Annotated in this window: 113 protein-coding genes and 10 pseudogenes (2 of these 123 running past the window's edge); 76 read left to right on the top strand and 47 right to left on the bottom strand. The window is 63.3% G+C overall.

All coding sequences use genetic code 11. The features are described from left to right. A protein-coding gene (locus ACLIMP_RS24955; RefSeq protein WP_036529376.1) for a replication initiation protein crosses the window boundary here: on the top strand, positions 1–1,029 show its 3' portion. 87 nt of this gene lie to the left of the window's left edge; the window shows 1,029 of its 1,116 coding nt (coding positions 88–1,116); the start codon falls outside the window, past its left edge; the stop codon is at positions 1,027–1,029. Positions 1,030–1,067: 38 nt separating this feature from the next. Here the strand turns inward: ACLIMP_RS24955 and ACLIMP_RS24960 are convergent, their stop codons facing one another. The 3 genes from ACLIMP_RS24960 to ACLIMP_RS24970 all read right to left on the bottom strand — a co-directional run bounded on the left by ACLIMP_RS24960 (position 1,068) and on the right by ACLIMP_RS24970 (position 3,573). After that, the gene (locus tag ACLIMP_RS24960; RefSeq protein WP_443479001.1) at positions 1,068–1,463 is read right to left on the bottom strand and encodes a hypothetical protein; all 396 of its coding nucleotides are present in this window, start codon (positions 1,461–1,463) and stop codon (positions 1,068–1,070) included. After that, a complete protein-coding gene (locus ACLIMP_RS24965) occupies positions 1,456–2,190 on the bottom strand; it encodes an AAA family ATPase (protein WP_232037482.1) in 735 nt (244 codons plus the stop codon). The genes ACLIMP_RS24960 and ACLIMP_RS24965 overlap by 8 nt, the downstream gene beginning before the upstream one ends. A 384-nt stretch (positions 2,191–2,574) precedes the next feature. After that, positions 2,575–3,573 (bottom strand): hypothetical protein, encoded by a 999-nt coding sequence (locus ACLIMP_RS24970; protein ID WP_443479002.1) that lies wholly within the window; start codon positions 3,571–3,573, stop codon positions 2,575–2,577. 322 nt (positions 3,574–3,895) lie between these two features. On the opposite strand from ACLIMP_RS24970, the gene ACLIMP_RS24975 reads away from it, so the two are divergent. Further along, on the top strand, positions 3,896–4,819 hold the full coding sequence (locus ACLIMP_RS24975; protein ID WP_036529372.1) for a recombinase family protein: 924 nt from the start codon (positions 3,896–3,898) through the stop codon (positions 4,817–4,819). A gap of 202 nt (positions 4,820–5,021) precedes the next feature. Here the strand turns inward: ACLIMP_RS24975 and ACLIMP_RS24980 are convergent, their stop codons facing one another. After that, entirely contained in the window at positions 5,022–5,606 is a 585-nt protein-coding gene (locus ACLIMP_RS24980; protein WP_155986449.1) for a hypothetical protein, read from the bottom strand. Beyond that, positions 5,603–5,815 carry a hypothetical protein gene (locus ACLIMP_RS24985; RefSeq protein WP_036529368.1) on the bottom strand — a complete coding sequence of 71 codons (213 nt, stop codon included), beginning with the start codon at positions 5,813–5,815 and terminating at the stop codon, positions 5,603–5,605. Before ACLIMP_RS24985 ends, ACLIMP_RS24980 begins: the two co-directional genes overlap by 4 nt. Positions 5,816–6,193: 378 nt before the next feature. Here ACLIMP_RS24985 and ACLIMP_RS24990 point away from each other — a divergent pair, with 378 nt between their 5' ends. Next, positions 6,194–6,628 (top strand): hypothetical protein, encoded by a 435-nt coding sequence (locus tag ACLIMP_RS24990; protein WP_303761942.1) that lies wholly within the window; start codon positions 6,194–6,196, stop codon positions 6,626–6,628. Positions 6,629–6,775: 147 nt separating this feature from the next. Here the strand turns inward: ACLIMP_RS24990 and ACLIMP_RS24995 are convergent, their stop codons facing one another. Continuing rightward, positions 6,776–6,952, bottom strand: coding sequence for a DUF3606 domain-containing protein (locus ACLIMP_RS24995; protein WP_081799188.1), 177 nt, complete (start codon positions 6,950–6,952; stop codon positions 6,776–6,778). 168 nt (positions 6,953–7,120) lie between these two features. Between ACLIMP_RS24995 and ligD the strand changes: the two genes are divergently transcribed. The 4 genes and pseudogenes from ligD (at position 7,121) to ACLIMP_RS25015 (ending at position 11,493) form a co-directional block, all read left to right on the top strand. Next, a complete protein-coding gene (ligD, locus tag ACLIMP_RS25000) occupies positions 7,121–8,977 on the top strand; it encodes a DNA ligase D (protein WP_303761938.1) in 1,857 nt (618 codons plus the stop codon). Next, a pseudogene (xth, locus tag ACLIMP_RS25005) lies at positions 8,974–9,783 on the top strand (exodeoxyribonuclease III). The gene ligD and the pseudogene xth overlap by 4 nt, the downstream one beginning before the upstream one ends. Continuing rightward, positions 9,780–10,274 carry a cupin gene (locus ACLIMP_RS25010; protein ID WP_443479003.1) on the top strand — a complete coding sequence of 165 codons (495 nt, stop codon included), beginning with the start codon at positions 9,780–9,782 and terminating at the stop codon, positions 10,272–10,274. The pseudogene xth and the gene ACLIMP_RS25010 overlap by 4 nt, the downstream one beginning before the upstream one ends. A 103-nt stretch (positions 10,275–10,377) precedes the next feature. Beyond that, positions 10,378–11,493 carry a DNA topoisomerase IB gene (locus tag ACLIMP_RS25015; protein WP_036529363.1) on the top strand — a complete coding sequence of 372 codons (1,116 nt, stop codon included), beginning with the start codon at positions 10,378–10,380 and terminating at the stop codon, positions 11,491–11,493. A gap of 88 nt (positions 11,494–11,581) precedes the next feature. Here ACLIMP_RS25015 and ACLIMP_RS25020 read toward each other — a convergent pair whose 3' ends face one another. Further along, the gene (locus ACLIMP_RS25020) at positions 11,582–12,433 is read right to left on the bottom strand and encodes a glucose 1-dehydrogenase (RefSeq protein ID WP_036529410.1); all 852 of its coding nucleotides are present in this window, start codon (positions 12,431–12,433) and stop codon (positions 11,582–11,584) included. 268 nt (positions 12,434–12,701) lie between these two features. Between ACLIMP_RS25020 and ACLIMP_RS25025 the strand changes: the two genes are divergently transcribed. Beyond that, positions 12,702–13,511 (top strand): alpha/beta hydrolase, encoded by an 810-nt coding sequence (locus tag ACLIMP_RS25025; protein ID WP_036529362.1) that lies wholly within the window; start codon positions 12,702–12,704, stop codon positions 13,509–13,511. 111 nt (positions 13,512–13,622) lie between these two features. Here ACLIMP_RS25025 and fixJ read toward each other — a convergent pair whose 3' ends face one another. Further along, entirely contained in the window at positions 13,623–14,234 is a 612-nt protein-coding gene (gene fixJ / locus ACLIMP_RS25030) for a response regulator FixJ (RefSeq protein ID WP_036529361.1), read from the bottom strand. Further along, positions 14,224–15,726, bottom strand: a complete 1,503-nt coding sequence (locus tag ACLIMP_RS25035; protein ID WP_036529360.1) for a sensor histidine kinase — start codon at positions 15,724–15,726, stop codon at positions 14,224–14,226. Before ACLIMP_RS25035 ends, fixJ begins: the two co-directional genes overlap by 11 nt. 125 nt (positions 15,727–15,851) lie before the next feature. On the opposite strand from ACLIMP_RS25035, the gene ACLIMP_RS25040 reads away from it, so the two are divergent. From ACLIMP_RS25040 to ACLIMP_RS25060, 5 genes are read left to right on the top strand one after another with little or no spacing between them, the layout of a single operon-like run. Then, positions 15,852–16,541 carry an alternative oxidase gene (locus ACLIMP_RS25040; RefSeq protein WP_008831954.1) on the top strand — a complete coding sequence of 230 codons (690 nt, stop codon included), beginning with the start codon at positions 15,852–15,854 and terminating at the stop codon, positions 16,539–16,541. Then, positions 16,538–16,930, top strand: a complete 393-nt coding sequence (locus ACLIMP_RS25045; RefSeq protein ID WP_443479004.1) for a response regulator — start codon at positions 16,538–16,540, stop codon at positions 16,928–16,930. Before ACLIMP_RS25040 ends, ACLIMP_RS25045 begins: the two co-directional genes overlap by 4 nt. 1 nt (position 16,931) lies before the next feature. Continuing rightward, complete coding sequence (locus ACLIMP_RS25050) at positions 16,932–17,315, top strand: group III truncated hemoglobin (RefSeq protein WP_036529357.1); 384 nt, start codon at positions 16,932–16,934, stop codon at positions 17,313–17,315. Next, positions 17,312–17,605, top strand: a complete 294-nt coding sequence (locus tag ACLIMP_RS25055; protein ID WP_036529354.1) for a TehB family protein — start codon at positions 17,312–17,314, stop codon at positions 17,603–17,605. The genes ACLIMP_RS25050 and ACLIMP_RS25055 overlap by 4 nt, the downstream gene beginning before the upstream one ends. Positions 17,606–17,664: 59 nt before the next feature. Beyond that, positions 17,665–18,114, top strand: coding sequence for a globin domain-containing protein (locus ACLIMP_RS25060; RefSeq protein ID WP_036529351.1), 450 nt, complete (start codon positions 17,665–17,667; stop codon positions 18,112–18,114). 174 nt (positions 18,115–18,288) lie between these two features. Here ACLIMP_RS25060 and ACLIMP_RS25065 read toward each other — a convergent pair whose 3' ends face one another. Continuing rightward, on the bottom strand, positions 18,289–18,723 hold the full coding sequence (locus ACLIMP_RS25065; RefSeq protein WP_048938890.1) for a hypothetical protein: 435 nt from the start codon (positions 18,721–18,723) through the stop codon (positions 18,289–18,291). A 168-nt stretch (positions 18,724–18,891) separates the two neighbouring features. On the opposite strand from ACLIMP_RS25065, the gene ACLIMP_RS25070 reads away from it, so the two are divergent. The 8 genes from ACLIMP_RS25070 to ACLIMP_RS25105 all read left to right on the top strand — a co-directional run bounded on the left by ACLIMP_RS25070 (position 18,892) and on the right by ACLIMP_RS25105 (position 28,296). Beyond that, positions 18,892–19,779 carry a universal stress protein gene (locus ACLIMP_RS25070; RefSeq protein WP_048938889.1) on the top strand — a complete coding sequence of 296 codons (888 nt, stop codon included), beginning with the start codon at positions 18,892–18,894 and terminating at the stop codon, positions 19,777–19,779. Positions 19,780–19,987: 208 nt separating this feature from the next. Then, a complete protein-coding gene (locus ACLIMP_RS25075; protein ID WP_048938888.1) occupies positions 19,988–22,912 on the top strand; it encodes a monovalent cation/H+ antiporter subunit A in 2,925 nt (974 codons plus the stop codon). Next, positions 22,912–23,253 carry a Na+/H+ antiporter subunit C gene (locus tag ACLIMP_RS25080; RefSeq protein ID WP_036529348.1) on the top strand — a complete coding sequence of 114 codons (342 nt, stop codon included), beginning with the start codon at positions 22,912–22,914 and terminating at the stop codon, positions 23,251–23,253. The genes ACLIMP_RS25075 and ACLIMP_RS25080 overlap by 1 nt, the downstream gene beginning before the upstream one ends. Beyond that, on the top strand, positions 23,250–24,872 hold the full coding sequence (locus tag ACLIMP_RS25085) for a monovalent cation/H+ antiporter subunit D (RefSeq protein ID WP_036529345.1): 1,623 nt from the start codon (positions 23,250–23,252) through the stop codon (positions 24,870–24,872). Before ACLIMP_RS25080 ends, ACLIMP_RS25085 begins: the two co-directional genes overlap by 4 nt. Continuing rightward, positions 24,869–25,354: a Na+/H+ antiporter subunit E gene (locus tag ACLIMP_RS25090; RefSeq protein ID WP_036529342.1), complete on the top strand. Its 486-nt coding sequence runs from the start codon at positions 24,869–24,871 to the stop codon at positions 25,352–25,354. Before ACLIMP_RS25085 ends, ACLIMP_RS25090 begins: the two co-directional genes overlap by 4 nt. Next, the gene (locus tag ACLIMP_RS25095) at positions 25,351–25,632 is read left to right on the top strand and encodes a K+/H+ antiporter subunit F (protein ID WP_036529339.1); all 282 of its coding nucleotides are present in this window, start codon (positions 25,351–25,353) and stop codon (positions 25,630–25,632) included. The genes ACLIMP_RS25090 and ACLIMP_RS25095 overlap by 4 nt, the downstream gene beginning before the upstream one ends. After that, positions 25,629–26,033 (top strand): monovalent cation/H(+) antiporter subunit G, encoded by a 405-nt coding sequence (gene mnhG / locus ACLIMP_RS25100; RefSeq protein WP_048938887.1) that lies wholly within the window; start codon positions 25,629–25,631, stop codon positions 26,031–26,033. The genes ACLIMP_RS25095 and mnhG overlap by 4 nt, the downstream gene beginning before the upstream one ends. Further along, positions 25,930–28,296: a putative bifunctional diguanylate cyclase/phosphodiesterase gene (locus ACLIMP_RS25105; RefSeq protein ID WP_443479005.1), complete on the top strand. Its 2,367-nt coding sequence runs from the start codon at positions 25,930–25,932 to the stop codon at positions 28,294–28,296. Before mnhG ends, ACLIMP_RS25105 begins: the two co-directional genes overlap by 104 nt. A gap of 54 nt (positions 28,297–28,350) precedes the next feature. On the opposite strand, the gene ACLIMP_RS25110 is transcribed toward ACLIMP_RS25105, so the two are convergent. From ACLIMP_RS25110 to ACLIMP_RS25120, 3 genes are all read right to left on the bottom strand, one after another. After that, a complete protein-coding gene (locus tag ACLIMP_RS25110) occupies positions 28,351–28,731 on the bottom strand; it encodes a nuclear transport factor 2 family protein (RefSeq protein ID WP_036529334.1) in 381 nt (126 codons plus the stop codon). A gap of 38 nt (positions 28,732–28,769) precedes the next feature. Continuing rightward, entirely contained in the window at positions 28,770–29,303 is a 534-nt protein-coding gene (locus ACLIMP_RS25115) for a DUF937 domain-containing protein (protein ID WP_036529331.1), read from the bottom strand. A 170-nt stretch (positions 29,304–29,473) separates the two neighbouring features. Next, the gene (locus ACLIMP_RS25120) at positions 29,474–30,064 is read right to left on the bottom strand and encodes a hypothetical protein (protein WP_036529329.1); all 591 of its coding nucleotides are present in this window, start codon (positions 30,062–30,064) and stop codon (positions 29,474–29,476) included. A gap of 86 nt (positions 30,065–30,150) precedes the next feature. Between ACLIMP_RS25120 and ACLIMP_RS25125 the strand changes: the two genes are divergently transcribed. From ACLIMP_RS25125 to ACLIMP_RS25165, 9 genes and pseudogenes are all read left to right on the top strand, one after another. Beyond that, a complete protein-coding gene (locus tag ACLIMP_RS25125) occupies positions 30,151–31,299 on the top strand; it encodes a winged helix-turn-helix domain-containing protein (RefSeq protein ID WP_036529326.1) in 1,149 nt (382 codons plus the stop codon). Between the two features lie 104 nt (positions 31,300–31,403). Next, positions 31,404–31,835, top strand: coding sequence for a PaaI family thioesterase (locus ACLIMP_RS25130; protein ID WP_036529323.1), 432 nt, complete (start codon positions 31,404–31,406; stop codon positions 31,833–31,835). A gap of 215 nt (positions 31,836–32,050) precedes the next feature. Then, a pseudogene (gene crcB, locus ACLIMP_RS25135) lies at positions 32,051–32,427 on the top strand (fluoride efflux transporter CrcB). A 185-nt stretch (positions 32,428–32,612) separates the two neighbouring features. Then, the gene (locus ACLIMP_RS25140; RefSeq protein WP_036530448.1) at positions 32,613–33,506 is read left to right on the top strand and encodes a DnaJ C-terminal domain-containing protein; all 894 of its coding nucleotides are present in this window, start codon (positions 32,613–32,615) and stop codon (positions 33,504–33,506) included. Next, on the top strand, positions 33,503–33,841 hold the full coding sequence (locus ACLIMP_RS25145; RefSeq protein WP_048938886.1) for a chaperone modulator CbpM: 339 nt from the start codon (positions 33,503–33,505) through the stop codon (positions 33,839–33,841). Before ACLIMP_RS25140 ends, ACLIMP_RS25145 begins: the two co-directional genes overlap by 4 nt. A gap of 145 nt (positions 33,842–33,986) precedes the next feature. Next, positions 33,987–34,307: pseudogene (locus ACLIMP_RS25150) on the top strand (ATP-binding protein); the annotation flags it as partial. Positions 34,308–34,507: 200 nt separating this feature from the next. Next, positions 34,508–34,933, top strand: a pseudogene (locus ACLIMP_RS25155) (IS110 family RNA-guided transposase); the annotation flags it as partial. 466 nt (positions 34,934–35,399) lie between these two features. Then, positions 35,400–36,539, top strand: coding sequence for a glutathione-independent formaldehyde dehydrogenase (locus ACLIMP_RS25160; protein ID WP_036530441.1), 1,140 nt, complete (start codon positions 35,400–35,402; stop codon positions 36,537–36,539). 31 nt (positions 36,540–36,570) lie between these two features. Continuing rightward, positions 36,571–37,116, top strand: a complete 546-nt coding sequence (locus tag ACLIMP_RS25165) for a type 1 glutamine amidotransferase domain-containing protein (protein WP_036530437.1) — start codon at positions 36,571–36,573, stop codon at positions 37,114–37,116. Between the two features lie 256 nt (positions 37,117–37,372). Here ACLIMP_RS25165 and ACLIMP_RS25170 read toward each other — a convergent pair whose 3' ends face one another. Continuing rightward, entirely contained in the window at positions 37,373–40,018 is a 2,646-nt protein-coding gene (locus tag ACLIMP_RS25170) for an excinuclease ABC subunit UvrA (RefSeq protein ID WP_414711478.1), read from the bottom strand. Between the two features lie 344 nt (positions 40,019–40,362). After that, positions 40,363–41,223 (bottom strand): annotated as a pseudogene (locus ACLIMP_RS25175) (S-(hydroxymethyl)glutathione dehydrogenase/class III alcohol dehydrogenase); the annotation flags it as partial. Between ACLIMP_RS25175 and ACLIMP_RS25180 the strand changes: the two are divergent. Next, positions 41,213–41,348 (top strand): annotated as a pseudogene (locus ACLIMP_RS25180) (IS110 family transposase); the annotation flags it as partial. The pseudogenes ACLIMP_RS25175 and ACLIMP_RS25180 overlap by 11 nt on opposite strands. A 214-nt stretch (positions 41,349–41,562) precedes the next feature. Here ACLIMP_RS25180 and ACLIMP_RS25185 read toward each other — a convergent pair. Next, positions 41,563–41,697, bottom strand: a pseudogene (locus ACLIMP_RS25185) (IS3 family transposase); the annotation flags it as partial. Positions 41,698–41,711: 14 nt separating this feature from the next. Beyond that, positions 41,712–42,065 carry a sensor histidine kinase gene (locus ACLIMP_RS25190; protein ID WP_036530432.1) on the bottom strand — a complete coding sequence of 118 codons (354 nt, stop codon included), beginning with the start codon at positions 42,063–42,065 and terminating at the stop codon, positions 41,712–41,714. A gap of 293 nt (positions 42,066–42,358) precedes the next feature. Between ACLIMP_RS25190 and ACLIMP_RS25195 the strand changes: the two genes are divergently transcribed. Beyond that, positions 42,359–43,819: a xanthine dehydrogenase family protein molybdopterin-binding subunit gene (locus ACLIMP_RS25195; protein WP_236727497.1), complete on the top strand. Its 1,461-nt coding sequence runs from the start codon at positions 42,359–42,361 to the stop codon at positions 43,817–43,819. Positions 43,820–43,896: 77 nt separating this feature from the next. On the opposite strand, the gene ACLIMP_RS25200 is transcribed toward ACLIMP_RS25195, so the two are convergent. The 3 genes from ACLIMP_RS25200 to ACLIMP_RS25210 form a co-directional block, all read right to left on the bottom strand. Continuing rightward, positions 43,897–44,286 carry a hypothetical protein gene (locus tag ACLIMP_RS25200; RefSeq protein ID WP_234415784.1) on the bottom strand — a complete coding sequence of 130 codons (390 nt, stop codon included), beginning with the start codon at positions 44,284–44,286 and terminating at the stop codon, positions 43,897–43,899. 145 nt (positions 44,287–44,431) lie between these two features. Then, positions 44,432–45,187, bottom strand: coding sequence for an RES family NAD+ phosphorylase (locus tag ACLIMP_RS25205; protein WP_199909731.1), 756 nt, complete (start codon positions 45,185–45,187; stop codon positions 44,432–44,434). Further along, positions 45,180–45,860, bottom strand: coding sequence for a hypothetical protein (locus tag ACLIMP_RS25210; RefSeq protein WP_036530429.1), 681 nt, complete (start codon positions 45,858–45,860; stop codon positions 45,180–45,182). The genes ACLIMP_RS25205 and ACLIMP_RS25210 overlap by 8 nt, the downstream gene beginning before the upstream one ends. A 228-nt stretch (positions 45,861–46,088) precedes the next feature. On the opposite strand from ACLIMP_RS25210, the gene ctrA reads away from it, so the two are divergent. Continuing rightward, complete coding sequence (gene ctrA, locus ACLIMP_RS25215; RefSeq protein WP_036530427.1) at positions 46,089–46,790, top strand: response regulator transcription factor CtrA; 702 nt, start codon at positions 46,089–46,091, stop codon at positions 46,788–46,790. 137 nt (positions 46,791–46,927) lie between these two features. Here the strand turns inward: ctrA and ACLIMP_RS25220 are convergent, their stop codons facing one another. The 6 genes from ACLIMP_RS25220 to ACLIMP_RS25245 all read right to left on the bottom strand — a co-directional run bounded on the left by ACLIMP_RS25220 (position 46,928) and on the right by ACLIMP_RS25245 (position 53,723). After that, positions 46,928–47,929 carry a rod shape-determining protein gene (locus tag ACLIMP_RS25220; protein WP_036530424.1) on the bottom strand — a complete coding sequence of 334 codons (1,002 nt, stop codon included), beginning with the start codon at positions 47,927–47,929 and terminating at the stop codon, positions 46,928–46,930. A 232-nt stretch (positions 47,930–48,161) separates the two neighbouring features. After that, a complete protein-coding gene (gene gdhA, locus ACLIMP_RS25225) occupies positions 48,162–49,511 on the bottom strand; it encodes an NADP-specific glutamate dehydrogenase (protein ID WP_048937661.1) in 1,350 nt (449 codons plus the stop codon). Between the two features lie 152 nt (positions 49,512–49,663). Next, a complete protein-coding gene (locus ACLIMP_RS25230; protein WP_443479006.1) occupies positions 49,664–50,143 on the bottom strand; it encodes a hypothetical protein in 480 nt (159 codons plus the stop codon). A gap of 423 nt (positions 50,144–50,566) precedes the next feature. Next, positions 50,567–50,983: a nucleoside diphosphate kinase regulator gene (rnk, locus tag ACLIMP_RS25235; protein ID WP_036530414.1), complete on the bottom strand. Its 417-nt coding sequence runs from the start codon at positions 50,981–50,983 to the stop codon at positions 50,567–50,569. Positions 50,984–51,431: 448 nt separating this feature from the next. After that, positions 51,432–51,632: a hypothetical protein gene (locus tag ACLIMP_RS25240; protein WP_048938199.1), complete on the bottom strand. Its 201-nt coding sequence runs from the start codon at positions 51,630–51,632 to the stop codon at positions 51,432–51,434. Positions 51,633–51,977: 345 nt separating this feature from the next. Then, entirely contained in the window at positions 51,978–53,723 is a 1,746-nt protein-coding gene (locus tag ACLIMP_RS25245) for a class I SAM-dependent methyltransferase (RefSeq protein ID WP_443479007.1), read from the bottom strand. A gap of 524 nt (positions 53,724–54,247) precedes the next feature. Between ACLIMP_RS25245 and ACLIMP_RS25250 the strand changes: the two genes are divergently transcribed. Both ACLIMP_RS25250 and ACLIMP_RS25255 read left to right on the top strand, forming a co-directional pair. After that, on the top strand, positions 54,248–54,463 hold the full coding sequence (locus tag ACLIMP_RS25250) for a cold-shock protein (protein WP_011950600.1): 216 nt from the start codon (positions 54,248–54,250) through the stop codon (positions 54,461–54,463). Between the two features lie 59 nt (positions 54,464–54,522). Next, entirely contained in the window at positions 54,523–54,744 is a 222-nt protein-coding gene (locus ACLIMP_RS25255; RefSeq protein WP_080993621.1) for a hypothetical protein, read from the top strand. A gap of 132 nt (positions 54,745–54,876) precedes the next feature. Here ACLIMP_RS25255 and ACLIMP_RS25260 read toward each other — a convergent pair whose 3' ends face one another. The 3 genes from ACLIMP_RS25260 to ACLIMP_RS25270 form a co-directional block, all read right to left on the bottom strand. After that, positions 54,877–55,077 (bottom strand): hypothetical protein, encoded by a 201-nt coding sequence (locus ACLIMP_RS25260; protein WP_048938203.1) that lies wholly within the window; start codon positions 55,075–55,077, stop codon positions 54,877–54,879. Between the two features lie 579 nt (positions 55,078–55,656). Further along, positions 55,657–56,460, bottom strand: a complete 804-nt coding sequence (locus ACLIMP_RS25265) for a DUF8535 domain-containing protein (protein ID WP_303761882.1) — start codon at positions 56,458–56,460, stop codon at positions 55,657–55,659. Between the two features lie 100 nt (positions 56,461–56,560). Then, a complete protein-coding gene (locus ACLIMP_RS25270) occupies positions 56,561–57,121 on the bottom strand; it encodes a PRC-barrel domain containing protein (protein ID WP_048938204.1) in 561 nt (186 codons plus the stop codon). Positions 57,122–57,278: 157 nt separating this feature from the next. On the opposite strand from ACLIMP_RS25270, the gene ACLIMP_RS25275 reads away from it, so the two are divergent. After that, positions 57,279–57,842 (top strand): SRPBCC family protein, encoded by a 564-nt coding sequence (locus ACLIMP_RS25275; RefSeq protein WP_036530389.1) that lies wholly within the window; start codon positions 57,279–57,281, stop codon positions 57,840–57,842. Positions 57,843–57,847: 5 nt separating this feature from the next. After that, a complete protein-coding gene (locus ACLIMP_RS25280) occupies positions 57,848–59,047 on the top strand; it encodes a zinc-dependent alcohol dehydrogenase (protein ID WP_443478924.1) in 1,200 nt (399 codons plus the stop codon). Positions 59,048–59,065: 18 nt separating this feature from the next. On the opposite strand, the gene ACLIMP_RS25285 is transcribed toward ACLIMP_RS25280, so the two are convergent. Beyond that, on the bottom strand, positions 59,066–59,422 hold the full coding sequence (locus ACLIMP_RS25285; protein WP_008832005.1) for a response regulator: 357 nt from the start codon (positions 59,420–59,422) through the stop codon (positions 59,066–59,068). 154 nt (positions 59,423–59,576) lie between these two features. Beyond that, positions 59,577–59,999 (bottom strand): DUF3597 family protein, encoded by a 423-nt coding sequence (locus tag ACLIMP_RS25290; protein WP_443478925.1) that lies wholly within the window; start codon positions 59,997–59,999, stop codon positions 59,577–59,579. 138 nt (positions 60,000–60,137) lie between these two features. Between ACLIMP_RS25290 and ACLIMP_RS25295 the strand changes: the two genes are divergently transcribed. Further along, on the top strand, positions 60,138–60,692 hold the full coding sequence (locus ACLIMP_RS25295) for a DUF4142 domain-containing protein (protein ID WP_303761875.1): 555 nt from the start codon (positions 60,138–60,140) through the stop codon (positions 60,690–60,692). 92 nt (positions 60,693–60,784) lie between these two features. Here the strand turns inward: ACLIMP_RS25295 and ACLIMP_RS25300 are convergent, their stop codons facing one another. Then, positions 60,785–61,201: a low affinity iron permease family protein gene (locus ACLIMP_RS25300; RefSeq protein ID WP_303761874.1), complete on the bottom strand. Its 417-nt coding sequence runs from the start codon at positions 61,199–61,201 to the stop codon at positions 60,785–60,787. A gap of 206 nt (positions 61,202–61,407) precedes the next feature. Here ACLIMP_RS25300 and ACLIMP_RS25305 point away from each other — a divergent pair, with 206 nt between their 5' ends. From ACLIMP_RS25305 to ACLIMP_RS25330, 6 genes are all read left to right on the top strand, one after another. Beyond that, entirely contained in the window at positions 61,408–61,593 is a 186-nt protein-coding gene (locus ACLIMP_RS25305; protein WP_037520926.1) for a YdcH family protein, read from the top strand. Between the two features lie 615 nt (positions 61,594–62,208). Further along, on the top strand, positions 62,209–64,101 hold the full coding sequence (gene htpG / locus ACLIMP_RS25310; protein WP_303761870.1) for a molecular chaperone HtpG: 1,893 nt from the start codon (positions 62,209–62,211) through the stop codon (positions 64,099–64,101). A 248-nt stretch (positions 64,102–64,349) separates the two neighbouring features. Continuing rightward, the gene (locus ACLIMP_RS25315; protein WP_303761868.1) at positions 64,350–64,547 is read left to right on the top strand and encodes a hypothetical protein; all 198 of its coding nucleotides are present in this window, start codon (positions 64,350–64,352) and stop codon (positions 64,545–64,547) included. Positions 64,548–64,658: 111 nt separating this feature from the next. Next, a complete protein-coding gene (locus ACLIMP_RS25320; RefSeq protein WP_443479009.1) occupies positions 64,659–64,922 on the top strand; it encodes a DUF167 domain-containing protein in 264 nt (87 codons plus the stop codon). Between the two features lie 184 nt (positions 64,923–65,106). After that, positions 65,107–66,012: a tyrosine-type recombinase/integrase gene (locus tag ACLIMP_RS25325; protein ID WP_221937281.1), complete on the top strand. Its 906-nt coding sequence runs from the start codon at positions 65,107–65,109 to the stop codon at positions 66,010–66,012. A 4-nt stretch (positions 66,013–66,016) separates the two neighbouring features. Then, positions 66,017–67,210, top strand: coding sequence for an IS91 family transposase (locus tag ACLIMP_RS25330; RefSeq protein ID WP_185999475.1), 1,194 nt, complete (start codon positions 66,017–66,019; stop codon positions 67,208–67,210). A gap of 444 nt (positions 67,211–67,654) precedes the next feature. Here the strand turns inward: ACLIMP_RS25330 and ACLIMP_RS25335 are convergent, their stop codons facing one another. The 4 genes from ACLIMP_RS25335 to ACLIMP_RS25350 form a co-directional block, all read right to left on the bottom strand. Further along, complete coding sequence (locus ACLIMP_RS25335; RefSeq protein WP_443478926.1) at positions 67,655–68,587, bottom strand: copper resistance protein B; 933 nt, start codon at positions 68,585–68,587, stop codon at positions 67,655–67,657. An 80-nt stretch (positions 68,588–68,667) separates the two neighbouring features. After that, complete coding sequence (locus ACLIMP_RS25340; protein WP_303761859.1) at positions 68,668–70,452, bottom strand: copper resistance system multicopper oxidase; 1,785 nt, start codon at positions 70,450–70,452, stop codon at positions 68,668–68,670. 86 nt (positions 70,453–70,538) lie between these two features. Next, positions 70,539–70,805 (bottom strand): hypothetical protein, encoded by a 267-nt coding sequence (locus ACLIMP_RS25345; protein WP_021236450.1) that lies wholly within the window; start codon positions 70,803–70,805, stop codon positions 70,539–70,541. A gap of 30 nt (positions 70,806–70,835) precedes the next feature. Beyond that, positions 70,836–71,174, bottom strand: a complete 339-nt coding sequence (locus ACLIMP_RS25350; RefSeq protein WP_167302014.1) for a hypothetical protein — start codon at positions 71,172–71,174, stop codon at positions 70,836–70,838. A 170-nt stretch (positions 71,175–71,344) separates the two neighbouring features. Here ACLIMP_RS25350 and ACLIMP_RS25355 point away from each other — a divergent pair, with 170 nt between their 5' ends. The 5 genes and pseudogenes from ACLIMP_RS25355 to ACLIMP_RS25375 all read left to right on the top strand — a co-directional run bounded on the left by ACLIMP_RS25355 (position 71,345) and on the right by ACLIMP_RS25375 (position 75,832). Next, positions 71,345–73,708: a heavy metal translocating P-type ATPase gene (locus ACLIMP_RS25355; protein ID WP_443478927.1), complete on the top strand. Its 2,364-nt coding sequence runs from the start codon at positions 71,345–71,347 to the stop codon at positions 73,706–73,708. After that, the gene (gene cueR / locus ACLIMP_RS25360) at positions 73,705–74,121 is read left to right on the top strand and encodes a Cu(I)-responsive transcriptional regulator (protein WP_037520666.1); all 417 of its coding nucleotides are present in this window, start codon (positions 73,705–73,707) and stop codon (positions 74,119–74,121) included. Before ACLIMP_RS25355 ends, cueR begins: the two co-directional genes overlap by 4 nt. 301 nt (positions 74,122–74,422) lie before the next feature. Continuing rightward, positions 74,423–75,007 (top strand): annotated as a pseudogene (locus ACLIMP_RS25365) (recombinase family protein). Positions 75,008–75,011: 4 nt separating this feature from the next. After that, a pseudogene (locus ACLIMP_RS25370) lies at positions 75,012–75,266 on the top strand (DUF4158 domain-containing protein); the annotation flags it as partial. Positions 75,267–75,295: 29 nt separating this feature from the next. Then, positions 75,296–75,832: pseudogene (locus ACLIMP_RS25375) on the top strand (sensor histidine kinase). 15 nt (positions 75,833–75,847) lie between these two features. Here ACLIMP_RS25375 and ACLIMP_RS25380 read toward each other — a convergent pair. Beyond that, entirely contained in the window at positions 75,848–76,351 is a 504-nt protein-coding gene (locus ACLIMP_RS25380; protein WP_303761847.1) for a DUF983 domain-containing protein, read from the bottom strand. A 138-nt stretch (positions 76,352–76,489) separates the two neighbouring features. Next, entirely contained in the window at positions 76,490–76,774 is a 285-nt protein-coding gene (locus ACLIMP_RS25385) for a hypothetical protein (protein ID WP_303761846.1), read from the bottom strand. Between the two features lie 219 nt (positions 76,775–76,993). On the opposite strand from ACLIMP_RS25385, the gene ACLIMP_RS25390 reads away from it, so the two are divergent. Beyond that, positions 76,994–77,263, top strand: a complete 270-nt coding sequence (locus ACLIMP_RS25390) for a hypothetical protein (RefSeq protein ID WP_066701706.1) — start codon at positions 76,994–76,996, stop codon at positions 77,261–77,263. A gap of 48 nt (positions 77,264–77,311) precedes the next feature. Here ACLIMP_RS25390 and ACLIMP_RS25395 read toward each other — a convergent pair whose 3' ends face one another. After that, a complete protein-coding gene (locus ACLIMP_RS25395; protein WP_303761843.1) occupies positions 77,312–78,607 on the bottom strand; it encodes a DUF8535 domain-containing protein in 1,296 nt (431 codons plus the stop codon). Between the two features lie 108 nt (positions 78,608–78,715). Here ACLIMP_RS25395 and ACLIMP_RS25400 point away from each other — a divergent pair, with 108 nt between their 5' ends. Then, on the top strand, positions 78,716–79,711 hold the full coding sequence (locus ACLIMP_RS25400; RefSeq protein ID WP_303761841.1) for a lytic transglycosylase domain-containing protein: 996 nt from the start codon (positions 78,716–78,718) through the stop codon (positions 79,709–79,711). Between the two features lie 54 nt (positions 79,712–79,765). Here the strand turns inward: ACLIMP_RS25400 and ACLIMP_RS25405 are convergent, their stop codons facing one another. Both ACLIMP_RS25405 and ACLIMP_RS25410 read right to left on the bottom strand, forming a co-directional pair. Continuing rightward, positions 79,766–80,314, bottom strand: a complete 549-nt coding sequence (locus ACLIMP_RS25405; protein ID WP_303761839.1) for a hypothetical protein — start codon at positions 80,312–80,314, stop codon at positions 79,766–79,768. A gap of 95 nt (positions 80,315–80,409) precedes the next feature. Beyond that, positions 80,410–80,922: a hypothetical protein gene (locus ACLIMP_RS25410; RefSeq protein ID WP_036528824.1), complete on the bottom strand. Its 513-nt coding sequence runs from the start codon at positions 80,920–80,922 to the stop codon at positions 80,410–80,412. A 360-nt stretch (positions 80,923–81,282) separates the two neighbouring features. Here ACLIMP_RS25410 and ACLIMP_RS25415 point away from each other — a divergent pair, with 360 nt between their 5' ends. The 20 genes from ACLIMP_RS25415 (at position 81,283) to ACLIMP_RS25510 (ending at position 100,921) form a co-directional block, all read left to right on the top strand. Continuing rightward, a complete protein-coding gene (locus ACLIMP_RS25415) occupies positions 81,283–81,603 on the top strand; it encodes a TrbC/VirB2 family protein (protein ID WP_008832026.1) in 321 nt (106 codons plus the stop codon). Positions 81,604–81,658: 55 nt separating this feature from the next. Further along, positions 81,659–81,949 carry a type IV conjugative transfer system protein TraL gene (traL, locus tag ACLIMP_RS25420; RefSeq protein ID WP_008832027.1) on the top strand — a complete coding sequence of 97 codons (291 nt, stop codon included), beginning with the start codon at positions 81,659–81,661 and terminating at the stop codon, positions 81,947–81,949. Position 81,950: 1 nt separating this feature from the next. Next, entirely contained in the window at positions 81,951–82,517 is a 567-nt protein-coding gene (locus ACLIMP_RS25425; protein ID WP_036528784.1) for a type IV conjugative transfer system protein TraE, read from the top strand. Continuing rightward, entirely contained in the window at positions 82,514–83,317 is an 804-nt protein-coding gene (locus ACLIMP_RS25430) for a type-F conjugative transfer system secretin TraK (RefSeq protein ID WP_443478928.1), read from the top strand. Before ACLIMP_RS25425 ends, ACLIMP_RS25430 begins: the two co-directional genes overlap by 4 nt. Before the next feature lie 4 nt (positions 83,318–83,321). Further along, the gene (locus ACLIMP_RS25435) at positions 83,322–84,653 is read left to right on the top strand and encodes a TraB/VirB10 family protein (RefSeq protein WP_443478929.1); all 1,332 of its coding nucleotides are present in this window, start codon (positions 83,322–83,324) and stop codon (positions 84,651–84,653) included. After that, positions 84,640–85,521: a DsbC family protein gene (locus ACLIMP_RS25440; RefSeq protein WP_036528780.1), complete on the top strand. Its 882-nt coding sequence runs from the start codon at positions 84,640–84,642 to the stop codon at positions 85,519–85,521. Before ACLIMP_RS25435 ends, ACLIMP_RS25440 begins: the two co-directional genes overlap by 14 nt. Further along, entirely contained in the window at positions 85,497–86,510 is a 1,014-nt protein-coding gene (locus tag ACLIMP_RS25445; RefSeq protein WP_236727441.1) for a TraV family lipoprotein, read from the top strand. The genes ACLIMP_RS25440 and ACLIMP_RS25445 overlap by 25 nt, the downstream gene beginning before the upstream one ends. A 1-nt stretch (position 86,511) precedes the next feature. Next, on the top strand, positions 86,512–89,106 hold the full coding sequence (gene traC / locus ACLIMP_RS25450) for a type IV secretion system protein TraC (RefSeq protein WP_443478930.1): 2,595 nt from the start codon (positions 86,512–86,514) through the stop codon (positions 89,104–89,106). Positions 89,107–89,111: 5 nt separating this feature from the next. Beyond that, a complete protein-coding gene (locus ACLIMP_RS25455; protein WP_036528777.1) occupies positions 89,112–89,486 on the top strand; it encodes a hypothetical protein in 375 nt (124 codons plus the stop codon). Continuing rightward, on the top strand, positions 89,479–90,126 hold the full coding sequence (locus tag ACLIMP_RS25460) for a TrbI F-type domain-containing protein (RefSeq protein ID WP_036528775.1): 648 nt from the start codon (positions 89,479–89,481) through the stop codon (positions 90,124–90,126). The genes ACLIMP_RS25455 and ACLIMP_RS25460 overlap by 8 nt, the downstream gene beginning before the upstream one ends. Further along, positions 90,107–90,670: a S26 family signal peptidase gene (locus ACLIMP_RS25465; protein WP_443478931.1), complete on the top strand. Its 564-nt coding sequence runs from the start codon at positions 90,107–90,109 to the stop codon at positions 90,668–90,670. Before ACLIMP_RS25460 ends, ACLIMP_RS25465 begins: the two co-directional genes overlap by 20 nt. Further along, positions 90,667–91,320 carry a type-F conjugative transfer system protein TraW gene (gene traW, locus ACLIMP_RS25470; RefSeq protein WP_379481053.1) on the top strand — a complete coding sequence of 218 codons (654 nt, stop codon included), beginning with the start codon at positions 90,667–90,669 and terminating at the stop codon, positions 91,318–91,320. Before ACLIMP_RS25465 ends, traW begins: the two co-directional genes overlap by 4 nt. Continuing rightward, on the top strand, positions 91,320–91,592 hold the full coding sequence (locus ACLIMP_RS25475) for a hypothetical protein (protein ID WP_008829959.1): 273 nt from the start codon (positions 91,320–91,322) through the stop codon (positions 91,590–91,592). The genes traW and ACLIMP_RS25475 overlap by 1 nt, the downstream gene beginning before the upstream one ends. Beyond that, complete coding sequence (gene traU, locus ACLIMP_RS25480; protein WP_379481052.1) at positions 91,589–92,611, top strand: conjugal transfer pilus assembly protein TraU; 1,023 nt, start codon at positions 91,589–91,591, stop codon at positions 92,609–92,611. Before ACLIMP_RS25475 ends, traU begins: the two co-directional genes overlap by 4 nt. A 10-nt stretch (positions 92,612–92,621) precedes the next feature. Continuing rightward, a complete protein-coding gene (gene trbC, locus ACLIMP_RS25485) occupies positions 92,622–93,365 on the top strand; it encodes a type-F conjugative transfer system pilin assembly protein TrbC (protein WP_379481051.1) in 744 nt (247 codons plus the stop codon). Then, entirely contained in the window at positions 93,365–95,227 is a 1,863-nt protein-coding gene (locus ACLIMP_RS25490) for a conjugal transfer protein TraN (protein ID WP_379481050.1), read from the top strand. The genes trbC and ACLIMP_RS25490 overlap by 1 nt, the downstream gene beginning before the upstream one ends. Before the next feature lie 37 nt (positions 95,228–95,264). Further along, positions 95,265–95,600: a hypothetical protein gene (locus ACLIMP_RS25495; protein WP_066701780.1), complete on the top strand. Its 336-nt coding sequence runs from the start codon at positions 95,265–95,267 to the stop codon at positions 95,598–95,600. A 215-nt stretch (positions 95,601–95,815) separates the two neighbouring features. Further along, the gene (locus tag ACLIMP_RS25500; RefSeq protein ID WP_379481049.1) at positions 95,816–96,631 is read left to right on the top strand and encodes a conjugal transfer protein TraF; all 816 of its coding nucleotides are present in this window, start codon (positions 95,816–95,818) and stop codon (positions 96,629–96,631) included. Positions 96,632–96,693: 62 nt separating this feature from the next. Beyond that, positions 96,694–98,094, top strand: coding sequence for a conjugal transfer protein TraH (locus ACLIMP_RS25505; RefSeq protein ID WP_379481157.1), 1,401 nt, complete (start codon positions 96,694–96,696; stop codon positions 98,092–98,094). Between the two features lie 16 nt (positions 98,095–98,110). Further along, positions 98,111–100,921, top strand: coding sequence for a conjugal transfer protein TraG N-terminal domain-containing protein (locus ACLIMP_RS25510; RefSeq protein WP_443478932.1), 2,811 nt, complete (start codon positions 98,111–98,113; stop codon positions 100,919–100,921). 2 nt (positions 100,922–100,923) lie between these two features. Here ACLIMP_RS25510 and ACLIMP_RS25515 read toward each other — a convergent pair whose 3' ends face one another. After that, positions 100,924–101,121, bottom strand: a complete 198-nt coding sequence (locus ACLIMP_RS25515; RefSeq protein WP_313443403.1) for a hypothetical protein — start codon at positions 101,119–101,121, stop codon at positions 100,924–100,926. A gap of 50 nt (positions 101,122–101,171) precedes the next feature. On the opposite strand from ACLIMP_RS25515, the gene ACLIMP_RS25520 reads away from it, so the two are divergent. The 3 genes from ACLIMP_RS25520 (at position 101,172) to ACLIMP_RS25530 (ending at position 103,056) form a co-directional block, all read left to right on the top strand. Then, positions 101,172–101,522, top strand: coding sequence for a hypothetical protein (locus ACLIMP_RS25520; protein WP_443478933.1), 351 nt, complete (start codon positions 101,172–101,174; stop codon positions 101,520–101,522). 260 nt (positions 101,523–101,782) lie between these two features. Continuing rightward, positions 101,783–102,421: a Bax inhibitor-1/YccA family protein gene (locus ACLIMP_RS25525; RefSeq protein ID WP_037519212.1), complete on the top strand. Its 639-nt coding sequence runs from the start codon at positions 101,783–101,785 to the stop codon at positions 102,419–102,421. An 11-nt stretch (positions 102,422–102,432) separates the two neighbouring features. After that, positions 102,433–103,056: an HdeD family acid-resistance protein gene (locus ACLIMP_RS25530; protein WP_443478934.1), complete on the top strand. Its 624-nt coding sequence runs from the start codon at positions 102,433–102,435 to the stop codon at positions 103,054–103,056. Between the two features lie 78 nt (positions 103,057–103,134). Here the strand turns inward: ACLIMP_RS25530 and acpP are convergent, their stop codons facing one another. From acpP to ACLIMP_RS25555, 5 genes are all read right to left on the bottom strand, one after another. Next, on the bottom strand, positions 103,135–103,371 hold the full coding sequence (acpP, locus tag ACLIMP_RS25535; RefSeq protein WP_443478935.1) for an acyl carrier protein: 237 nt from the start codon (positions 103,369–103,371) through the stop codon (positions 103,135–103,137). Positions 103,372–103,589: 218 nt separating this feature from the next. Then, positions 103,590–104,930: a cyclic di-GMP phosphodiesterase gene (locus ACLIMP_RS25540; RefSeq protein ID WP_443478936.1), complete on the bottom strand. Its 1,341-nt coding sequence runs from the start codon at positions 104,928–104,930 to the stop codon at positions 103,590–103,592. Positions 104,931–104,994: 64 nt separating this feature from the next. Beyond that, a complete protein-coding gene (locus tag ACLIMP_RS25545; protein WP_443478937.1) occupies positions 104,995–107,283 on the bottom strand; it encodes a hybrid sensor histidine kinase/response regulator in 2,289 nt (762 codons plus the stop codon). Positions 107,284–107,430: 147 nt separating this feature from the next. Beyond that, positions 107,431–107,850: an acyl-CoA thioesterase gene (locus ACLIMP_RS25550; protein ID WP_008829944.1), complete on the bottom strand. Its 420-nt coding sequence runs from the start codon at positions 107,848–107,850 to the stop codon at positions 107,431–107,433. Positions 107,851–107,908: 58 nt separating this feature from the next. Continuing rightward, positions 107,909–109,516, bottom strand: a complete 1,608-nt coding sequence (locus tag ACLIMP_RS25555; RefSeq protein ID WP_148219006.1) for a phosphoenolpyruvate carboxykinase — start codon at positions 109,514–109,516, stop codon at positions 107,909–107,911. Between the two features lie 95 nt (positions 109,517–109,611). On the opposite strand from ACLIMP_RS25555, the gene ACLIMP_RS25560 reads away from it, so the two are divergent. Both ACLIMP_RS25560 and ACLIMP_RS25565 read left to right on the top strand, forming a co-directional pair. Further along, complete coding sequence (locus ACLIMP_RS25560) at positions 109,612–109,935, top strand: helix-turn-helix domain-containing protein (protein WP_008829942.1); 324 nt, start codon at positions 109,612–109,614, stop codon at positions 109,933–109,935. A 14-nt stretch (positions 109,936–109,949) separates the two neighbouring features. Beyond that, positions 109,950–110,115 carry the 5' portion of an alkylphosphonate utilization protein gene (locus ACLIMP_RS25565; protein WP_011950649.1) on the top strand. Its footprint extends 143 nt past the window's final position, so only the first 166 of its 309 coding nucleotides appear in the window; its start codon is at positions 109,950–109,952; its stop codon lies beyond the right edge, outside the window.

Below are 110,115 nucleotides of genomic sequence, written 5' to 3' on the forward strand. Positions count from 1 at the left end.
CGCCGCCGCGATCTCGATTTTGTAAGCAAACCGGGCGAACTCGTCGAATCCGAGTTTGAAACCGGCTCCTTGAGCGCCGCCGGGCGCAAGGCCTTCGCCCTCATGCTGCGCAAGGCTGGGCCGGACGCTGGCGAGGACAGAAACTTCACGATTACCAAGAAAGAACTGCGCGGGTCGCACAAGGGCAATGAGCGCATCCAGCCCGTGATGGACGAGCTTTTGCGCGTGATCGTGCGCATCCGCACGACGACCAAGAAGGGCAAGCCCGCGATCATGTCGCAGTCCCTGCTCTCAAGCTGCGTCGAGGAAATCTCCGAGGACGGCATGAGCGTCGTGGAGTACGAGTTTTCGGAAGCCTTCAAGCGCGTGATGCAGCGCTCGGACTATTATGCGCGGGTCAACCTGGGCGTCATGCTGGCGCTGCAGTCGCGCTATTCGCTGACGCTCTATGACCTGGGCTGCCTGATCATCAACCGGCAGAACCGTGTCGTGAAGATGGAGGTCGAGGAACTGCGCCGGCGTCTGGGCGTGCCGGAGGGTAGCTTCAAGAATTTCGCGGAATTCCGCCGCGATGTCCTGGCAAAATCGAAGCTGGAGATCGACCAGCTCGCGGATTTCACCGTGGAATGGGACGAGATCCGCGGGTCGGGGCGTGGACGGCCTGTCGAGGCTGTGAAGCTCACCTTCAGTCCCAAGGATCCCGTCGATCAGGAGGAAACCGCCAAGGAGCTTGATCGGCCGAAAGTGGGTCGGCGTGCCAGGCGGGACGGAACGGTCGAAACCGTCGCACCGCCGCGCGTCCCCCTGCCCTCGGCGCGCCCCTTCCCTTCGGGATCGCTGAACTTCTGCCCTGACCAACGCATTATCACGATTTTCCGCGATTTTGGCGGAGGCTGGGACAAGGATATGATTGCCGATGCCTACCGGCAGAAAATGGGCGCGAAGCTGGAGACCCTGACGGGCGCCGCTCTCTACAAATCGTGGGAAGGCTTCTGCAAAAGCTGGGTCGCGATGCGCGGGACGCCCTGAAGTCTCCTCCCCCCGTTCCTCACATAAAGAGCCGGGCCCTACTCCCCGCTACCCCCCTGCCCTTCCGCGAGATCGATCAACGCCATGATGCCGTCGGGCAGGCTGAGGTTGCGATCGTCGCACCAGCGAACGAGCCGGTCGCGCTCAGGCGGCGACAGGCGCATGCTTATATGCAGTGAGCGCGCGGGACCCCGCTGCGGCTTGCGCTTCGGGATGATGCCCACCTCGCTCGCGACTTGCGGGAAATAGCCTGACGGAAGCGTCGCTGGCGCCGGTTCGCGGATGGGCGCCGGTGCGGCGGCCGGAGCGGGCTTCGGCGTCGCAGCAATCAGGTTCTTGAGACGGTCGGCCGGGTCTTCGCTATGCTCGATGCGCCGCCGGGTGGAGCCGATGATGTCCCCCATCGCGCCGGCAGCAGACTTGGGCTCAGGCATTGACGGCCTCCTTGTTCTGAATTTCGCTGAGTATGTCGGCCAGGATGCCTTGCGCGATGCGCCGCGCCTTCTCGGTCTTGGCCAGGCCGGCGGCCTCCACCTCGGCCAGCGTCATGCGATAGTTGGACATGGCGCGGAATGCGTCGAGCGTATGCATCTGCTCGTTGAACGTCGGCAGAGCATTGCTGATCTGGCTGTCGATCTCCCATTCGGCCTTGGAGCGGGCGACCTGCCCTGTCTGCGTGATCAGGACCCTGTAGGGCACGCCGCCACACATCTTGCCCAGCATGTCGCTGGTTTCCACGGTGCGCTCGAGATCGAGGCGCGATGAGCGCGTCGGAATGACGACGAAATCGGAGTCCATCGCCGCGTAGGCTGTCTTGAAGTTGGAAGTGCCCTCGGAATCGACAATGACGAGCTGCGCGGCATCGCGCGCGCGCGCGATAGCGGGTCCAATGTCCGCGTCCCGGAGCTGCGAGGCGTCTTCCACCGTGATGCGCCCCTCCCCTCCCCTGTCGGCATTCATCCGATCCCGATACCAGTTGAGCAAGCTGTTCTGACGGTCGGCGTCGAGCATGAAGACCGAACCGCCGAGCGCCTCGAATTCGGAAGCGAGCGCGAGCGCGAGCGTGGTCTTACCGGCGCCGCCTTTGCTTTGCGCGATCGTGATGACGGGCATGCGAACTCCTGTAATGCGATAGCGCTGCACACTGCGCGGCACAAACATGGCCCGCCCCGCACCGCGCCGCACACAATGACAGCGCCACTGATAGCGTCACCGCCCGCGCCACGCAAGGCGCGTATACGCGCGACAGCGCGTGCAAGTGCGCGGCAGTATGCGGCAGCGCTAGGCGTAGTGCCAGCGCGATGAACCGCGAGTGCGCAGGCGCATTACAGTGCGGACACGCCAGCGAGCGTGCAAGCGCTTCCGCTGGCGATATGTGCCGCGCTGGGGTAAGCGTCATCGCTGCATAAAGTACAGCGGAATGTGGTGCGGACGCGCGTTACAGCGCGCGACACATCGTGCGGCACAAGCTTAAGTGCTGAAATTACAAGGAATTCTATTGTGTGCAGGGCGACGAGGAGCCGAGGTGATCCGCGCTGAAATGCCCTATCGGGAATTGAGAAGCTGATCGATGGCTGCCATTTCCGCGTCGAACTGGTCGAAGACAGCCGCCAGATTTCGAGACGGCGAGGGAAGAGACCCCTCCACGCGGGGGCGCCCAAGAGGCGCTCTGGCAAAGCCAAACTCGACAGCGAGGTCCACGCTCATGAAAATGCGCCATGTCCGCCTTGTCGTGATTTCGGTTAGAAGTCCGGTACCGGCGGCGCGCTCCAGCAACTTGCTTGCGCCCGTCACGGTCAAATCAAGAAGTCGCGCCACAGCCTGTGGCGACAGGACCGGTTGGTGAAGCGTAAGCGCGAGGAGGGAGGGCAGGGCGCCGGGACGATAAGACTCCGCGATTGCCGTTCGGGCTTTGCGATGGAGGCGCTCCAGATGGTCAAGGCGTTCAAGGCCACGCTCGGCGCGCGCGGCAAGAGCCCGTAGGAGCGCGAGCCAGTCGGCTTCGTTCAGTGTCTTCTTCAAGCGGAAGGCTTTGGCGCCGCCGACGAGGCAGGGGAGGGGGCTGGCCGTCAGATCCTGGTCCCGTAAGGCGAACGGCAGACCGAGCCAGGGGTCGGGCCCGCCTCGTACTCGTGCATAGCGCCGGATCTGTTCGAGCGCGCGGACGAGGGGAGGGTGGTCCGCGGACTCGACCGGCATTTCGACAGCCTTGGGGAGCGCATCGCGCCAGACAAAGGGGTCTGATGACCCCAGTATGTCCTGCCAGGGCGCGAACGCCTCATATTCGCCGCGGTTCGTGGCGCGCAGCGGGCGGCCGGGGATCGTGACCCGGCAGCCCCAGGAAAATAGGTCGATTTCATCGACCTCGTGACCTTCCAACTGAAGAGCACGCGCATAGCCAGCCCAAGCTGCGCGGGCCTGCCACGCCGAGTGCACAAAACTCCCGGAAATTCGATTGTTTAGCGTCGCTATCACTGCGGTCGCATGTGAAACTTCAGTGACGACCTTCGGCGTATAGCTTGGTCCGAAGCCAGCGATATCCATGGGGCCAAAGTAACAAATACTGAGCTTAAAAGCAATCTTGGTTCACTTTGCTCACACATTTATGGCGGCCCTTTGCCGACGCGAGGGGCGACCCCTCGTTACAGGCGCCGGTAGGCCCCGCTGTCGCTTGCTGAGACGCAGATTTCATCCGCGTAAATCGGCCGGCGGGGCTGTCCAAGCGCCCGAAAGTCGCCCGCATGCCCATGGGACGCGGGAAAGGGCCGCGGGTCGAATCCCGGGGGACGGGGCTGGCCAAAACCGGTGCTGACGTTTATCAAACGGGGGCAACCCCTCGATTGCCCCCGTTTGATGGAATGTGACAGTGGCTTTGATCGGCTATGCCCGCGTATCGACCGAAGATCAGGACACGGCCGGCCAACGCCTTGCGCTGGAGCAGCAGGGTTGCGCCCTCATCTTCGAAGACAAGGCCAGCGGGGGAAGCCGGGACCGCCCAAACCTCAGCAGGGCATTGGCAAGGGTAGGGGAGGGCGACACCCTCATTGTCGTGCGGATCGATCGATTGGCGCGCTCGCTCGTCCATCTGCTGGAGATCGTCGAGCAGCTGCGGGCGAAGGGCGCCTATTTTCGCTCGATCAACGACCCGATCGACACTTCGAGCGCCCAAGGCATGCTGATGACCCAGATGCTAGGCGCCTTTGCCGAATTCGAACGCGCCCTTATCCGAGAACGCACGCGGGCAGGGCTTGCCGCGGCGATGGCGAGGGGCGCCAAGCCCGGCAATCCCAAGATGCGCGCGCGCGATCCGGCGGCAATCGCTGATATTGGCTACGCGCACAAAGAGCGCTATCTGCACGCCTTAATCGATGATCGCCACCGTTGGCTGCCGACCGTAGAGCGCCTGCGACCACATCTTCCCTGGTCGATAGTCTTGCGCCAGATCCGCGCGATAAAGCCCCCCGTGCGCTCATTTAGTGAGCGTACGCTGGTGAAGGCCTGCAGGGCCCTGGTCAAAGTCGGTTATGCCGACGATGTAATCCTCCAGTCCGCGCCGCGGCTGCCACCGGATACCCGCGTCGCGCGCCTGGTGGCGGACAGGTTGAAGACCTATCCGGAATCGTCTCTGCGCGACCTTGCGGGCTGGCTCAGCAAAGACTTGCGCGAACCTACGCCACGCGGCGGCATACACTGGTCGGCCGAGGGCGTGCGGCGTGTTCTGGAACGGGCGAGGGGGCTTGGGCTTCTCGTAGATCGCGAGGCGTCTTCGGACCCGTGTCTGATCACCTAATGGAGCGCGATAATGTGCCGCGTCTTGTGGGGCGCGGCACAAGGCGCGGCACTTAGAAGCTGAAGTGGTGCGCCGTGCGCTCTGCGGCGACCGGATTGTTCAGTCGGAGTGGAGTTTCAAGCCCGTTAGGCCAAAAAGGAAGCTCGGGCCTGGCTGTTGCCTGACAGCTTTGGGCGGACCCTATCAAGCAGCCGAGCGGCCTTCAGGCCGCTGCTGGCTTGTGCCGACGAGCAGCTAGGCCAGCAGTCCAACCGGCCCACACTGTGAGCCCACCGACGATCGTCGCGACAGCCAGCACCGGCAGCGAAGTCCAAGCCCGACAAATACCGTCTGTCAAACGCTGCTCTCCCCCAGGGTCTCGACCAGGACGGCCTGGGCGACCATCGCCATGCCGACGATGAAGAACGGCCGGCCGTAACGTGGTGCCGTCGCGTAGAGGCACGCCGCGGCAACAAGCCCCAAGCTCTGCAGCACGCACAGTCCACGCGAAGTGAGCGGGGTCGAACGACGTGAAAGGCGGGGCCAGATGCCCGAGCAGCCGTTCGATAATGGGCTCGACGAGGGGCAGGGCTGTCGCGAGCATATAGCGGGCGTGCAGCTGCACTTTGCGCCTTTCTTTCAGCGCGAAATAGAAGAGGACCATCAGAAGGATGGGTGTCGCGGCATCCAATATACCCAGGCGTCCGCCGTTGATCTGGTAGAAAGGGTCTGACGGCGTGTTGCGCGCCATGCTCAAAAGGACAGCGACGCTCCCCGCGAGAAAAAGCGGAAACAGAAACAAACTCACGATCCCGAAAATCCGGTCGCGCCGCGTCGCTGATGATGAATGGTCCAGCTCTGGAGCGCCAGCAGCAACATCCAGGCGGTGGCCGTTACTCCATGAAGATGAAGTTCTGTCCGCGCGGTCCGCAAAACAGCGAAGTAGGTCGGCCAGAATGCCACGACTGTGGCGAGCACCATTGCCAGGACGAGATAATGGGCGCGGCGAAGCGGCATCCGATGATCCTGACAGACAGTAATTTCGCGGCGCCCCTTCCGAAGGGACCGCGTGGGTCCTTAGCAATTGCGCAATCCGCCGAGCGGCATTTCGTTGGCTGGAACCGGCAACGACTTCCTCGACGACCGAGCGCCCGGATTGGCTGCGAGCGCTGCCGATCACAGGTCAGGCATTGACGACGAAGTTCTGTAAGAAAGTGTGTCCCCCAATCGAAACCGTGACGGGCCCATTGATAAACTCGATCTGAGGCCTAGCTTTGGGATGCGTACCGGGCCCCTCTGGCGAGAATGTCTCGTGATGTCGGACGTATCGAACTCAGGGGCCGTCTCAATCATACTCCCTGAGCTCGATCCATTGTTTGGAAAGAGGAGTATGTTGTGATCTTGTCTTTGCTTGCCTTGGCAACCGCTTCCGCTGCCCCCTTCGCTGATCAGGTTCATCGGACCAGCGTGGATCATCAAGGAAGATCCCTGGATGTGACCTATCGGGCCGATGCCAAGGTATCTACCCGCCAGATCGGCATGTCCGCGGGAACACGACCCACCACGGAACGCTGCCTCTGGGCCGCCCGGGTGGCCGTCGTTCGCGATGTGGCAGGTACCAAGGGCGCATCTTTGAGTCATCGCCTGGATGCCGATCAAATGATCCGGGGCAGCCATTTTGGCAAATGCTCGGAGAATAGGGCGCAGGTTGCGTCATTAATTGCGCGTCGCAGTGATGAGGTGAAAGCTCATCTTGCGGAAGTTGCGCGAGAGGATGCACCTCAGTTGGCGAACGTTATCAGCTCAGCCAAGCATTTCGCAGCCAACTAGACGCGGATTATAATAGCTAGCAGGGAGCCCGGCGCGTGGGTCGCGTCGGGGCCCATCTGATGAATATCTGAGTTGTACGCCGTCCGCTGAGCAGCACGACAGCGAAGGCGGCACCGCAGTTTGCATTGCGAAGCGAGCGGGTCGACCTTAGCCCTTCAGGTGCTGCTCGACAGCGTCCGCGCCGTTTCCGACAGCCTTCACGGCCGCTTCCAGCGTTTCCTTGCTGACACCAAACTTGCCGGTCCAATAATCGACCTCATAATCCTCTCCGAGCGCGATACGCGCCCGGTCCTGGGGCCCGCGAGCGTCCTTGTCGTCTGCCATTGCTCATCTCCTTCGTCGGTGGCCTAGGTCCGCAACGCCGGGGGGACGACGCGGTTGCCGCGATCGGTGAGACGCGGGGCGTCGCTCGGCGAGCCGAGTCCGCGGCGCGCTGGAACGAGTCCGCCGCTCACGCACTTTGGTCTCCATGAAGAACAACGGCCCTCCATCATGGCGCGCGTGAGCTCAGCGCCAGGGAAAGCGGCTTCAACCGGCCGCGCGCCGCCTTTCCGCCCTGTGCAACTCGCAACGCTGGTCGACACCGTTCCCACCGGCAACCGCTGGCTGCACGAAATGAAGTATGACGGCTACCGTGTGCTGCTGAGCGTCGGCGGGGGCGAGGCCGTTGCCTATACCCGCTCGGGACTCGACTGGTCGGAGAAGTTTAGCGGACTGGTTGTCGACTCCCTGAAGCTGAAGGTCTCCTCCGCGCTCATCGACGGCGAGGCGGTCGTGCTCGATGCCGACGGCCGCTCGAGTTTCCAGGCTTTGCAAAACGCGCTCAAAGGGGCGCCGGCTTCGATCGATTATTTCGCGTTCGACCTGCTGGAGCTCGACGGCGAGGATCTAACCCAGCTGCCGCTCACCGAGCGCAAGGCGAAGCTCGCGAAGATCCTGCCCAAGGGCAAGTCGCGGTTGCGCTATTCGGATCACATTGCCGGCAATGGCGAGAAGTTGCTCAACCAGTTCTGCGCGGCGGGCCTCGAAGGGGTCATCTCGAAGCGGGCCGACGGCCGCTATGTCGGCTCGCGATCGGGCGGCTGGCTGAAGACCAAATGCATCAAGCGGCAGGAGTTCGTCGTGGTCGGCTGGACCCCTTCAGACAAGTCGCGGTTATTCCGATCGCTGATCCTGGGTGTCCACGAGGACGGCGTCCTGCGCTATGCCGGCAAGGTCGGCACCGGCTTCGATACTCAGGAGATTATCGACCTGATGGCGGTGATGGCGCCGCTCGAGCAGGAAGCGCCGGCCGTCAAGGCGCCGCGCGCAGAGGTGCGCGGCGCGCACTGGCTGCGGCCCAAGCTGGTCGCAGAAATCGCGTTTACCGAAATGACAAACGAAGGGACCCTCCGGCATCCGTCCTTTCTGGGCCTACGCGAAGACAAGAAGCCCGAGGCTGTGGTCGTCGAGACCGAGGCGCCGGTTGGGGCGGTGGCGGCCGAGACGTCGTCGATCAAGATCACCAACCGCGACCGTGTCATTTTTCCCGAGGGGAAGCTTACCAAGGGTCAACTGGCCGACTATTATTCGCAGGCCGCCCCGATCATGCTGCCCTGGATCGGGTCTCGGCCGATCAGCCTCGTGCGCTGCCCGCAAGGCCGGGCCAAGAAATGCTTCTTCCAGAAGCATGACGCGGGCAGTTTTGGCGACGCTGTCCGGCATGTCGCCATTCGCGAGAAGGACGGGCATGACGAGCCCTATCTCTATGTCGATACCGCGGACGGCCTGCTCACCTGCGTACAGATGGGCACGATCGAGTTCCATGGCTGGGGCGCCAGGATCGAGGATGTCGAGAAGGCCGACAGGCTGGTCTTCGATCTTGATCCCGACGAGGGTCTGGATTTCGAGAATGTGCGCAGCGCCGCCTTCCACTTTCGCGAGATCCTGCAGTCGATCGGGCTTGAGACCTTCCCGATGGTGACCGGCGGCAAGGGCGTCCATGTGATCGCGCCACTGGTCCCGCAAGCGGAGTGGCCGGAGGTGAAAGATTTTGCGCATCGGCTGGCCCAGGCGGTTGCCCAGAGCGACCCTGAGCATTTCACGGCCGCCCTGCCGAAAGCGCAGCGCAAGGGCCGCATCTTCGTCGACTATCTTCGCAACCAGCGCGGTGCGACGGCGGTCATGCCCTATGGGGTCCGCGCGCGCGAAGGCGCGCCGGTCGCCGTACCCGTCACATGGAAGGAAATGGAGACGATCGACAAGCCCTCGCACTGGACCATTCGGGATGGCACCGAACTGGTGAAGCGGGCCGGCTCCAAGGCGCTCAGCGGTTGGGGCCGCGCCGACCAGACCCTGCCTGACCTGTGAAGATCGCCACCTATAATGTGAACGGCGTCAATGGCCGGCTGCCGGTGCTGCTGCGCTGGCTTGAGGAAGCGTAGCCCGATGTGGTCGTGCTCCAGGAATTGAAGGCGCCGCAGGAGAAGTTTCCGGAAAGTGCGATCCGCGATCTTGGCTTTGATGTCATCTGGCACGGCCAGAAGTCGTGGAACGGCGTTGCGCTGCTCAGCCGCGTCGGCGAAATCCACGAGACGCGGCGGGGGCTTCCGGGCGACCCCGACCCGAGCCAGAGCCGCTATATCGAGGCGGCGGTCAACGGCATCCTGATCGGCGGGCTTTACCTGCCCAACGGCAATCCGCGGCCCGGCCCCAAATTCGACTACAAGCTGCGCTGGTTCGACCGGCTGGTCGAGCACGCGGCCGGGTTGCTGGAGAGCGGACTGCCGGTGATGCTGGCGGGCGACTTCAATGTCATGCCGACCGATCTCGACGTCTACAAGCCGGAGCGCTGGCTCGACGACGCGCTGTTCGCACCCGAAGTAAGGGCGGCCTATTTCCGGCTGTTGGATCAGGGCTGGACCGACGCGCTGCGCACGCTGCACCCGGGCGAGGTCATCTACACCTTCTGGGACTATTTCCGGAACGCCTATGGCCGCAATGCGGGCCTGCGCATCGATCACCTGCTGCTCAGCCCCGCGCTTTCCGACCGGCTGCTCGATGCCCAGGTCGACCGCCATGTCCGGGGCTGGGAAAAGACCAGCGACCATGCACCAGTCTGGATCGAACTGGCCGACAAGCCAAAGCGCAAGCGAGCCCCGAAAGCAAAAATATGATGGAGATCGAAAGCTTCCTGCTCGGCGAGAATGACTGGGTGCCGAACAATGCGCGGTTGCAGGTCGTCATCTATCGCGCCGCGCTGGACGGCGAGGGCGAAGACCTGGCCGAGCGATTCGAGGCGTTGTTCGAGAACCATGGATGGCCGCCGGACTGGCGCGACGGCGTGTTCGATTATCACCATTATCATTCGACCGCACACGAGGTTTTGGGTGTTTTCGCAGGGAAGGCGACCCTCGAGCTTGGCGGGCCAGACGGGCACAAGGTGTCCGTCGCAGCCGGCGATGCGCTCATGCTGCCGACCGGTACCGGCCACCGCGCAATTCATGCGAGCCTGGATTTCCAGGTTGTCGGCGCCTATCCGCGGGGACAGGGCTGGGACATCTGCCGCGAAGCGCCCGACGACGCGGCACGCGCGCGGATGGAGGCGCTTCCCGATCCGAAGCATGACCCCTTTACCGGCGAGACGGGGGCAAGGACTGGCGCCTGATCATGACAGGCGCATAGAAGGATCGAGCCTTGCTCTTGAACAGTGCGAACTAGAGTCCGGCCTGGGTGGGGAACGCGAACCCGTGCTGGACGCTTCAGCGGTTATGAAAACACAAGAGGATGGGCCGGCTGACACCGGCGAGGCAGGAACGATCGTCGATGCGCAGGAAGCCGCGGAAAATGCGGGTCTCGTCTACGTAACCGACGACAGCCCGGGAATCGTCCGCCAGTCCTACCGTGGCAAGTTTCGATATCGCGATGCCCGGGGCAACGTCGTGACGGACGAAAAAACTCTGAAGCGAATTGCTTCGCTCGCCATCCCCCCGGCCTATACCGATGTCTGGATCTGCCCCAAGGCAAACGGGCACATCCAGGCGACCGGCCGTGACGCAAAGGGCCGCAAGCAGTATCGTTACCATCCGCGTTTCCGCGAGGTACGCGACAGCACCAAGTACGAGCACATGCTGGACTTCGCAAAGGCCCTTCCTGGCGTGCGCGAGCGCATCCATGCCGATCTCAAGAAGCGCGGGCTACCGCGTGAGAAGGTCCTGGCCGCCGTCGTGCATCTGCTCGAGACCACGATGATCCGCATCGGCAACGCGGATTATGCCAAGCAGAACAAGAGTTATGGCCTCACGACCCTCCAGGACCGCCATGTCGCGATTGAGGGCGCTGAGCTCCGATTCAATTTCAAGGGCAAGAGCGGAAAGCAGTGGCGGCTGAAGCTGAAGGATCGGCGCATCGCGAAGATCGTCAAGGCCAGCCAGGATCTGCCCGGACAGCATCTGTTCCAATATGTGGGCGAAGACGGCGCGCAGTACGAAGTCACCTCGAACGATATCAACGCTTATCTTCGGGAGATCTCCGGGACGGACATCACCGCCAAGGATTTCCGCACCTGGAATGGCACGGTGCTCGCCGCCCTAGCGCTTTCCGAATATGAAAAAGTCGACAGCCAGGCTGCGGCGAAACGAAATGTTCGCACCGCAATCGAAGCCGTCGCTTCGCGGCTGGGCAATACGCCCACCGTGTGCCGCAAGTGCTACATTCATCCCGAAGTCTTCGAAAGCTACCTGAGTGACGAATTGGTCCTGGAGGCGCGGGACGCCGTCGAGAAGGAGCTTCGGGAAGACTTGTCCCGGCTCCGTCCGGAAGAAGCTGTCGTGCTGGCGTTCCTCCAGCGTCGGCTCGCCGAAAAGGCAAAGGTTCCGGCCCTGTAGCCATATGATGAATGGCGGGGCGATGGCCCGTCTCGATCTTTCCGTGAGCCCTGAAGGTCCCTCGCACAGATGCTCAGCGTCGGTTGCTTCAGCCGTTCACGATCGTGCCGCCATTGGGATGGAGGACTTGGCCCGACATGTAGCTGGAGTCCTCGCAGGCTAGGAACAGGAAGGCCGGAGCGACCTCATTGGGCTGTCCGGGCCGACCCATCGGGGTGTTTTCGCCAAAATGCTCGAGCTTCTCCGGGCTGGCGCCGCCGCAAGGGTTGAGCGGGGTCCAGATCGGTCCCGGCGCCACTGCGTTGACGCGAATGCCGTCGCTGACGAGGTTCTCGGACAGCGAGCGGGTGAAGGCGGTGATGGCGCCCTTGGTTGAACTGTAGTCGAGCAGCTCCTTTGAACCCTGGTACATGGTGACCGAGGTGCAGTTGATGATGGCCGCGCCCTCCTTGAGATGCGGCCGCGCCGCCTGGACGAGGAAAAACATCCCGAAGATGTTGGTCTGGAACGTGCGCCGTAGCTGTTCCTCGGTAATGTCGGTGATGTCCTTGTCGGGATGCTGCTCGCCGGCATTGTTGACCAGGATGTCGATTTTGCCGAACGCGCTGAGCGTCTCGGCGACGATCCGCTCCGAAGTGTCCTTTTCTCCGATATCACCCCGAATGGCGATCGCCTGGCGGCCTTCGGCCTCGACGATGCGCTTCGTCTCGGCGGCGTCGTCATCTTCGCACAGATAAGCGATCGCGATGTCGGCGCCCTCCCGGGCATAGAGAGCCGCCACCGCCCGGCCGATCCCGCTGTCAGCACCGGTTATGATCGCGACCTTGCCCGCGAGGCGATCGGAACCCTTGTAGCGCGGTTGCCACTCTGGCTGCGGATCGAGACCGCTCTCGTGACCCGGAAGCGCATCTTCGTGAATCATCCCCTGGGTATCACTCATGGACATCTCCTTCTCACAAGAGAACTCGCCCACCGCGGATCGGTTCTTCGCCTTGGCGACGGAGCGAGACATTAGGAGCCCAGGCGCCGGTACAGGATGGAGCAAGCCACCGGGACGACGATGCGGCGAGGAGCCGTCATCGCGAGAAGTCATCCCGGGCAACGCTATTCATGGTCGCGCGTTCTCGTCCCTGTGCCTCAAGGCATTCGAGGAACCCATCCTGAACGGTCGCGCACCGGGAAGGCGCAGATCAGCAGGAGATTATCGCATGACCGACATCGTCTTCGTCCACGGCATGTTCCAGAACCCCAAAAGCTGGGAAAACTGGATCCGTATGTTCAGCGACAAGGGGTACAACTGCCACGCCCCGGCCTGGCCGCTGCATGAAGGTGATCCGCGCTCGCTGCGCGATAATCCGCCGCCGGGTCTGGGCGAACTTCGCCTCAAGGATGTCATCGCATCTATCGAGGCTACGGTGCGTGGCCTCGACCGCCCGGTGATGATCGGCCATTCGGTGGGCGGTCTCATTACCCAGATCCTGTTGAGCCGGGGAGCGCTGTCGGCCGGGGTGGCGATCGATTCCGTCGCGCCTAATGCCATGGTCGACTTCGACTGGGGCTTTCTCAAGAACAGCGCGATCATCGCCAACCCGCTGAAGGGTGACGAACCCATCTACATGGATGCCAAGACCTTCCACGGCGCTTTCGCCAACCGTTTGAGCGAAGAGGAGGCAGCGCGCGCGTTCGAAGCGACGGCGACGCACGATAGCCGCAATATCCTGCGCGACTGTATGGGCGAGGATGGCCGGATCGATCTCGACGCACCGCACGCGCCCTTGCTGCTGATCGGCGGTGAGGAGGACGAGATCATCCCGGCGCATCTGACCGAGAAGAACCACAGGGCCTATAAGGATGAGGGGAGCGTTGCGGAGTTCGTGTCCTTTCCTGGCCGGAGCCACTTCATCTGCAACGAGCCCGGCTGGGAAGAGGTCGCGCATACCGCGCTCCAGTTCATCGAGCGCAACGGCGTCCGTGCCGGATCTGGCGCCCGCAGCATTGAACCGATGAGCCCGTCCTGATTTGACGGGGGAGGGGCTGTCTCGTTGAGAACGGCCCCTTCCATTGTCCGACGGTTGCGGAGGGCCGGGCGAGCCCTTCCGCCGATTATCAAGGACGCCCCTTGGTGCCTCTCAGGATAGCCGCGCGATCGTGACCATCCGGACGAGGTCGGACAAGGTCTTTGCCTGCATTTTCATCATGACATTGGCGCGGTAGACCTCGACCGTCCTCGCGCTGATCTCCAGGTCATAGGCGATCGCCTTGTTAGCCTGGCCCGCGACGAGGCCGTCCATGACCTCGCGCTCGCGCGGGCTGAGCGTGGCGATGCGGTCGAGGATGGCCTGCCTTTCCGCGGCGGAGGCGGCATCTCCCGCGGTGCGAGCCAGCGCGTTGCGGATCGCGCTCAGCATGACCTCGTCATCGAACGGCTTTTCGATGAAGTCCGCCACGCCGGCTTTCATGGCCTGGATCGCCAGCGGGACGTCGGCGTGGCCGGTCACGACGATGACAGGGACTCCTGCGCCTCCGTGCTGCAGCTTTTCGGCCAGCTCGATGCCGGTCATCCCCGGCATGCGCACGTCGGTTACGAGGCAGGCGCCTGCGAGGGGCGGCGATGATTTGAGGAACGCGTCGGCCGAAGCATAGGAGCGCACCCGTATCCCGGCTACATCGAGGAGGAATTCCAGTGAATGCCGGACGCTATCGTCGTCATCGATCACATAAACGATTGGGTTACTCGCCATCGCCTGGCCCTTCCTTGTCCTCCTTGGGCAGCGTGAAGCCGAACACGGCCCCGCCCCCTTCATGAGATTCTGCCCAGATGCGCCCGCCATGGGCCTCGACGATCGTGCGCGAGATCGACAGGCCTACACCCATGCCGGTGCGTTTCGTGGTGATGAATGGTTGAAACAGCCGGTCGGCCACATCGGCCGCGATGCCCGGGCCGGTATCGGCGACCGTCACCCGCGCCATGTCGGCGTCGGCCGGCGCGATGGCGATGGTCAACGCACGTGGCCCCGACCCAGTCCCGGCCATGGCGTCGATGGCATTGCGAACGAGGTTGAGCACCACCTGCTGGATTTGCACCTTGTCCGCGAGCACGAGATCGATCTCTGGGCTGAAGTCATGCTGGACGCGTATCCCATGCTCCTTGGCGCCGACGAGCGCCAGCGCGCTCGCCTCCTCGACAAGCTTCGGCAGGCTTTCGACCGTTCGTTCGGTTTCGCCGCGCGCGACGAAATCGCGCAGCCGGCGGATGATTTCCCCGGCTCGCAGCGCCTCGGCGGCGGCGCGGCCGACCGCATCAATAACCCGGTCGTTGCGACCCTCATCGCGTTCAAGCAGCATCTTGCTGCCCTTGAGATAGTTGGCGATGGCGGAGAGGGGCTGGTTCAGTTCATGGGCGAGGGCCGAGGCCATTTCACCCAGGGCGGTCAGCCGCGAGACGTGAACGAGTTCGCTCTGCAGTTCCTGCAGCCTCGCCTCGGCATGCTGGCGCTCGGTGAGATCGCGGATGAAGCCGGTGAAGAACCGCTGCCCGTTGGCCTGCACTTCGCCGACGGCGAGTTCGAGCGGAAAGGTCGATCCGTCGCGGCGTTCACCCACGACGACGCGGCCCTTACCGATGATGCGGCGCTCTCCCGTCTGGTAGTAGCGATCCAGATAGCCATCATGAGCTGCGCGGTAGGGCTCAGGCATCAGGAGCCGCACGTTGCGGCCCGCGATGTCCTGCGCCTTCCAGCCGAACATCCGTTCCGCCGCGGGGCTGAAGTCGCGAATGAGTCCCGCAGCATCGATCACCACCATGGCGTCGGGGACGGTGTCGAGGATCGAGCGCAGATGGGCTTCTCGGCTGGCGAGGCCGGCAGCGGCCTCGTCCGAAGCAAGTCGGGCTCGCTGAAACCACTCGCCCCCTAGCGCGATGGCGAGCCCGATCGCCACGAAGGCCACCGCGGCAATCACGCTGCCTTCCTCGATCGGGCCTGTCAGGTGGTCGCACCACAGGCCGGCGGCTGCGCCGGCCAGCGAAGCCATCGCGCCGACGCGAAGGCCTGACAGGGCGCTGGCGGCGACCACGCCCGGGACGAAGAAGATGAAGGTCGCGCGCGCGCCGAGCTGATCGGCAAACAGCAGCCGCACCGCGAGGCCGCCGGCGATCGCGAGCAGCGCGACGCCCAGGGCAGCGGGCAGGGCGAGCCGCGGCAGGAGCCGGCTTGCACCATCGCTGCGAGCCACCTCCGGTAAGTCCCTTAGGGGCGCTGCGGTAGGGACATCATCCAAATTTTCGTCCTTCCTTTCCCCGTCTACTTACGGCCCATCAGCGGCGCCCCGTCAATCGCGTCGCCATTGGAGACACGACAATGACTGCACCGTTCATCGATCTGGGCGTTCACCACAAGGCCAGCGGACTTTCCGACAAGGTCGCGCTCGGCTTCACCAAGGTTCTTCGCTGGTGCGCGGACACCTTTTTTGCCCAGCGCTACGGTCACCGGGCCGTCGTGCTCGAGACCGTCGCCGCGGTGCCCGGCATGGTCGGTGCGACGATCAACCACCTCGCCTGCCTGCGCCGCATGTGCGACGACAAGGGCTGGATCAAGACGCTCATGGACGAGGCCGAGAATGAGCGCATGCACCTCATGACCTTCATCGAGATTTCCAAGCCGACCTGGTTCGAGCGGGCCGTGATCATCGGCGTGCAATGGGTGTTCTATGTGTTCTTCTTTGCTCTCTATCTTTTGAGCGCCAAGACGGCCCACCGCGTCGTCGGCTATTTCGAGGAAGAGGCGGTGATCAGCTACACGCACTATCTCGCGGAAATCGACGAGGGCCGCAGCGCCAATGTGCCGGCGCCCGAGATTGCCAAGCGGTACTGGGGGCTGCCCGAGGAGGCTACCTTGCGCGACGTGGTGCTGGTCGTCCGCGCCGACGAGGCGCACCACCGCGACGTCAACCACGGCTTCGCCAATGAACTGGGCGGGTTGCCGGTTGGAGCCGTCGCGCAGTGCCCGCCCCACGCCGAGCTCGTCCCCAACTGGAAGAAGGCCGCTTGAGCCTCGGCCTGACTGCGGAAGGACATGACATGGTCTTGGATCGCCCGGTCCTGCTGTTCGAAAGCGATCAGCCCGTCCTGTCCTCCCTGCAGTTCGCCCTGAGCCTCGAGGGGTTCCTGCCCGCGGATGGCAATATGCCGGATGCGGACCCCGCGACGGCCGAATGCCTCGTCATCGACCAGCGATATCGCGCCGATGGGATCGGCTTTCTGCAGGATCTGCGGGACAAGGGCGTTGTCGTACCGGCAATCCTGCTGGCGACCAATCCCTCGCGGGAACTCCGGCGACGGATGAAGCCGCTCGGAGCAGTCCTGATCGAAAAGCCGCTGCTCGGCAACGAGCTCACTGATGCCCTCCTGACCATCATCGCTTCCTCCAAGGCCGCCTGACATGTCTGCTTGCTCTATCGACGAAACCGCCATCGACCTGCTCGTGCCTGCCTTCTATGCCCGCGTCCGGGCGGATGCGTTGCTCGGGCCGATCTTCGAGAGTGCCATCGACGACTGGCCCCATCATCTGGCGAAGCTGAAGGATTTCTGGTCGTCGGTGATGCTGGCAAGCGGGCGCTACAAAGGCCAGCCGATGCCCGCCCATATCCGTCACGAAAGGGCGTTGAGTAAGGAGGCCTTTGCCCGCTGGCTCGCGATCTGGCGAGAGACCACGGACGAACTTCTCGCGCCGGCCGTCGCCAGGGCGTTCCAGGACAAGGCGGACCGTATCGCCCAAAGCCTTCAGCTAGGGATGCAGTTTTATCGCGAACGGAGCGCCGCATGACTGTCGCGATCCCAGCGAACGCCAAGTCCTACAAGCGCACCGCGACCTTTACCGAAACCACCATCCCGGCAGGCCTGCCGGGCGACCATTCGACCAAGGAGGGCACCTGGGGCCTCATCCGGGTAGAAAACGGCGCGCTTCGCTATGTGGTGACGGACGAGCGTCGGCCGCCTTCGGAGCGGATCCTCACCGCGGCCGGCGAGCCGGGCGTGGTCGAACCGACCATCCTGCACCATGTGGCGCCGGTGGGGCCGGTCCGCTTCCACGTCGAATTTCTAAGGATGGATTGATCGCCTGACCGGCACGTCCCCTCGTTCCCAACCTCGGTAGTTTATCAAGGAGTTCCCTGATGCGTACAGCCTCACCCGCCGCCATGGAGATCGTCAAGGCCACGGCCCCCGCTCTTGAGAAGCACGGCGTTGAGATCACCACGGCCATGTATGCCCGGCTGCTGCAGGATCCCGAGATCGCCGCCATGTTCGATCGGGCGGCGCAGGAAAGCGGGGAGCAGCCGCGCCGGCTCGCCGGCGCGATCCTGGCCTACGCAAGGAATATCGATAAGCTCCAGAACCTTGGGAGCGCCGTGCAGCGCATGGTCGCCCGGCACGTCGAGACCGGCGTCAGGCCCGAGCACTATCCCCATGTCGCGGCCGCTCTACTTCCGGCGATCCGTGAAGTTCTGGGCGCCGAAGTCGCCACGGACGACGTGCTGGCTGCCTGGGGCGAAGCCTACTGGATGCTTGCCGACATTCTCATCGCTGCCGAAACGCAGGCTTATGAAGAGGCCAGCGCCGCCTGATCGATAGCTTTGACACGGCCTATCCCGAGGTGACCGGCAGGAGAGCCTTACCACGTTGCGATATCGCGGGCCCTGGCCGCCGCTGTCGGACTCCTGCTGGTGATCCGGATCATACCAGCCAATAGGGCAAGCATCTCCCTATGGGGCCACCAGGGACCTTAAGGCCCGCTCGTGTCAGGTTCCGGAAGCGCCTTGCGTTTTCGTGAGGTCGACTGAGGGCAGGGCGTTCAATTGTTCCCTTGTCATCGTCGTCGAAAGGTCGGTGTCATTGCCCTTGCGAACGACCTGCAATCCGGCCACGGGAACGTGGACGAACTTGTCAGGATGGCTGTCCTCGATCTCGATCAGAAGCTGTGACACCGAGCCGTCCGGGCCGCGCACGAGCGACTTCACGTCTCCGAGTTCCACGCCGTTGCCGCCGACCAGGTCCGCTTCCAGCAATTGGACCTCGGTGAGACCGAGCGCAGCCGGAGTCGGGCCGGCGGCGGCCGCCGCTGCTTCGGCGTCGTGTTCGACCTTGTCCTCGGCGATATCACTGGGGGAATCGGCCCTGTTGCAACCTGTGATAAGGACAGCCGAGCAGGCCAGAGCGAACAAGGCGCGATTCATTAGTCTTCTCCGGATTTCAAACTGCCATCGCCATAGAAGGCGCTTGGGGCCTTACGGTTCCCTGATCCGCGGGCCGGCAACGCACCCATTCAGGCGGGCGTAGGTGGATGTAAAAGGCGAAATGTTCTAGCTTCAGCAGCTTGGGGGGCGAACCGGAAGGAGCGTCGTTTGACCGAGCCTGTTGCAGCCACGATCAGGAAGATCCTCGTGGCGACGGATCTTACCCCGCGATGCGATCGCGCCCTCGACCGCGCCGTCCAGTTGGCGAGGGAGAGCCAGGCCGAACTGGTGGCGGTTCATGTCATGGACGCGGCCGACCAGTCCGGCTCGATGTTCGATCGGCGAGAGCGGTCCTGGCGGCGCGTGCCTGACCCCGCCGAACGGATGCGCTGGCGGTTGCAGCGCGACCTTGCCGAGGCGTTCGAAGGGATCAGGGTCATCGCGGCCCAGGGCGATCCGGCTGAACAGTTGGTTGCCCATGCACGCAGCGAAGCCTGCGATCTCATTTTGACAGGGGCGGCGAGCGCGGAATCGATGGGCCGGATCCTGTTCGGTAGCACCGTCAACCGCGTGGCTCGCGAGGTCGAGCAGCCGATCCTGGTCGTTCACGACCGCGCCTTCCGGCCTTATCGCGAGATCGTCGTGGCGACGGACTTTTCCGATGCGTCGATTGCGGGACTGCAGACTGCCTGGGACCTGTTTCCCCAAGCGGCATTTACGCTATTTCATGCCTATGACGTCCCCAGTGCCGCGCTCGCCGACGCGCGGCAGGACGGGCGCGCGCTTCTGACGATGCAAGAGGACATGATGGCGAAGGTTCGCGCCGATGACCGCCTCGACGCCCGTCTGCGCGGCAAGGTTTCGGTGGTGGCCGATTACGGCGCGCCCGAGGCCCTTCTCCCCGACTATGTAGAGGACCAGCGCGTCGATCTCACGGTTGTCGGCAGCCACGGACATGGCGCCCTGTTCGACGCGCTGATGGGCAGCACGGCCAAGCGTCTGGTCGAAGCGCTCGAGGGCGACCTTCTGATCGTGCGCCATTCTGCGGACGCGTGAGAAAGGGGCCGAGTCCATCTCCGGCGGGGAGCCAATCGCGCGCCGCCGTGTTTCACAGGAGGAAAGACCGTTCAGGCCGCTGCAGGGGATATGAGGGGGTGCAATCGGTTTTGATATCAACCAAGCGCGCCTGGCGCCCGGGACAGGTCATGATCCGACATCGGCGGCACCAGGGTCGCGCCTTGCGGGAAGGGGAGGGGTTGGTATCGTGATCAAGCCGCACCTTCTCTACCTGGTGCTCGCCTTGCCGTTTCTCGCGAGCCTGGCCGCAGCCTTTCTACCCTCGGTGACCCGCAATCTGGCTTCGAGCTTGGCAGGGGTCGTCACCCTGCTGGCGATCGGGGCGCTCCTCAGCTTCTATCCGGCCGTATCGTTAGGGGACGTGGTGCGCATCGACCAGCCCTGGCTGCCGTCCCTCGGGCTCGATCTGGTCCTGCGTCTGGACGGCTTTACCTGGCTGTTCGCGCTGCTGGTTCTCGCGATCGGAGCCTTGGTCGTTCTCTATGCGCGCTATTACATGTCGCCGGACGATCCGGTGCCGCGCTTCTTCAGCTTTCTGATGGCCTTCATGGGCTCAATGCTGGGCATCGTGTTGTCGGGCAATCTCATCCAGACCATATTCTTCTGGGAGCTCACCAGCCTCTTTTCCTTTCTCCTCATCGGCTATTGGCATCACAATCAGGGCGCGCGCGACGGTGCGCGCATGGCGCTAATAGTGACCGCCACGGGCGGCGTCTGCCTGCTCCTGGGCTTTCTGCTTATCGGGCACATCGCCGGCAGCTATGATCTTGACGTCGTCCTCTCTTCGGGCGGATTAATCCGCGCCCATCCCCTTTATCTTCCCGCGCTCGTGCTGGTGCTGATCGGCGCCTTTACGAAAAGCGCGCAGGTCCCGTTCCACTTCTGGCTGCCACATGCGATGGCGGCGCCCACCCCGGTCTCGGCCTATCTCCATTCCGCGACGATGGTGAAGGCCGGCATCTTCATACTCATCCTGCTCTGGCCGGTGCTGGCCGGCACGCAGGCCTGGTATCTGATCGTCGCGACCACAGGCCTTGCCACATTGCTGGTCGGGGCCTGGGCCGCGATCTTCCAGCATGATCTCAAGGGCCTGCTCGCCTATTCGACCATCAGCCATCTCGGGCTCATCACGCTGCTTCTGGGGCTCGGCAGTCCGCTCGCTGCTGTGGCGGCGATCTTCCACACCGTGAACCACGCGACCTTCAAGGCGTCGCTGTTCATGGCGGCAGGGATCATCGACCATGAGACGGGCACACGCGATCTGCGGCGGCTGAGCGGCCTCTTTCGCTGCATGCCGGTCACCGCGACGCTGGCAATGGTGGCGGCGGCGGCGATGGCCGGTGTGCCGCTGCTCAACGGCTTCCTGTCTAAGGAGATGTTCCTGGCCGAGGCGCTCGGGGCGCATAGCGGCACCGTGCTCGACAAGGCGCTGCCCGTGCTGGCGACGCTCGCCAGCATGTTCAGCGTGCTTTATTCGGTGCGCTTCATCCACCAGACCTTTTTTGGCCCGCTGCCCAGCGGCCTGCCGCACCAGCCTGGCGAGGCGCCCCACTGGATGCGGCTGCCGATCGAGGTGCTTGTGCTGCTCTGCCTGGTCGTGGGCGTCGCGCCTGCCGCGACGATCGGCCCGCTGCTCGGTGACGCTGCTCGCGCCGTGCTGGGCGCGCGCACGCCGGCTTATGACCTTGCGGTCTGGCATGGCTTCACCTTGCCCCTGCTTATGAGCGGGATCGCACTGGCCGGCGGCCTCCTGCTCTACCGGATCTTCGGACGGCGGCTCAACAGCGTCGAAACGTCCCCGGTCATCGGCCATCTGAAAGGACATCGCCTGTTCGAGCGGACGCTGACCGGTCTCATTCAGGGTGCGCGGTCCGCCTATGGGGCGATCAGCTCGGGCCGGTTGCAGGTGCAACTGCGCCTCCTCATCGTGACCGCGCTCTGTGCCGGCGCCTTGCCGGTCTTCCTCCTGGGTTATAGCGCCGGCGCGCCGCGCACGCTTCTGGATCCCATATTCGCTCTGCTCTGGCTGATCGGCGGGGCCGCTGCGATCGGCGCGGCCAACCGCGCGAAGTTCCATCGGCTGGCCGCCCTCGTGATGGTCGGCGTCGCCGGGCTCATGACCTGCGTCAGCTTCATCTGGCTGTCGGCGCCGGACCTGGGACTCACGCAGCTACTGGTCGAGACCGTGACCCTGGTCCTTCTCCTGCTTGGGCTGCGTTGGCTTCCGCTGCGCCGTCCGAACGTCTGGCCGGGCGCGCAGACACCGCTCGCCGTTCGTCTGCGCCGCGGTGGCGACCTGCTGTTGGCAGGCATAGGGGGCGTCGGCATGGCGGCGCTATCCTATGCGATGATGACGCGCGTGCCCCCCGAAGGCGTCGGACGCTTTTTCCTGGAACAGGCCTATCCCGGCGGCGGCGGCAAGAATGTCGTCAACGTCATCCTGGTCGATTTCCGCAGTTTCGACACCCTGGGCGAGATCACGGTGCTGTCGATCGTTGCTGTGACCATTTTCTCGCTGCTGCGTCGGTTCCGGCCCGCTGCGGAAAGCGTCGAAGCGCCTGACCAGCAGAAGGTCCAGAATGCCTTCGACGACGCGGGCTTGGAGCGGGAGCGAGGCGACACGGCGCGCCACTATCTCATGGTCCCTCGGGTCCTCATGGAATGGCTGTTTCCGATAATCGCCACGTTCGCGCTCTATCTCCTGGTGCGCGGCCACGACTGGCCGGGCGGCGGCTTCGCGGCGGGGGTGACCGCTTCGATCGCACTCATCATCCTTTATATGGCGGGCGGCACGCGCTGGGTGGAAGCCCGGCTCAATGTGCAGCCGCTGGTCTGGATCAGCGCGGGCCTGGTTTGCGCGGTAGCGACCGGCGCCGGAGCGCTCCTGTTCGGCGCGCCGTTCCTCACCACCTATTTTCAGTATTTCGAGGTGCCGCTGGCAGGCGCGGTGCCGGTGGCGAGCGCGCTGCTGTTCGACATTGGCGTGTTCATGGTGGTGGTGGGGACGACAGCGCTGATCCTGATCGCGCTTGCCCATCAATCGATCCGCGCGCCGCGGGCGCGTCCCGCGGCCGGGTCTTCGCCCGACGATTCTGCCGAGGGTGAGAGTTGATGGAGGCGGTGCTGGCTCTTGCGATCGGCATCCTCGTCGCCAGCGGCCTGTGGCTGCTGTTTCGCCCGCGCACGTTCCAGGTGGTGCTCGGACTGTCGCTCCTCTCCTACGCGGTCAATCTCTTCATCCTGGCCGCAGGCCGGCTGCGGACCGATGCGCCGCCGATCGTAGACGGCAAGGCCGTCGATGCGGCGCTTTACGTCGATCCCGTGCCCCAGGCGCTGGTGCTGACGGCTATCGTCATTTCGTTCGCGACGACGGCGCTGCTCCTGGTGGTGCTGCTTGCCGCGCGTGGCCTGACCGGAACCGACCACGTCGACGGCGAGGATGAAGAGCCATGAGTGCGGCTCCCGCCTGGCTCCAGCATCTGCCCGTCCTGCTCGTCGTCCTGCCGATCGTGGCCAGCGCGCTGCTGCTGGCGGTGGCCGAGCGGCGACGCAGGCTCAAGCGGGCGATCAGCCTCGTGACGGCTGTCACCATGGTCGCCGTCGCGGGGCTGCTGGTGCTGAGCTGCGATGGACAACTGGGCGGCGGCACCGGCGGGCCGCAGGTCTATCGTCTTGCCGACTGGCCGGCACCCTTCGGCATCGTTCTGGTCGCGGACCGCCTTTCGGCCATGATGGTCCTCCTGACCGATCTCTTGGGAGTGACGGCGCTGGTCTATGCGCTGGCGCGGTGGGACCGCTCGGGTCCGCGTTTCCATGCGCTGTTCCTGCTTCTGCTGGCTGGGATCAACGGCGCCTTCCTGACCGGCGACATCTTCAACCTCTTCGTATTCTTCGAAGTGCTGCTGGCCGCATCCTACGGCTTGATCCTGCATGGCTCGGGGGAGGAGCGCACGCGGGCAAGCCTTCACTATATCACGATCAATATCGCGACATCGCTGCTGTTCCTGGCTGGGGTCGCGATGATTTACTCAGTGACAGGATCGCTCAACATGGCCGACATCGCGGTGAAGACCCCGCAGGTCGCGCGCGGGGATCTCATGCTGCTCGAGGCGGGCGCCGCGGTTTTGGGTGTCGCCTTTCTCGTCAAGTCGGGCATCTGGCCGCTCAATTTCTGGCTGCCGCGTACCTATGCAGCGGCTGCGCCGCCTGTCGCTGCGGTTTTCGCGATCATGACCAAGGTCGGCGTCTACATCATCCTGCGGCTCACCTCTTTGCTATTCGGCGAAGGCTCGGGCGCGGCGGTGGGCTTTGCCGATCATGCGCTGGTTCTCCTGGGCTTCGCGACGATGCTGTTCGGAACCTTGGGCATTCTGGCGACCCGCCAGTTGACCCGGGTCGCGGGTCACTATGTGCTGGTGTCTTCAGGTACGCTGATCGCGGCGATCGGGCTGGGCGGTCAGGCGCTGGTGGCTGCGCTGCTCTTCTATCTGGTGAGCTCGACGCTCGCGGTGGGCGCGCTCTACCTGCTCATCGAACCGGTGGAGCGCAATGCCGACGAGGAGGATCTGATCGCGGGGATCGCCGAGCCCGTATTCGACGACGAATATGTGGGCGCGGTCAGCGAGGAGGCGGACGAGGTCGGGATCATAATCCCGGGCACGATCGCGGTCCTGGGCGGCGCTTTCATCTTCTGCACGCTCCTTCTCGCCGGTCTGCCGCCTCTTTCCGGCTTCATTGCCAAGTTCGCGATCATTTCCGCCCTGTTCGACCAGGACGCCATTTCCCCTTCCGCGTGGACGCTTGCCGGCCTGATCATCCTTTCGGGTCTCGCGACGCTGGTCGCCATGACCCGCGCCGGCATCGATCTTCTCTGGACGCCGGGCGAGGATGCGCCGGCCCGCCTTAGCGTGATCGAGGTTGTCCCGATCGGGCTGCTGCTGGGGGTCTGCCTGTCCCTCATGGTCGCGGCGGGTCCGCTTTACCGCTATGTCGAGACGACCGCTGGGGGCCTGGGTGCGCCGCGTGCCTATATCGAGGCGGTGCTGGGGTCTCGCGGGGGCGCGCCGCGATGATCGGCCGTCTCTTCCCCTATCCGCTACTGGCGGCGGCAGTTTTTCTCCTGTGGATCCTTCTGAGCGGCGTCTCTGCGGGGCAATGCCTTCTGGCGGCGGCGGCGTCGCTGCTCGTGCCGCAAGTGATGCGCCCGCTCGGGCCAGCGTCAGCCGAGATCCGGTGGGGGAGGGCGGTGCCGCGCCTCGTCGGCCTGGTGCTGCTGGATATCCTGCGCTCCAATCTCGCGGTCGCGCGCATCGTTCTGTTCGGTTCGCGGCGGCGGCGGTCGGGGTTCATTGAAGTGCCGCTCGAACTGCGTAATCCCTATGCGCTTACCACTCTGGCGGTCATCATCACGGCGACGCCCGGCACCATCTGGCTTCAGCATGACCCCGATCGGCAGACAGTGCTCATCCATGTCCTCGACCTGAAGGACGAGGCGGACTGGATCGCGCTCATCAAGGGCCGCTATGAGCGCCTCCTGAAGGAGATTTTCGTTTGAGCCACCTCCTCCTGGGCCTGGCGATCACTGCAGCCCAAATCCTTCTGGGCCTGGCCATGGCCTGCGCAAGCTTCCGGATTCTACGTGGACCGCGCGCGCAGGACCGGGTGCTGGGCCTCGACGCGCTTTATCTGGCCGCAATGCTGCTCTTGCTTACATACGGCATCCAGACCGGACGCACCCTGTTCTTCGAGGCCGCGTTCATTATCGCCTTGCTGGGCTTTGCGGGAACCGTGGCATTGGCGAAATTTCTGATGCGCGGCGAGGTGATCGAATGATCCAGGCGCCTGACCTTCCGCCCTGGGCGGCCTTGATCGTGGGTATCTGCCTGCTGCTCGGCGCGAGTGTCACGCTTATCGGCACGGTCGGCCTCGTGCGGATGAAGACCTTTTATGAGCGCCTCCATCCGCCGACGCTCGGCCCGACGCTGGGCACGGCCTTCATCCTCATGGCGTCCATCACCTGTTTTTCCGCGATGCAGTCCAGGCCCGTTGTGCATGAGATCCTCATTGCGGTGTTCGTGACTTTGACGACGCCGCTGACCCTCATGCTGCTGGCCCGTGCCGCCCTCTATCGTGACCGGCTGGCAGGCGACATGTCCGTGCCGGGCGACGATGACAACGGGCCATCTTCGCCAGCTGTCACGCGGGATGCACAGGGATCGCCTCCTCCAAACTGAGATCGGTCGGCTTTGCAGCGAAGCAGCAACACTGGGCGCCGGATGTCTGGAAGGCTCGTCAACCGGCCGTTCGATCTTGACCGAGGTAATCGGCAGGAGAGCCTTAACCAAGTTGCGATATCGCGAGTCCATGGCCGTAGCTGTCCGACTTCTCCGCGTTTCTGTGCCACGGCAGTATCTTTGGCCGCTCCTGTCGCTGCTCAGCGTATGCTTCGGTTTCATCTTCCTTCTCATTTTCCTGAGCACTCGTGCCCAGGATGCTCAGCAGCTCGAGCGGGAGCGGCAAGCGCTCGGGGGCGCGTTCGCCACCGCTTCCGCGATGGTGCAGCACGATCTGCAGGATTACGCGAAATGGGACGATGCCGTGCGTCACATCGGTTCGAGCTTCGATGCGGCCTGGATGGACGACAATGTCGTGGCCTATCTGGGCCGCACCCAGGGATATTCCGACATCTTCGTGCTCGGTGCGGACGATCGGACCCTTTACAGCTTCAAAGACCGAAAGATCGCCGCGAACACCGCTCACTTGCGTCTTGGCGCCAACTTCGTTCGCTCGATCGCCGAAGTCCGGCGCTTGCCGTCCGAGGGCAGTCCGATCGTCAGCGGCTTCACGCGCTCAGGCAACCAGGTCATGGTCTATGCCACGGCCGCCGTGGTGCCCTTGACGGGTAAGATCGCGGCGCCCCGAGGGCCGACCCGCCTTCTGGTCATCGCCCGTCACGTCGACGAGGCGTTTTTGGCGGACCTCACGCGCGAACTCAATGTACATGATGTGCGGCTGACGCTGGGGAACCGGACAGCCGGAATGGACGCCATCGCCATCAAGGGCCGGTCGGGCGAACGGATCGCCTGGCTGGAATGGCGGTCGCATCATCCGGGTGCATCGCTGAGGCAGCATCTGGTGCCGGCGATACTGGCGGTGGGCTTCGTCGCCTTTGTGGCGGCCGGTCTTATTCTTCGCCGGGGCGGCCAGTCGATCGAGGCGCTGCGCGCAAGCGAACTTATTGCCCGGCATCTGTCGGATCACGATACCTTGACCGAACTGCCCAATCGCCGCGCGTTGGGGGAACGACTGGGCGAGCTTGTCGCGGCAAGGCAAGGACTGGCCCTGCTGTTCCTCGATCTCGACGGGTTCAAGGATGCCAATGACGTCTACGGCCATAGTGCCGGCGATCTTCTGCTCAAGGAAGCCGCTGGTCGCTTGAAAGCCGCGGCGGGCGAAGCTTTTATCGCACGCGCGGGCGGCGACGAGTTTGCCGTTCTCTTGGGATCGCCATCGCCTGGCGTGGCGGCCGCGACATGTGAGGCCATTCTCGAAGCGTTCTCGACGCCGTTCAAGGTTGGCGCCTACAGCATCGCAATCGGGGCCAGTATCGGCTATTTCGAGAGCGACACATCCTGCGATAGCGCGGAAGAGCTCATTCGCAAGGCGGACGTTGCCATGTATGCCGCCAAGGATGCGGGCAGGAACTGCGCGCGGGTCTACCACCCCTCGCTCGACGAAGGCCATGAAAGGCGCCAGCGGCTCGAGCAGGATCTCAAGCGCGCGGTCGAGGACGAAGAGATCTACGTCTGCTATCAGCCGATCGTCGATGCCCAGTCGGGCGAGGTCGTCGCCGTCGAGGCGCTGGCGCGCTGGTCTCATCCCGTCCATGGCGATGTCCCGCCGGACGTGTTCATTCCCATCGCCGAGATCAGCGGGCTGATCAACGCGATCGGCCGCCAGGTGCTTCTCCATGCCTGCCGGGAAATACGCGAGACCGGGCTTGATCTGGCCGTTAACCTGTCGCCGGCGCAATTCTGGGATGGCAATCTTTACGACGAGGTTCAGCAGGTCCTGGAACGGACCAGGTTTCCTCCCGAGCGGCTGGAGCTGGAAATCACCGAAAGCCTGCTGCTGCGCCGTCCCCAGGTCGCGGCGGCTGTGATCGACCGGCTGCGCTCACTCGGTATCCGCATGGCGCTCGACGACTTTGGCACCGGGTTTGCGAGCATCGCCTATCTCCAGCAACTCACGATCGACCGGCTCAAGATCGACAGGTCGTTCCTTGCTCCGCTGGAATCGGAGCCTGATATGCGAGAGGTTCTGGTCTCCATCGTCGGCCTGGCGAAGGCCTATCATCTTGAAGTCTGCGCCGAAGGGATCGAGACACCGGGACAGGCGCAGCTTGCGCGCCTCGCGGGCTGCGGCCGCTTGCAGGGCTGGCTGTTCGGGCGTCCGCAAGCCGCGAGCGCGTTCCAGACCGTGGTCTTGCGAGCTTAGGAGCGCGAGGGAAGCGGTCGGCCGGTCAACGACCGCGCCGATCCTGCGGAACGATCATGGCCGAACGACGGGCGAGCAATGGGCTGCCTCGATGCGCCACTGACCGCCCGGCAGCCGGTGCCAGCAGCGCGTATAGGCGAAGGTGCCGCTGAAAGGTTGGGCGTCGTAGGATCCCGACAACTGGACCGTGACGCAGACCACCGCGCTGTCGCCCAGGAGGCGAATGAGGGGTGGCTCGATGAGGTCCAGTTGTTCGATGCGAAGCAGGCCGGACTGATGAGCGCCGAGATCATCGCCCTTGTCGAGCCGCACGCCGACCTGGTTGGTAGAAATCAGATCGGGGCTGAGCAGGGCATCGAGGGTCGCCACATCGCTGGCGAGCATCGCCGCGCGAAGCCGGCCTTCGGCATGCTCGATCTGCGCGCGGTCGTCCATAAGCCGGCCTGCCCCAAAGTCGGTTGAAGGGAGGGCGGTCAACGGCCGCCCAGGATCGATCCCAATATGCCGCCGATTCCGCCGGCTGATGCGGCGCTCCCGGAGGACCCACCGCTACCGGCGAGCGCACCGGCAATGCTGCCGAGAATGGATTCCAGTCCGCCCTGCTGCCCCCCGGAGCGCTTGGCGAGGTGCCCCGCGACGAGCATCGCGAGGATAGGGAGCATCTTCTTGAGGATCGCGGGATCGAGGCCAGTGGCTTGCGATGCTTCCCCGGCGACCTCCCGGCTGACGTCCTTCGAGCCGAACAGGCTCCCCAGCAGTTGATTGCCAAGGCCGGTGTCAGTGGGGCTGGAGCCGACGACATTATCGATGAGCCCCGAGCCGCCCAGCGCCTGGACCTGCGCCGCTAGACCCGCCGGTTCAACCGGGGCCGCTGTCTTGCCGTTGATACTGCCGATGAGCGAAGGAAGAAGAGCCTGCGCCCCGCGCTCGGCATCTTCGCGCGAAATGCCAAGTTGCTGGGTAAAGGCGTCGAGGCTTCCTTCGGGAAGCAGATCGGCAAGGCTCATGGCACGTCTCCAGTTCGTATCCGGGGCGGGGCAGCGTTGCACCAAGGGGTGGGCATCATCGGTCAGAGCGTCAACAGGCTTTAAGCCGCGCCGATACTTGCGCAGCGATGAGGCGGACAGATCGCTCAGCCCTGCGGCGCCAAAAGCGAGCGTGGTACTTGGATCAAGGGCTACCGCGACGATGTCGCCGTGCCCTCGGCCCTCGAGGCGGCCAGCCAATAGAGGACCGCGGCGATAAGCCAAAGACCTGCGAACAGGGCGCTGAATGTCCCGCCGCGCGCGTCAATCTGTGCGCCCATGGCCGCGATGCCTGCCTGGGCAGCGGCAGCCGCGCCATGGGAGATCGCCATGCCGCGCGGCTTGAGGCGCGCCATCGCCGAGCCGATGAGGGCGATGACAGGCACGCCCGCGAAGAGGAGGTTGAAGGGATTGTCTTGCGACCCGATCATGCCGACCGCGAGATTTGCCCAGATCGTCAGGAAAACGGTGAGGAGCGATACCACGCTGGCCGCGCGGGACCAGAGATTGGGCGAGCGCCGGATCATCCATTCGGCGGCGAGCCCCATTCCGCCAAGCATGAGGCCCATGACGAGAAAGTCGGTTTCGTCCCAACGCACCTGCGGGGTGTAGTGCATCGCGATGGCGGGGAGCACGAGCAGGAGCAACGCGAGGCCCCAGGCCGAGATCCGCCACGGGTTGAGCGCCTGCTTGAGCCAGCCATTGTCTGGTGCTGCGTAACTATCGTTCCGATGATCATCCATGATATCGCCTCCATTCGAGATGAGATCATCAGGGTCCCGGAAAGACCGATGAGCGTCATGAGAAGCATATGAGGTTTTGCTGAAAAGTGCCGCCGCGTGGATATCATTTCGGCCAGTTCGTCCTCGATCCCGAGGATCGGCGCCTGCTGCGTGACGGCGTTCCGGTCGACCTCAACGCGCGCTATCTCGACGCACTGGCGCTTCTCGTGCGCAATGCCGGGTCGCTCGTCGGCAAGGACCGTTTTCTAAGTGAAGTCTGGAAAGATGTGCCTGTCACCGACGAGGCGCTGACCCAGTGCATCCGGCTCCTTCGCCAGCGCCTGGGTGACGATGCGAGCCGTCCGCATTTCATCGAGACGGTACCCAAGCATGGCTACCGCTTCATTGCCGAGGTCAACTGGCGCGAAGGCTCTGCCCCGGCCGAAGACTCGGCCCCCCACACGCTTCACCCGTCGGCCGCGCTCTCGGCGCTCCGCCGCGTAGCGATGATGGCGGGAGCCGGAACGCTGGGTGCTGGGGGCGCCGGATTGATCGGCGGGCTCGCCTATGGGTTTGTCGCCGCGACGCCGCCACTGCCAGGCGGAGGCGGCGCCGCGTCCTCCGTCTTCGTGTTGCTCTGGCTCACCTTGGCGGTGGCTTTCGTGGGCGGCGCGGGCGTCAGCCTGGGGATCGCCATAGCCGAGGCCGCAGGCAAACGCCCATGGCTTACTCTTGGCGGCGCAGTCGGCGGAATGATCGTCGGCGGCGTCGTGAAGTTGCTTGGGATCGACGCGTTCAATCTCCTGTTCGGCCAGTCACCGACAGGGATTACGGGCGGGCTCGAGGGGCTTTTCCTGGGGGCTGGGGTAGGCCTTGGTGCTACTTTGTCCGGCATGGGCCGCTCTGATCGTTCCCTTCGCTCTGTGGCAGCGCGCGCGGCGCTTTGCGGCGGTGCGGCGGGCAGCGTTGTCGTTCTTCTTGGCGGACATCTCATGGCCGGGAGTTTCGAGCAACTCGTCCAGACATTCCCGCAATCGCGGATCGGCCTTGCGCAGATCGGCGGCCTGTTCGGCGAGCAAGGTCTTGGTCCGGTGGCCGAGGCGGCCTCTGCGTTCGTTGAGGGCGCGCTGTTCGCGGCGGGCGTGGTCGTTGCCATGAAGCTCGCGCGCCGTGATTTGGACAGGCCTGAAGGCCGCTCGGCGGCGTCGTCCGGCCTAGTCACGAGCGGCAGAGGCAGCGCGCCTCGGTTGGGTTAGGGCCCGCCAGCCCGGGTATGGGCAGCGAAGAGGTAGATAGGCCTGATCGGCTTGATTTTCCTTTCGGTTATCAGAACAGGTTTCCTGCGATAAGAGCGGTCGACATGAACAATGATCTTCCCGAACCGCGCCTGGATTTTGACGGCCTCAATGCGTTTCTCGACGCCGCCTTTCCGCTCGAAGCGCGCGCCAATTTAGGTTCGCTCGTGGAGATCGCTCCGGGGCGTGTCCGGATGCTGCTCGAGCCGACTGCGGCGATGGCGCGGCCTGGAGGGATCGTATCAGGCCCTTCGTTGATGGCGCTGGCCGACATCGCGGCGTATGCTGCGATTGCCGCCCATTATGGTCCTGAACCTATGGCAGTAACACATAACCTTTCGATCTCTTTCTTGCGGGCCTGCCAGTTCGAGGCGATCCATGCCGATGCCCGGCTGCTCAAACTCGGGCGCAGGCTATCAACGATCGACGTGCGGATCTGGCAGGGGCGCGAGGATCGCCTGGTGGCGCAAGCAACGGTTGGATACGCGCAGCCATAGTCGCAGTGTCCCCGCCACTTGGCGGCTGCTCCTTATCCCCGGGCCGACCGGAGGCTCGGCCAGGCGCCGCCGGCCGCGTCGTTTCGGCAATTATTGATCACATATATCGCCCGCTAAATGTTGCGGAAGACAATGGATTCCTGCCTGGCACATCGCCGAACCGCCCTCGCAAGGGACGATGATTCCTACCGGCGCCATCTGGCGAAGGAGGAATCATGCGTTTGTTCTTCATCGTGTTCGTGGGTTCAGGGATAGGTGGCGCGCTACGCCATCTCGTAGGTCTTGTATCGCTTCGACTGCTCGGACCGAGCTTTCCCTCTGGAACCCTGGCCATAAATGTCTTCGGCTCAGCGCTGATGGGGTTGGTCATCGTAGTGCTTTCGATGCGCTCGGGGACCAGCCATGAGCTGCGGGTCTTCCTGACACCGGCCTCATCGGCGGCTTCACCACCTGGTCGACGTTCAGCCTTGACGCGTACAGTCTCTGGGAACGCGGCGAACAGGCGGCAGCGATAGGCTACGTCCTTAGCAGTCTCGTCCTGTCGTTCGCGGTTCTGGCCGTTGTCCTGGTGGCGGCTCGCTGCTTCGGTTGATGCAGATTAGAGGTTAGACTGAGTGTCAGCGCTCATTTGCCGGCGGCCCTGACGGCGGGACGGAGCCAGAAGAAAATCGTGCAGCCAGCCCCGACCGAAATCTTGTTTTTGTCCCGACCGCAACAAAATTGGATGAGCGCGGCTATGCCGCGCTGGGCCAATGATACAGGAGCGAGGGCACCACGTTGAGCAGTCCTTATGAGGTTTTGGGGGTATCGCCGACAGCCTCGGCGGATGAAATTCAGAAGGCCTACCGAAAGCTCGCCAAGACCCTCCATCCCGATCTCAATCCTGGCGACCGGACGGCTGAAGACAAGTTCAAAGCCGTCGCGGGAGCCTATGATCTCCTTCGCGATCCCGAAAAGCGGCGTCGCTTCGACGCCGGCGAGATCGACGAGACCGGCGCCGAGCGGCCGCCGCAGGGCTATTACCGGGACTATGCCAGCAATGATTACGGCCGATATGCCAACAGCGGCGGCTTTGCGGATTTCGACGAGGACCTGTTCGCCGACTTGTTCCGGCAACGTGGGAGAGCGCAGCCCAATCGGCGCGGCGAGGATCTCCAGTTCCGCCTGGGTCTGACCTTGGCGCAGGCGATCACGGGCGGCGAACAGCGACTGACCCTGCCGGGCGGTGGTACGCTCGACGTCAAGATTCCCGCCGGGATCGTCGATGGCCAGACATTGCGCCTCAAGGGCAAGGGCGGGATGGGCTTTGGCAGCGGCGGCCCCGGTGACGCCTATATCATGCTCGAGGTTCTGCCCGATCCGCGATTTGCGCGAGAAGGCGATGATCTCGTTCTCGAGGTTCCGATCTCGCTGAGCGAAGCGGTACTTGGCGGCAAGATCCAGGTCGCGACACCGACGGGCCAGGTGTCGATGACGGTGCCGGCCGGTTCGAACAGCGGCAGCACATTGCGGCTGAAGGGGCAGGGGGCCCCGCGTGCAGGCGGCGGTCGCGGCGACGAACTGGTCAGGCTCAAGATCGTACTGCCCAAGCCGACCGATCCGGAGCTCGAAGCCTTCGTGAAAAGCTGGGAGGCGGGCAGGGCACACAATCCGCGGGAGACAAGCCGATGATCGACCTGGACGACTTCGTGCAGCGCACGGGTATCGCACGGAAGGTTCTGACGACCTGGATCGAGCGCGAATGGCTGGTCGCCGAGCACTCCGGCACGTTGCAGCTCTCGGAAATGGATGCCGCCAGAGCACGGCTCATTCATCAGCTGGAAGGCGATTTCGGGATTAACGACGAAGGCATCGAGATCGTTCTCCACCTGCTCGACCAGATCCATGGCCTACGCCGCGCGCTCGAGACCATGCAGCGAGCAGGACCTGCCGGGCAGGGCAGGGTGACCCGGCGTGGGAGCCGCCTCCGCCGGCGCTACTATCGCCTGGGCAAGCGCCGGCCCTAGTTGGCCAGTCGCCGCCCGCCCATAGGCGCGAGCAAGATGGGGATTATCGCCAAAGGCACACCAGAGACGCGCCTGGTTCGCGCGCAGTGGGAAAGTCGGCGGAAAGAGCGGGGAAGACTGTGGAACGCCTGTTAAAAGGACAGGACTGGTGACACGCCTCGAAGAGGAGACCCGGATCGGCAAGGGCGGGACCCTGGCGGGACAGCTGTCGCGGCTCGACTTGGTGGTGCTCGATGAGCTTGGATATCTGCCGTTCGCGCGCTCTGGTGGCCAGTTGCTGTTCCACCTGATCAGCAAGCTCTATGAACGCACCAGCGTCGTCATCACGACCAACCTCGCCTTCGGCGAATGGCCTACCGTGTTCGGGGATCCCAAGATGACCACCGCCTTGCTCGACCGCGTTACGCATCATTGCGATATCGTCGAGACCGGCAATGACAGCTGGCGCTTCAAAAACCGCAGTTAGCCGCCACTCTCACCACATCTTCAAAACCGACTTGCGCTGTGTGCGCCTCCGGCCGGGCTACGCCCGACCTCCGCCGCACACAGCGCAGGGCGCTCCCCACAACCCTCCGCTCAATCCCGGAAAAGGGGGGCCCTCTTCAACGCCGATATGGGGTCCCGTTTGCACGCCGTTTGACATAAAGGAGTACGACGACGAACTCAGCGGCGCTGACACGAGAGGATGAGCAGGCGCGGCGGCTGGCAACCATCCCGGGCATCGGCGTCATCAACGCGACTGCGCTGCTTGCCGCAATCGGTGACGGCAGCGCCTTCGCCAAAGGCCGCGATCTGGCGGCATGGCTTGGTCTGACACCACGACAGTATTCAACCGGAGGTAAGACGAAGCTGCTCGGGATCAGCAAGCGCGGAAACGGCTATCTGCGCAAGCAGTTGATCCACGGTGCTCGTGCTGCCATGCCGCATCTCGCCGCCAAACCGAACCAGCTCGGCACATGGTTGCAGGCTATGCTGGCGCGTGCCCATCCCAATGTCGTGGTGGTGGCGCTGGCGGCGAAACTGGCGCGCATTGCATGGGCGGTGTTGCGGCATGAAAAGGACTTCGATCGGCAGGCCCCCGCCGCCGCCTGATTATCAGAGATAGCCGGCGGCACAACGCCGGACGCTCACATTGTCTGCGTGAGGTGAACTGAAGATGGCATAACAGGTCGTACCGGCAGTCTGGAAACCTGGTTCTAAATGTGGTGCCCGGCACCGGCGCTTTTATGAGGACCAGACTGTGCGGATATCCATCTTGGCCAAGGTTTCAGCCTTGAGACCGGATACGTTGATGCAGACCATCATGCCATCTCGAATTTACCCCTTGCCGACGGGGCGGGCCATACGTTTTAGATCGTCCTGCCCCAGGCAATCGAAAAGCCGCCGTAAATCGATCCTAGAACTGCCGAACGGGAAGGAACCGCTCAGGCATCAGGCGGTTTAGGAGACAGACATCGGTTGGAAAGATGCGATGCAATGCGCCTTTGCGCTGGTCCGGATCATCAGCAAGCTCTCGATCTGATGAAGCCCAGAGCAGAGCTACAAAAGGAGAAGATCCGTGAAAGCTGTCGTGTACAACGGGCCCAAAGACGTTTCCGTCAATACCATCGATGATCCCAAGATCGAAAAGCCAACCGATGTTATCATCCGGCTGACCACGACCAATATCTGCGGGTCGGACCTTCACATGTATGAGGGCCGTACCAGCTTCGAGAAGGGCAGGGTCTTCGGTCACGAAAACCTTGGCGAGGTCGTCGAAGTCGGCGCTGCCGTAGATCGTATCAAGAAGGGCGATCGCGTGTGCTTGCCGTTCAACGTCGGTTGCGGTTTCTGCGAAAATTGCGAACGGGGTTTGACGGGTTTCTGCCTCACGACCAACCCTGGAACCGCCGGCGCAGCGTATGGCTTTGCCGAGATGGGTCCGTGGCAAGGTGGCCAGGCCGAGATGATGCGCGTACCTTATGCGGACTTCAATTGTCTGAAGCTGCCCGAGGACGCCGAGGGGAAGGAGGATGACTATGTCATGCTCTCCGACATCTTCCCGACGGGTTGGCATGGCGTCGAACTGTCGGGTTTCCTGCCTGGCGAAAGCATCGCGATCTACGGCGCCGGTCCGGTCGGTTTAATGGCCGCGCATTCAGCCGAAATTCGCGGTGCCTCTCAGATCTTCGTGGTCGATTCTCACGATGACCGTCTCAAACTGGCCGAGGCGATCGGCGCCATCCCGATCGACATGCGCAAGGGCGATCCCGCCCAGCAGATCCTTGACGCGACCGGCGGCCTCGGGACTGACCGGGGGGTCGAGGCCGTCGGGTATCAGTGTTGCGATCGCCACGGCAAGGAGCGCAGCAATTACACGATGAACTGCCTCGTCAAAAGCACGAAGGCCACTGGCGGAATCGGCGTCGTCGGAGTGTTCATTCCGGAAGACCCGAACGCGCCCGACGATCTTCAGAAAGAAGGCAAGATGGCGTTCGACTTCGGCAACTTCTGGTTCAAGGGCCAGAAGATCGGCACCGGCCAGTGCAATGTAAAGCACTACAACCGGCAATTGATGAAGCTTATCGAGCAAGGCCGGGCCAATCCTGCCCAAATCATCTCGCACCGACTGCCGCTTGATCAGGCACCAGACGCCTACAAGCATTTCGACGAGCGCGATGCTGGTTGGACGAAGGTCGTGCTCAAGCCGGGCACCTGACCTTAGTCTTCGACGGAATAGGAAATAAATTATGACTCTGGAAGGCAAATCAGTTGCCATTCTGATCGCACCCCGCGGGACGGAAGAGCCAGAATTCTCGAAGCCCAAGCAAGCTATCGAGGAGGCTGGCGGCAAAGTGACCGTGGTCAGTTTTGAAGCGGGCGTGGCTCGCACAGTCAATAGCGACCTTGACGAGGGCGGCAGCTATACTATCGACAAGACGTTTTCCGAGGTCAAAGCCGACGATTTCGACGGACTAGTTGTGCCCGGAGGAACGGTCGGTGCCGACAAGCTGCGCGGCAGCGCCGAGGCAATTGATTTCATCCGGGCTTTTTTCGATCAGAAAAAACCGGTAGCCGCGATATGCCATGCACCCTGGACATTGATCGAGGCGGGCGCGGTTGAAGGTCGCAACTTGACGTCCTACCCGACGCTGAAGGTCGATATCGAGAACGCCGGCGGTACATGGACCAATAAGGAAGTCGTGGTCGACAACGGCCTTGTTACCAGCCGCGATCCCGATGATTTGCCCGCCTTCTGTGCCAAACTCGTTGAGGAAATCGCAGCAAGGGATTAAGACGGGGCTTTTCGACGAACCATGTGAGGGCCCTCTCCCTGGAGAAGGTCCTCACTAAGCAAGCGTGGCGGATGGCCAGCGATTGGCCGTTCGCCACGCCGCGTATCACACGAACACGGCGCACCTGACGGGCGCTCAAACCCTAAGCCGCGTCAACCGCAGTGACACATCGCCGGCTCCCGCTTGCAGATTCGAGCCATTCCAACGTGTGGGTGAGATACACCTGATCGAACGTGCGTTCGGCCAGATTTACGACCTACAGCGCCGCCTTGAGATAGCGGGCGGTGAGACTGCCTTCAGCTTCCGCAACAACGCCAGGGACACCGCTGGCAACGATACGGCCTCCATCTTCCCCGGCCCCCGGTCCCAGGTCGATGATCCAATCCACCTGCGTGATGGCGCGCATGTCATGTTCGACGACTACGACCGTATTGCCGGCGTCGACGAGGCCCTGCAGGTGTTGCATCAGCCGGTCGGCATCTGAGGGGTGAAGCCCTGAAGTTGGCTCGTCGAGGATGTAGATCGTGTTGCCGCGCTGGGCGCGTTGCAGTTCAGTCGCCAGCTTGATGCGCTGCGCCTCCCCGCCAGACAGCTCTGTCGCCGGCTGACCGAGCCTCAGATAGCCCAGACCGATCTCCCGCAATACATCGAGGGAGCGCATCACAGATGCCTCGCCAGCGAAGAAATCGCATGCATCGTCGACCGTCAGTTCGAGCACCTGGGCGATATTGCGCCCGTTCCATTCGACTTCGAGTGTTTGCGGGTTATAGCGAGAGCCATGACAGGTCGAGCACGGCGCAAAAACGCTCGGCAGGAACAGCAGCTCGACCATGACGTATCCCTCGCCCTCGCAAACAGGGCAGCGGCCTTGCGCGACGTTGAACGAGAACCTTCCCGGGCTGTAATGCCGCCGGCGGGCGAGCGGCGTATCAGCGAAGATCCGTCGCACATGGTCGAACATGCCGCTGTAGGTGGATAGGTTCGAGCGCGGCGTGCGGCCGATCGGTTTCTGATCGACCCGCACCAGCCTGCGAACATGCTCCATGCCTGCGACAATGCGTCCTTCAGTGTCGTTCTGCGCAACATCGAGCAGCGGATCGATATCCTCCTCCTCGGCCACGGGGGAGCCGCCGAGGTGTTCCGTGACAAGCTCGGGCAGCGCCTGACTGACAAGACTGGATTTGCCCGATCCCGAAACGCCGGTGACAGCGGTGAAGCAGCCGATGGGAAACTCGACGTCGAGACCATGGAGATTGTTCCGTCTGATCCCTTCCAGGCGTAGCCATGCCTTGGGATCGCGCGGTGTGCGCTCACTCCGAAGCGGCTCTGCGAACAGGTAGCGGCGGGTGATCGAAGTTTCGACGTCGGCAAGCCCCTCTATCGGCCCGCTGTAGAGGACTTCACCGCCCTTCTCCCCGGCTCCTGGCCCGACATCGACGAGCCATTCCGCGCGGCGGATCACGTCGAGATCATGTTCGACGACGAACAGGGAGTTGCCCGCCGCCTTGAGACGCTCGAGGATAGTGAGCAAGGCTTCGCCATCTGCCGGGTGCAACCCCGCCGAAGGCTCGTCAAGCACATAGACCACGCCGAAAAGCTGTGACGACAACTGGGTGGCAAGCCGCAAGCGCTGCAGCTCTCCGGAGGAGAGCGTCGGCGTGCTGCGGTCGAGCGAAATGTAGCCAAGGCCAAGATCGATCAGAGGCTCGAGCCGCTCGATCAATTCGCAGGCGAGGCGTTGGGCGGCGATCCGCTTCTCGTCGGAGAGATTGGGCGTACGGCGCACGTCGGGCGCGCTCTTGTGCGCAGAGCCGCCCGCCGCAATCCGTTGTTCGACCGCTGCATCGCGGACCGCTTTTTCCAGAACATGGCCCTCTGAGGTGTCGGAGACTGCCCCATATTCGCCATGCGCGACGGGCATCAGCAAGTCCTTCAGCTTGAGCACCGTCAGGTCGCCGAACTCGGCAATGTCGAGGCCGGCGAATTTGACCGACAGGGCTTCGCGCTTCAGGCGCTTGCCGTCGCAGGTAAGGCAATCGCGGCCGATGATATATTGCGAGACGCGCTTCTTCATCAGCGCGCTTTTAGTGTTAGCGAAGGTTTCCAGCACATAGCGGCGCGCGCCGGTGAAGGTGCCCTGGTAGCTCGGCTCCATGCCACGCTTGAGCGCCGTCCGGGTCTGTTCGGGCGTCAGGCCCGCATAGACCGGCACGGTCGGCGCTTCTTCAGTGAAGAGGATCCAGTCGCGATCCTTTTTCGGCAGGTCGTGCCACGGTGTATCGACGTCATAGCCGAGCGAAACGAGGATATCGCGCAGGTTCTGCCCATGCCAGGCGGCCGGCCAGGCGGCGATCGCCCGGTCGCGAATGGTGAGGCTGTCGTCAGGAACCATCGTTTCTTCGGTCGCGTCATATACGCGGCCGATGCCGTGGCAGGTCGCGCAGGCCCCCGCGACCGTGTTGGGGGAGAAATCCTCCGCATAGAGCATGGGCTGATGGCGCGGATATTCGCCGACGCGCGAATAGAGCATCCGCACCAGGCTGGAGAGCGTCGTCACGCTGCCGACCGAGGATCGCGCGTTGGCTGAGCCGCGCTGCTGCTGCAACGCGACCGCAGGCGGCAAACCGTCGATCGCGTCGACCTCCGGCACGCCGGCCTGGTCGATCAGGCGACGGGCATAGGGCGCAACCGATTCCAGATAACGCCGCTGGGCTTCGGCATAAAGGGTGCCGAACGCGAGCGATGACTTGCCCGAGCCCGATATGCCGGTGAACACCACGAAGGCGTCGCGCGGTACATCGACGTCAATATTTTTGAGGTTATTCTGGCGCGCGCCGCGAACCTGCACGCAAGCGGGCGGCCCCGTATGCCCATGATCGGTGGCCGGCGTCGTCGCGTGAATATCCTTGCTCTTCAATTCAGTCTTCCTGCCCTATACGCCCGTGCGGCCCGTGGTTCATCACAGTCGGGTAACAGATGAATGCATTTCCGACTCAAAGGTTACGACAAAACCATTTTTCCCGTTGGGTCGCGCGACGAGGCCACACACACTCCGCTGGTAAGCGCCTGGGCCAGGCGGCCCTGGTCAGTGCCGCTATCGGCATGTAACGACCGCACTTCGGCGCTTGTTACCGCATCGCGACGCGTTGCCCATTTGCCAGAGCGCGCTTCATCATGGCCGCGGTCGGGCCATGATGACGGCCGAGTTGTCGATCCGAGCGCCTCGCGCCGCTTCGGATTGGCGGGTCAGTAGTGAATGACCGTGCGGATCGACTTGCCTTCGTGCATCAGTTCGAAGGCCTCGTTGATCTCCTCCAAACCCATCGTGTGGGTTACAAATGGGGCCAGATCGATATCGCCTCTCATCGCATCCTCGACCATGCCGGGGAGCTGTGTCCGTCCCTTGACGCCACCGAAAGCGGACCCCTTCCATACGCGGCCCGTGACGAGCTGGAATGGGCGGGTGGAGATTTCCTCGCCCGCGCCGGCAACGCCAATCACGATCGACTGACCCCAGCCACGGTGCGCTGATTCAAGCGCGGCGCGCATGACGTGGACGTTGCCGATGCACTCGAAGGTATGATCGATGCCCCAGCCCGTCATCTCGATCAGCACTTGCTGGATAGGCTTGTCATGGTCCTTGGGGTTGATGCACTCGGTCGCACCGAACTGGCGTGCCAGCTCGAACTTGGATGGATTGGTGTCGATGGCGATGATGCGACCCGCCTTCGCCTGGCGCGCACCCTGAATCGCCGCGAGGCCGATGCCGCCGAGGCCGAACACGGCGACCGAGTCTCCGGGCTGGACCTTGGCGGTATTGTGGACTGCGCCGATGCCGGTCGTGACGCCGCAGCCGAGCAGGCAGACATGTTCGGGGTTTGCCTCGGGATTGATCTTGGCGAGCGAGACTTCGGCGACGACAGTATATTCACTGAAGGTTGAACAGCCCATGTAATGATAGAGGGGCTGACCATTGTACGAAAAGCGGGTGGTCCCATCGGGCATCAAGCCCTTGCCCTGCGTTTCGCGGACAGCGACGCACAGGTTGGTCTTGCCCGACAGGCAGAAGTCGCACTTGCCGCATTCGGCGGTGTAGACCGCCAAGATGGCGCGCGTGGCTCACGCCGTCGTCAAGACGGGGACAGAGTACCGGCCGTTCGTCGAACGGCCGGATGCCAGGTGGAAGGACCCCTCTCTGCAAGTGCCGTGAGGGCGCTTCTGCGACCCTGTAGATAATGTTCGGGCCTTCCACCTGGGTGCGTATCTCATTCTAAGGACGGTGAGGACCACGGCTGCTTCGGCGCCGCTGGATCCTGTGTTTGCTATGGCAGAGAGCGATCCCGTTGACGGTGGAAGCCATCTGGCTCAGAATGCATGCCGTGCCGATCATTGTCGGCGCATAGAGACCTGCTGGCCAAATCTCGCCGTTGCTTCCCTACCCAGGACGTTATCCACCCTGATCTTGGCAGGCGGACTGCCGCGCTCGAACAGCAGGCGGTCCATGACATCGACCACCTGTTCACCCTTGATCCCCTGATCGACGTGGATCGCCAGGCACTCGCGGGTATAGGCATCGACAACATCTCCAGCTTAAATCAGCTTCGATTTTGCCAGATCCTTCGCATTCTCGCAGGAAGCATTTTCCGGGACAGGGTCACTGTCGGACCGTCATGCTCGCGCCAACAGAAGAACAGGTGACGCTTGCCCTGCCGCTGCTTGATCGACCATTCGATCGCGACCCTGCCTTCCGGCACCGACAGCGCCCCGTATTTGATGGCGTTGGTCGCCAATTCGTGCAGCGCCATTGCCAGCGCCAAGGTGATCTCCGGGGAGAGCCTAACATGGGGACCGGAGGCGGCGAAGCGATCGGCATCCCGGTCCTTGAACGGGAGCAGGGCTCTATCCACGATATCACCGATCGCCGCGCCTTCGACCTCATCCTGGATCAACAGCTCCTGCGCGGCTCACCCACCATTGCGACATCATAGAGACAGGCAACGACAGCTGGCGGTTCAAAAACCGGAACTGAGCCGAAAACCCCTTCCCCCGGATCCCCACCCCCGGCGGTTAACCCGGTGGGTCAACAGGGACCTCCCACGGACGCCGCCGCCAGCACACCTGACGGTGTGCGTCGTCGTCCGTGGGCCCCTCCTATCGACTACCGGGATAACCGCCGCGCTGCCGAAAGGTGGGGTCAATATTGGGCGCCGATAGGGGATCAGTTTTACGCGCCGGTTGACACTTGAAGCTGAAACGCTCGGTACGCGTCGTGCTCACCCGCCAGCAGATGTTCACCCATACGCACCGCCCCGAATGCCTCAACTCGATCTCGCTTGGTGCCGAGCGCGACGGGGCTCTGACAGCGATCCTGACCGACGCCACGACCCTGACGTCCAGGTTCGAGAATTACATGGAGACCGTCGTCAACTGGGGCATGATGAACTATGCGTGCGAGAACGCGGAAGGCGCCTCCTATATCGCGCCGATCGACACCAACACGCCCGGCGACATGCGCGCGCCCGGCGCGGCGACCGGCATGACGCAATTCGAGATGGCGATGGACGAGCTGTCTTACGCGGTCGGCATCGATCCTCTCGACTTGCGGGTGAAGAATTACTCCAACATCGACGCGATGAACGGGACCGAGTTCACCAGCAAGGCTCTGCGCGAAGCCTATGCGCAGGGCGCCCAGGCTTTTGGATGGGACAGGCGCAGCCCGCAGCCTCGTTCGATGCGCGATGGCAAGGAACTGATCGGCTGGGGCATGGCGACCGGAATGTGGGACGCGATGTTCTCCAAATGCGCGGCCCGTGCGACGCTCAAGACCGACGGCACGCTCGAAGTCGCAAGCGCGATGTCAGACATCGGCACGGGCACCTATACGGTGATGACCCAGGTCGCGGCGGATACGCTCGGACTACCGGCCTCGGCTATCACGGCAAAGCTCGGCGATTCCACCCTTCCGCTATCGCCGGTAGAGGGCGGCTCCTGGGGCGCGGCGTCAGTGGGCGCAGCGGTGCAGCTTGCCTGTCATGGCGTGGCCGCCCGGCTCGCCAAGGCTGCTGCGAAGATGGACGGCGATCCGCTCGAGGGCGCGAAGCTGGATGACCTGCTATTCGAGAATGGGACCATGCGCCGCCGTGACGGCAAGGGTGAAGCGGTCCCCTTCACGGCGGCGATGGAGGCCGCGGCGCTGGACAGGATCGAGGTCGAGAAGACAGCGCGGCCGGGCCCCCTCGACATGGTCAGCCTGATACGCAAGTCGCGCAACACCCATAGCGCGGTGTTCTGCGAGGTGCGGGTGGATGAGGAGCTGGGCGTCGTCCGTGTGACGCGAGTGGTGAGCGCGATCGCGGCCGGCAGGATCATCAACCCCAAGACCGCGCGCAGCCAGATACTCGGCGGGGTCGTGATGGGGATCGGCGCGGCGCTGCACGAGGAAAGCTTCCTCGATCACCGGCTCGGCCGGTTCATGAACCACAATTACGCGGAATATCATGTGCCTGCCCATGCCGACATTCACGATATCGAGGTGATCTTCGTCCACGAGCCGGACCCCGAAGTCACCCCGCTCGGCGTGAAGGGGCTGGGCGAGATCGGTATAGTCGGCACTGCGGCCGCAGTCGCAAATGCCATTTATCACGCGACCGGGGTGCGGGTCCGCAGCCTGCCCGTCACGATCGACAAGCTGCTCGTGGACTGAAGCCGCGCTTCCCGCATGGGCGCTCCAGGGAGCGGCCACCCTACGGTGATCGCGCGGGGTGGCGGGTCGCATGAATGTCAGGGAGCGGGATATCGGGCGACGATTGCGGCGAGCTCTGCCGAAATCGCGTCTGCATCGCGGATAAGATCATCGGCCTGCGCATCGATCTCCTGCTGGATGTCGCGCGGCCACTCATGCTCCATCGTCGCGGCAAGCCGGCTGGCAGAATTGAGATAGGTGCTGGTACGCGCTTCCAGCATGGTGCACTGGTCCGCGTCGGTGTCGCTCTGGGTTGTCGGGTGGGCGGCGGCGAGCACCTTGCGGGCGGCGCGAACCAGCGCGCTCATGCGCAGACCGATCATGCCAAGATGCTGGGCGCGCCACTTGTCGACGGTCGCGTTGTCGTAGGCGGAGCGCGTGTCGCGGATTTCCTGGATCAGGAAGTCCGCTTCGGCCTGCGGGGTCATTTGGATTTCGGTTCGAACATAGGCTTTCTCCATGCTTTGGCGCCGCCCGTACAAGCCGTGCGGTCGCCAGGGTTTAGGAAGGGGAGGGAGGCTGCCGCCTGGCGGAGCAGGTCGGAGCTAGATCGCCGAAGCGGGCTTCGCGGGGCTATTTGCCGGTGATCTTCACCCCGATGATGTCGGCGAGCTCGATGAGTGCAGTGAAGGTGTCGGCATCGGCGACGATGTCGACCGGCGCTTCGACGCTGCTGAATGGATCGGGCGGCAGCCGGTCTTCGAACAGAATGAGGGCGCGCGCGCTATCGTCCTGACGAGATACCCATCCCAGGCCCTGGACGTCCGGACACTGGGCATGGATGGCCTCCGCCCAGGCGCGGGTCTGCGGATAGATATCCTTGTCGCTCTCGATGAGATCGACCCGCGGAATGCCAAGCTTGCGCAGCGCTGTGCTGCCGAGATCGGCAAGCCTGAGGTCCGCGGCGGGTTGCAATCTGGAATAATGATGCTTCCTGAGCTTGCGTTTCGCGACGGTCTTCAGTCCCGGCGCATGAGGCACATCGTGGAAGACCGTTTCCATGGCGGCGCATTCGAGCGTCGTGCCGCCATAGAGGGTAGGGATCGCATTGCCGGCGGCATTGCGGAGCGGACTGAAACGCGCGTTGCCGTGTGGACCGGGGTTGAAGGCATCCGGGGCATATTCATCGGGGTGAATGCGATGGATGGTCTGGCTCGCTGACCAGCTCGTTCGTTTAACGAGCGCATCGAGGTTGTCGGGCGGCGAGGCGATCGTGCGCGAAGGGATCGCTCCGGCAGGGGCGGGAGCCGGAGCGACAGGCGCCTTCTTGCGCGTTCGTGGCTTAGCTGGATCGGCACCTGCGTCGCGGGGTTTGGCTCGTTTAGCCATGACGCACGCCGGCGACCTCGTCGTGCGCGGCCGCGAGTACGCGCTCGGGATCGCTGACGAGGAGATCCTGTGGCAGAGCGCCGCCCAGGAACCCGTTGGCGGACGCGAACCAGATCGCGATGTCCCAGGCATCGAGCTCATCCCCGAAAACCTGGAGAATGGGAGTGAGACCCTTTACCGGCCGATATTGCGCCTCCGGGTCGAGCGCATAAGCGGGGTAGAGATCATTGCCATCATGGCGCAGCGCGAAGATCCTACCTTCGCGCTTCCATTTATTTGGCTGGGCGCTCGAGTTCAGCCCAGTAAACCCTGCGATTCCGGACAATTTGGCCGCAGTGAGCCATTCCGCGCTTTCCAGCACAGCCTTGCGGGCTTCGGCGTTCATACGAGCCTGGGTGAGCAGATGTTCGGGCGGCGAAACGGCGGGGACGAGCGCGTCGACCAGCTTTTCGAGGGTCGCGGTCTCACGGTCCGCGAGGTTGCGAAGGATCATCGGCGCGATCAGACGCACCGCCTCCGCGAAGGCCGTGGCTGCCGCTTCTCCAGCATGTTCCAGCTGAAAGGCAATGATGGGGCCGTCCTTGTCCTTCAGACGCGCGCGCACGTCCCGCGCGGAGCCGGTAAGGGGTTTGATACGGACGTCTGAAAAATCCGGCGCTGTTGCGGTGGCCATGATCGCCTCACTGGATATGATGGATATCCATATAGCATGATATCCTAAATAATCAACGAGAGGTCGAATTCAATCAACATGTGCCGCGCTTAGTGCCGCGCGGCACATTCCCGCTTCGACAAATGAGTTGATCGCCAGCATGCCCGCCTCAGAAGAAAGGCGGAGCGAAGCTTGTTAACCAAGCCATGTCATAGCGCTTTAACCAGGCTATCAACGTAGGGACATTGCATGCGGGTTTTGTTGATCGAAGACGACACTACGGTCGCGAGTGCCCTCGAGCTGATGCTGAGTGCCGAGGGGTTCAATGTCTACTCGACCGACTTGGGCGAGGAGGGCCTCGATCTCGGCAAATCCTATGATTACGATCTCATCTGTCTCGACCTCAACCTGCCGGACATGCACTGTTTCGACGTCCTCAAGAAGCTACGGATGGGCCGAGTCGACACTCCGGTGCTGATCCTCTCGGGGATTTCGGAACTGGATTCCAAGGTCCGTGCCTTTGCCATGGGCGCGGACGAGTATCTGACCAAACCCTTCCATAAGATCGAGCTGGTCGCGCGGATCAACGCTGTCGTCCGCCGGTCGAAGGGTCATGCCGAGTCCGTCATACGTATCGGCAAGATTGCCGTGAACCTTGATGGGAAGGTCGCCGAAGTCGACGGGGCCCGCATACATCTGACAGGCAAGGAATATGCGATGCTCGAGCTGCTGGCCCTGCGCCAAGGCTCAACGCTCACCAAGGAAATGTTCCTGAACCATCTTTATGGCGGCATTGACGAACCGGAGCTCAAGATCATCGATGTTTTCATCTGCAAGCTACGAAAGAAACTGACCCTCGCATGCGGCGGCGAAAACTATATCGAAACGGTGTGGGGCCGCGGCTACATGCTCCGGGCGCCAGGCGAGGAGGCCTTTGAGCAAGCGGCCTAAAGCTTTGGTGTTCCACACGCCTCGTATCTTTCGGCAGGGTGGATGTGCTGATGCCGTCCCTTTGAGCGCGGCAGTCCGCGCTTTCCCCTTGGGTGCACCGCTCGGCTCTGACTAGATCGGCCTCAGGCTTCGTCCCATCAAGCTTCGAGCAGTCGCTCGAGGCCCTTGGCGACGCATTGCGCGGGCTCATCGGCCGTCATGACCTCAAGACCCGTTGCGTCTGCGATCATGGTGCGCATCAAGGGCACCAACGCGCTGCCGCCGGTCAACAGGATGCCCTTGTCGTGGATGTCCTGGCTGAGGTCTGGCGCGGTCTGCCCGAGCACGTCGCGCACGACCTTTACGATCTGGGCCACATGTTTTTCGACGACCTGGTCGAGATCGGCCATCTTGATCGCAATCGTCTTGGGCAGGCCGGTGCGCAGGCAGCGTCCGCTGACGGGTATCGCATCGCCTTGCGCGCTGCGTGAGCCCTTATGCGCGACATAGTCGAGCTTGAGCTGTTCGGCCGAGCGATCGCCGATGAGGAATTTGTGCTGGAGATGGACCTGGTCGGCGAGCGCGCGATTGAGCGTGTCGCCGCCGATCCGCACCGATCCGGTGCCGCAAATCCCGCCAAGCGAGAAGACTGCAACCTCGGTCGTTCCCGCGCCGCATTCCACGATCATCGATCCGGCGGGCTCATCGACGGCAAGCCCGGCCCCGATGGCCGCGGCGAGCGGCTCGGTCAAAAGCGTGATCGGGCCGAGCCCGGCGTCGGCGGCGGCGGTGAGCATAGCTCCGCGCTCCGCCTGGGTCGCATCGGCGGGCACGCCAATAATGGCGGCGGGCGTGCGCCAGCGGCTCCGGCCCCGGGCCTTCGACAGGGCATAGCGTAACACCCGTTTCGCCGCATCGATGTCCTGTAGCACCCCGCGACATAGCGGTCGCGCGATGCGCAGGGCCGCTGGCGTGCGGTCGATCATCGCATAGGCCTCGCGGCCGGAGGCAAACAAGCTGGTCATGTTATGCTTGCCCGCGACACAGCATAGCGACGGCTCGTCGAAAACGAGGCCGTCGCCGCGACGCAGAACGCGGATGTTCGCGGTCCCGAAATCGATTGCGATCTCCGGTCGCCGCTGTGACAGGAAGGACGTCATAGGATCGTCCTACCCGTCCCTGGCCACATTGTCTTCCATCTTGGCGTCGTTCGAAGCCATGCAGCTCGCGGCCGGCTGAAAACCGCGCTCCGGAACTTATAGATGCAACACGCTGGAACGGCTCATCGGCTTGACGACCACGTCCCCGCGCCCGGAGCACGAGCCGGAATTGTGCTATTGATGGGCGGCGACGAAGAGACCATTGGGCCGCAGACGGTAGACAGAGGCCGGCCTATATGACGCCAAGCGCCCGCATTGCCTCGGCCACGCGGACGAAGCCGGCGATGTTCGCGCCAAGGACATAGTCGCCCGGCGTTCCGAACTCGTCGGCGGTCGATGCGCAGGTGTCATGAATGCGGCGCATGATATCGGCAAGGCGCTGCTCGGTCTGCTCGAACGTCCAGCTGTCGCGCGACGCGTTCTGCTGCATCTCCAGGGCCGAGGTCGCCACGCCGCCTGCATTGGCGGCCTTGCCGGGCGCGAAGAGGACGCCCGCCTCCCTGAAGAAGCGTACGGCTTCCGGCGTCGAGGGCATGTTCGCGCCTTCGCCAATGGCGATCACGCCGTTCTGGATGAGCGCTTTGGCGTCGCGGCCAGTGAGCTCGTTCTGGGTGGCGGATGGCATCGCGATTTCGCAGGGGACGTCCCAGATGGAGCCGGTATCGGAGAAACGCGCTCCGTCGCCCTTGAGCCTGGCATATTCCGAAATGCGTTCCCGGCGGCTTTCCTTGACCTCTTTGAGGAGTGCGAGATCGATGCCGGCCTCATCGACCACATAGCCGCTCGAGTCCGAGCAGGCGACGACCTTGCCCCCGAATTCGGTTATCTTTTCGGCGGTGTAGATGGCGACATTACCCGAGCCCGACACCACCACGCGGCGATTATCGAAGGTGAGCTGCTTGGTCGCGAGCATGCGCTCGACGAAGTAGACCGCGCCGTAGCCGGTTGCTTCGGTCCGGGCGCGCGAGCCGCCGTAGACCAGGCCCTTTCCGGTAAGGACGCCGGCTTCGTAGCGATTGGTCAGGCGCTTGTACTGGCCGAACAGATAGCCGATTTCCCGGCCGCCCACGCCGATGTCGCCGGCGGGGACGTCGGTATATTCGCCCAGGTGCCGGTGAAGCTCGGTCATGTAGGACTGGCAGAAGCGCATGATCTCGCCGTCCGATCGGCCGCGCGGATCGAAGTCGGAGCCGCCCTTGCCGCCACCGATCGGAAGGCCGGTGAGCGCGTTCTTGAACGTCTGCTCGAAGCCGAGAAATTTGATGATGCCGACGTTCACCGACGGATGGAAGCGCAGGCCGCCCTTATAGGGGCCGAGTGCCGAGTTGAACTGTACGCGAAAGCCGCGGTTGATGTGGACCTGGCCCCGGTCGTCGACCCAGGGGACGCGGAAGATGATCTGGCGCTCGAGCTCGCAGATCCGCTCGATGAGGGCGTTCTCGAGATAGCTGGGATATTTCGCGACGACGCGGCCCAGGCTTTCGAGGACCTCGGTCACGGCCTGGTGAAATTCGAGCTCTCCTGCATTCCGGCGCAGGACCTGATCGAGCACGGGCTCGAGCTTCTCATCGATCTTCGACATGATTTCTCCCAAGGGCGAACACCCTCAAGCGCTTAATGCGAGGCTGTACGAAAGGCTATCGCGGTGTCTCGGTGAGAGCGGTGGGGTTGGCAGCCGCGCTCTTCGCGCGGATGCCGCCAGCTGGCAGGTCATCGGGGGCCATCGCCTTTGGCTCAGGCGTTCGGCTTGTCGGCGAGTGCTGCGTAGATGGCGCTGGGGGCCCATCCGGTTTCAGTCGCGGTTTGGACGATCGTATTATAGGTAAGGTCCTTGAGATCGGCGGCTATACGCGAGCACTCCTCCTCGAACCAGGGATCGAGCTCCTCCATATATTCCAGGAGCGCCGCTTGAACGAGCAGCATGTTGACCGAAGGGGAGAAAGCTAAGCCCTCCGGCCTTTGGTGCTCGTTCCAGACGGCGATGAGGGGCATGTCTGCCTGGGCCGCTTCGAACGCCTTTTCAGATTGCAGATTGGAGTAGTAGATTGGCTTCAGGCCGTGGACGTCGGCCAGATGATTGAGGGTTGTCTGGCGGAAAGCCGCTCGAATTTCGTCATCGGAGATGACCAGAGCTGCTTTCTTCGTTTGCCCGGGCAGTTTCACCACCTTCGCCGATGGAGCGCCGCGCAATTGCTGCTTCAGCCAGTCGAACATGCCCACTGCTCCAGGTTGTGAGGTCGGGATGCAAGTTACAGCAGGGCTGCCTAAGAGGAAATTGTCGCAGCTTGGTCTTCCTGCAGATTGCGATGGATTGATGAAGGTCCCGGCCATGCTACCGTTGCAAGTCGCCATTTCGGCGACGCAATTCGGTCGACGATATGCGGCGAGTACCCGAGGCCGGGACTGACTATATCGACTTTGCCGGGTGCACCGCCTTCGCTTCCTCGTTGCCGGCGGCGCCACGATCGATGATGAAAATGCCATTCTGCAGCCGGGCAGCCCTGCGCATAGCCTGCCATGTTCCGAATTGGGCTTTGACGTATCGCGCTAGTTTCATAGATTTGGCGGTGTTTACACGCATTCAGGCCTCCAGTGCAGCAGCGGCTCGAGCGGGGTCCGGCTATGCCAACGCAGTCGTTAGCTAAGCGGCAGCGGCTCGCGGCTTACCTTCGCGATAGTGAGCAGGCGTTCATGACCATCCCGGTCTGGCCAGAGGATCGACTGTCCGGCACGCAGGCCGATGAGTCCGGCGCCGACCGGGGTAAGGATGGATATACGTCCTTCGGCGATGTCGGCGTCCTTAGGATAGACGAGCTGGTAGCGATGTTCCTTGCCGCTCGCCGCGTCCGTGAACTGGACCACGCTGTGCATCGTGACAATGTCCGCGGGAATTCGCTCGGTCTTGTGGATGGTGGCGCGTCCCAGTTCTTCCAGCAGCAACTGGCTGACCTGGGGAAGGCGGCTGGCGGCGCTGGTGGCCAGATCCGCCAGGATATCGGCTTCGCTGTCGATCATATGGATGGGTGGCCGGCGGGCCGCTTTGGTCTTGGTCATGGCTATAGCTTTCCGGAAAAGAGACAAGGCGCACCACTCCTGGCGGTGCGTCACATTGCACTGGTCGAGCCCCGGGCTCGGGGCAGGATGCGCCGGAACCCGGGGCTAGATGCCCGCGAGAAGCTGTCCCCCGTGATGGCGGAACCGGAAATGATGACGCAGCATCTGCATGGGGCGATGATGTCGCCCTTGCGCGCTCAAGTCAAACCCGCGCAATGTTTTGGCTGGAAGATGCCGAATGGCCGTCTTGCGCTAAGAGCGGCTCAACGCAACCGCGGTTCTTCCTGCTGACAATGTGACAGGTCTTACGGACGATGCGCCTTAGGACACCTTGCGATCGGATCGGCGCCGGAATGGCAATGAGAAGACCGTATTCAGCTGCATCCCCTGCGTTCTTTGAAAGAAGTCTCGTTCAAGCAGGTCCAGCCAGGTAATTTTACCATTTCCTTTAAGCTTCCCTTTCATCCTTGTTGCGCTTGTTGAACGCGATAAAGACGCCCGCCTCGAAGCCGTTGTCGTATGATCGTTTCTCGTCCTCATCAATATAAGGGTTGGCATTCGGGTAGCCGTAGAAGCCATCGTCTACTCCGTCCTGCCAGATTTGATGAAGAGTGTAAGCCCGTGTGCCGGGAAGTAGCTGCGCCGTCATAACCGTTGCCTCTCGCGTTCCACCACGCTCTAATAAACGGTATCGTTTATAAGCTCAAGCGAAAAACGATACCGTTTACTTGAACTGAAGAAATTCCCGGTGTACAGCTGCGACATGGGAAGACCGCCGCTCAACATGAAGGTGCTCAATGTCAGATTGCCTCCAGAGCTCGTCGAGCAAATTGACGAAGTCGTAGGCGCATACCGCAGACCACAGTTCATCCGTGAAGCCATCTCGAACGAATTGCATCGGCGGAATACCGAGATCGCCGAAAAACATGGGCAATAAACCGCGTCGGGTGTGCTAAGCGTGTGCTAAGCGTGTGCGCCGTTACGCAACTAGAGATTAAAGTGGAACGCCGACGCCGCTCCACTCTGGTACCTGCTGATCTTGTCGCAATCGAAGCCGTCGCCATTCCAGCGCGGCGAAGATATTCTCTACATCTGGCTCTTCGTCGAGCGGCAGCGCTGCCGCCGCCTCGCGGGTAAACCGAAGGCCTAGCACGGGATCATCCATCCATGCCGATTTCCACCAGTCGACGATATATGGTCTCGCCGCCGCGAGGGCAGCTTTAGCGGGCAAATAATCTCGCTTTTGGTGCTGGTTTATCCGTCGGGCAGAGGGCATCAGGTTCCAAAGATCACCACAAGGCCAGGCTGACCACGGCAAACAATGGTCGATGTCAAGCTGCGCTTCCGGCACTGGCCGGCCTGTCCAGATACAGCAAACCGGGCGTCCCATGTCACGGATCCGTATGGCTACGGCCCTGGCAAGCTGCGTGTCGCGTTGTGGCTCTTCCCATACGAGACCGGCCTCTGCGACGCCAACTGCGATGATCGTGCCCATACGATCAGCATAACTTCTCATTAGTCGAGCCCATTCGGTGACAAGCACTGGTTCGATCCATGCACCTAGACGTGTGAGCGCACGCCAGACGTGACCAGGCACAGTAAGGCTGCCCCATTGCCAAAGGGCGGTGACATCCAAGAATAGGCTGGGTCCCACTTTCGGTGCACGCGAACGGTGCGCACCGAAAATACGTTTGTCGCTGCCCGGAAACCGGGTGAAATTGGCAGGCATGGAGGCTATCGTCGAGGCCACGTCAGTGATCGCGCTGGCGACAGCGACTGCCCTCTCTCCAGAAAAACTAGCGCCGGGTCGCAAATCAATCCCAGACAGGCGATCGTCAATCAATGTCCGAAATCCCGCTTTGACAAAGCCAAGACCGTCCGGACCGCTATTGCGCGGGGCTTGGGGCAGGCCTGCTCGAACGAGCGGCAAATACATGCGTAGCCAGTTCAGAGCGACAAGACCGAGGGGTATTTCAACCTCGTCGATCTCTCCTAAGATTGGTCGGGCCGTTGCCGGTGCAACGTCCGCGACGCGTGCGACCGCGCGCAAGAGCGCGAGCTTGTAAGTCGAGGATTTTTCCGCCCCGAGAATGATCCCTCGAATTAATGGCAGGGCGCCCGCGCCATCGTCCGGCATGCGCAGCACGACATGCGTCCAGGACAGCTCTTCACGCCCCATCTGGTCGTTGCTGCGGAGCTCGCGCAGGACTTCGATTCCATACAGTCGCGCCAACCCCTCCAACTCACCCGCGCTCACATCAAACATTGGGCGGTCGGCGGGTGCTTTGCCTCTTCGAAGCGAAATCACTAACAGGCCGGACGGCTTGAGCAGGGTCGTAAGTTTGCGAAAGGCCCGCTGCCGATCAGACGGGGCGATATGCTGCCAGACCGCTGAGACCATTATCAAATCGAATGCTAACCCAAGCGCGTGAACGCGGGTTAGCGATGGCAACCGGTCGTCCACCCAGCGAATGTCAGCCTCTGCATGACGGCGCATAGCTTCGGCTCGCATGCCAGCGGCTGGCTCGACCGCGACGACCTCATAGCCCAGCGCGGAGAGCCAAGCCGCATCCCGGCCGGACCCAGCACCGATATCAAGCGCCAAACTTTGAGCCGGTTGATCAGATAGAAGGCTCAGGATTGGATCATGGATACGGAGCAAGGCCGGATCGTCGTAACGCTCAGCAAGAACGGCGGATTGCGCATCATAAACCGGAATGGACGTATCGCTACCATTCATATCTCCTGCTAGCTCCGATCAATCATTCAGAGTGCAAGGCCAGTGTAACTCCCCGAGATATGCCCTTCTTCTAAGGGCGTCGGATCTGTAATTATTTCGCTGGGTCATATCCGCGAGGATAGCAGATTCTGCCTCTGATCCAAAGTGTTGCCTTACCGCTGCCGGCAACAGCATTTCGCTATACGTTCGATCGTCGAGGCTGGAAAGGAAGCGGCTTATGACATCTGATGGATGGAGTAAGGTTCGACGCGGATCGAGTCTCCTCAAGACCCCCTTCTCAACTCGATCTGCCGGCCGCGAGGGCGACCCTGCGGCCGGCCTGCGCATCTCATGGATCTGCGCGCCTGTTCGTCGTCGGGCAGGGCGGTCTTGTTTTTGCGTGATTACGCCCCATATCCCGCATGCTACAGTCGCAAATAGACGGTCTTTCGGTGCTTTGCGGCTCTGCTCTTCCTTCTTTCCCTGCCCCTCGCAGCACGAGGGTTCCCGATCTCCGGGAGCCCGATCCTAGAAGGATATCTTACATGAGCACCATCACTGGCACCGTCAAATTCTTCAACGCCGACAAGGGTTATGGCTTCATCGCCCCCGAAACCGGCGGACAGGATGCGTTCGTCCACATCTCGGCTGTCGAGCGCGCGGGCTTTAACACGCTCAACCAGAACCAGCGGCTCAGCTATGAACTGGAAACCGACCGCCGCGGCAAGACCAGCGCGGTCAACCTGCAAACGCAAGACTGAGCGACAAGGAGGGCGGCATGAAATGCCGCCCTTTGGTTTTGTATTCGAAAGGATTGTTCATGGCGAATGACGCCGAGCATTATCGCGGGCTGGCGGCCCGCGCCCAGGCGGAAGCTGACGCGGCGACCCTCAGCAATGCCCGCGACCGCGCACTGAGGTCCGTCGCGGCCTTCGAGACCATGGCGCTTCAGCACGAACAGACCGCCAAGCGTCGAGCGGAGCGCGAGACCTCCACTGCGGCGGACCGGTTGGTCGCATTCGGCCCCCCTGTGTTGCAATAGCGGGCAGACTGCCCGTGCGGTCGTTATGGAAGCGCATCCGCCCTCTCTTTTTCGTTAGCGTGCAACGGACCTCGGCACGTCGGATACTCGTCCCGGCGGCAGTGCCGATGCGCTGCGCGCAGCCCGGCGTGCTTAGCTGTCGAGCGGCATGGCGGCGATAAGCGCCGCGCTTCTGGGATCGATGTCCTCAAGCCCGCCTTTGGCGAGCGCGGTATCGATGGCATGCTGAAGCCTGGCGATCACCATATCGTCGTCGATCTCGTCGAGGAAAGTCAGCGCCACGCGCATCAGGCCAACTGCCACCGCCCGGCTTCGCGTGTCCCTCGCATCCATCGCCTGACCTTCCTGACAAAATTGTCGAAGCGGAAGCATAAGGAGCGATCGCCCGAACTCCCGCGCACTGGACGCGGGAGCCGCTAACATGCGAACACACATGCGCCGCCACCTTTAACCCTAGGGTCTGGACATGCGCAGCGGCACCCCGGGAACCGATGGTTCCGAGTTGCTCGCGTTCGCGGGATTAGCAGTCCCGGCGCCGCCCTTTTCGCAGCGCGTTGGCGGTCTACCAAAGCTGGCCGGTAAGGCCAAGCCATGTTACCGGCCCGCGCCCTCGTCGACGGTTCGCTACGTCATCTTTCGTCGGGCGAATAATCACGTCTGGGCAGGAATATGCGCCGCCCGAGATGCTCCGCCTTTAGGTCATTGCTAACCGCGCCCCTCTATGTGTCAAAGGGAACAGAGCGGGGGCTCAAGCGGCTCGCGGCGCGTCAGCGCTGGGCCGCACTTACCGGCTCTTCTGTTCGTGGTGATCCACAAAGACCCATCCGCGTCACCCGCCCTTCGCCCCGCCATTTTTGCCGATTTCCCGCTCAAGCCAGGCGACGAAGCGCCCATCCTCGAAATTTTTCGGCGTCAGGGCAAAGGCACCGTCCCCGGCGATCGCAGCCTCCATCCCCCAACCTCCGCCATCCCCGCGTCGCCTGGAAGCACGATCCGCAGCTGGCCGATTGTCGTCGCCTCGCGGCGCAGACCGACCTGCCATTCACGAGCGAAGCCCTCCTCGCCAATGTCGCGCGTGATCGTGCAATCCACACCATGACAGTCGAGCTTTTCGCGTAGCGTGATGAGTGCCTCGAGCGCGTCCCGCTCGAAGGCCGATCCCACAGGCATGAAGCAGCGCGCGCTCTTGATGGCCTGCGCATAACCGCGCCGTGCCACCGCCTTGCCTGTGGGATCGACGGTACAGACGAGCAGCACGAGATGCGGACCTGCGAGGTCCAGATCACCCTCGATGCCGAGTTCCACGACCAGCGGCGAGGCATGGCCGAAAAGGACGGCGCGCGGCGTGACCGCCTGGGCGAGTAACAGAAGAAAGCCCTGCCGCGCCTGCTGCAGGATGAGCGTGCGGGCTAGCGCGCCGTTCCAGTAGGGGCCGCTGCGGGTCCAGAGGAGTTCGCTCAGGCGGTGGCCGCTGGTGAGAACCACCTGGCCGGCAGCCTCCACGAGCGCATCGAGCTCGTCCGTGAGGCCAAGTTCGCTTCTGTGGGCGGGCCCCGGCAACACGTTGCGGCCGGCGCGCGCCATCAGCGACCACAGGCCGCACCCAAGATCCGAGGCGATCCGCTCAGGCTTCTCGCCGGGCAGCGGCGGAAGCGCGTTGTCCAGGGAGATGGAAAGAAATTCGGGCGCGGAGATCCGCGCAAAGCCGTCCTGCATGATCGTCGCCCCCTCCTGCAAGTCTGCCGTCTCTCTCCTCGTTCAGCAAGGCATGGTGACTACCGAGAGTCGAACCACGACGCTGTGACCACTCGACCGTCTAGCTGCGTGCCGGCGTCGCGGCCGCCGCCTCTGGCGCCGCGGGCCAGTCGCCATCGGCGAGCCCAGGTAGCGCCTCGAACCATGTCCTCTCATGATGCAGGGTGAAGCCCTTACAGCCAAAGTCGAGATCGCTGCGTGCGACTGCGCGCAGGGTCTCGCCGATGCCGCCCACGCCGCCTGAGCGTATGACCACGTAGCTCACGGTGCCGTCCGCGCAGGTCACCAGGGCCTCGACCACGGTGCCGACCATCTCGCCATCCGATGCCGTGACGGGGAGGCCCGTGATCCCGGTGGCCGTAAAGAGCGTGGGCAGAGCCGAGCGGCGGCTCGCTTCGCTGGCGGATTGGCCGCCATCTTCATAGGCGCGCTGCCGGCCGAGCCAGCGCCAGATGCCGATCAGGTTGACCAGCGTCAGGAAGCCGTTGGTCGCCAGCAGATTTGTCTGCCCGGTCGAGAAGCCGACAAGTGACCAACAGATCGAGCCTAGCGTGAAGACGACGAAGCCCCAGCCGGTGACGCGAGCACCGAGATTGGCGGCTGTCATCATGGCGGCGATCATCGTCGCGATCGGGGCGATCCATCCGGCGGCGTCTTCCAGCTTGCTCTCCTATCGCTTGGTCAGACGTCCGATCGGTCGTTTGGGAGGTCCGTGATCCTGGCATCGATCGGAACCCCCGCTACGCGGTGACGTTCCCGAACGAAGGAGATCCGCAGCCATGACAGATTCTGAAACGCGCAGCCGAACCGCCGGACAGGATGGCGCCCCCGTCACCGCGTCGAAAACCGCCGATTCCGATCGGAAGCTGCTGGCCGAGGCGGTCACGATCAACCGACCGGCGCGCGAGCTCTATGATTTCTGGCGCGATCCCACGAACCTGGTTTCGTTCATGGACAATATCGTCTCGATCGAGCCGATCGACCGCGATCGGTCGCGCTGGACCGTGAAGGCGCCGGCGGGCCGCGAAGTGTCCTGGGAGTCGGTCATCACCAAGGATGTGCCGGGCGAGGAGATAACCTGGCAGTCTGCCGAGGGCGCCGACGTCGCCAATAGCGGCCGGATCGAGTTTCGCGATGCGGGGCGGCGCGGCACCGTCGTGCGCGCCGTGATCGCCTATGATCCGCCCGGCGGCGTGATCGGCGAACTGGTCGCCAAGCTCTTCCAGCGCGAGCCGAGGATCCAGACGCGGCGCGACCTGCGCCGGTTCAAGCAGCTTATGGAAACCGGCGAAATCGCCACGAACGCGCGCAATCCGCGCATCCTCGCAGAAGAAGGAAAGTAAGCGCGATGAAGGCGATCACCTGGCACGGCAAGCACAACGTACGCTGCGACACGGTCGACGATCCCGCGATCGTCAATCCGCGCGATGCGATCATCCGCGTGACCTCCACCGCGATCTGCGGGTCGGACCTGCATCTTTATGACGGCTATATCCCGACGATGCAGAAGGGCGACATTCTCGGCCACGAGTTCATGGGCGAAGTGGTCGAGGTCGGGCCCAAGAGCAGCCTCAAGACCGGACAGCGCGTCGTCGTGCCGTTCACCATCTCGTGCGGCAGCTGCTATCACTGTTCGAAGACGCAATATTCGGCCTGCGAGAATGCGAACCCGGCCGACAACCAGGATATCGGGCGCGAGGGCTATGGCCATCCGATGCCCGGCCTGTTCGGCTACAGCCACATGACCGGAGGCTATGCCGGCGGGCAGGCCGAATATGTCCGCGTGCCCTTCTCTGATGTCGGCCCGCTCGTCATTCCCGACGAAAGCATCCCGGACGACAAGGTGCTGTTCCTCTCGGACATCCTTCCGACGGGCTGGATGGCGGCGGAGAATGCCGAGATCGAGCCGGGCGACACGGTCGCTGTCTGGGGCTGCGGTCCGGTGGGCCTGTTCGCGGTGCAGTCGGCTTTCCTGATGGGCGCCGAGCGGGTCATCGCGATCGATCATTTCCCCCGCCGCCTCGAACTTGCGCGCAAATTCGGTGCCGAGACTGTCAATTTCGAGGAGAGCAAGGTCTATGAGGCGCTGATGGAGATGACGGGCGGGATCGGCCCCGACGCGGCGATCGATTGCGTGGGCCTTGAGGCGCACGGCGCCTTTGCCGACAATATCATTGACCAGATCAAGGCTTCCACCTTCCTGGGGACCGATCGCATCCACGCCATCCGGCAGGTGATCCTGGCGACCCGCAAGGGCGGGCGTGTCTCGATGCCCGCCGTCTATGGCGGCTTCGTCGACAAGTTCCCCTTGGGCGCGCTGATGGAGAAGGGCCTGACCCTCAAGACCGGCCAGACGCATGTGCAGCGCTATCTGCAGCCTCTCTATGCCGCGATCGCGGAGGACAAGATCGATTCAACCTTCCTTATCAGCCGCCGCATGGCGCTCGAGGATGGGCCACTCGGCTATCAGAAATTCCACGACGAGCAGGACAGCTACACGAAGATCGTTTTGAAGCCAGGGCAGGCAGCGGCCGCAACGGCTGCCTGACGCTGCACATACGCCTTGTCAGACGCCCGCGAGCGCGTCGATGGAAGCCTGTACGTTCTCGTAAGTATAGGGCTTGGTCAGGGTCCGGGCGCCGGCATGGCGCTCGGACGGCGCCTGGAGGTTGCCACCCGTGGCAAGGACGAACGGGATGCCGCGATCCTGAAGCGCGTCGGCGACCGGCCAGGAGGTTTCCTTGCCCAGGTTGAGGTCGAGGATGGCGAGGTCAAAGCTCTGCGCTTCGATCTCGGCGAGCGCGTCGGCGACGCTTCCTACGGCCGCGCCGATCCGATGACCCATCATGTCGATGAAATCCTCGAGCATCATGGCGATGAGCGGTTCGTCCTCAACGACAAGAATGTTGCGTGTGTTTGTCATGGGGTCGGCAATATGCCTCCCTTGTAGGCGCGCCAAGCTTTATCCGGCCTGCCCCGCCTGCCCGGCCTGCACGCCTCCGCAGCCGTCGTCACTCACTGGATCGTCGTTGCGGCACTGCGGCTGCTCCGTCGGAACAGCCGCATTGCGCAACCGCCTAATTGCGCATGTCGTCGGGGACGATGCCGCCATTTTCGGCAAGCTTGTCTATGACGGCGCGGTGAAGCGCGATATTCTGTTCGGCTGAACCGGGTTCGCCGGCATTCACCCCGAGTTCCTCGGCCAGCTCCTTTCGGGCGGTGAGACTGGAATCGAGATCGAGAAGCTTCAGAAGATCGACGATCGAGTTCTTGTAGTTGCCGCCATGATCGTCCTTCATTGCGGCCATAGCCTCCAGGACGGGCCCGACGTCGACCGATGTTTGCGCCGGTGCAGCGGCGGCGGGAGCCGGAGCAGTTGTCGTGGGCGCTGGGGCGGGACTTGGCGCGGCAGGCGCGGCGGAGGGCGCAGGACTCGCGGGCGCGGCCTTGGCCGCGTTCGGGTGGAAGATCTTGCCTAGAATGTTGCCGAAGATGCTCATCGTCTCGTCTCCTTGGGTCTCATGCCGCGCGGCGGGCGGGCAAGGGTGAAACGTCCCGCGTTCGAAAAGGTCCGCCGCTGGAACGATGAAGCCTGGTCCGCGTTGAGCAGGCGTCCTGCTCGAATGGGGGAGTTATTCATGAAACCGCTTCTTTTGGTATCTCTTTCGGCCGCCGCGCTCTGCCTTTCCGCTTGCGGCAAGAAGGCCGAGCCTGTCGAGAATACGGCGGCGACCTCCGCGGCCGAACCTGCCGCACCGGCACCTGCGGTCCTGAGCCCGGGACAGGCCTTTGCAAACACGGCGGCAGCAAGCGACGCTTTCGAGATCGAGACGTCAAAACTCGCGGCGAGCAAGGCGCAGTCCGCAAAGATCAAGTCCTTCGCCGAGCAGATGATCAAGGCCCACACGGACTCGACTGCGAAGCTCAAAACGGCGGCCGCGGCCGCGACGCCGGCAATCACGCCTGATGCGGCGTTGACTCCGGCCCAACAGCAGGAGCTCGCCGATCTGCAAACCAAGTCGGGCGCCGAATTTAATCGTGCCTATGCGCGCCTTCAGGCCGATGGCCACCAGAAGACATTGAATGCGCTCAAGGCCTATGCGGCAAGCGGCGACGTTGCATCCCTCAAGACCTTTGCGTCAGAGCTCGTGCCGATCGTCACTGCGCACCTCAATATGGCCAAGGGCCTCTAACGCCGGCCAGATTCACCAACCGGGGTGTCTGGCGGACGCCCTGAGCTAAGCATCATGAGGCGCCTGCGCTCCGAATGGGCGCTGCGCGCTTGTCAGTAGCGTTTGAGCAGAGTTTCCACGGTGCGGGTGACGGTCCGATCCTTGTCGTCGTCTGCTTCATTGCGGATGTCGTTCTCCAGGGCTTCCCGAATTTTGGCGATCTGGGCGTCGGTCAGATGCTCGATGCCCACGAACTCGACGCGCGCCTTGTCGAGCGCGCGGATGATTTCGTCGAGCTTGGCCTGCATCGCGGCACCATCGCGGTTCTGGCTGTTCTGGATGAGGAAAACGGCGAGAAAGGTCAGGACGGTCGTCACGGTGTTCACGATGAGCTGCCAGGTGTCGGAATAATTCAGGAATGGTCCGCTGACGGCCCAGAGAATGATGAACAGGGTCGAGAGAATGAAAGCCAGCGGCTGGCCCATGATCGGGGCGGAGCGGGTGGCGATGGCGGTGAAGAAACGATCCATGGGGAGATTTTCCAAATCTTTGCTGAGACGATGGTGTGCTTTGACGCCCAGGCGGCGTGTTGCTGTACGATTGCTGGGGTGCCAGACCAAGCCATGCTGATGTCGCCAAAGGCCTCGGGAATGACTGGAAAAGGACAGGACGCGCACCTATTCTCAGGCTGTGCGCGAGAAAGCGCACATAGTCACAACCTGGCATGGAGAAGACGATGTCCGACCATTATCTGAACCATCTGCGCGAGGAGCACGCCCGTCTGGAGGCAGAGATCGAGCAGGAACTGCGGCGGCCTGTACCCGACCAGCTACTGGTCGCCCGTCTCAAAAAGCTCAAGCTCGCCGCTAAGGATCGACTGACGGCCATGGATCGCGGTCGCGCCCAAAGCTCGGCGGCCTGACGAATGGACGGCGGAGCCGAGAACGTCGGTTCCGCCATTCCGCTGAAGGGGGCATGACAAGTACATCGGTTGGTGCGTTGGGAATGGACTCGCGGGTGCTACTAATGTCCCGTCGATCGCGTTAGACGTGGACCATGTATGTGCGTTGTCTTCTGGGTCGGCATAAGCCGTCATCCGCTTCCATAGCGCGCGACAAGCAGGGCCAGTACAAAGCGTTCTGCGAGCGATGCGACTTGCCGATCGAGATGGATCACAAAGGCGCCTGGCGCGTACCGCCTCCCATTTACGACCGGCCCTCAGGGAAGGATAGCGTTGCGGCTGACGACTAGCTGTGGGCTGCGGGCAGGATTACTGCGCAAGCGGCAGGTCCGCCTTGGCAGCGCCAAGCAGTACCCATCCCACTGAATCGGCAACGCCGAGCGTCACGGCCAACCATTGCAGGGACAAGCAACGCGCTGCCTGCCTGGGCCCCCGCGGCGGGTGGGGGCTCATCATCCCGCCGAACTCGTGTGTCACTGGGGTCGTGCCCGCCGTCACGCCGGTTCCCCCGGGTTGAAAAACCGGGCCGTGCCAACCAGATTTCGCCCGCCATTCCAAGGAGAGCGAAATATAGCGATGAGCACGATTACCGACGCTTCCCCCGACACGCGGTCCTTTGAGGCCGATGTCGCCAAGCTGCTGCACCTCATGGTGCACTCCGTCTATTCGGACAAGGATGTCTTCCTTCGCGAACTGGTGTCCAATGCCGCCGACGCCTGCGAAAAGCTGCGCTACGAAGCGATAGCGGCGCCGGCACTGCTGGGTGACGACCCTCAGCCGCGGATCACGATTACGCTCGATCCCGATGCGCGCCAGTTGACCATCGAGGACAATGGCATTGGCATGACCCAGGCCGAAATGGCCGAGGCGCTCGGCACGATCGCCCGTTCGGGCACCAAAGCCTTCATGGAACAGATCGCCGCCAAAAAGGATGGCGAGGGCGGCCAGCTCATCGGCCAGTTCGGCGTTGGCTTCTATTCCGCCTTCATGGTTGCGGACAAGGTCGATGTGCTATCGTGCCGTGCTGGTGAGGATGGTGCTGGCCTGTGGACGTCGGATGGTTTGGGCACCTACTCGATCGGGGATGCTGATCCGGCCGAGGCTCCGGCGCGCGGAACGCGCGTCATTCTTCATCTCAAGGAAGATGCGGCCGACTATACCCGGCGCTTCAGCGTGGAGCCCAAGATCAAGGCGCAGTCGGGCCATGTCCCGGTGCCGATCGTCCTCAAGGACAAGCCCGATGCGGAGCCGGCGCAGATTGCCGATGGCGCGGCGCTTTGGACGCGGCCCAAGTCCGAGATCAGCGAGGAAGACTATACTGACTTCTATAGGACCAACGCCGGACAGTTCGACACCCCCGCACTGACGCTGCACTACCGCGCCGAGGGCGTGCACGAATATAATGTGCTCGCTTTTGTGCCTGAGATGCGACCCTTCGACCTGTTCGACCCCGATCGGGCGGGGCGGATGAAGCTCTATGTCCGCCGGGTGTTTATCACGGGCGAGGCGCAGATCCTGCCCCGCTACCTGCGCTTTGTCCGCGGACTGGTCGACTCGCAGGACTTGCCGCTCAACGTCTCGCGCGAGATGATCCAGGAGAGCCCGGTTCTGGCCGCCATCCAGAAGGGTGTGTCCAACCGCGTGCTGAGCGAATTGGAAAAGCTCTCGAACAGCGATGGCGACAAGTATCTCAAGATCTGGGAGAATTTCGGGTCCGTCCTGAAGGAGGGGCTCTACGAGGACTATGCCCGGCGCGAGACACTACTGGGGCTCGCCCGCTTCAAGACCAGCACGTCGAACAATGAATGGCGTTCGCTCAAGGACTATGCTGCCGATCTGAAAGAGAACCAGACCGCCATCTACTATGCGGTGGGTTCCGACATCGAGCGGCTCGCCTCCTCGCCCCAGCTCGAAGGCTTCCGCGCGCGCGGCATCGAAGTGCTCCTGCTGACCGACCAGATCGACGGTTTCTGGGTGACCGGAGCGCCGGATTTCGAAGGCAAGCCGTTCAAGTCGGTGACACAGGGCATGTCGGATCTGGGTCTCATACCCCTTGCCGATGGCGAGCAACCGCCGGCGGAAACGTCGGACGAGGTCGCCGGCTTCATCGACTTCGTCAAGGCGACGCTGGGCGATGTGGTATCGGATGTCCGCGCGTCGGAACGGCTGACCGACAGCCCTGTCTGCCTGGTCGCGCCCGAACATGGCATGGACCGTCAGATGGAGCGGCTCCTGGCGGGCGCGGGGCAGCTTGCGCAGGTGAGCAAGCCGGTCCTCGAGATCAATCCCCGGCATGCGCTCGTCACCCGGCTCAGCGCGGTAGGCGCAGAGCAGGCGGACTTGCGCGAGGATGCAGCGCATCTGCTGTTCGACGAGGCCCGCATCGCCGACGGCGAACTGCCGCTCGATCCGCGCGCCTTTTCTGAAAGGCTTGGCCGGGTTCTTCTGCGCGGCAGCGGCCCGATCTGAAGGCCCTGTTTGAGCGTGTCGCAGGCGGCCGCAACCGCCGAGACGAAATGGCCAAGGCGCGCTGCCGAGGCCAAGATGTACGGCCCGGGTCCGCTTCGTAGCGGGTCCGGGGCCGTACCGCTTTTCTTCGGCGCGCGCGCCGCCGCTGATGTATAGAACATCAAATCTCTATATTCACAGCCTCTGTCGATAGATGGTACTTACATGAACGAGGCATGAGCCTCTGAGGGGCGCAAGGCTAGTCTCGCATGGAGCTGGCCCAACGGAATCCAAAAGGGCCGGCACGCATTATGATCATCGCAGCGATCGTCATCATTTCCCTCATCCTGATGGTGCTGTTCTTCGCTGTGACCGTGGCCGGAGGCCGCGCCCATGATCGGCAGAACAGGGAAGCGGCGCGCCGGGCCGATCACCAGCCAAGCGCGGGCGATGACCACCGGTCATGACTTGTCGCCCTCTGTCCGTCTCGCGCCGCTCCGCCGTGCTTAAACAGGGCTGGCCTGACGCGGGGGCGGGCAGTCCGCAATGTCCTGGATCCGGCTGCCTTCGGGCCGCCCATCCCCAAAAGCGAAACGGCTTTGCGCGGCCATGGCGCGGGTCGGCTTTCCATTCGCGTGACGCCCAATGCCTCCGCCGATGCCATCATCGTGCCGACCGGAGACGCCATCTTGCAGGTCCGGACGACAGCGACGCCTGAAGGTGGCAAGGCGAACGAGGCCGTGCTCAAGCTTTTGGCAGCAGCGCTCGGTCAACCGGTTTCTGCACTGGAACTGCTGCGCGGATCGGGGGCGTCACATAAAACGGGCACAGATATACGTTAAGGCTCGGAGGGGTCGAAAAACACCTGTTTGTCGTACACCACGTTGATTGACGTGGTCTGGGACATGGACGAACCCGCTCCGCGGGAGGGGTGTTTGGGGTGAGGTCGCGCCGTAATTGCCAGACGTTGGTTGGGGCGGAGTCGCCATGAGATTGTGAGGTTCCTTCAACGCAAAGGAACTCACCATGGACACTACGATTATGTCGGCCCCCACCGGTTCGCTGCGCCAGCGGATGCTACAGGATATGAAGCTTCGAGGACTCGGGGTGCATACGCAGCAGGACTACATTCGCCACGTACGATCCTTCGCCGCGTTTCTGGGCCGCCCTCCCGACACCGCCAACGCAGAAGACCTCCGGCGATTTCAACTCGACCAGCATCGGCGCGCCGTTGGACCGGCGACCATCAACGCCGCAGTATCGGCTCTGCGCTTCCTCTTCACCATGACGCTCAAGCGGCCGGAGATTGCGCTGGGTCTTTCCGTCATACGGTGTGAACCCAAGCTTCGAGATGTCCTGAGCGTCGAGGAGGCCGCACGACTGATCGAGGCAGCCCCAGGCATCAAGTACAAGGCCGCCTTCAGCGTGGCTTACGGCGCAGGTTTGCGCGTGTCCGAAGTCACCCACCTCAAGGTTGGAGACGTCGACAGCGAGCGCATGATCATCCGTGTCGAACAGGGCAAGGGACGCAAGGACCGTAACGCCATGCTCTCACCGCATCTGCTGGATCTGCTCCGGCAATGGTGGCGCGAAGGCAAGCGCCGCGGAGTGATGTTGCCCCATGGATGGCTGTTCCCGGGTCGCAATTGCACGGATCCGATCTCGGCGCGCCAGTTGAACCGCGCCGTGCATGAGGCGGCGGAGTTCGCCGGGATCCACAAGCGAGTGAGCCCGCACACATTGCGCCACTCGTTTGCCACTCACCTGCTTGAGCAAGGTGTGGATATCCGCGTCATCCAGGTGCTGCTAGGCCACACAAACATCGACACCACCGCCATCTATACCAAGGTTTCGAGCAAGACCATGCGGGCGGTGGCCAGCCCGCTCGACCAGATTGTGGCCTTGATGGAAGGTAGAGCACCTCCCGGTTAAGCCGGTGCGCATCTCGCTCGAGGTCGCCGATATCTTCCGTTGTGCCGGGTCCGCGTATCGCGCAGCCCATGCCGGGCATCTCAGTCTCGGCCAGCTCAAGGTCATGACGGCCATCGAGAACTGTCGCACCGCCGCGCTGGGCGGTCACATCGAGGCCTGCGACGACTGCGGGCACTGGCGGGTCGCCTACAACTCGTGCCGCAACCGGCATTGTCCCAAGTGCCAGGGCGCCGCGGCGCGCACCTGGCTGGCGGCGCGCGAAGCCGATCTGTTGCCGGTCGGCTACTTCCATGTCGTGTTCACTGTACCCGCCGAGATCGCCGCCATCGCGTGGCAGAACAAGGCGGTGATCTATGACCTGCTGTTCCGCGCGGCTGCGGACACGCTGCTGACCATCGCCGCCGATGCTAAACACCTCGGCGCACGGGTCGGCATCACTGCCGTGCTGCATACTTGGGGATCGGCGCTGACCCACCACCCGCACGTGCACATGATCGTGCCCGGTGGCGGCATCGCGCCGGACGGCACGCGGTGGATCTCCTCGCGCCCCGCCTTCCTGCTACCGGTGCGCGTGCTGGGCGCATTGTTCCGCCGGCTGTTCCTCACCCGCCTGCTGGCATTGTTCGATGCCGGCAAGCTGGGCTTCTTCGGCGCTCATGCCCATCTTGCCGCCCGCACGACATTCCTGCGGCATCTCTCGCCGATCCGGAAGAAGCGCTGGGTGGTCTATGCCAAGCCACCCTTCGCCGGCCCGCAGGCAGTCCTGGCCTATCTCTCGCGCTACACCCACCGCGTCGCGATCTCGAACCGGCGGCTCATTGGCTTCGACGGGTCCGGCGTGACATTCCGCTACAAGGATTATCGCCGTAATGCTGCTGAACGTCAGCAGGTCATGACGCTGGCGACCGACGAGTTCATCCGCCGCTTCCTGATCCACGTCCTGCCGCGCGGCTTCCACCGCATCCGGCATTATGGCCTGCTCGCCAGTTCAGCGCATAAGGAGGCCATGGCACTGGCTCGTGGGCTGCTGGGCCTCGCCGCGCCGGTCGAGGAGCCCGAACCCGACGAGCCGCCTGATCACCGCCCGCCATGTCCGTGCTGCGGCGGGCACATGACCATCATCGAGGCCTTCGCGCGTTGGTATCAGCCTCGCGCACCGCCGGCGCCAACATTCCTGACCCGGAAATACGCGCCATGATCCGGCATGGCTCACCCTACAGCATGGCCGAGGTCATTCCGTCTCGGCCCATACGGAAAAGTGCGCCCACCTCACGGGCTCGATCAAAACAGCGCACATTGCATACCGGGTCAGGGAAGCAACGCGGCCTAATCGTACCCAAAGCCCTTGCCAGCCTGCCTATGATGGGCAAACTGGCACGTCTGCCTCAGTCAACCAGATCCACACCAAAGCCCTTTTGCCCATAGATCGGTGGATGGGGCCCGCGGGTTCCTCCATGTCAGGATTCCGTACGCAAGCGCCCGAAATCCTTGGACTTACCTGCCGTTGGAAATCGGAGCAACGAACGACCGCTTTTCGCATAAGCGGACGTCTCACGTTCGTTGATGCCTTTGCTTCGAGTCGGTAGGCAAAATCCAGACTGGCCAGCATCAGCGACGCGTGCCAGCCTGGAAACAGTCGTCCTCAGAACCAGGATCGGATTCCGATCAGGAAATTCCATCCTCCTGCCTTCTCGTCCCGTGCACGCCGAAAATCTGCCGTGTCGCCAAAAGCGCGCTCATATCGGACGCCGACATAGGGCGCGAACTCGGGTACGAACTGGTAGCGCAGCCGTAGTCCCAGTTCGGCGGTGGAGAGGCCGGAGCCTATGCCAAGCTTAGGAACATCCTGCGCCGAAAAGTTGAGCTCAGCCGCAGGTTGAAGGATCAGCTTCTGGGTCAGACGCTGATCATATTCCGCTTCGATCCGCGCGGTGAAATCGCCTTTGTCCGACAGGAACAACGCCCCACCCATTTCGAACCAATAAGGGGCAAGGCCCTGGACGCCGACAACGGCGTAAGTCCGATCGGGCGCCGCGCCAAAATCCTGACGGATACCGGCCTGAAGATTCCACCACGGGTCGAGCGCACGGCTCCAGAGCGCCTGAACCTCGGCGCGTTCCGGACTCTCGCCAAAGCTGCTTTCTCCTTCGGTCTTGAACCACAGCCGGTCGATATCGCCACCGTACCAACCCTGGGCCTCCCACGCATAACCGTCCTTGCCCTTGCCCATGACCGCTTCCAGCTGATCGATCAGGATCATACCGCTTTTGATATCGCCATGCTCCTTGCGGACGGTTTCGCGTGCCGGGGCCATTGCTTGCGCGCCGAAAATGGCATCGGCAGCGTGATCGGGACCACGCAATGCCGCCGCTGACGGCGGCGCCACCGGCGGATCGGGAATGCCGGGTTCATGCCCAGCATGAGCCCGGTGCGCGTCCGTTGCGGAAGTGGAAGGCATCTGATGACCGGCGTGTGGATCCGATGGACCGGATGGAGACTGCGGCATATCGTGCCCGGCATGGGGGTCGTCAGCTTCTTCGTCCATCTGATGCCCCGCATGCGGATCGGCCGTCACCAGCTGTTCGGCGGCGGCATGGTTATGCTGCCCCAGCGCGGGCGTTGCGGCGGCCGCGAGAAGCAGGCTGAGGAGATACTTCATGCCGCATCTCCCTCCAGCGGACGGATGGTGACGACACGGAACATTCCGGCGTGCATGTGAAGCAGCAGATGGCAGTGAAACGCCCAGTCGCCGGGTGCGTCTGCCGTCAGGTCTAAGCTGACCTTGCCGCCCGGCAACACATTGACCGTGTGCTTGCGGGGATAGCTGCCGGTATGGCCGTTCACCACCTCGAAGAAATGGCCATGCAGATGAACCGGGTGGGTCATCATCGTATCGTTGATGAGCACGACGCGAGCGCGTTCGTTACGTTCGAAGCGGATCGGCTCGACCCCTTCGCTGAATTTCTCGCCATCGAACGACCACATGAAGCGCTCCATGTTGCCGGTGAGGTGGACCTCGATCGTGCGTTGCGGCGGGCGCGTGTCAGGGTTTGGGGTAAGCGACATAAGGTCACGGTAGGTCAGCACCTTGTGCCCGACATCTTCCAGCCCGACGCCCGGATCGCCGGTACGATCGACTGGTGACATGGCGATGGCATCCACGCCAACACCGACCTTGACGCTGTCGGGGACCAAAGACTTGTCGCGCATGTTCATGCTGCCCATCGAATGGGAGCCGCCATGATCCATCCCGGCCATTGCGCCATGGTCCATTCCAGCCATTGAACTATGATCCATGCTGCCCATGCCCATGTCCCTCATGGTGAGTGTCGGACGTGGGCGAAGCGGTGGAACGGGCGCGGTCATCCCCATGCGCGGCGCGAGCGTGGCGCGCGCCATGCCGGAACGATCGATCGATTCCGCGACGAGCGTGAACGCCTTGTCCTCGGTTGGCTGGATAATGACGTCATAGGTCTCGGCATTGCCGATCTGGAATTCGTCCACGGTCACCGGACGGACATTCAGCCCATCAGCGCTGACCACGGTCATGGGCAGACCCGGAATGCGGATATTGAAGATCGTCATGGTAGCAGCATTAATGAAGCGCAGCCGCACCCGCTCGCCGGAGCGAAAGAGGCCGGTCCAGTTTTCCTGCGGCCCGTGACCATTAACGAGATAAGTATAGGTGGCAGCCGTCACGTCCGCGATGTCCGTGGGGTCCATCCGCATCTTTCCCCACATGGCGCGGTCGGAAGCGGACATGCTCTCCTCGGGACCACCACGCAGCATGCCGAACAGCGTCTGCCTCTGGCGGTTGAAATAGCCGCCTTCCGATTTGAGCTTGGTGACGAGCTGGTGCGGATGCAGGAAGGTCCAGTCGCTGAGCACGATCACATGCTCGCGATCATAGGCGACCGGATCGGGCTCGGCGGGATCGATCACGATCGGCCCGTAATGGCCCTGCTGCTCCTGGAGTCCGGAGTGGCTGTGATACCAGTAGGTGCCGCTTTGCAGCAGCGGAAATTCGTAAACGAAGGTAGTGTGCGGCTTGATACCAGGGAAGCTGACGCCGGGAACGCCGTCCATCTGAAATGGTACGATCAGCCCATGCCAGTGGATCGAGCTATCCTCATCCAGCGTATTTTCGACATGGAGGCGCACATTCTGCCCCTCGCGCAGCCGGATCAGCGGCGCGGGCAATACGCCGTTCATCGTGACGGCATGGCCGGTGCGGCCGCCAACCGTAAAGGGGGTGTTCGCGATTTTAAGGTGGATATTCTCGCCCGAAAGCGTGGGCATCTGCGGCGCCAGCCCCGGCGAGCCGGCCAGACCTGCCGAACCCGATTGGGCCCAGGCAGGGAACAGGCCGGAAAAGCCCAGTCCGGCGGCGCCGACCGCGCCGGCACGCAGCAGGGATCGCCGATCGATCGTCTGTGTCATGATATTGTCCTCGGCTCCATCGGGGGAGCCCGCTATGTGCTGAATGGGCCGGGAGACGGGAAAGCCGCCTCCCGGTTTGCGTTCGATCAGTGCTGACTCATGCCATGTCCGGCATGCGGATCGGCGGCAGGCGCCTCCGCCTTGCCCTCGGCCTTCATTTTCTCGCAGCAGGCCATCTTGCCATCAGCCCCCTTGTCGCAGCAGCCGCTGGACATATCGTGACCTTCATGCCCGTCATGGCCGGTCTTTTCGCCCTGGCTGGTGGGTGGGGTGCGCACATCGGCCGGTGCGGCGCTCTGGGCGAAGGCTGGCATGGCGATCATCATCGTGATCGCAGCAATTATCAACTTCATGACTAATCTCCGGAAGAAATTGGATGAACCTCAATTCCCCGGAATCATGCGCGGCGGCGGCGTGTCTCTCTCAAGCGTGATCGCGATGAGATGTTTCTGTCCCGCAACAGAATATAAGGCCTTTGTTGGCCGATCCAACTGCTCGATGAGGGGAGGCATTGCCGGGAACGCCGCGCAGGCAACGGCGCAGTGCATGCCGGGTTCGGGTGATTTACGATGGGAGGGAGATTCACTCCCGGCGCAATGCCCCGCGACCGAAGCCATCTCCATCGCACCCTGATGCGGCATAGCCGTTGCAGTGCCGCTCGCCATCGATACGGACGAGACGAGCATGGCAAGCGCAATCAGGAGCGACGAAAGCAACTTCATCGCAATCCTGTTGGGTGGTGGGGCCTGTTGGGCGGTCGGGCCATGGGTGACAACGATTCGAATCCTTTTCGAACCCTTCATGCACCTTGACACAATGATAAGGTCAAGTGCCTATTGACTCTGACATGGTGTCAAACTCCATCTTGCCCTGCGATAGAAGGAGACGGTTGATGGCCGAGTCGAAACATGGCGTTCATTCCGGTGTCCACAGTTGTTGTGGTGACCATGGCAAGCATTCCGCCGGACTGGTGGTCGACCCGGTTTGCGGCATGACGGTCGATCCCGAAAAAACCGCGCATCACGCGACCTATGCTGGCCACGACTATCATTTTTGCAGCGCCGGCTGCCGCGAGAAGTTCATTGCGGACCCGGAAGCGCATCTGAACAAGTCCGACGTCGAACCCGTCGATGCGCCGCCGGGGACGATGTGGACCTGCCCGATGCATCCGGAGATCCGGCAGGACCATCCCGGCGCCTGCCCGATCTGCGGCATGGGGCTTGAGCCGGAAATGGTCAGCGCCGATACCGGACCCAGCGCCGAGCTGCTCGACATGACACGGCGTTTCTGGATTGGCCTTGCGCTGGCCCTCCCGGTCTTCATCCTCGAAATGGGCGGGCACCTTTTCCCGGCGCTGCATCATCTCGTGCCCATGAAGCTGTCGATCTGGATCCAGTTCGCGCTGGCGACGCCGGTCGTGCTGTGGGCGGCCTGGCCCTTTTTCGAGCGCGGCTGGGCTTCGCTGAAGACGCGCAATCTCAACATGTTCACGCTGATCGCGATGGGGACCGGCGTCGCATGGGCCTATAGCGTCGTCGCGACGCTGGCGCCCGGTATCTTCCCGGACGCCTTCCGCGCCGCTGACGGGACCGTCGCGGTCTATTTCGAGGCGGCCGCCGTCATTACCGTGCTGGTGCTGCTGGGGCAGGTGCTGGAACTGCGCGCGCGCGAACGCACATCGGGCGCGATCAAGGCATTGCTCAACCTTGCCCCGAAAACCGCTCGGCGCATCGCCGAGGACGGCAGCGAGGCGGAAATCCCGCTGGAGGATGTGGCGGTGGGGGATCGGCTGCGGGTGCGGCCGGGCGAAAAGGTGCCGGTTGACGGCGTGGTCGAGGAAGGGCGTTCGGCGCTCGATGAATCGATGGTCACGGGCGAATCCATGCCCGTCACCAAGTCGGATGGCGACAGCGTGATCGGCGGCACGATGAACCAGAGCGGCGCCCTGGTCATCCGCGCCGACAAGGTCGGGCGCGATACCATGCTGTCGCGCATCGTCCAGATGGTCGCCGAGGCGCAGCGCTCGCGCGCGCCGATCCAGCGCATGGCCGATCAGGTCTCGGGCTGGTTCGTGCCGGTTGTCATCGGGGTCGCTGTCCTCGCCTTCGTCATCTGGGGCGTCTGGGGACCGGAGCCGCGCTTTGCCCATGGGCTGATCGCGGCGGTATCGGTGCTGATCATCGCCTGCCCCTGCGCATTGGGGCTGGCGACGCCGATGTCGATCATGGTCGGCGTCGGGCGCGGGGCGGGGCTTGGCGTGCTGATCAAGAATGCCGAAGCGCTGGAGCATATGGAGAAGGTCGACACGCTGGTCGTCGACAAGACCGGCACGCTGACCGAAGGCAAGCCCGCCGTCACCCGGATCGTCGCGGCGGATGGCTATGCGGAAAGCGAGTTGCTGCGGATTGCCGCCGGCGTCGAGCGCGCCTCGGAGCATCCGCTGGCGCTGGCGATCGTCGATGCGGCGACGGGCCGAGGCATCGACATTCCTCCCGTCAGCGATTTCGATTCACCCACCGGCAAGGGGGCGCTGGGCACCGTCGAAGGCAAGCGGGTCACATTGGGGAATGCGCGCTTCCTGGCAGAATCGGGGATCGATACCGCGCCGCTTGTCGCCGAGGCCGATGCACTTCGCGGCGATGGCGCGACGGCGATCTTCATGGGGCTGGATGATCGGGCCGTGGGGATTTTCGCCATCGCCGATCCGATCAAGCCGACGACACCCGAGGCGCTGGCCGCCCTGCGCGCCGACGGCATCAAGGTGGTGATGCTGACCGGCGACAATCGCACCACGGCTGAAGCGGTTGCGCGTCAACTCGGCATCGATGCGGTCGAGGCCGATGTGCTGCCCGACCAGAAGGCGAATGTCGTCGCGCGGCTGAAGCAGGAAGGCCGCGTCGTCGCCATGGCGGGCGATGGCGTCAATGATGCCCCGGCGCTGGCGGCGGCCGACGTCGGCATCGCGATGGGACATGGCACCGACGTTGCCATGGAAAGCGCGGGCGTGACCTTGCTCAAGGGCGATCTCAACGGCATCGTCCGGGCCCGCCAGCTCAGTGAGGCGACGATGTCGAATATCCGGCACAACCTGTTCTTCGCTTTCATCTACAACGCGGCGGGTGTGCCGATCGCGGCGGGGCTGCTCTATCCGGTCTTCGGCATCCTGCTCTCGCCGATGATCGCGGCGGCGGCGATGGCGCTGTCGTCGGTGAGCGTCGTCGCCAACGCGCTGCGCCTCAACCGGGTGAAGCTGTGAATATCGGCGCGGCCTCGCAGGCGAGCGGCGTCTCGCAGCGGATGATCCGCCATTATGAGAAGATCGGCCTGATCCCGGCGCCGCCGCGCCGGGACAGCGGCTATCGCGATTATGCCGATGCCGATGTCCACCGCCTGCGCTTCATCGCCAATGCGCGCGACCTCGGCTTTCCGATCGAGGATATTCGCGATCTCCTCGGGCTGTGGAGCAACAGCCAGCGCGCCAGCGCCGAAGTGAAGGCACTCGCCGTCGCCCGCGCGGAAGAACTCGGCCGCAAGGCAGAAGCGCTTCAGGCACTGCGCCAGACGCTGCTCGAACTGGCGGAGCGCTGCCATGGGGACGACCGCCCCGATTGCCCGATCATCGAGCGCATGTCTGGCGAGGACGACCGCGACGCCGCGGGCGTTCGATGAGGAAACCAGGACCCGGATATGGCTCGGTAGGCGGCAATGGACCGCATTGCCTGTTTACCCGCCTGCGTTGACATTGAACGCAGACGTCGGCTTTGCTGGCGAGAGCTGCCGCTCATGCGCGAGCCTGGAACGGCACGAGTTGGTCGGCCCCTGCCGCGCTCACCCCTGTCGCCAAACACATGTTTCACGACAGGGGACGACGCAAACGGATTGCAGTTCCATGACGACGCCCGATTATGTACGACAAACCCTGTCGCCTTGATCTAATGCGCGACAACATCAATTCAGAGGTTTGTCGTACATGCTCATCGGGTACATGCGTGTCTCATCGGTCGACGATCGCCAGTCGGTCGACCTGCAGCGCGATGCTCTCATCGCCGCCGGCGTCGATGAGCGTCATCTCTATTCCGACAAAGCATCGGGCGCACGGGACGATCGCCCCGGGCTGAAGGCTTGCCTGGAGTACCTGAAGCATGGCGACACGCTGATCGTTTGGAAGCTCGACCGCCTCGGGCGATCCCTGGCCAACCTTCTGACGATCATCACCGACCTGAAAGACCGGGGCGTGGCGTTCTGATCACTGACGGAGCAGATGGACACGTCGACGCCCCATGGAGAATTGCTGTTTTCGCTTTTCGGCGCGCTTGCTCAATATGAACGCGCGCTCACGCGCGAACGGGTGATGGCGGGTTTGGCAGCAGCTCGGCGGCGCGGTCGGCACGGGGGGCGTCCACCTAGCATCAACGCGGAAACGATCGAGCAGATCACTGACGCACTCAATGCTGGTGCAAGCAAGGCGTCAGTGTGCCGGTCCTTCAAGGTGCCCCGATCGACCCTCATCGGCACGCTTGATCGGATTGGCTGGACGGGGCCAGCCAAGGCCTGAGCAGATGCCCCGCCGTTCTGTTCTGACCGAGGCGCAACATGCCGAGTTGTTCGCCTTGTCCGAAAACGAAGCCGACCTGGTGCGGTACTGGACGCTCGGTGTCGACGATCTGCGCGCCATCACGAGCCGAAGGCGTCCCCACAACCGACTCGGTTTTGCGCTACAGCTCTGTGCCTTGCGCTATCCCGGCCGGCTGCTGAAGCCCGGCGAATTCATCCCGGATGCTCCTCTCAGGTTCGTCGGGGATCAGCTCGGCATCCCGAGACAGCCACGATGGTGCGCGGGCAAATGAGCAAATATGTGCGGCATCTCGGCAGCCTGGTCGAGGACCTGCTCGACATCGCACGCATCGACCAAGGCAAGATCGCGCTCAAGAAGGAGCATCTGTTGCTCCAGGATCTGCTGACCTTTGCCGTCGAAGGATCACGCCATCATATCGATGCGGCCAGCCATGAGCTGATCCAGGATGTCGCGCCTGAGCCGATCTGGCTGGAGGCCGATCATGCCCGGCTTGCGCGGGTCGTCGGCAATCTCCTCACCAACGCCGCCAAATACACGCCTGCGGGCGGAGAAATTCACCTCTCCGCGAGGCGCGAAGAGGATCAGGTCCGCATCGAGGTCGCCGATACGGGCGTCGGCATCCCGGCGGAGATGCAGGCCCGGATCTGAGATCTGTTTGCCCAGATCGATGGGTCCAACCAGCGCACGCAGGAAGGACTTGGGATCGGACTCGCGCTCGTCAAACAGTTGGTCGAGCTCCACGGCGGGACGATCACGCTCAAGCGCAGCGCGCCGGGAGAGGGCAGCGTTTTCGAGGTCGTCTGAGGCGGGCCGCGACCTCTACGGTCCATCGTCCCCAGGCTCGGCCACTCCTGTTGTTCGCTCCTTTTCGAACCCGTGCATGCCCCACCACCACTGCAGCGCGATGATCGCGCCTTTGGCGGGCTGCAACAGGCCAAGAAGCAGAACAAGCGCCAGCGGTACGATGATCGCCATCATCGCGATGACCGAGAGCGCGAAATCGCGGGCCAGCGCGATGATGAGGGGCGCCATGAGGTGACCGGTCACGATGATTGCCACATAGGCCGGGAAGTCGTCCGCGCGTTGATGGCTCCAGTCCTGGCCGCAGTGTGCGCAGATGGTCACAGGTTTGAGGAATCGGTAGAATAGGTGCGCTTCGCCGCACCTTGGACAGCGGCCGCGCACGCCGCGTAGCGCGGCGGTACCCAGCGTTTCGGGCAGAGCGCAGTCTCGACGGTTCGGCCCGATGAACTGGGCGGGCGGGGCGCCGGCCGGACGATTACGGCGATCGAATGGCGTTCGGGTGAAAGCAGGCAAGATCATCTCGCTGCTATCGAAAAGAGAGGCAAGGCTGGACGGCAGACAGCCCCAGGAATCATATGGCTTTTACACTCAAATGTGAAGGCGCAGTTAAGATGTATAAAACATCATTCCGACGTCCGAAATGTGCGATCGATCTGATTAAAGCGGCGATCCGAGAGCCTGCGCTGCGTCGTCCAGATCCGCCTCCGCGATGACATAGCTGTCGCCCTCTCCGGCAAAGAAGAGGTTCAGTTGCGCCTCGCTTCGGGCTTCTGGCGCGGGACCATGGTGCGCCTCGTCCCAATGCGCCTCGACGAAGCTCCACAAGGCCGCGCTGGCCGCTGGCTGATCGTCATAGATGCCTACCTTCTCCGTCCCCTGGAAGACGATCACCAATACCGTAGCCAGCACAGCCTTCTTCGCCCTTGAACCGTTGCCTTTCATGGGATTCCGCACGAACCTGCGACGCTTCAGGCACCCCGTGCGGCTTTCATTCGCCCTCCGGCAAGATGGGCAAAGAATGAGCGGGTTCAACAGGCTGAATTAAGACCATTTTGGAGCTAAACCATTTGCCAATATGCTTGTGCTAGGAAGTGTCGAACGCGCGGGAACAGGTGTCGTCTCAAGCGCGTACTGGACATGGCAAGAAAGACATAGAGACTCATGGCGCAGTTGACGCAGATGGAAATTGCCAATTGGCTTGCGATTTACGTTGGCGTCGGCCTGTGCTGCGCGCTCGCAGTTTCGCTGTCGGTCGGGGTGCTTCTCGGACAGCTGGTTCAGGAGCGTGCCTGGCGCCAAATTCACGATGTGCGTGGAGCAGCATTGTTTCTGCCCCGGACCTGGTGGCGCTGGCAGAAACTCTATTTGCTGTCGACGCCGGTCACCTTGGGCATTGTGGCATGGTTCGCCGCGACGCTCCGCTGGTCCTGAGCAGAGGCGAGGGCGCTCGCCGTATCATTATTGCCTGATGCGCCGGGCTCACAGGCCTAAGGCGGTTCGCACGATATCCGGTACGGCACCGCGCTCAAGCGCGTCGGGCCCGAGGCTAATCAGCGGCGCGATCATCTCGAGGCGCGGATGGATGGCGGCCTTCACCGCCAGAAAGTTCTCGTCGAGGGCGCTCTGCGCCGCAACGACCAGCTGCCGGATCTCGCCGGTCTCTCTCGACTGCGCTTCAAGCAGGAAGTCGGGCCGACAGGCGCCTTGCGGGGTCAACTGGTCGAAGAGCGGCTTTTCGATCACGAGATCAATACCGAGGCGATCGAGCCCTCGTCGCGCGTCAAGCAGGCCGCGATAGAGAGATCGCTCGAATTCGGAGGCAACCGGCACGAAACGCTGGCCTGAGAGGATGGGCTGCGCATAGGCGCGCAGCGCCGCATAGCCGTCGGCCTCGGGATATTCGCCGACCACGACTAGCACTAGGTAAGGACCTTTGATCGGGTTGCCGCGGATCGATGGGGACTGCACCCGATTGGCGAGCACCAGCGGCTCGGCGCCCGCGACATGGATGGTCGCACCCTGCACCGCTGTTGCGTAGAGCGCGAGGAACGCCTGTGGTGCGTGACCCGGTGGCCACTGATGGGATAGCGCGCGCAGGCCTGCGAACACGCGATTATTGTGAAAGGGGCGGGCATGTGTCCATAAGGCGCGGCCGAGCTCGATGCCGGGTGCAAGCTCGATCCGCGCGGCCGCCGCGCTCAGGGCCCTGAATTCTTGTGCAATGGAGCGTTCGGGCGGCTCCGCCCCAAGCGGCGGCGTGCGATGGACACCGGCCAGGGTCATAAGGCGCCAGAGAAGGCGGGCGAGACGCGGCACCGTCGCGTTGCGTGTCCTGTCGTCGATACTGTCGGCCTGCGGCTTTTGCGCCAGCTTCTCGGGGGCTGGCCGCAGCACTTCGAAATAGCCTTCCGGGGGATCGGCCGGCGAATGGGGTGTACGGATCTCCGAAATGCGATTGGTCGCCTGCTCGCGAAAGAAGGGACATTGGGAACGATGCTCGGGCCGGTCTGCGCCCGTCAGGCGCCGCAGATAATAGGTTTCAGCTTCCGACAGGAAGGCGGGGGTCAGGACCGGCGGCCGGGTGTCGGGACCCAGGCAGTCGCATGCGATCCACTTGGCGCCGATCCGTGCTTGCTGGACCAGCGCGATCCCCGCCTCTTCATCGCCGCGCGAGCCTTCGCCCGTATACCAGCGCACCAGTGCGGACCGCACGAGGTCGGGAAGGGGGATGCGACGACCTTTTTGTCCGTCGCCCTGCCGGTCGATCAGCCACATGGAGAAGCCCTTTTGGAGCGCAATGGGCAAAGTCTGACCAGGCGCCGCGGGATTGACAACGGGATTTGGGTTCACCTCCACTCGGAAGGACAGGTTTCGGGAGGTTTTATGAAGACCGCGCTCCTTGCTGCACCGCTGCTCACCATCACCCTCGCGGCCCCGCTTGCCGCCGCCAGCCCGCAAGGTTCGCCGCGCACCGTTCAGCTCATCACGATGGGCGTGCCGGCGCCGCCACGCCTGCCGGCCGCTACGGGCTCAGATGGCACAGACCGCCCGGACACGCCCGCGGTGGACGAAGGAGCTCCGCTCGCCGAGGCACGTGCAGCCGCGCTTCCAGCCTCGTTCAGCGTCCATGATCTCAGCCGCAAATGGGTGCAGTTCCAGATGGCGCAGACCTACGGGCAAGTGGCCCCCGGCGAGACCTCGCCGGTCGACGTGTCGGCTTCCGGGGCGGCGCCGCCAGTTGCGGCCGCGCCCGGCGTTTCTGCCGAGCCGACGCTGGAGGCGATACCCGTCCCTGCGTGGATGCGCGGCGGACTGGCCTTTGCCAGCGCCGCAACCCGATACACGGCAGGATGCTATGCCGTAGGCTATCGGCCGGCTGGTTTCCTCAGCGCCCAGGCGGAGATCCGGCGGGCGGGCTATTACGGGATGATGAGCGCGATCGCGTGCCAATATGGCATCCCGGTCGGCCTTTTCGACGCCATGATCATCCGCGAAAGCCGCTACAATGACCAGGCCGTTTCGCCGAAAAATGCCTATGGATTGACCCAGCTCATGCCCGGCACGGCCGCGGGGCTGGGCGTGGATCGCTACGATATCGAGCAGAATCTGCACGGCGGCGCGCGCTATCTGCGCAGCCAGCTCGATCGCTTCGGCCAGGTCCATCTGGCGTTGGCGGCCTATAATGCCGGGCCGGGACGGGTGCGGGGCGGCCAGGTGCCGCGGATCGCCGAGACCCAGGCCTATGTCGACGATATCCTCCTCAACTGGCGGCGCTTGAGCGGTTTCACGCGGACGGCCAGTGTTACCGGCCCATCGTTGCCGCCGACTCCAACATCGCCGCGTTTCAATGGACGCAGCGCGATCGTTTCGCGCTTCTGAGGCGAGACCGAGCCGACGGACGCCGGTGCGAACCGCGCGGACGGCGTCCGTCAGTCAATCCAGGCGGAAGCTCTGCTCCATGCGGGCGCGACGCTCGATGATCGCGATGACCTCGCGTACCACCCGGTCAACGACGCCGTCGCGCAAGGGGCCTGCCCATTCGCGGCGGATCTCGGTGCCATCCATGCCTTCCACGTCGTTGAGCGCATGGACAAGCGAGAGCGGCAGGCTCGCGAACACCTCGGAAATCATCTGCATCATCGTCGAGAATCGGCCGTCATGGAGAAGGTCCAGGTCGCGAAGAGTTTCGACACCGAGAACGGCCTGGATGAACCCGATTTGAAGGACATGAAGGATCGTCTGAAACTCGACGAGCGTCATGCTCTCACGGGTGGAAGGATCGGCGGTGGGCCGCAGAAGATTAGACAGGCGGTTGCGCCTGATGCCGGTCTTGAGCGCCAGTTTCCGCACGCTCACATTTTGATCCGACATCGCCTGAAGAATGTAAGGAATATAGTCCCTGAAGGGGATCGCAGCGCTCTCTTCAGCGGACTTGCTTTCGTCCGTCGAGGAAAGTGCCCCGCTGCTGGCAAGGGATGTCATGAACCGGCCCCCTGATCCTGCTCCGTGAGAGCACCAAATCACAGCGAGAAACGCTTTGCAACAACCTCTGACCTGAATTTCTTTATAGGTATCGGCTAAGCCATTGGAACGGATGGACTTACCTGTTGCGAATCGCTCGCAATTTTTCCGGCGGCCTGGGTAGGCGGTAAATCGAGCCCCTGTTCGCGCAGCTTCGCTACGACGGCCTTCGCCTTCTGCTCGACGATATAGTCGAACAGGAGAAGCGACAGCATGTCGCCGGCGGACATGCCCTGCCCGAGTTGCTTGGCCAGAATATGCTGGGCCTCGCTGAGGTTCTCGGCGCTGCTCGCGGTAACGCGCAGTTTGATACGAATGCCGCCTTCGGTGGGGATCTTGTCCAGATGCGAGCGAAGCACATCGGAATCATGATCCATGGCCGCGGCGGAGGCGGCGCGGGCATTCACCAGCGTCGCGAGCGTCTGGTAAGAATGGGTTTCGTTCGAGCGCAGCCGCACGCTTTCGGTGGTGAGGCGGAAGAAGTGCTCGGAGATATCGATGCTGACCTGTCGGGGGAAACCTACTCCCGCCGCGTCCTGTCCCTGTGACGTTTTGTAACCCTGCCCCACTCGACCCCCCTGAGTGCCGGATCCCGCGTCCTTGCTACGCGGCACGAACCTCATGCCGATTCCACGGTAGAACTTAACCGTTAACCAATCTTATCGCAAATTTTCGCGAGTCGCGCGGGTGGCTCGGATTTCGGGCCAGCGTGGCGCGCGCTGGTGATCGTCCTGGTCTGCACGGCGGGCCACCCCGGCTCGCAGCGCGTACCGGAGCGGTTCGCGCGCGGCGCCAAGCGACTCGGGCTGGAAGAAAAATTCATGTCTCCCGCAACGCGCCGAGCCGGGGAAGGTTGCTCGGCCGGCGAGCGAGGGGACAGCCTTCGATTGGGCGCGGAACCGCCGCGTCTCAATCGGAAGGAAATGCTCATGCAACAGGTACTGAAGCATGGCGGGCGGGTAGAGCTTGCGATCCTCGTGATCGCGGCGCTGGCCTTCGCGCTGCTCATGTTCGCCGGACCGGCCTTCGCCGGCGCCGACACCACCTTCGACACCGCGCTCACCAAGTTCACCGACTTCCTCGAGGGATCAGGCGGCAAGATCATCACCGTGCTCAGCCTCGCCGGCGGCGTGGTCGCGCTCGCCTCGGGCCGCTTCTCGATGGGCCAGATCGCCATCCCGGTGGGCGTCGGCGTGGGCGCCGGCACCGGCGTGCCGATCGTCACCTCGACCGTCACCGCAACGATCTGACGTGGGTTCGGCCGGCGGCGTAGCAGCGCCGACGGTCCAAATGGAGGGTGGTGCGATGTCTGCGGACAAATATGTCATTCCAACTCATCTGGATGATCCAGAACTGATCGGGCTGTGGACCCTGGATGAGTTCCTCGCGATGGTGATTCCGTTCACCTGGGGGATCCTGTCTCAGCATATCCTTATCGGCATTTTGCTCGCTGGAGCAGGCTGGTGGGGCTTGAAGCGCGCTAAGGCGGGACGGGCGGCATCCTGGCTGCTGCACATGGCCTATTGGCACCTTCCGGCCGGGTTCACCGGCATGAAGGCGACACCGCCCTCCTACCTTCGACTGATGGCCGGCTGACATGGAGATCGCCAACAGCCACGCGCAAAGCCAGCGCGTTCTCAAGCAGCGCAACCTCCTCGTCGCCATCGCCGGCGTGCTCGCAGCGCTTACCGCCATCCTCTTCCTGATGGTAGCGACCCGCGATCGGGAGATCGTCCTGCAGCCGATCCTGCGATCGCCGCTCACAGTCAGCAGCGCCGGGGTCGGCCGCGAGTATCTGGAGATGGTCACGCGCGACGCCGCGGTGCTGACCCTCGATCGATCGCCGAGCAACCTGGAATACTGGATGAAGTCGGTTCTCGATATCACGGCGCCAAGCGCACAGGGGCGGCTCAAGGCGGACCTTCTCAAGATCGTCAACGAGCAGCGCGGATCCTCGATCGCGCAGTTCTTCGCGATCCAGTCGATGAAGCTCGATCCGGACAATCTGACCTCGGACGTGACGGGCGACCTGCACACGATCGTAGGGAGCAAGGTCATCTCCAAGGACCGCCGGACCTTCCGCTTCAAATGGAAATATTCGGGCGTCTCACTGCAGCTCGTCGGCTTCGGGATGGTGTCCAAAGCCGAGGAAGGAGATCAATGATGAGTGCTATCGCCATCGGCAGCACGGCTGCCGGCGCAGCCTTGTGCTCCCGATATTATTGCCATGCGAGCCGTTTCATGGGCGCGGGACTGGTCGCGGTCGGCCTGCTCCTGATCGCCGAACCCGCCTGGGCGGACCAGACGATCATGGCGTCCGACAGCAGCCAGGTCGACTGCCAGGCGTCGGCAAAGGACCTGACCCGCATCAGCCTCGTCGAGGACGAGTTCGCCAGCGTCTCGAAGATCTCCACCGGCAACCCGACAGACGATTTCAGCGTCGTCAACGAACCGGTGCGCGGCGACATCTATCTGTCGGTACCCGAGGGTTTCGGGCGGCCCGCGCTCTCCTTCTTCGGCACGACCAAGCGCGGCTATGTCTACAAGTTCGTTTGCCGCATTGGCGGCGAGCAGGCGGCGCAGGTCTTCGTTTCCAACCCGGCGATCGCGAAAGATCGCTCGGGTGAGGCGGTCGCCACCACTGCCAAGGCCGGCCCGCAGGATGCAGCCGTCGAACTCGTTCAGGCAATGTATTCCAATAGCATCGTCGATGGCTACGAGATGCGGCAGCGCACTTTGCGCCCGGTCTTCGTCGGCGGGCTCAAGGTCCAGATGATCGCGGAATATCGGGGGCAGGAGCTCACCGGCAAGGTTCTGCGCATCGAGAATATGAGTAACGCGCCGATCGCGCTCAACGAAGGCGCGGTCGCGCCGCGCAGCGCGCTCGCCGTCTCCATCGCCGAGTCGACGCTCGCGCCCGGCAAGGTCACCACGGCCTATCTCGTCTCGCAGAGCGGGAGGTAGTCATATGGCACTCGCGGACATTTTCTCGCGCACCCGTCGAACCCTGGACGGTCCCGATGAAGAGACAGAGAATGTTTCTCCCGTAACCGGCGAAATCAGCAGCAACGAGGCGACCCGCAAGAAGCAGCGGTTGCTGCTCGCGGGCGTTGCCGGCGCGGGGCTGGTGCTCTCGTCCTTCTGGATCTTCGGGGGCAACGACAAGGACGCGGCCGAAGACGACGACGGCGAAAAGGTCGAGGTGTCGACCAAGGATCTCGTGAACCGCAACCTCTCCCAACAGGAGTGGATGGGGATGTCCGAGAACCAGTTCCAGTCGATGGAAAACCAGCTGAAGTCGGTGAATGCGCAGCAAAACCGCGTCGACGCGCTGGCAGCCCAGGTCGAGGCGCTGAAGGGGCAGAACCAGGCCCTTCAGGCCGACGGCCAGCGGGTCTTCTCCGCCTACCAGGCCGAGAACGAACGACTCAAGCGCGAGGCGGCCCAGCAGCGGGCGGCACCGCCGCCCCAACCAGGTCCAGCCGCGCTTTACGGTCCGGGCGGGACCCAGGCCTATCGGCGGCCCGATGGCACGCCGGGGGCGGCCGGGCCCGCCGGCGCGCCGATGGGCGGCGCGGAGGTCAAGATGGTGAACTTCCAGACCACCGAGACCGGCAATGCCTCGCGCGTCGCCAAGGGCAACACGGTCTATACCGACAGCGTCAATTACCTGCCGCCCAACAGCTTCGCATCCGCCAAGGTGATCGTCGGCGTCGATGCCAGTGCCGGCGTCAACAGCCAGTCCGACCCGCTTCCGGTCGTGCTGCGCGTGACAGGCCCTGCACGCAGCGTCTTCCAGAATGGGCGCCTGCTCACCACGAAGATCGAGGGCTGCCTCATCAACGGAGCGGCGCGCGGCGACCTTTCGGCCGAGAAAGTCTACGTCAAACTGCAGAAGATGACCTGTCCGCAGCCCGGCGGCCGCTACGCGGTCTCGGAGGTCAAGGGCTTCATCGCCTTCGGCGGCAAGACCGGGGTGCGCGGCCGGGTGGTCTCGCGCGAAGGCGGGCTGGTGACGCAGGCCTTCATTGCCGGCCTCTTCGGGGGTTTTGGCCGCGGCTTCTCCGCAAACGCCAATTCGGTGTTCCAGGGCACCAACATCACCACAAACGGCAAGCGCGACAAACTCTCGGCGGGCGAGATCCTGGAGGGTGGCTTCGGGGAAGGCGTCGCCCAGACCGGCGACATGGTCTCGAAATATCTGATCGAGCGCGCCGAACAATATCAGCCGGTGATCGAGATGCCGACTGGCATCGATGTCGAAATCGTCTTTCTGGAGGGTGTCTATGTCCGTAACTGATCGCCTTCGCGCCGCTGTTGCGCGTACGCCCTGGAGCTATGGCCTCATCGCCCTGCCGGTGGTGGGACTGGGCGCCGCCGCCATCGCTGCCGCTGCCGTTCCGACCGAAGACAGCCAGGTAGCGGGCCTGCTCAAGGCCCGGCTGCCCAAGACCGAGATCAGCGCGGTTAACTGCGCCAAGGTCGCAGGGCTGTGCGAAGTGACGGCCGGCGCCAACCTCTTCTATGTCGATCGCGGCGCCCGCTATCTGGTCATCGGCCGGGTATACGACATGGAAACGCGGCAGGACGTGACCGCCGCACGCCTCCTGGAGATGAACCCCGACATGCTGGTCGGCGGCGCCGCCAAGGCCAATGCGACGACCGCGCTCGGCGGCGAGGCGGACGCTTCTCCCGTCGCACCCACCGCCGGCGCGCGCCGTGTCTCCGTGCCGGTGCGGCCGGCCACGCTGTCGCTCGCGGGGCTGCCCCGCGACGGAGCGATCGTCTGGGGCAACAAGGCATCGAGCCAGTCGGTCACGGTCTTTACCGATTTTCGCTGCGGCTACTGCCGCGCGCTTACCAGCGTGCTGCGCAGCATGGACGTCAAGGTCATCGAACGGCCCATTTCGGTCCTGGGCAGCCGGGATCTGGCCGACCGCGTCTATTGCGCCAAGAACCGGGAAGAGGCGCTCCACGCCGCCTATTCCGGTGCGCCCTTCGAAAGCGGCGGCAAATGCGACACGCGCGGTCTCGACGCTAACGAGCAGTTCGCCCGCAGTCATGGACTGAGCGGGACCCCGGTGATCGTCCGCAGCGACGGCGCGATGCTTGAGGGCTACCGACCCAAGGACGTGCTCGAAGCGTGGCTGAAGGGAGCCAAGTCGTGAAGGGCCGCGCCACTCGCTGGCATGCTGGCCTGGCGCTCGCCGTCCTGCCAGTCATGGGGGGCTGCGCCTCGTTCGGCAGCAATATCGCGGGGAGTTTTTCCTGCCCTGCGCCGGACGGAATTTGCGCGCCGTCGTCATCGATCGACGACCGGGCACTGGCCCTTATCACGGCTGAAGCGCCGGACGCCGTGCCGTCAGCGGCGGGACCCTATCGCGATCCCGACATGGGAGGGGGGAAAGCCGCCCGGACGGCGGTGGCAAGCCCGCGGCGCATGCCGGTGTCGATCGGAGAGGCGGGCCGCACACGGGAGAAAGTGCTGCGGATCGTCTTCCAGCCCTATATCGACGAGCGCGGCCGGTTGCACGAGACGAGCGCCGTCCATGCCGTGGTCGCGCAAGGCAAGTGGCAGCAGCAGGCTATCGCGGACGCGTCTGGCCTCTCCTCCCGCAATGAGCGCGCCGCGGCCTATGCGGGCGAGACGCTCGCCGACGCGGTCGATCGGACCGAGACGGAGCGCTTCTCCCCCGCCGAAGGCCTGCCTGACCCGGCGGCTGTCGCTGCCGCGCGGGCGCGTGCGACGGCAGATCCGGTTGCCAGCATCAAGAGCGCTGTCGCGGCCCGGCTTTCGCCAAGGCCCGATGCGCGGGCGCGGCGCAAGGTCGCAGCGACGCCCCCGCAACCCGTCAGCGCTGCGGCCCCGTCCGCCGAACCGACTGCTCCTCCCGCGGCAGCGGCTGCACCGCCGACACGCGCGGTCCCGTCCGCTCCACAGGCTGCGGCAGTCCCTGGCGCTCCCGCCAAGACGACCGCCGGCGCGGAAGCGGCGGCGCGGGTGAAAGCCGATAGCCGGTACCAGGCGGTGGCGTCGCAGGCACAGGATGGTGCGCGGGCAGCGGCCACGGGCGCGCAGGCGCCCGATCTGCGGCCGGTGCTCAAGCCCACGGTGAATTCGGCCCCATTCCCCGGTGCCGTCGCGGAGGAGAACTGACATGGCGAAAGGCGGCTTTTTCGACAGCATGCTCTCGGGGCTCTTCGGCGATGCGGCGCGTCCCGATCATGACCGGCCCGCGCTCGGCGTTCCCATGCTGGCGCACTGGCTGCCCTATCGCAGTTATGATCCCAAGACGGGGATCTTCTACAACAGCGCCTCGCGCGGTTTCGTGATCGAGGCCGCTCCAATGGTGGGCGCTGACGAGCGCACCGCGGAGATCATCACGCAGTTCCTGTCCGAAGGCATTCCCGCGCCGGGCTGCATCCAGTTCCATCAGTGGATGAGCCCGCGCGTGGGGGAGGCGCTGAGCAAATGGTATCTGCCGCGCTATGCCGCACGCGGCGTCTACGAACGGATGGCCAAGCACCGGGTCGATTTCCTCAGCGACGGCGTATGGCAGTCGCTCTCGAAGGACGCGCCCTTTTGCCTGCGCCATCACCGCGTGGCGATCTCCTATTCGACGCCCGAGAGTTCGTCGGTGTCCGATGACGACATCGTCTCGGTCATGGAGGGCCTCGTCTCCGCGCTGGCTTCGGTGGGGGTCACGACCCGGCGCATGGATCCGGTCGCGCTGATCGCCTGGATCGACGACATCACCTCACCGACCACGGCTGCCGGCGAGGACGTCGTCAGCTACAATCCCTTCGATCCCATCGCCGACCAGGCCATTCGCCGCGACATCGAGCTCCGGGTCGAACCCGACCGGATGCTGCTGCGCACCGAGCGGTTCCGACCGACCGGCAAGGTCCACGAAGGGGCCCCGGAGATCGGCGAAATTTATCCCGATGTCTTCGACGTGCGCTCCTTCTCGGTGCGCAACCTGCCCAATCGCTGGGCGCCCTGGGACATGGCGAAGCTCGTGGGCGACATGTTCACCGACAAGCTGCGCATGCCGTGCCCGGTCGCGACGAACCTGTGCGTTGAATATCCGGACACCCAGGCCTCGTCGAACAAGGCGAGTTTCAAGTTCATGCGGACGACGAGTCTCGCCGATGCCAAGTCCGCGCGTTTCCTGCCGCAGCTGCGCGACCAGAGCCGAGAGTGGCGCTTCGTCAACGACGAGATCCGGCAGGGCCGCAAGCTCGTGCGGGTGTTCTTTTCGGTCACGTCCTTCTCGCCCAAGGGGCGCGGCGACGCCAACGAACGCGTGCTCAAATCCGTCTACCGCGCGGCGGGCTGGGACCTGCTCGACGACCGCTACCTGCAGGTGATGGGCCTGCTCTGCACCATGCCCATGACGATGGCCAACGGCCTGTCGCGCGATCTCGAGCGGATGAAGCGCATGCGCACGCTGCTCACCACCACCGCAGCCAATCTCGCGCCGCTGCAGGGCGAATATCTGGGCGGCCATGTGCCACATCTCCTGATGGTGGGACGGCGCGGCCAGCCCTTCTTCTGGTCACCCTTCGAAAACGCGGCGGGCAACCATAATGTCGCGGTCTTCGGCAAATCGGGATCGGGCAAGTCGGTGGCCTTGCAGGAGCTGTGCGCTTCGCTGTGCGGCGCTGGCGCGAAAGTGGTCGTGATCGACGACGGCCGATCCTTCGAGCATTCGGCCAAATTGCAGGGCGGCGCCTTCGTCGAGTTCACCATGAGCTCTGGCTTCTGCCTCAATCCCTTCTCGATGATCGACGAGGCCCAGGCGGCGGAGGACGAGGACTATCTGCTCGACTGCATGGCGATGCTTAAGGCCATCGTGAACCAGATGTCGCGCCACATCGACCGTCTCAACGATACCGAGCGCGGCCTTATCGATGGCGCGGTCAACACGGTTTGGGAGGCGCACGGCCGAAGAGGATCGATCGACCTTGTGATCGAGGCGCTCGATGCAACCGGCAACGCGCTCGCGCACGACCTCGGTATTGCTATGCGCCCCTTCTCGGCGGCGGGCACCTACGGCCGGTTCTTCCAGGGGGAGGTCAGCTTCGAACTGAAGGCGCAGCTCACCGTCTTCGAGCTCTCGGATCTCTCGGCGCGCGAAGAACTGCGCAGCGTGGTCCTCACCGCCATCATGTTCATGTCGCAGCAGGTGATGCGCAAGGTCGATCGCGCAATCCCCAAGGCACTGCTGCTGGATGAAGCCTGGCAGCTGCTGCGCGGCGGGGCCATGGCCGACTTCATCGAGACCTATGCGCGCACCTGCCGGAAATATGGCGCCTCGCTCGTCACCGCCACGCAGTCGCTCAACGATTATTACAAGTCGGCGGGGTCAATCGCGGCGCTGGAGAACAGCGACTGGTTCGTTATTCTCCAGCAGAAGCCGGAAACGATAGCCGATTTCAAGAAGCATGATCGCTTCGAGATGGACGATTATACCGATGCGCTGCTGCGCTCCTTGAAGCGCAACGGCTTCGAATATTCGGACATCATGATCAAGGGACCCGAGACGCTGGCGGTTGGTCGCCTGGTTCTGGATCCCTATTCGGCCACATTGTTTTCCTCGAGCCCGCAGACCTTCGCCCGGATCGAGGCGCTGATCGGCGAGGGTCTCAGCATGGACGAGGCGATCGAGCGCATCGCCTTTCCCGACAATCCCGAGAAATGGGCGGCCAATGCGGAGAGTGATCCCGACGTCGCAATCGCTGCGGAGTAGGTCCGGTGGCATCCATCCCGAGCGAAGAGACGCTTAAGCCAAGCCCACCGGCGGCGACTACCCCGTGCATCCGGCTCGACCTGCGCACGATCCTCTATTGGTATCTCCACCTTTTCGGCTTCACCCTGTCGTCGCTGCTGATCAGCTGGGGATTGTTCTTCCTCTTCTTCCTGGCGATCGGCGGCTTCTCGATCGACGGCATGATGCACCAGCTGGCCAATATGGCGAGCCGCTACGTCGCCGCGGACCCAGCGCGCATCGCATCGTTCAAGCAGGTGCTGGCCTGCGCGCAGCTTCTCCTGGCCGGCGCGATCATCGTGCTGCGCCGACATCTCATCATTCCGCGTCATGTGTCTGAAGGGAACCGTTCCCATGGCTGAGCAGGCTGAACTCGATCTTCCTCCCGTCCCCGCGCCGTCTGGCAAAGCCACGCGCTCGCGCCGCCGGACCCTTTTCGCAGGATTGACCCGCTGGCAGATGCTGGGCGGGCTCCTGCTGCTCGCGGCGCTCGTCTGGGCGATGTGGGTGACCCGGCAGGTGAGTGCCCGGCCCGATCATATCGTCTCGGTCAAGCTCTCCGAACTGGTCGGAGAATATGTCGAGGCGCAGCGCTACTCGGCATCGCCACCTGAGCGGGTCAAGGCCGAGATGCAGGCCTTCATGGCATCGCTCGACAAGGAGCTTGCGCGTCGCAGCGCCCATGGCGACGTCATCCTCGTCGGCGAGGCTGTGCTCAGCAAGAATGTCGATGACATCACGGAAACGGTGAAGAAGGCGGTCTACGCCTCGGGCGTGCCGATACCCAAGCGGATAACGGCCGAGGAGCTGCAGCGCCTGCAGCAAATGAGCCTGCAGGCCGCGCCCGAGATGCCCGTGCCGCAGGATCCGCGGACGGCCGCGCCGGCGAGCGCCGCACAAGCCACTGCCCAACCGGTTCCATCCGTCCTTCCCCCGGCCGTTGGTGCCCAGGGAGCCACCGTGTCGAGCTTTGGAGCGCCCGATGTCGGCCCTGCTCAGTGACAAGGGCGAAACCGCGATGGTGCCGGCTCGCGCAGCGCCGGCCTGGCGACCGCGCAAGCATCTCTGGACGGCGCTGGGGATCCTGTCGGTCGGCACCGTGGTTCTGGGGGCGATCGCGGATTGGCGCGACCGTCATGCCTTCCTCATCAACACGAGCGAGTCTCTGCCGAACTGGGCGTTCCTCATCGATCGGGGCCGACTGCCGGCCCGCGGTGACTATGTCTTCTTCGACCCGCCCGCGACCGCTCTCGTCCACCGTCATTTCGGAGCGCGGCCCGCTATGTTCGGCAAGCTGGTTTATGGTCTCCCCGGCGATGTCGTTTCCCATAGCGGGAACGACGTCCTGATCGGCGGGCGCATGGTGGCGCGCATGAAGCGAGCCTCGCGCCTGGGCGAGCTGTTGACGCCCGGCGCGACCGGGCCGGTCCCGGCGGGCTGCTATTTTGTCGGGACGCCGCACAAGGACGGGTTCGACAGCCGCTATGCCGACATCGGATTCGTCTGCGTGCGCCAGATTATCGGGACCGGGGAGCCGCTCCTATGAGGCGCACCATCCTGCTGGCGGCGACGACCGCATGCCTGGGCGGCACGACCCTGCTTCTTGTCGGCTCCGCCAGCGAGGCGCGCGACTATGGAACGGCAGGGCAGGCCTTTCCAATCATCGAGCCTGATCTGCTCGCGACGATCGAGGCGCGGCTGCGCCGTGCCGAAGCGAGCGGCGAACTGGCGCGAACCAACGCGCTTTTCGCCAAGCGGGTCGAGGCTAAGGTGCGGCGGCCAGATCCCGTCGCCGGTATCTCGCCGGCCCAGGAGACGCGCAGCTGGGATTTCGATCCCTCGGTTCGCATCGACCATGATGTCCGCGACCAGAAGGGGAATATGATCGCAAGGGCGGGTCAGAAGGTGAACCCGCTCGATTTCGTCGGCATTCATCAGGATCTTGTCTTCGTCGATGGGGACAATGCCGAGCAGTTGGCCTGGGCCTGCGGCAAATATAGCGACGTGAAGGCGAAGATCATCTTCGTGAAGGGATCGCCGATCGAGGCGATGTCGCAGCGCAAGCGGCGCTTCTATTTCGACCAGGAGGGCAAGCTCACCGGCCGCTTCGGCATCGAGCACACGCCCGCCGTCGTCAGCCAGGCGGGCCGCGTGATGCGGGTCACCGAACATGCGCTCAAGGGGAGGGCGGGCTGATGCCCTTGTGGCTCGACCTCCTGCGCACGCCGATGGCCGCGCCCGAGACAAGCGACCTGCGCCGCATGCGCCGAACCTGGCAGGCGTTGTGCATCCTTCTCGCGCTCGTGGTCGGTGGGTTCGGCCCGCTGCGCCAATGGGTCGGCCGCCCGGCCGTGGCGGCGGTGGCCCTCGCGCTGCTCGTCGGCACGGCGCTCTACACAGCGCTGTATCTGGCTCGCAAGCAGCGCGCTGACACGGCCTATCTCGATCAATTGGGAGAGCGAGAATGACGCGCGGTCTTCGATCCCTGCTCGGCGCTGTGTCGCTTTCCCTGACGCTGATGCTTTTTGCGGCGCCAGCGCAAGCGGCCGGACCGACCTGCAACGGCAAGTTCGTCAATCCGATCACCGACGTCTGCTGGTCGTGCCTCTTTCCCCTGTCGGTGGGCGGCCTCAAGATCTGGCCGAGCGGCCGGCCCGATACCAGCAATCCCGCCTCGCCGGTCTGCGCCTGCGCGGATCCGTTGCCGCGCATTGGCATTGCCGTCGGTTTCTGGGAGCCGGCTCGCCTGGCCGATGTGACGATGAAGCCGTGGTGCTTCCCGAACCTGGGCGGTATTCGCATCGCCCCCGGGTTTGATATCGGGCAGGGCTATCTCGCCGGTCCCTCGATGGTCGGCGGGCGGTCGCAAAGCACGGCCAAGTGGCATGTGCACTGGTACGTCTATCCTCTGCTCTACTGGATGGAGATTCTGACCGACTTCGTCTGCTTCGAGCAGGCGAGCTTCGACATCGCCTATATGACCGAGATCGATCCGCTCTGGCAGGACGATGCTCTCACCACGCTGATTAACCCCGAAGCGATCATCTTCGCCAATCCGATCGCTCAGGCCGCCTGCGCGGGTGACTGCATTGCCGGGACGGTCAACCTACCGCTCGATCCGCTCTTCTGGTGCGCGGGTTGCCAGGGTTCGATGTACCCGCTCAACGGCAATGTCCCGGCCTCGATCGGCCATGTCCAGTCGTCGCGGCTGGCGGTCTCCCGCTTCGCCTACAAGATGCACCGCGAGGCGCTGGCCTGGGGGACGATGGGCTCGAAGGGCCTCTGCAAGAAGTACCTCATGCCGATCATGCGCAAGCAGCAATATCGCTTCCAGATGGTCAATCCGATCCCGACCGTAAGCGGGCGGTTCGCCTGCTCCGCAATCGGGGCTTCCACGATGCCGCCCGATGCGGGTCGCGCCTATCCCGCCGGCGGCGAGGACATGGGCTACCTCGTCTGGCGCAAGCGCAACTGTTGTGTCCTGTAGGGAGGGGTCGATGCGTTTCGCTGCCTGGGGCGTTACTGCCCTGCTTGCTACCGCCGGTGTTTCGGCGCTGCTCGCCCAGACCGTGGACGGTCTCGACGTGCAGGCCATCAAGAAGCGCTCGGTCGACCTCGCCGCGGATGCCGAAGCCTTCGTGAACCACGTCAAGGATCGTGGCGACCAGTTCCGCGAGGAAGCCGTCGCGGTGCGTGAAGCCGGCACTGAAAATATGCGGCAGGTCGCGGCCAAGGATCTGCCCAAGGGGCCGGATGGCGCGATCGATTTCGATGAGATCGTGCAAGGCGCCGCGGGCAATGCCAGCGTCAAGAGTGGCGAGGCGCCGCAATTCATCGTCTTTGCCAGTCTCTCAATGCCGCCGCAGTCGCTGAAGCCGCTTATCCGCGATACGGCGCGCGCTGGCGGCGTCGTGGTGTTCCGCGGCTTTCCGAATAACAGCATGAAGGAGTTTTCGGCTCGGCTCGGGCAGATCGTCGAGCGCCAGGACGAATTCGCCAATGTCGGCGTGGATCCGCGACTGTTCCGAGCCTTCGATGTGCAGGCGGTCCCGACCTATGTTGCCGTGTCGTCCGATTTCGACCTGTGCGCCGGCTTTTCCTGTCAGACCAAGGTGCCGCCCTATGACCGCATGACGGGCAATGTCACGGTGGAGTATGCGCTCAGCAGCTTTGCCGACGGTAATGGTCCCGGCGCCCGCGTTGCCGCCGTTGGCCTCTCGAATATGCGGGCGCAGCGCTGATGCGCCTCGCGATCGCAATCAGTCTGGCGGTCCTGGCCGGGGCCAGCTTCCCCGCGCAGGCGCAGACCACGCTGGAGGAAGCGCGCGAGCAGGGAAAGGCCATGGGAACCGCGGCCAAGGCCAATCCGGTCCTGGTGCCCAGCGACAACGCGCAGGCCGAAGCCGTGCCGGGCTTCTCGGGAACGACCCTCCCGCAGGGCAGCTATTTCGATGACCCGGACAAGCTGATCAACGATGCCCAGGCGCTCAAGTCGAGTAGCGAGCAGTACCAGATCACGACCGACAGCGGCCATGTGCGCCCGACCTTCAGCAATGCTGAGATTCTTTCGACGACCAATCGCGCGACCACCATTGAGGAAGATCCCTCCACCTATCTGGCGGGAGAGGCTTATGGCGGGACGAGCGGAAGCTGCACCGCGCTTCCGCCTGGATCGGGCACGAGCGGCTATTATGAAGCGAGTTGCAACGCGGGCGCCAAGGTAACGACCAACGCCCGCAATTGCACCGTCAATCTGGATGTGCGTACCGATAAGCGGACGATCTACACCTATTACACCGGCCGTTTAAGTTTCCTGCCGAGCGATGGCGGCCCCTATCCGGCCCGTGCCGCGTTCGACGATGAAATCGCCTCGGGAGTCTGCTGGGAAAGCCGACCCATCGACTATTGCGACAATATGGCGGCCTACGGCTACACGGCTGCCGACACCTGCAAGAGCCTGGGCCACACGGCCGTCGAAGTGAAGTGCAGCGCTGAAGCGCAAGGGATTACGGAGGGCGCCTATCACCCCGGCACGGTGATTTCCACCGGCAACTACTGGCTGACCAGGCAGGAGGAACCGGCGGTTCCCGTCATCACCCGCAACGAGGGTCTCTGCGCGGCCTATGCCGGCGACAGCAACTGCGCGCTGGAATCGGAGATCTGCACGGCAAGCGATCCGGTTACCCGGATAGTCGATGGTGTACCTGTCACGCAGCCGTGCTGGGCGTGGCAGCGCAGCTACCAGTGCCACACCATTTCGTCGGCCAACGACTGCTCGGAACTCGAAGCCAATGGCAGTTGCACCTATCAGCGCACCGAATGCCTGGACGAGGATCCTGACGGCGGCCCCTGCAAGGTCCAGGAGAAGATCTATCGCTGCCCGACGCCGTCGGGCACCTCGGCCGACGCCCCACAATATATCTGCGGCGACGACGTCTATTGCATCAACGGCGACTGCGAGCCGATCGAACGGCAGGCCTCGACCGAATTCAAGGATGCGCTGGTGGCGCTGCACTCGATCGACCAGGCCGGCAAGGAGTTCGACGAGACCAATTATCGGGTGTTTTCCGGCACACGCGAGACCTGCCACAAACCGGTATTTGGCCTCATCAACTGCTGTGCCGGCAAGGTTTCGGGATTGGTGCCGGTAGCGGCGGGCGCCGCCGCACTGGCCGGCGGGCCGGCTGCGATCGCGGCCTTCGCCACGCCGTTCCTCGTGTTGTTCGCCTGTTCTCAGGACGAGATGAGGCTCGATATCAAGGACCGGATGGGCTTTTGCCACAATCTGGGCACCTACTGCTCATCGAGTTTCCTGGGCATCTGCAAGACCAAGCGCACGGCCTATTGCTGCTTTGAGAGCAAGCTGTCGCGAATCCTCCAGGAGCAGGGCCGGGTGCAGTTGGGAAAGCCCTGGGGGGCGCCCAAGAAGGAGCAGTGCCAGGGTTTCACGATCGAGGAGTTCGCCTCGCTCGACCTCTCGGTGATGGATTTCACCGAAATCTATTCGGACTTCCTGGATGCAGCAAAGCTTCCCGACGAAGTCCAGACGATGACGGACATTCAGTCGAAGATACAGGATTACTATGATCTCCACGGCAAATGACCCGGGGCTACCCCGGGATGCCGGGGACGAAAGCGCGATGACGGTTCTCGAGCTGTCGATCTTCGTCTGCGCCTTCCGCGCCCGCACTCCCATACGAGCAAGCGAGATTTTCGCGGTCATGCATGGCTGGTTCGGCGACATGCCCGCCGATCAGGTCGCGCTGCTGGTCCCCGGCATGGTGAGCCGTGGCTGGCTGACGCCGGTCGGCGAGGCCGTGAAGGCGAGCGAGCAGGGCCGCCGCGCTGCGCGGCCGCTCGTGGAGGGAATTATCCGGATGCTCGATCAGGGCACCCGCCTCATCGACGTGGCGCTGATGATGTCGGTGCTGCGCCTTACCAGGGGAGAATTGGACAATGGCCCTGCCGATAATTGATCCCGTCATCTTCGCCTTGGTGCTGACGCTGACGGGCCCAGGCGCACAGCCGCCGCCCGAGCCTGCGCCGGCGAGAAGTTCGCCGTGCCGCGCAGCGAAGGACGCCGACTTGTCCGATTGCTGCGTCCCCCCCCGGGCGCTCGACCCGTCCGCCGTCCCCCCTTCCGTGCCTCACTTTGCCGCTGCGCCACAGCCGCAGGAAAGGATCCCGAGCCATGTCGAAGTTCACTAGGATTTGCGCAGTGGTTCTGGCGCTGATGCCCATGGCTGTTGACGCGCAGGAGGCAGGGGCAGGCCGCGACACGATCGACGGGCAATCGCCCGACGACTTCTATTGTGGCGAGCGCCGCCTGGGGCAATGGTTCTATTGCTCGAAACCCAAACCGCGCGAGACCCGCCCGGCGTCGCCGCAGGCGCCCGAGCCCTCGGCTGCCGAACGCATGGCCGCGATTGCGAAGGAACTTGATGAGCTCAAGGCCCGCGCGATCCTTGACCCCTCCGAAGAGAATGTCATCGCCTATGTGCGCTTCCAGCGCGAGCAGCTCGACCGGGCCTCGACTTTCGCCGATACGTGGCAGCGCGCTCTCTGGCAGCATCCCGACATCGACTACACGCTGCAGCGTCCGGTTTCGACGGTCGGCAAACGGGCCTGGCTCGACAATCGCAAGGCGGATCGGGATGCTGTCCTGACGAGCCTCAGCCAGCGCTACGGGCTTTTCTATTTCTATGCGCAAAGCTGCGGCGCCTGCGAACTCTTCGCGCCGATCCTGCGCTCGGTCGCCGACAGCCATCGGATGGCGGTTATGGCGGTCTCGATGGACGGCGGTCCGAACAAGGAATTTCCCAACTATGTCGTCGACACGGGCCAGCGTGCCCGCATGGGACTGACCGGCAACGAAACGCCGGCGCTGGTCCTGTTCGACACCCAGACGAAGCGGACGATCCCGGTCGGGTACGGCATCCTCAGCGCCGATGAGATCATGGACCGGATCTTCATGCTCACCAACACCAAGGTGGGGAGTGACTACTGATGGCACGCAAGAGTTCCGGACGGGCACGGGCGGCGATCCGGCGCCTCTGTCACGGCGCCGCCATATTGGCGGCATCGCATTTCGCGCTGGTGGGCGTTGCCCATGCCGATGTCGCGGGCCAGATGAACAGCTTCTTCAACGACGCGGGCGGTGCGGCCAATGTGACGGGCCCCAGCGCCTTCCAGGGCCAGTCGGCCGGCTACTATTCGATGGGCAATGTCTGGACGCGCTTCCCGCAAAAGTCGGTGTCGCCGTTCAACCTGCAGTTGCCCAGCGCCAGGGCGGGCTGCGGCGGCATCGACCTCTTTTCGGGGTCCTTCTCCTTCATCAACGCCTCCGAGATCGTGGCGATGCTCAAGGCCACCGCCAACAACGCGCTCGGCTTTGCCTTCAAGCTCGCGATCGATTCCGTCTCTCCTGAAATCGGCAAGGTGATGGACGAGTTCAGCCAGAAGGCGCAGCTCCTCAACCAGATGAACATCTCGAGCTGCGAGACCGCCCAGGCGCTGGTTGGCGGCATCTGGCCGCAGATGGACACCACCCGCTCGACCATCTGCGAAGCCATCGGCAACAGCCAGGGCATATTCTCGGACTGGGCCGCCTCACGGCAGGGCTGCAACAATGGCAACCAGCGCGATAACACGATCGCCGGAAACAGCGATGCGTCGATGAAGGACCAACTTGTCGGCGAGCCGCATAACTATACCTGGGAGGCCTTGAAGAAGGCAGGGAAGTTTGGAGCATTCGACCAGAGCTTCTCCGAATTCATCATGACCCTGGTGGGCACGGTAATCACGAAGCCGTCGGACGATCCGAGTGTCGGCGGCAAGGTCGTGATGATCGGCCCGGCCGAAGACGCCGTGGTAACCGCGCTCCTGGATGGTACGGCCGATGCGCCGCCGGTGAAGCTCCTCAAATGCAATGACGAGAACTGCTACGAGGTCGGCGAGCAGACGCTGTCGGTGCCAGCATCGTCCGCGTTGCGCCCCCGGATCGAAGCGCTGATCCAGTCGATGAACGACAAGATCCGCAGCGACACGCCTCTCGATGCCGCGGAAAAGCAGCTTCTGAACATCGCGACGGTGCCGATCTTCAAGATCCTGAGCGTCCAGGCTTATGCGCATTACTCGCTGTCGCCCGGCGAGATCCAGGCAATGTCGGAGATCGTCGCGGTCGACCTGCTCACCGCTATGCTCGACAATATGATGGACCGGGTCGAGCAAAGCCAAGTCCACTACCAGACCTTCGACCAGGCTACCGCGGCCCAGTGGAAGGCGCAGATCGCCGCGGCTCGGGCCAAATACGCGCAGCGCGACGTCAAGCTCAACAACAAGCTGCAGGTCACGATGCAGCTCATCAACCGCAGCATGATGCTCGAGTCCACCCTGCAGAATTCGATGACGCCGGGCATGGCTTCGGCGCTGAACTTCTCGCGCGGGCTGAGCTCGCAGGGGCTGAACTGAAGCCGGGGAACAGGCGATGCTAGAGGTCTTCACGGTCGGTGGCGGCGAATATCTGGTCAACACCTTCAATGCTGTAGCGGCCTGGTCGGGGGGCGGGGGCTATCGCGCTCTACTCCGGGTCGTGATGGTCATGGGCCTCATCTACTCGCTTCTCGTTGTGGCCTTCACGCTCAACTACAAAGCGTGGATGAACTGGTTCCTCCAGGCCACGGCGATCTATCTGTGCCTCATGGTGCCGACCGTCGACATCAAGGTAACAGACCGGGTAAATCCGTCGCTCGCGCCGGCGACGATAGACAATGTGCCGTTGGGGCTGGGCGTGCTGGCCAGCTTCACCACGCAGATCGGCGACTGGATGACACGCACCGCCGAGACCGTGTTCGTGATGCCCGGCGAGCTTAATTACACGACCAATGGCATGGTTTATGGCGCGAGGCTGTTCGATGCGACGCGCAACTTCGTGATCCGCGACGCCGAGTTTGCGACCAATCTCGAGAAGCATTTCAAGAACTGTGTGTTCGGCGACGTGATGCTGAACCAGAAATCGCTGACCGAGCTGTCGAAGGCGCAGGATCTGTGGGCCGCCATTGGCCCGGGTTCGGAAGCGCGCTCCCAGGAATGGCTGGAAAAGGACGGCAGCGGCGCGGTCACGAGCTATATCGTGACGTGCCGCCAGGCCTATGACGGTCTTTCGGGTCAGTGGGCGAACATGATCGAGGCCAATACCCCGATCTGGGCGAAAGAGGTCTACCCCAAGCTCAGCAACGCGCTTGCCGCCGACAAGCTGAAGCATGATGTTCCTATTGTGAACCAGGCTTTCACGGGGTCGGGAAGCAGCTACGCCGACTATATGCGGCAGAACACTGCGATCAACGCATTCATGCAGGCGCGCAACTCTATGGCGGGTGGCACGGGGGCGGCGGCGATCGACACGTTCGCGCAGACCCGTGCCGACGTACAGGCCCGCAACACCTACAATTCGATTGCGCAACAGGCGATGGCCTGGGTGCCTATCCTCAACGTTGTTCTGACGGTCGTGTTCTTCGCGATGTTCCCGGTCATCTTCCCGCTCTTCCTCATGCCGCAAACCGGGCTGAGCGCGCTCAAGGGCTACGCTGTCGGCTTCTTCTACCTGGCTGCCTGGGGCCCGCTTTACGTGATCCTGCATATGATCTGCATGACGCGCGCCGAGACCGCGGCGAGCGGGATCGCATCGGGCGGCGTTACGCTCGGCACTTTCGCAGGCATCGGTGCCGTGAACGGTGAGACTGCGACGATCGCGGGGTTCATGCTGATGTCCGTCCCGTTCCTCGCGGCCGGACTGGCACGCGGCGCGATGTCTATCGCCGGCCAGTCCATGTCCATGCTCGCGCCCGCACAGAACGCCGCCGAAGCCGCTGCCCTCGAACAGACGACGGGCAATTATTCCTATGGGAATCTCAGCTGGGCGAATTCGACGTCCAACATGCAGCAGAGCGACCAATGGACCAAGGCGCCGAGCTATATGGGCGGCGCGCCGATGACAAGTTGGCGCCAGGACAATGGTGCGCTGATCAATGGCTTCGGCAACGGGCAAGAGGTCTTTGACACGGGCGGCGCTATTTCACGCCTGGCGTTTACGCCAACGATGTCGTCGGGCGCCGTCGCCGAATGGCGCGAAATGGCGAACGAGGCGCACCGTCAATCGCAGGCCTATGAAAACGCCGCAAACGACATTCTGACTTCGACTCATACCAACCGCAGTGCATTCGGAACCTCGACCGAACGGTCGTCGGGATGGGATTCGAGCAGCGGTCGGCAAGCCAACACTTCGATCGAACAGTTCGACCGGAGAACAGGAAGCAGTTCTCAGGGTCTGGAAGACAGATCTTCGATCGGGCAATCGCAGCGGGTCAGTGACACTCACGATCGAAGTGCAATAACGTCTGACCAAGTGGGCGGTAGGATAACCACCGGTATGGGAGGTCCGGCAGCCGCAGGTCCAGGCGGAGGTGGGCGCCGGGCGTCCGGCTTGCTGCCAGGAATTGAAGGAAGCGTAGGTAAGAGCGGATCCCAACAAGATCAGCTGCAGCATTCCACGGGACAAACCAATTCCAGCGATAGCTCCAACACTGCTTCCAGTGGGGTACGCGACGAACATTCGAACGGTACCGGCGCAAGTTCTTCGGATGGCACCTACAGCCGGAGCGGGGTGTTCAGTCGCGCCTCGCAGACGTCGTCGGCTTCGGTGAGCACTGAGGACGCTCTCTCCCGCGCGCGCTCATATCAGGAGTCCGCGCGCAAGCTGGAGGAATTGTCGCAGCAGCTGTCTCGCGACGCCAGTTGGGCCGAAAACCATGGCATGCAACTCAGCACAAACCTCAGTCAGGACCTCGCGAACTGGTACCGTGCGCAACAAGCGGCAAATCCTGGTCTGGATGCTCCCGAAATCTGGGCGACAGACCTTTCCGAGCATCAGCGCAGTGTCCGGGATGAGATGGTCCAGCGGTGGATGTCGGAGAAGCGTGAAGCGATCTACGAGGAAATCCGTGGAAGCCTGAACGAGCCTGATCTCGTTGATGTGCACCGCACCGGCGTGTCCTCCGCAGCCGATGTCAGGGCGACCTATCATCCGCATGGTGCTGGCGGGATTCCGGCCGGGCCTAATCTAGGCGATCCGGGCGCAGCCGGAGCCATAATTTCGTCAGGTAAAGCCGCGCTCGATGGAGACCGCCGCGCAGCTCAGGCCGGGCGACATGCTAATGTGCAAGGCAATGTGCGCATTCAATCGGAGGTTGGCGAAGGCCAGGACAAAGGGTTCTTTCTTGACCCCGATCTAAGGAAATGAGCTTACATCCAAAACCAATATGCGAGCGCACCAGCCGCGACTGCGTAAGCGATCAAATATGCAACCATTCCCGCCTTGGACACGTTGCCGCGCTCATCAGTCGCCGCCTCGATGTACCGCACGGGATCGTCGTACTTCACAGTGACGATCGGTCCGCCGGAGAGGTCCTTCGTCTGATTATACGTGTCCAGGTCGAACATACAAAATCCGCAACCTCCGCTGCAAATATGAGCCAATTCCTTACTGGAATTTGGATTTCTTCACAAGCCTGCGGGCGGGCAATCTAATGTTCCAGAAGAGAGAGTCCGCCGAAAATCCTAAGCATGCGGACCTAGACCTGTCGAGCAACCTCGCATTTATGTTTTCGTGGTTCCTCGTTTCAGCGTTAGGGCTGCTGCCGCTGTTCGACGAAACGCTCCCACGTGATCCTACACCGTCCGCGTCGGCACTAATCGTCTTTTTCGTTGCCGTTGGATCGGCCGCCGTGCTCAGGAGGCACTACAGCTGGGTCGGCATCGTCATGCACGTTTTCAGCCAGATTTTCATGTGGCTGTCCGTGTTTTGCGTGTCGCTCGCGGGCGTCCTTTATGCGGCCGGATAGAGGCAGGGCACAGGTCTTGAATCCACGGAAACCGAAACACATTTTTCGGATCGTGGGCCGGGCTTGTCGCGCTGAACGACAGGCCGGCACACCGGGCGTGCTCGGTGTTGCGGTTCGCTATAAGCCTCTCGCTGCGCCAGCGCGATCTGTCGTCTTCATCGATGGAGAGAGCTATGGATTCATTGTTCAATCGGACGATGCCTTCGCAGCGCAGGGCAAGCCCCATCGACCGGGGCTTCGATGCCGGCCTGCGAAACCACATGATCGGCATCTATCGCAACATGGCGCTTGGTCTTGCCCTTACTGGTCTGGTCGCGTTTGGCATCGCGTCCACGCCGGCCTTGTACGAGCCCATCTTCGGCACGCCGCTAAAGTGGGTGGCGATCTTTGCGCCTCTGGCCTTCGTACTTCTGCTATCGTTCGGCCTACACCAGATGTCGGCCGCCATGGCCCGGACAGCCTATTTCGTCTTCGCCGGCGTCATGGGCATCTCGATGGCCAGCATCTTCCTGATGTTCACGGGCGAGAGCATTGCGCTTGCCTTCTTTACGGCCGCGGCGGTGTTCGCGGCGATGAGCCTCTGGGGCTATACCACCGGCGCTGACCTGTCGCGTTGGGCCCCGATCCTGATGGTGGGTCTGCTCGCTGTCGTGGCGGCCAGCATCGTCAATCTGTTTCTGGGATCCTCGACGCTTCAGATGCTGTTTTCGATCGCGGGCATCGTGGTGTTCACCGGCCTGACGGCCTGGGATACGCAGCGTCTCAGGAACGAGTATTACGCCTATGCCGGGCAGGAAGAGGCAAGCAAACTCGCCATCGTTGGCGCACTCTCGCTCTATCTCAACCTGATCAACCTGTTCCAGTTGCTGCTGACCTTCATGGGTCAGCGGCGCGAGTAAAGGAGGACGGCATGCTCGATACCTCGCTCTGGCGTAGCGTCCCGCTGGTGGCGCAAAACTGGAAGTGGATGATGGTTCGCGGTGTCCTGGCTCTGGCGCTGGGCATAGCGGCGCTGCTTTTCCCTGCGGGCGCACTCTTTGCCTTCACGATGCTGTTTGCCGCTTTTGCCGGCGTCGACGGCATCGCCTCGCTGATTGCCGGGATACAGGGCGCCGCGCACAAGGAGGACCGGTGGATCGCCTTGGTCCTGCGCGGCGTGCTCGGGCTCGTAGCAGCCGGCCTCTTTGTGGCCTTGCCGTTGGAGTTCACCGTCAGCTACGCGTTGGCGACACTGGTTCTGGTTGCTGCCTGGGCGATAGCGGTCGGCTTGCTCGAGATCGTCGCGGCGGTTCGGCTGCGCAAGGAAATCCGCGGGGAAGTGCTCCTCGCCCTTTCCGGCACGATCACCGTCGGGCTAGGCGTCGCGATATTGGTGCTGCTCTATCTGCAGCCGATCGCCTCGATCCTGTCCGTCGCATGGCTTATCGGTGCCTGGGCTCTGCTCGGGGGCGGTCTGCTAATGAGCCTCGCCTGGCGCCTGCGCGCTTCACGACAGGCGCCCAAAGACCTTGGGACAGAGGCGGTAGCGGCGTAAAGCCATAAGGAAGCGTGCGGCGGCCCACGTCGAAACTTGGGCCGCCGCATCGATCCCGAGCGTGGCGTGGCAGGTGCCTCAGACCATCGCGGCTTCGATATAGAGAACAGCATCCTTTACCGTTGCAATCTTCTCGGCATCATCGTCCGGAATCTGGACGTCGAAGCCTTCCTCGATCGCCATGACGAGTTCGACCACATCCAGGCTGTCAGCACCCAAATCCTCCATGAAGCGGGATTCCGGCCTTACCTTGTCGGGATCGACACCCAGTTGTTGGGCAACCAGGTTTGCAACGCGCGTAGCAGTATCGGTCATGTCTTTGCCCCCGGGCCATGCTGGCGGATGCCGCATGGCATTCTCTGGTCCTTCTCTAGACGCTTGAGCCCGAACCGTCACGCAAACTCGCCGAAATCTGGGCGGCTTATAGAGGGCAGGCACTCCCAGACCCCAGACCTGCGCTTCAGACATTTGCGTCGGGATTTGGCGATGAGGACGCCGTCGGCATCAGTGGCGGCGGTTGTCGCCCAGAACGATCAATTTCTCGCTGCGAAGCGCCGATGGTCCATGCCTGGCGAAGCGATGATGGCTTGGCCGGCCCCGTTCAGATCAGCCGTCGGCATGCGGTTATCGAGCACGAACGCCTGGATGACCGGCCATCGCGGACCAAACCAGGCCTCGCCGTTTTCGATACCGATCGCGGCATCGCCTTTCAGGGTCGCCGAGCAAATCACGATTTCGGGCGGCAGGAACTCGCGCTCCGTCGTTGAGAAGAAAGCGCGCACGGCCGGCATGGTCGGTTCGCGGGCGTTGCCGGCGACGACGATCCCGAGCCGATTGGTGCGCAGGCGCACGAGCGTGCCCACGGGATAGATGCCGATGCTGGAGATGAAGGCATCGAGCACGTCGGGATCGAAATGGCCCTCCCATTCGAGCATTTTCGCCAAGGCATCGGACGGCGTCCAAGGGTCCTTGTAGGGGCGCCGGGAGGTCACCGCATCATAGACGTCGCACACCGCGCCCATGCGTGCATGAAGCGAGAGCTGCTCCGCGGTCAGGCCGAACGGGTAGCCGGTGCCGTCGACGCGTTCGTGATGGTGCAGACAGACATCGAGGGCGATGGGTGAGATGCCCTCGGTCATCAGCAGCAGCTCGTGCCCTTTTTGCGGATGCGCGCGGATGATCTCGAATTCGTCACTGTTCAGCGAGCCCGGCTTGTCGAGGACAGTGCCCGGAACGGACATCTTGCCGATGTCATGCATCAGGCCGGCTATGCCCAGGTCGCGCGTCAGGCTTTCCGCCAGTCCAAGTTGACGGCCAAGATTGATCATCAGCGCGCAGACCGCGACCGAATGGAGATAGGTATACTCGTTCTTGCGCTTAAGGCGGGTCACCTTGATCATGGCTGCAGCATCCCGGATCACCGATTCCGCGATCTCATCGACGATGGGTTCGACGTCGCGTAGCGCCACCGCCTTGCCCATGCGCGCCTCGCCGAACATCCGCATGATCACCCGCTTCGACCGTTGGATCGCTTCGGTGGCGCGCTGTACCTCGTCGACATCGACAATTAGCCGTCGGGGCGAGGGCGAAGGCGCGGGGAAGGAGCGCCAGTGACGCGCGGCTTCCATCCGTTTCGCGGGGGCGGGCGGCGGCGTGAGAGGGGCGGAGGGCGTTGGCGCGGTGACGCAGATCGGAGCGGCGCCTTTCTCGTCGTCGATGAAGACGGCCTTCACGCCCGACGCCCGGATTTCGCTGATATCGGCCTGGGTCAGCACAAATTTTGTGCGCCAGAAGGGGTGGAGGAGCCAAAAGCCTTCGAATCCGACCAGATACATTCCAGCTTCAATCTGATCGATGGCAATCCGGCGCTTCATGATACCTCCCCGCGAGACTTGCCCCGTGCGCGGCTAAATTCCGGTTAACTTGTCGCAGGTGGGCTCAGATTGGCGCCTTCGCGGGACCACTTGGCGCCTCGGCGCGCAAGGGCGCCTGGGTCATCGTTTCGCGCACCCGCTGGGCGAGCACCTCCATTTCAAAAGGCTTGGTGATCAGACCCATGCCTGGCTCGAGAAAGCCGGCGGCCTGCGTCGCCGTCTCCGCATAGCCCGTCATGAACAGGATCGGGAGATCGGGGCGGCAGGTCCGGCCCGCTTGGGCGACCAGGCGCCCGTTCATCCCGGGAAGCCCTATGTCGGTGAGAAGCAGGTTGATGACCTGCGACGAGTTGAGGATGTCCACGCCTTCGGGTCCATCCGCTGCCTGGAGCACATGATAGCCCAGCTCTCTAAGCTGATCGACCACCAAAGTCCGCACGATCGCTTCATCTTCCACCACGAGCACCACTTCGCCCACTTCCGCGACAGCTGTCAGGCAGGGTCCATCGGGCGCCGTCTCCGGTTCGAGCGCGGCGGCATGATAGGGGAGATAGAGGTGGAATGTCGTTCCGTCGCCCGGGGCGCTGTCGATGGCGGCATGGCCTTCGGATTGCCTTGCAAAGCCGTAGACCATGGAGAGGCCGAGACCCGTGCCCTGGCCCATGGCCTTGGTGGTGAAAAACGGTTCAAAGGCGCGCCGGACGGTTTCCGCGTCCATGCCGACCCCGGTGTCGGTAACCGCCAATCCGACATATCGCCCGGGCTTTGCGCCCTGTTCGGACAGGGGGGCCTCGAAGCTCACGTTGCGGGTCGCGATGGTCAGCGTTCCGCCGGCGGGCATCGCATCTCGCGCGTTGATCACGAGATTGAGCAGCGCATTTTCGAGTTGGTTGGGATCGCATTTCGCGGTCCACAGATCGGACGCCAGCGAGAGACGCAGCGAGATGCCCGCATCGAGCGTGCGGCGAACCATGTCTTCGAGTGAGTGGATAAGGCTGTTGATCGCGACTGGCTTGGGATCGAGGGGCTGACGACGGGAGAAGGCGAGCAGGCGATGGGTCAGCGCCGCAGCGCGGGCCGAAGCGTCGGACGCCATTGTGATCAGGCGGTCCATGTCACCCAGTCGGTTCTGGGCAATCCTGCGCCGCATGATGTCGAGACTGCCGCTGATGCCTTGCAGCAGATTGTTGAAGTCATGGGCGATGCCGCCGGTCAACTGTCCGACCGCTTCCATTTTCTGCGCCTGGCGCAGGGCTTCTTCGGCTTCGCCCAGCGCTTTCGCGCCTTCGACTTCGGCCGTTATGTCACGGCCGAAGCCATAGAATTTCCCGGCATCCGGAACGGTCGTCCACTGGATCAGGCGATTGGCACCGTCGCGGGCAAAGAGGACAGTGCGATATTCCTCGAGCGGGATCCCGGAGGCCAGCCTGTCGATCTGCTTGGCCCATGCCATGTCGTCGCCCACGATGAACTCGGCGCTGCACTTGCCGACGGCTTCCTCTCGCGTCCAGCCCAGCACTTTCGTCCAGGTCGGATTGACGTCGACGATGATGCCTTGCCGATCGGTGACGAGCTTGAGCACGGGCGAGAGTGCCCAGATCCTCTCCCGGTCGCGCACAACCTCCCGTTCGGCGGTCACGTCGCGGCCGACCGCGTGGATACGGTCGGCGGCGGGGACCGCCGTCCAGGCCAGAAGGTGATAGTCACCGCTCCGCGCCCGGTAACGGTTCTCGAACGACAGGGTATCTGTCCCGCGCGCCAGCTTTGCGACCTGGGCGGCGGTCGCCGCGACGTCCTGAGGATGAATGAACTCGGCAAGCGGCCGTCCGACCATCTCATCCTCGCTCCATCCCAGCATGGTGGTGGCGCTCGGGTTGATGGCCGTGATCACACCGTCGAAGGTGCATACCAGCATCAGGTCGCGTGAGAGCGACCATAGCCTGTCGCGATCGGCCGCAAGCTCAATGAGCTTTTGCTGGTTGCAGTCTATCGTGCTCCCGACCCATCGCTCAATGGCGCCGTCCGCATCGCGGATCGGGGTGCCGCGCACCTGGTGCCAAATCCAGGCGCCGTCGTGGCGCTGAATGCGAAACTCGGCATCATAGACCGCGCCGGAGCCGAGCGCCTGCTTCCAGCATTGCGCCGCGCCCGCGCGATCATTGGGATGGACGATCGAGAGCCACTTGTCCCCGAGCAGATCGTCCGATGTGCGTCCGGTATAGGACAAGAGCGGGTCATTGAACCAATCGGCGGCGCCGGCGGGCGTCGCGGTCCAGACATGGCCGGGCAGAGCCTGGGCTGCCGCGCGAAACTGGACCTCGGCGAGCAAAGGCGGAAACGGAGCCTCAGGCACGCTCTACACCCCCGCTTGATGTGAGTCGCACCGTCGTGGCCCCCCGTTTGTGTTTCGTAAACTCCAGATCGCGCTCCGACGAACAGGCGTGCCGGAAGCTCATTATTCGGTTCGGATGCCCCCAGACGGGCTGGTGGGCAGCTATGTTCAAGCTGAAGCGCCAGGGGGATCGGCGGTGAAAAAGTGCTGGATCACCTCCCGCGCCAGGCGGGCGGGACGCAGGGTGGCCGCATCGATGCAGCACCAGCTCGACTTCACTTCGGCGAGCACCTCTTCGCCTCGACGGATCACCGTATCGTAGAAGGCGCGGGCGCCCTGAACCTTTTCCAGCAGGACCGTGGCGATGACGCGGTCGTCGAGAAAGGTCGGACGCCGATAGGTGATCTCATGCTTGAGCGCGACCCAGAGATGGGCCGCGACGGCCTCCCTGGGTGCGAGCGAGCGCCAGTGATCGAGTACGGCATCCTGTACCCATTTGAGGTAGCTGGCATTGTTGACATGACCCATGAAGTCGATGTCGGAGGGATCGATGCCGATCTCGAAAGCGTGGGGAATCGCGGTGGTCATGGTCCTTGTCATAGCACAAGCAGGCTGGAAGGCCGTTCCCTTATCGAGACGTTGGTGATCAAGCGTCGGCGGCGCGAAGTTCGACGCGCGGCCCGGCATTGCGGACAGAGAGATCGACGGCATCCTCGAACTGCACGAAATTCTCGGCGAACAGGCGGGCCAGCTTGGCCGCGGTTGCGTCATAGGCAGCCTTGTCCGCCCATGTTTCGCGCGGATCGAGGATGGTGTCGTCGACATCGGGCGCGGCGACGGGAACCTGAAACCGAAATATCGGGTCGATCCGGCAGGTGACGCCGTCGAGATTGCCGTCGAGCGCGGCATTGAGAAGAGCACGGGTCACCTTGATGGGCATGCGTTTTCCGGTGCCGAAGCTCCCGCCGGTCCAGCCCGTATTGACGAGCCAGCATTTGACGTCACCTCGCGCGATGCGATCCTTGAGCAGATTGCCGTAGACGGACGGATGACGCGGCATGAACGGCGCGCCGAAGCAGGTGGAAAAGGTTGCGGTGGGTTCGGTCACGCCGATCTCGGTGCCTGCCACGCGCGCCGTGTAGCCCGAGAGGAAATGATACATGGCCTGCTCGGGCGTCAGCCGCGCGATTGGAGGCAGGACGCCGTAGGCATCGGCTGTCAGGAAGATGATGTTGCGAGGAACAGGCCCGAGATTGTCGGCCGACGCGTTGGGAATGAATTCGATCGGATAGGAGGCCCGGCTGTTTTCGGCGAGACTGTCATCATCCAGGTCGATGATCCGCGTTTCGGGATCGATCACCACATTTTCGAGGATCGTGCCGAAGCGGCGGGTGGTGGCGTAGATCTCGGGCTCCGCCTCGGCCGACAGACGGATCACCTTGGCATAGCAGCCGCCCTCGAAGTTGAAGATGGCGCTGTCCGACCAGCCATGCTCGTCGTCGCCGATCAGCGTGCGGCTCGCATCGGCCGACAAGGTCGTCTTGCCGGTCCCCGAAAGGCCGAAGAAAACGGCTGTGTCGCCCTCAGGGCCAATGTTGGCCGAGCAATGCATCGGCATCACGCCCTTTTCGGGCAGCAGGTAATTGAGGAGACTGAAGACGGACTTCTTCATCTCGCCGGCATAGGCCGTACCGCCGATCAGAATGAGCTTCTGCGCGAAATTGACCGCGATCACGGTTTCGCTTCGGCAGCCATGGCGTTCAGGATCGGCCCGGAAGCTCGGCAGGTCGATGATCGTATATTCAGGCACGAACGTCGCGAGCTCATCGGTGCTGGGACGAACCAGCAGGGTCCGAACAAAAAGACTGTGCCAGGCGAGCTCGGTGTAGACCCGTACCGCAATGCGATGCTCGCTCTGCGAGCCCCCGAAGAGATCCTGAAGAAAGACGGTGTCCTTGGCGCCCAGCGCGTCCAGGAAGTCTTGCTTGAGCGCCGCGAAATGCTCGGGCGACATGGCGACATTGGTCTTGCCCCACCAGATCGCCGCCTCGGTCTCGGCGTCCTGGACGATGAACTTGTCCTGCGCCGAACGACCCGTATGCTTGCCCGTCGCGACGACGAAGGCCCCGTCGCGCGAAAGCACGCCCTCTTCCCGGCGCAGCGCATGCTCGATCAGGGGCGCAGTGCCCAGATTGCGATGCAGCGTGCTGGCAGCGTCAGGCGCGAAAGCGATGGGAGAGTCTTGGGAGGCCAATGGTCGATCCTTGAGAGTCGGTTTCTCAAGCCTTATCACACATGACCTGTGATTGATAAGATTGCAATTTAATGTTTCATACGTCATGAGGGTGCATGATCACTTCGCAACAGATGCGTGCGGCTCGCGCCCTTCTCGGGATTGACCAGCGCCAACTCGCCCAGCTCGCGCAGCTTTCGCTGCCGACCATCCAGCGCATGGAAGCCTCGGAGGGGCAAGTTCGCGGCGTGGTCGACACCTTGGTAAAAGTGATCGGCGCGCTTGAAAGCGCTGGCATTGAACTGCTCGGCGAGAACGCGCCGAGCAGCGGGGTGGGACGCGGCGTGCGCCTGCGCGAGACGAAGTCCGGTCGCTCCGCCGGCACCGTGCCATCGCTGTTGTACGACCAGGAAGAGGCCGGCGCGACGCCGCCGCAGTGACCCAAGGGATGATGATGAGCAGTTCGGACGATTATGTGTATGACGAAGCATCCGGCGAATGGATCAGCCCGCAGGATGCGAAGGCCCGCGCGGTAGACCCGGGCGATGCGGTCGAAGTGCGCGATGCCGTGGGCAATGTCCTTGCCGATGGCGACAGCGTCACCTTGATCAAGGACCTTA

This window comes from Novosphingobium aeonii, from assembly GCF_052279045.1.
Classification (GTDB): Bacteria; Pseudomonadota; Alphaproteobacteria; order Sphingomonadales; family Sphingomonadaceae; genus Novosphingobium.

What these genes read in the sequence shown, in the direction of transcription:
- ACLIMP_RS25020 (WP_036529410.1), bottom strand. Translation starts at nt 12,433, where the DNA reads ATGAGTGATACCCAGGGGATGATTCACGAAGATGCGCTTCCGGGTCAC.
- ACLIMP_RS25285 (WP_008832005.1), bottom strand. Translation starts at nt 59,422, where the DNA reads ATGACAAACACACGCAACATTCTTGTCGTTGAGGACGAACCGCTCATC.
- ACLIMP_RS24965 (WP_232037482.1), bottom strand. Translation starts at nt 2,190, where the DNA reads ATGTTTGTGCCGCGCAGTGTGCAGCGCTATCGCATTACAGGAGTTCGC.
- ACLIMP_RS25400 (WP_303761841.1), top strand. Translation starts at nt 78,716, where the DNA reads ATGAAGACCGCGCTCCTTGCTGCACCGCTGCTCACCATCACCCTCGCG.
- ACLIMP_RS25025 (WP_036529362.1), top strand. Translation starts at nt 12,702, where the DNA reads ATGACCGACATCGTCTTCGTCCACGGCATGTTCCAGAACCCCAAAAGC.
- ACLIMP_RS25460 (WP_036528775.1), top strand. Translation starts at nt 89,479, where the DNA reads ATGGCTGAGCAGGCTGAACTCGATCTTCCTCCCGTCCCCGCGCCGTCT.
- traL (WP_008832027.1), top strand. Translation starts at nt 81,659, where the DNA reads ATGTCTGCGGACAAATATGTCATTCCAACTCATCTGGATGATCCAGAA.
- ACLIMP_RS25440 (WP_036528780.1), top strand. Translation starts at nt 84,640, where the DNA reads ATGTCCGTAACTGATCGCCTTCGCGCCGCTGTTGCGCGTACGCCCTGG.
- ACLIMP_RS25380 (WP_303761847.1), bottom strand. Translation starts at nt 76,351, where the DNA reads ATGATCTTGCCTGCTTTCACCCGAACGCCATTCGATCGCCGTAATCGT.
- traC (WP_443478930.1), top strand. Translation starts at nt 86,512, where the DNA reads ATGGCGAAAGGCGGCTTTTTCGACAGCATGCTCTCGGGGCTCTTCGGC.
- ACLIMP_RS25055 (WP_036529354.1), top strand. Translation starts at nt 17,312, where the DNA reads ATGACTGTCGCGATCCCAGCGAACGCCAAGTCCTACAAGCGCACCGCG.
- ACLIMP_RS25515 (WP_313443403.1), bottom strand. Translation starts at nt 101,121, where the DNA reads ATGTTCGACCTGGACACGTATAATCAGACGAAGGACCTCTCCGGCGGA.
- fixJ (WP_036529361.1), bottom strand. Translation starts at nt 14,234, where the DNA reads ATGGCGAGTAACCCAATCGTTTATGTGATCGATGACGACGATAGCGTC.
- ACLIMP_RS25230 (WP_443479006.1), bottom strand. Translation starts at nt 50,143, where the DNA reads ATGTTCGACTGGCTGAAGCAGCAATTGCGCGGCGCTCCATCGGCGAAG.
- ACLIMP_RS25250 (WP_011950600.1), top strand. Translation starts at nt 54,248, where the DNA reads ATGAGCACCATCACTGGCACCGTCAAATTCTTCAACGCCGACAAGGGT.
- ACLIMP_RS24960 (WP_443479001.1), bottom strand. Translation starts at nt 1,463, where the DNA reads ATGCCTGAGCCCAAGTCTGCTGCCGGCGCGATGGGGGACATCATCGGC.
- trbC (WP_379481051.1), top strand. Translation starts at nt 92,622, where the DNA reads ATGCGTTTCGCTGCCTGGGGCGTTACTGCCCTGCTTGCTACCGCCGGT.
- ACLIMP_RS25120 (WP_036529329.1), bottom strand. Translation starts at nt 30,064, where the DNA reads ATGGATGATCATCGGAACGATAGTTACGCAGCACCAGACAATGGCTGG.
- ACLIMP_RS24995 (WP_081799188.1), bottom strand. Translation starts at nt 6,952, where the DNA reads ATGGCAGACGACAAGGACGCTCGCGGGCCCCAGGACCGGGCGCGTATC.
- ACLIMP_RS25090 (WP_036529342.1), top strand. Translation starts at nt 24,869, where the DNA reads ATGATCGGCCGTCTCTTCCCCTATCCGCTACTGGCGGCGGCAGTTTTT.
- mnhG (WP_048938887.1), top strand. Translation starts at nt 25,629, where the DNA reads ATGATCCAGGCGCCTGACCTTCCGCCCTGGGCGGCCTTGATCGTGGGT.
- ACLIMP_RS25145 (WP_048938886.1), top strand. Translation starts at nt 33,503, where the DNA reads ATGATCGACCTGGACGACTTCGTGCAGCGCACGGGTATCGCACGGAAG.
- traU (WP_379481052.1), top strand. Translation starts at nt 91,589, where the DNA reads ATGACGCGCGGTCTTCGATCCCTGCTCGGCGCTGTGTCGCTTTCCCTG.
- ACLIMP_RS25040 (WP_008831954.1), top strand. Translation starts at nt 15,852, where the DNA reads ATGACTGCACCGTTCATCGATCTGGGCGTTCACCACAAGGCCAGCGGA.
- ACLIMP_RS24985 (WP_036529368.1), bottom strand. Translation starts at nt 5,815, where the DNA reads ATGCCGCTTCGCCGCGCCCATTATCTCGTCCTGGCAATGGTGCTCGCC.
- ACLIMP_RS25390 (WP_066701706.1), top strand. Translation starts at nt 76,994, where the DNA reads ATGGCGCAGTTGACGCAGATGGAAATTGCCAATTGGCTTGCGATTTAC.
- ACLIMP_RS25065 (WP_048938890.1), bottom strand. Translation starts at nt 18,723, where the DNA reads ATGAATCGCGCCTTGTTCGCTCTGGCCTGCTCGGCTGTCCTTATCACA.
- ACLIMP_RS25415 (WP_008832026.1), top strand. Translation starts at nt 81,283, where the DNA reads ATGCAACAGGTACTGAAGCATGGCGGGCGGGTAGAGCTTGCGATCCTC.
- traW (WP_379481053.1), top strand. Translation starts at nt 90,667, where the DNA reads ATGAGGCGCACCATCCTGCTGGCGGCGACGACCGCATGCCTGGGCGGC.
- gdhA (WP_048937661.1), bottom strand. Translation starts at nt 49,511, where the DNA reads ATGTCGAAGATCGATGAGAAGCTCGAGCCCGTGCTCGATCAGGTCCTG.
- ACLIMP_RS25525 (WP_037519212.1), top strand. Translation starts at nt 101,783, where the DNA reads ATGATCGGCATCTATCGCAACATGGCGCTTGGTCTTGCCCTTACTGGT.
- acpP (WP_443478935.1), bottom strand. Translation starts at nt 103,371, where the DNA reads ATGACCGATACTGCTACGCGCGTTGCAAACCTGGTTGCCCAACAACTG.
- ACLIMP_RS25210 (WP_036530429.1), bottom strand. Translation starts at nt 45,860, where the DNA reads ATGGCCACCGCAACAGCGCCGGATTTTTCAGACGTCCGTATCAAACCC.
- ACLIMP_RS25300 (WP_303761874.1), bottom strand. Translation starts at nt 61,201, where the DNA reads ATGGATCGTTTCTTCACCGCCATCGCCACCCGCTCCGCCCCGATCATG.
- ACLIMP_RS24970 (WP_443479002.1), bottom strand. Translation starts at nt 3,573, where the DNA reads ATGGATATCGCTGGCTTCGGACCAAGCTATACGCCGAAGGTCGTCACT.
- ACLIMP_RS25465 (WP_443478931.1), top strand. Translation starts at nt 90,107, where the DNA reads ATGTCGGCCCTGCTCAGTGACAAGGGCGAAACCGCGATGGTGCCGGCT.
- ACLIMP_RS25060 (WP_036529351.1), top strand. Translation starts at nt 17,665, where the DNA reads ATGCGTACAGCCTCACCCGCCGCCATGGAGATCGTCAAGGCCACGGCC.
- ACLIMP_RS25080 (WP_036529348.1), top strand. Translation starts at nt 22,912, where the DNA reads ATGGAGGCGGTGCTGGCTCTTGCGATCGGCATCCTCGTCGCCAGCGGC.
- ACLIMP_RS25405 (WP_303761839.1), bottom strand. Translation starts at nt 80,314, where the DNA reads ATGACATCCCTTGCCAGCAGCGGGGCACTTTCCTCGACGGACGAAAGC.
- ACLIMP_RS25270 (WP_048938204.1), bottom strand. Translation starts at nt 57,121, where the DNA reads ATGATCGCCGCCATGATGACAGCCGCCAATCTCGGTGCTCGCGTCACC.
- ACLIMP_RS25205 (WP_199909731.1), bottom strand. Translation starts at nt 45,187, where the DNA reads ATGGCTAAACGAGCCAAACCCCGCGACGCAGGTGCCGATCCAGCTAAG.
- ACLIMP_RS25240 (WP_048938199.1), bottom strand. Translation starts at nt 51,632, where the DNA reads ATGACGGCGCAGCTACTTCCCGGCACACGGGCTTACACTCTTCATCAA.
- ACLIMP_RS25010 (WP_443479003.1), top strand. Translation starts at nt 9,780, where the DNA reads ATGATGGAGATCGAAAGCTTCCTGCTCGGCGAGAATGACTGGGTGCCG.
- ACLIMP_RS25325 (WP_221937281.1), top strand. Translation starts at nt 65,107, where the DNA reads ATGGACACTACGATTATGTCGGCCCCCACCGGTTCGCTGCGCCAGCGG.
- ACLIMP_RS25425 (WP_036528784.1), top strand. Translation starts at nt 81,951, where the DNA reads ATGGAGATCGCCAACAGCCACGCGCAAAGCCAGCGCGTTCTCAAGCAG.
- ACLIMP_RS25430 (WP_443478928.1), top strand. Translation starts at nt 82,514, where the DNA reads ATGATGAGTGCTATCGCCATCGGCAGCACGGCTGCCGGCGCAGCCTTG.
- ACLIMP_RS25560 (WP_008829942.1), top strand. Translation starts at nt 109,612, where the DNA reads ATGATCACTTCGCAACAGATGCGTGCGGCTCGCGCCCTTCTCGGGATT.
- ACLIMP_RS25295 (WP_303761875.1), top strand. Translation starts at nt 60,138, where the DNA reads ATGAAACCGCTTCTTTTGGTATCTCTTTCGGCCGCCGCGCTCTGCCTT.
- ACLIMP_RS25345 (WP_021236450.1), bottom strand. Translation starts at nt 70,805, where the DNA reads ATGAAGTTGATAATTGCTGCGATCACGATGATGATCGCCATGCCAGCC.
- ACLIMP_RS25355 (WP_443478927.1), top strand. Translation starts at nt 71,345, where the DNA reads ATGGCCGAGTCGAAACATGGCGTTCATTCCGGTGTCCACAGTTGTTGT.
- ACLIMP_RS25495 (WP_066701780.1), top strand. Translation starts at nt 95,265, where the DNA reads ATGACGGTTCTCGAGCTGTCGATCTTCGTCTGCGCCTTCCGCGCCCGC.
- ACLIMP_RS25130 (WP_036529323.1), top strand. Translation starts at nt 31,404, where the DNA reads ATGAACAATGATCTTCCCGAACCGCGCCTGGATTTTGACGGCCTCAAT.
- ACLIMP_RS25200 (WP_234415784.1), bottom strand. Translation starts at nt 44,286, where the DNA reads ATGACCCCGCAGGCCGAAGCGGACTTCCTGATCCAGGAAATCCGCGAC.
- ACLIMP_RS25315 (WP_303761868.1), top strand. Translation starts at nt 64,350, where the DNA reads ATGGAGCTGGCCCAACGGAATCCAAAAGGGCCGGCACGCATTATGATC.
- ACLIMP_RS25490 (WP_379481050.1), top strand. Translation starts at nt 93,365, where the DNA reads ATGCGCCTCGCGATCGCAATCAGTCTGGCGGTCCTGGCCGGGGCCAGC.
- ACLIMP_RS25050 (WP_036529357.1), top strand. Translation starts at nt 16,932, where the DNA reads ATGTCTGCTTGCTCTATCGACGAAACCGCCATCGACCTGCTCGTGCCT.
- ACLIMP_RS25530 (WP_443478934.1), top strand. Translation starts at nt 102,433, where the DNA reads ATGCTCGATACCTCGCTCTGGCGTAGCGTCCCGCTGGTGGCGCAAAAC.
- ctrA (WP_036530427.1), top strand. Translation starts at nt 46,089, where the DNA reads ATGCGGGTTTTGTTGATCGAAGACGACACTACGGTCGCGAGTGCCCTC.
- ligD (WP_303761938.1), top strand. Translation starts at nt 7,121, where the DNA reads ATGGCGCGCGTGAGCTCAGCGCCAGGGAAAGCGGCTTCAACCGGCCGC.
- ACLIMP_RS25275 (WP_036530389.1), top strand. Translation starts at nt 57,279, where the DNA reads ATGACAGATTCTGAAACGCGCAGCCGAACCGCCGGACAGGATGGCGCC.
- ACLIMP_RS25255 (WP_080993621.1), top strand. Translation starts at nt 54,523, where the DNA reads ATGGCGAATGACGCCGAGCATTATCGCGGGCTGGCGGCCCGCGCCCAG.
- ACLIMP_RS25350 (WP_167302014.1), bottom strand. Translation starts at nt 71,174, where the DNA reads ATGAAGTTGCTTTCGTCGCTCCTGATTGCGCTTGCCATGCTCGTCTCG.
- ACLIMP_RS25260 (WP_048938203.1), bottom strand. Translation starts at nt 55,077, where the DNA reads ATGGATGCGAGGGACACGCGAAGCCGGGCGGTGGCAGTTGGCCTGATG.
- ACLIMP_RS25305 (WP_037520926.1), top strand. Translation starts at nt 61,408, where the DNA reads ATGTCCGACCATTATCTGAACCATCTGCGCGAGGAGCACGCCCGTCTG.
- ACLIMP_RS25435 (WP_443478929.1), top strand. Translation starts at nt 83,322, where the DNA reads ATGGCACTCGCGGACATTTTCTCGCGCACCCGTCGAACCCTGGACGGT.
- ACLIMP_RS25245 (WP_443479007.1), bottom strand. Translation starts at nt 53,723, where the DNA reads ATGAATGGTAGCGATACGTCCATTCCGGTTTATGATGCGCAATCCGCC.
- ACLIMP_RS25165 (WP_036530437.1), top strand. Translation starts at nt 36,571, where the DNA reads ATGACTCTGGAAGGCAAATCAGTTGCCATTCTGATCGCACCCCGCGGG.
- ACLIMP_RS25395 (WP_303761843.1), bottom strand. Translation starts at nt 78,607, where the DNA reads ATGTGGCTGATCGACCGGCAGGGCGACGGACAAAAAGGTCGTCGCATC.
- ACLIMP_RS25540 (WP_443478936.1), bottom strand. Translation starts at nt 104,930, where the DNA reads ATGAAGCGCCGGATTGCCATCGATCAGATTGAAGCTGGAATGTATCTG.
- ACLIMP_RS25550 (WP_008829944.1), bottom strand. Translation starts at nt 107,850, where the DNA reads ATGACCACCGCGATTCCCCACGCTTTCGAGATCGGCATCGATCCCTCC.
- ACLIMP_RS25475 (WP_008829959.1), top strand. Translation starts at nt 91,320, where the DNA reads ATGCCCTTGTGGCTCGACCTCCTGCGCACGCCGATGGCCGCGCCCGAG.
- ACLIMP_RS25340 (WP_303761859.1), bottom strand. Translation starts at nt 70,452, where the DNA reads ATGACACAGACGATCGATCGGCGATCCCTGCTGCGTGCCGGCGCGGTC.
- ACLIMP_RS25500 (WP_379481049.1), top strand. Translation starts at nt 95,816, where the DNA reads ATGTCGAAGTTCACTAGGATTTGCGCAGTGGTTCTGGCGCTGATGCCC.
- ACLIMP_RS25115 (WP_036529331.1), bottom strand. Translation starts at nt 29,303, where the DNA reads ATGAGCCTTGCCGATCTGCTTCCCGAAGGAAGCCTCGACGCCTTTACC.
- ACLIMP_RS25015 (WP_036529363.1), top strand. Translation starts at nt 10,378, where the DNA reads ATGAAAACACAAGAGGATGGGCCGGCTGACACCGGCGAGGCAGGAACG.
- htpG (WP_303761870.1), top strand. Translation starts at nt 62,209, where the DNA reads ATGAGCACGATTACCGACGCTTCCCCCGACACGCGGTCCTTTGAGGCC.
- ACLIMP_RS25110 (WP_036529334.1), bottom strand. Translation starts at nt 28,731, where the DNA reads ATGGACGACCGCGCGCAGATCGAGCATGCCGAAGGCCGGCTTCGCGCG.
- ACLIMP_RS25385 (WP_303761846.1), bottom strand. Translation starts at nt 76,774, where the DNA reads ATGAAAGGCAACGGTTCAAGGGCGAAGAAGGCTGTGCTGGCTACGGTA.
- ACLIMP_RS25265 (WP_303761882.1), bottom strand. Translation starts at nt 56,460, where the DNA reads ATGCAGGACGGCTTTGCGCGGATCTCCGCGCCCGAATTTCTTTCCATC.
- rnk (WP_036530414.1), bottom strand. Translation starts at nt 50,983, where the DNA reads ATGACCAAGACCAAAGCGGCCCGCCGGCCACCCATCCATATGATCGAC.
- ACLIMP_RS25510 (WP_443478932.1), top strand. Translation starts at nt 98,111, where the DNA reads ATGCTAGAGGTCTTCACGGTCGGTGGCGGCGAATATCTGGTCAACACC.
- ACLIMP_RS25220 (WP_036530424.1), bottom strand. Translation starts at nt 47,929, where the DNA reads ATGACGTCCTTCCTGTCACAGCGGCGACCGGAGATCGCAATCGATTTC.
- ACLIMP_RS25290 (WP_443478925.1), bottom strand. Translation starts at nt 59,999, where the DNA reads ATGAGCATCTTCGGCAACATTCTAGGCAAGATCTTCCACCCGAACGCG.
- ACLIMP_RS25085 (WP_036529345.1), top strand. Translation starts at nt 23,250, where the DNA reads ATGAGTGCGGCTCCCGCCTGGCTCCAGCATCTGCCCGTCCTGCTCGTC.
- ACLIMP_RS25280 (WP_443478924.1), top strand. Translation starts at nt 57,848, where the DNA reads ATGAAGGCGATCACCTGGCACGGCAAGCACAACGTACGCTGCGACACG.